Genomic DNA, 110850 nt, shown 5'->3' on the forward strand with positions numbered 1-110850 from the left:
CAACTCGGCCAGCGCATTCAGCGCGTAATGGGCGAACCACAGCGTCGAGAAGGCGAAGATCAGGGTGTAGAGCCAGACCGTCAACAGCACCAGGAAAGGCGCGAGCACCACGGCCATCATGCTGACCGCCCAGATCAGCGAGGGCGCGGCGCCCAGATAGCCGCTGATCACGCCCATGCTCAGCAGCGGCAGGCGGTGCTCGCGCATCAGCTGCTTGCGCTCCTCGGCCGAGGCATGCTCGGCCAGCACATCGAAGGCGAACACGCGGTAGGTCAGCCAGCCCCAGATCAACGGCGGCAGCACCAGCACCAGCGGCGGGATCAGCCAGAAGGGCATGCTCAGGAACAGCAGCAGCAGCGCGCCGGCCGAGCACAGCAGCGACCACAGCAGGCCCTGCCACCAGGCCGAGCCACGCTTGCGCTCCAGGGTCGGGAAGCGCCGCTCGGCCACCAGGGTCACGATGGACGGTGTCATCAACAGCGCCACCAGCAGCAGGCTGAAGATCAGCACCACCGGCACCGCCATCACGATCACCAGGAGCGGTGCGACCACGCTGCGAAAGCCCTCGCCGCCCATGCTGTCCAGCCAGCGCAGCAGGCTCTCGATCAGCAGCCAGGATTCCAGCGTGCCGCGCACGCCGGCGACCGCCGCCTCCCAGAAGAAATAGGCCAGGCCCACGGTGGTGCCCGCCGCGATCAGCAGCGGCAGCAGCGACAGCGCGATCACGCGCGGATGCAGGCAATAGGCGGCGGCGCGCCAGAAGGCATCACCAAGGCGGCCCATCGTGTTGACCATCGTCATCCCTCTTCTGTTGGCAATGGGCGCCAAGCATACCCGGGCGGTTTCAGCCGCGCCCCACGAGGCGCTTGAGCCCCAGCCATTGCTGGGCCCAGAAGCCGCGCCCGTAGTCGCGCCCGCCCTCCTCGACCAGCTGGTCGCGAATGCCGGTGGGGTCATAGCGCAGCTGGAAGTCGGCGGTGCCGAACAGCTGATCCCAGACCGGCAGCAGCACCGCGAAATTGCAGCCGCCCAGCGTGCCCCGGCCGGCCGACTCATGGCCGATGCCGATCGCATGATGGCGGCGGTGAAAGCGCGGGCTCACCAGCAGCCGCTCCAGCACCGGCCCGAACCACAGCCGCACATTGGCATGCTGCAGGCTCTCCAGCAGCTGCGACAGCGCCACCAGCGCGACGAACTGACCGGGCTCCACGCCGATGAAGCGGGCCAGCAGCACAAAGGCCGAGTCGATCAGCACATCGTCGAGCAGATGGTTGCGGTTGTCGCTCCACAAGCTCATCTGGCGCTGGCTGTGGTGCAGCGCATGCAGCTGCCACCACCAGCCGAACTGATGCTGGGCGCGGTGCAGCCAGTAGTTGACGAAGTCGAACACCAGCAGATAGAGGCAGAAGCTGACCCAGGGGATGTCGCTGACGCCGGGCCAGATCGCATCGAGCTGGAAGCTCGGCACACCGGCCATGCGCAACGTGCCGGCCAGCGCGTCCCACAGCGGGTCGATCGCGAAGAACATCGCGACCCTGAACAGGCCCAGGCGATGGATCAGGGTGTAGATCACATCGACCCGCCGCGCCGCGCGGTCGGTCTGCGCCTCGACCGGCCGCCAGCGCTCCAGCGCGCGCAGCAGGGTCAGCATCACGAGGATCTGCGCCAGCCCCACCAGCAGCCAGCCGGTCGCCGCATAGCCGTCTTCCAGCAGATCGCCGAAGCCCAGCCCGAACAGCAGCGGCTGGACCCATTGCTCGAACAGCCACTGCTGCGCGAGACCGAAGGCATCGACCAGCCAGTCCATCAGGGCCTCTTGGCAGTCTGTGCCGCCATCAGCGCGGCATAGCGGGGATGCTCGCGCAGCGGCGCGAAGCAGAAGCCGCGCTGCTTGAGCCCCAGCACCAGCGGCTCCAGCACCGCCGGCGCCCAGGCCTCCTGGCGCGACCAGATGCCCAGATGGGCCAGCAGGATGTCGCCGGGCCGGATCTCGCGCAGCGCCTTGGCCAGCAGCTGGGCATTCGGATAGCGGTCGCTGGGCAGCTCGTCGCCCAGGAAACCGGCCGCGCTCCAGCCCACATGCTCGAAACCGCAGGCCTTGGCCGCCGCCAGCAGGGCCGGCGAGGTCTTGCCGCCGGGGGCGCGGAACAGCGGCGCCATCGGCCGCCCCGTCATCTCGGCAAAGCGCCGCGCCGGCTGTTTCAGCGCCTCGCAGTACTGCGCAGCCGTCAGCTCGCGCACCCGGGGCGTCTGCTGCCCGGCCACGGTGCGGAAGCGAAAGCGTGCCTCGCCCTTCAGCGGCGCCAGGTCCTTCAGCCAGATGTCGTGGTCCCAGGTGTGGGAGCCGAAGTCATGTCCCTCGGCGGCGCGCGCGCGCCACCAGGGCGCCCATTGCGCGTCCAGGCTGGCACCGCCGTCCAGCGTCGGCTCGTTGGCGAGGAAGAAGCTCAGCCGCAGCTCGTGCTTCTTGATCAGCGAGGCCAGCAGCGGTGCGACACCCATATGGCCGGTATCGAAGGTCAGATAGACCGGCTTCTCGCCACTCTGGCAGGCCTGGGCCGGCAGCGCCGCCAGCAGCAGGAGTCCCAGCCATTGGATCTTCATTGCCGGGGCGCGTGATCCAGGGTCCAGACGCCATGCGGCGAGCGGCCCACCTTGACCTGGCGCAGCACCTGGCGACGCTCGATATCGACCAGGGTCAGCTTGCGCGCCCAGCGCGAGGTGAACAGCAGGGTCTTGCCGTCGGCCGACACATCCATATCGTCCGGCCCGCCCGGGCCGGGCAGCTCGCCGACCACGCTGAAATCGGCCAGCGCGATCTTGCTGATGGTATTGGCCGCGCGGTTGCTGACCAGCACATGGCGGCCATCGCCCAGCGCTCGGAAGGAATGCGCGCCCTTGCCGGTCACGATGCGGCGCACCAGCTGCGGCTGGGGGCCGCTGACGTTGTAGACCTCGACCAGCATATCGCCGGTCAGCGCCACCAGCAGGTGCTTGTCGTCCGGCGTCAGATAGACATCGGCCGGCATCTTGCCGACCTTGATCTTCCAGCGCGGCGTCTGCGTCGCCAGGTCGATGGCCAGCAGCTCGTCGCTGCCCTGCAGGCTCACATAGACCACGCGGCTGCGGCTGTCGATCGAGAGATGGCTGGGGATCTTAGGCGCCTCGATGCGCTTGACCAGCTGCAGCGGCGCCGCCGCATTGCTCGGCAGCCAGCGGTACAGCGCCACATGGTCGAGCCGGTTCGCGGTCGTGACCAGCCACTTCATGTCGGGCGAGAAACGCAGGTGGTAGGGGTCGGGAATGTCGCGCAGCACGCGCTGCACCTCGGCCGTGCGCGGGTCGACAAAGGTCAGCGAATCGCCCAGCGCATTGGCCACCACCAGGGACTTCTCGTCCGGGCTCAGGTAGAGATGGTGCGGCTCCTTGCCGGTGGGGATGCGCTTGATCTGGGTGAAGCTGACCGGGTCGATCACGCTGATGTCGGCGTCCAGCGAATTGAGCACAAAGATCGGCTTGCTGCCGGTGCTGGCCTGCACCCCGGCAGCCATGAGCACAAGCATCAAGGCGGCCGCAGCGCGCGGCCAGAAAGGGGTTCGCATCGAGAGTCCTTGGATAGCGTTCGCCCGCAGCCGAAAAAACAAAAGGCAGTGCGAGCACTGCCTTGAGTGTAGGGCCGGGAAACGAAGGCTTATTCGTCGTCACCGCCCAAAAGACCGCCCAATAGACCGGCTCCAGCCACGCCGGTCAGCAAGGACCCTTCCTCGCGGCGACCACCATTCTGCGGCGCGGCAGCGAAGATGCGCGAGGCCAGGCGCGAGAAGGGCAGGCTTTGCAGCCAGACCTCGCCGGGACCGCTGAGCTTGGCCAGGAACAGGCCCTCGCCACCGAACAGCGCCGTCTTGATCTTGCCGACGTACTGGATCTCGAAGTTGACGCTGGGTGTGTAGGCCACGACGCAGCCGGTATCGACCATCAAGGTCTGGCCCGGCGCCAGCGTACGGCGCAGGCAGGTGCCACCGGCATGGACGAAGGCCAGGCCGTCGCCCTCGAGCTTTTGCATGATGAAGCCCTCGCCGCCGAAAAAGCCGGTGCTGAGCTTTTGCTGGATCGCGATGCCCAGCGAGACGCCGCGCGCCGCGCACAGAAAGGCGTCCTTCTGGCAGATCAGCGTGCCGCCCATCTTGCTCAGATCCATCGGCAGGATCTTGCCCGGATAGGGAGCGGCAAAGGCGACGCGCTGCTTGGCGCCGGCGTTGTTGGTGTAGATGGTGGTGAACAGCGATTCGCCGGTCACCAGGCGCTTGCCGGCGCCCAGCAGCTTGCCGAAGAAACCGCCCTGCTGTGCGGAGCCGTCGCCGAACACCGTGTCCATCGCGATGCCGGCGTCCATGAACATCATGCTGCCGGCCTCGCCGATCGCGGCCTCGCCCGGGTCGAGCTCGACCTCGACGAACTGCATCTCGCTGCCCTTGATCTCGTAATCCACCACGTCCATTGCCATTGCCAACTCCTGAAAACAGAACAAAACGGGCGAGATCGTAACCAAACTTGCCATGCCTATACTGCGCCCCATGACGGAAGCCCCCACCGCCGCCGCCTTGCCGGAGCTCAAACCCGGCGACAGCTATGTGCAATCCTTCGCCCGCGGACTGTCCGTGATCCGCGCCTTCAGCGCCGAAGCCCCGCGCCAGACCCTCACCGAGGTGGCCAAGCGCTGCGGCCTGACCCGCGCCGGCGCGCGCCGCATCCTGCTGACCCTGGAGACCCTGGGCTATGTGCGCAGCGACGGCCGCCTGTTCTCGCTGACGCCCAAGATTCTCGACCTGGGCTTTGCCTATCTGTCCTCGCAGCCGCTGTGGCAGTTTGCCGAGCCGGTGATGCAGAACCTGGTGGCCGATCTGAAGGAAAGCTGCTCGGCCGCCGTGCTGGAGGGTCAGGACATCGTCTATGTGCTGCGGGTGCCGGCGCGCAAGATCATGAGCATCAATCTGGGCCTGGGCAGCCGGCTGCCGGCCTGGTGCACCTCGATGGGGCGGGTGCTGCTGGCCTCGATGAACGCCGAGGAACTCGAGGCGCATCTGAGCGGCGTGCAGCTGCAGGCCCATACCGGCCGCACCGTGATGCACCTGGACGAGTTGCGCGAGCGCATCGCCGCCGCGCGCGAACAGGGCTGGTGTCTGGTGAATCAGGAACTCGAAGAAGGCCTGGTGTCGCTGGCCGCCCCCATCGTCGACCGCAGCGGCCGCGCCATCGCGGCGCTCAACGTCAGCGGCCAGGTCAACCGCACACCGCCCGACACCATGCTGGCGAGCTGCCTGCCCCGGCTGCTGGAGGCGGCGCAGGGGATTTCGAGGTTGTTGCAGTTGCGGGCTGGGTGAAGCCACACGCCCACCCGGCCGCTGGCCTGCAGGCCAGCGGCGTGATTGGGGCGAGCAAGCAGCCGCAGGGCTGCTCGCTGCCCCCAATCACCCCATATGCAGTCCGCCGTTGCAGCTGAAGTCCGCGCCGGTGGTGAAACCGGAGTCTTCGCCAGCCAGCCAGGCGACGATGGCGGCGATCTCTTCCGGCGTGCCCAGGCGCTTGATCGGAATCGTCGCGACGATCTTCTCCAGCACCTCGGGCTTGATGGCCTTGACCATATCGGTGCCGATATAGCCCGGGCTGACGGTGTTGACCGTCACGCCCTTGCTCGCCACTTCCTGCGCCAGCGCCATCGTGAAGCCGTGCATGCCGGCCTTGGCCGCCGAGTAGTTGGTCTGGCCGAACTGGCCCTTCTCGCCGTTGACCGAGGAGATGTTGATGATGCGGCCCCAGCCCTTGTCCAGCATGCCCTCGATCACCTGCTTGGTGACATTGAACATGCTGTCCAGATTGGTGTTCATCACCGCGTCCCAATCGGCCTTGCTCATCTTGCGGAACATGCCGTCGCGGGTGATGCCGGCGTTGTTGACCAGCACATCGACCGTGCCGTGCTCGGCCTTGACCTTGTCGAAGGCGGCGACCGTGGAGTCCCAGTCACCGACATTGCCGACCGAGGCATAGAACTTGTAGCCCAGCGCGGCCTGCTCGGTCAGCCATTTGTCGTAATCCCGGCTCGGGCCGCAGCCGGCGATCACGGTAAAGCCTTCCTTGTGCAGGCGCTGGCACATCGCGGTGCCGATGCCACCCATGCCGCCGGTCACGTAGGCCACTTTTTTATCGCTCATATGAATCTCCTTCACGCCTTCCTTCGGCGCCGCGTCCTACGCGCCCGGAAAGGCCTTGTCTCTGCTTCGAAGAAGACGCGTCCCTAGGCTCCGCCAAGCCCCGTCCAGGGTCAAGCGGGTTCGCCCTTACTCATTCAGCGCTCGACAGTCAGCGCCACACCCATGCCGCCGCCGATGCACAGCGAGGCGATGCCTTTCTTCGCATCGCGCCGCTGCATCTCGTGCAGCAAGGTCACCAGGATGCGGGCGCCGGAGGCGCCGATCGGATGGCCCAGCGCGATCGCACCGCCGTTGACATTGACCTTGCCGGTGTCCCAGCCCATCTCCTGATGAACGGCGCAGGCCTGGGCCGCGAAGGCCTCATTGATCTCCAGCAGGTCCAGGTCCTGCGGCTTCCAGCCGGCGCGGGCCAGCGCCTTCTGCGCGGCCGGCACCGGGCCCATGCCCATCACGGCCGGGTCCAGACCGGCGCTGGCATAGGAGGCGATGCGGGCCAGCGGGGTCAGGCCCAGCGCGGCAGCCTTCTTGGCACTCATGATCACCAGGCCGGCGGCGCCGTCGTTCAGGCCCGAGGCATTGCCGGCGGTCACGCTGCCGGCCTTGTCGAAGGCGGGGCGCAGGCCGGCCAGCGCCTCGGCATTGCTCTTGCGGTTGATGAACTCGTCGGCGTCGAACACCAGTGCATCGCCCTTCTTCTGCGGAATCAGCACCGGCACGATCTCGTCCTTGAAGCGGCCGGCGTCCTGCGCGGCGGCAGCCTTCTGCTGCGAGCCCAGCGCCAGCGCGTCCTGCTGCTCGCGGCTGATGCCGTGGGCCTTGGCGACGTTCTCGGCCGTGATGCCCATGTGGTACTGGTTGTAGACGTCCCACAGGCCGTCGACGATCATGGTGTCGATCAGCTTCCAGTCGCCCATGCGCTGGCCCTCGCGCGAGCCGGGCAGCACATGCGGCGCCAGGCTCATGCTCTCCTGGCCGCCGGCGATGACGATCTCGCTGTCGCCATCACGGATCGCCTGCGCGGCCAGCATCACGGCCTTCAGGCCCGAGCCGCAGACCTTGTTGATCGTGAAGGCCGGCACGCCGTGCGGCAGACCGGCCTTGATGACGGTCTGGCGCGCCGGGTTCTGGCCCGAGCCGGCGGTCAGCACCTGGCCCAGGATCAGCTCGCTGATCTGGCCGGCCTCAAGCTTGGCGCGGCGCAGCAGGTCCTTGACCACCGCCGCACCCAGATCCGGCGCCGCGGTCTTGGCCAGGCTGCCGCCGAACTTGCCGATGGCGGTACGGGCCGCGGCGACGATCACGATGTCTTCAGTCATTGTCTTCTCCGGTGAAAGTGAGGATGAGGCCTGTGTTCGATCAGGCTTTTTGTTTGACGTAGCGGCCGGGCGCCGGCTCGATGGCCTTGTAGCCCTTGCCGCCGGGGGTCTTGGGCGCGGCCTTCTTGGCGCCGGCATGGCCGGCCAGCCAGGCCGCCCAGTCGGGCCACCAGCTGCCGGCATGCTCGACCGCCGTCTCCATCCACTGCTCGGCAGTGGCCGGCAGGGCCGCCGTCTTGCCTATCCAGTGGCTGCGCTTTTTCTTGGCCGGCGGGTTGATCACACCGGCGATATGGCCCGAAGCGCCCAGCACGAAGCGCTTCTTGCCCTTGAGCACCTGGGTGCTGCGGTAGGCGCTGTCCCAGGGCACGATATGGTCCTCGCGCGAGCCGTAGATATAGACCGGCGCCTCGATCAGGCCGAGGTCCAGCTTTTCGCCGCAGACGCTCAGCCGGCCCGGAATGCGCAGCTCGTTCTGCAGATAGGTATGGCGCAGATACCAGCAATACATCGGGCCGGGCAGATTGGTCGAGTCGCCGTTCCAGTACAGCAGATCAAAAGGCGGCGGCGCCTCGCCCTTCAGGTAGTTGCCCACCACATAGTTCCAGACCAGGTCGTTGGGGCGCAGAAAGCTGAAGGTGGTGGCCAGCTCCTGACCCTTCAGCAGGCCAGGCCCCTTGGGTGAGGCCGGGCCTATGGTCATCTCGCGCAGCTGCACCGAGCCCTCGTCGACAAACAGATCAAGGATGCCGTTGCTGGAAAAGTCGATCAAGGTGGTCAGCAGGGTCAGGCTGGCGGCCGGCTGCTCGCCGCGCGCGGCCAGCACCGCCAGCGCGGTGGACAAAATCGTGCCGCCGACACAGAAGCCCAGCGTATCGATGGTCTCGGCGCCGCTGATCTGCTGCACCACCGAGATCGCCTTGATCGCGGCTTGCTCGATATAGTCGTCCCAGGTCCAGCTCTTGCAGCTCTCGTCCGGGTTGCGCCAGCTGAGCACAAAGACCCGATGGCCCTGCTCCACCGCATAGCGGATCAGCGAGTTCTCGGGCTGCAGATCGAGGATGTAGTACTTGTTGATGCAGGGCGGCACCATCAGGAGCGGGCGCTCGAACACCTGGGCCGTCAGCGGCTTGTATTCCAGCAACTGGAAGAACTCGTTCTCGAACACCACGCTGCCCTCGCTGGTGGCCACATTGCGGCCCACCTCGAAGGCGCTCTCATCGGTCTGCGACAGGTGGCCGCGCTGCACATCCCCCCACAGCTGCTGCATGCCCTTGGCGATGCTCTCGCCCTTGCTGTCCAGCGCCAGGCGCAGCGCCTCGGGATTGAGCGCCAGGTAGTTGCTGGGCGAGGCAGCGTCCACCCATTGCTGGACGGCGAAGCGGATGCGCGCCTTGGTCTTCTCGTCGCCCTCGACCTTGTCGGCCATCTGCTGCAAGGTGCGGGCGTTCAGCAGATAGAGCTGGGCCACGAAGCTGCCGGCCGGGTTGGCGCTCCAGGCCTCGCCGGCGAAGCGCCGGTCCGCCGGCGCCGGCAGCTTGGCGCCGTGCAGCGAGGCGTTCCAGAGCTCGGTGGCCTGCTTCAGATAGTCGGCCTGCAGGCCGCTGAGGGCCTCGATCGGGATCTGCAGACCCGCCACCGTCTTCCACATCTCGCCAAGGCCGGCCGTCAGATCGGCAGCGGCGGCATTGACATCCGGGCCAGGGGCCTCGGCAGGGCTGGGCTTGCGCTTCATGTGTCTCCTCTGGGGCCGGGGTGGCCCGGTTCGTCTCGACTCAGGCAAGAAGCTTGCCACAGCCGGCCGTACCCATGTTGTACCCTTCTCAACTTACCTTCTGATGACTTGCCATGTATCTGGTTGCAATCGCCTGGCTTTATGTTGCGTTGATGATGGCCCTGGCCGAGGCCACCAGCAGCCAGGGCACGGTGCTGGGTGCCATCGTCACCTTTGTGCTCTACGGCGCGCTGCCGATCAGCATCGTGATGTATCTGCTGGGCACACCGGCACGGCGCGCGGCGCGCCGCCGGGCCGAGGCTGCCGAGCCCCCGTCAGCCGAGCAGCCGGATCACGGCGGCCATGCGACCGTCGAGCCGGCTGCGGCGGAAGGAGAAAAACCGTGAGGCATCGCCATGGGTGCACCAGTGCCCGCCGCTGATGTGCACCAGGCCGGCCGCCTGCAGACGCCGCCTCGCCAGCGCCACCAGATCGGCGCGCCAGCGCGGCTCGCCCTGCGCATTGGCCTGGAAGCGGAACAGCGCCGGATCGAGGTCTGAGGGCGTCGCGCCAAAGGCCTGCAATACGTCCTCGCCAACCTCGAAGGCCGCCGGGCCGATGCAAGCCCCCATCCAGGCATGGATGTCCTGCGGCGCGCAGCGGGCCTCCTCGCAGAGCGCGGCCACGGTGTTCTCCAGCACGCCGGCCGAAAGCCCGCGCCAGCCGGCATGGGCACCACCGACGCCACCGGGCGCCGCGAACAGCACCGGCAGGCAGTCGGCCGCCTGGATCGCCAGGCCCAGCCCCGGCAGCGTGCTGACGATGGCATCGGCCTGCACCCGTTCCGCGCCCGGCAGCCCATGCTCGGGCCGCAGGCGCAGCACCGCCGCGCCATGCACCTGCCAGACAAAGCGCGCCGGCGCGCCCAGCGCCTGTTCGATCAGGCCCTTGTTGTACGCCACCGCCGCCGGATCGTCACCGACCGACAGCCCCACATTCATGCTGGCGCAAGCCCCCTGGCTGACACCGCCGGCGCGCGTGGTCATGAAGGCCCGCACATGATCCAGGCCCCAGTCGGGCCTCAGCCAGTCCGCGTGAATCATCATGCCTGGGCATCCGGGCAGGCCGAGGGCTGGGTCCTGGCAAAGGCTTGATGCGCCATGCAGTTGGCATGGATGCGCATCAGCTCGGGCACATGGTCGAGCTTGCAGTCGAAGCGCTGGGCATTGAAGATCTGCGGCACCAGCACGCAGTCGGCCAGGCCCGGTGTGTCGCCATGGCAGAACTGTCCGGCGCCTTGCTGCACGCGCCGCTCCACCACGGCCAGCCCGCTCTCGATCCAGTGGCGTATCCAGCGGCTCTTCTGGTCCTCGTCCAGACCCATGTCCCTGACCAGGTAGCGCAGCACGCGCAGATTGTTCAGCGGGTGGATCTCGCAGGCGATGTCCTGGGCCAGCGCCCGCACCCGCGCACGGCCCAGGGCGTCTGGCGGCAGCAGCGGCGGCTCGGGGTGGGTCTCGTCGAGGTATTCGATGATGGCCAGCGACTGGCTCAGCAGCGCGTCGCCATCCTTGAGCAGCGGCACCAGGCCGGACACCGAGGCGCTGGCATAGGGTTCCTGCTGTTGCTCGTTCTTGACCAGATGGACCGCGCGGTAGTCATAGTCCAGGCCCTTGAGCGCCAGCGCGATGCGCACGCGCCAGGAGGCCGAGGAGCGGAAGTAGTTGAAGAGTTCCATGGGCCGATGATGCCATTGCGCCCGGCTACACTGAGCCGCATGTGGCTTCCCCGACGCTTCAAACATTGCCCCAGCTGCGGCCAGGCGGTCGAGTACCGCGTGCCGGCCGACGACAACCGCGAGCGCGCCACCTGCACCGCCTGCGCCACCGTGCATTACGAGAACCCGATCAATGTGGTGGGCACCCTGCCCGTCTGGGGCGAGGGGCCGGACGCGCAGGTGCTGCTGTGCAAGCGCGCGATCGAACCGCGCTACGGTCTGTGGACCCTGCCGGCCGGTTTTCTGGAGCTGGGGGAGACGGCCGCCGAAGGCGCCTTGCGCGAGACCGATGAGGAAGCCGGCGCGCAGATCGAACTGCTGCCGCTCTACAGCCTGATGAATGTGGTCTCGGTCGGCCAGATCCACCTCTACTACCGCGCCCGCCTGCTCTCGCCCGAGTTCAATCCCGGCCCCGAGACGCTGGAGGCCCGGCTGTTCCACGAGCATGAGGTGCCCTGGGACGCACTGGCATTCCGCACCGTGCGCGAGACGCTGCGGCGCTTCTTCGAAGACCGCCGGCTGGGCCGGCCCTTCAGCCTGCACAGCGCCGATATCGGCTGAGATCAGTAGTAGTCGTCTTCGCGCTGATGCCGCACGGCCAGCACATTGACCAGGTTCTGAGCGTCGATCTCGTACAGCAAGACATAGCCGGCGCTGTGCAGCGGGACGATCAACTCGCGCAGAAAAGGGCTCTGCCCGGCCTTGCGGTAGATGAAGGGCGCACGGCCGAGCTGGGTCTGCGCTGCGGCGGCAATCGCATCGATCACACGCTGGGCAGCGTCGAAGTCTTCAAGCGTCTGCGCACGATCCAGCAAAAAGGCATACAGGCGCTGCAGATCCGCTCGGGCCGACGCCGTGAAGCGGACCTCGAATCCCGCCATCAGCCCAATACCTTCTTGCGCCGCTCATCGAGCATGCCCTGCAGTTCGGCGATGACGGAGTCGGCCGAGTGGTACTCGCCGCTGCGCCTGGCCTCCTCGCTGGAGCGCAGGCCGCGCGCGATGAACTCGTCCTGCGCACGACGGCGGTGGATGGCCTCGCGCACCGAGGTCTCGATCAGGCCGGTGAGCGTCTCGCCCTCCCGCAACACGCTCTCGGCCGCGTCGCGCAGTTCGGGCTCGACGCGCAAGGAGGGAAATGTTGCGGTTTTCATGGTGGCGCGTTGCAGTTGCGACGCACCAGTGTAGCAAAGCTCAAACCTGCGCCGTCGCCCAGGGCCCGGTCACGCCGTCGAGCTCGCAGTCCCACAGCGCCTGCACATCCATGCCGTCGACCACCCCCTCAGCGTAGACCTTCAGCGCCAGGCTGCGCAGCATGATGACCATGCCGCGCACAAAGGCGGCGCGGGCGGCATCGCCGGACACGCCCGCGACCACCGCGGCGTCCAGCTTCACATAGTCCAGCCCGGCCTGATAGAGCCGGTCCACCTGGGCCAGCCCGGCGCCGGCATGCTCCAGCCCCAGCTTGACGCCCAGCGGGCGCAGCTGGCGGCCCATCTCCTGCAAGAGCTCGAAATGCTGGATGGCCGCGCCCTCGGCCAGCTCCAGGCCCAGCTTGCGGGCCGCCTGCGGCGACTGGAACACCTGCTCGCGCAGGCGCGCGACGAAGCCGCCGTCCAGCAGCGAGCTCGGCGCCACATTGACGCAGCGCGCCCGGCCATCCAGCACGATGGCCTCCAGCGCCAGCGCCACCGCCTGCAGATCGATCTCGGCCGTCAGCCGGCTGCGCACTGCCAGCGGCAGCCAGCGCGCCGCGCTCTCGAACGGGCCGTCGGCCACCAGGCGCAGCTGCAGCGGGCATTCCAGATGCAAGACCTGACCCTGCTTGTCCAGCACCGGGTACTCGGCCAGCCGGCCGCGGCGCTCGCGCAAGGCCTCCGAGATCTGCGCGCGCCAGGCGCGCTCGCCCTGGATCTGCGCCTCGGCCGACGGCGCCAGCACCTCGACGACAAAGCCTGGCCGGCCCTCGGCCCGCGCCAGCGCCGCGTCGGCGGCGCCGAACCAGTCGCTGGACGGGCGCTCGCGCGCCAGCTCGACGGCACCCAGCGCCACCTGCACCCCGGCGCCGAAAGCCGGCAGGCTGGCCTGCAAGGCATCGGCCAGCGCCTTGGCGGTATCGCCGACGACATCGGGGGCCGGCAGCCAGAGCGCGAAGTCGGCCCCGTTCAGCCGCCCGGCCAGGCAGCCCTTGACACGCTCCGGATAGACCTGCACCGCATGCGCCATCGCCACCAGCAACTGGTCCACCGCCGCCCGGCCCAGACGCTGGTTCAGGCCAGCCAGATCGCGCAGCCGCAGCAGCACCAGGCCGGCCCTGACCGGGCCTTCGTCGCGGGTCAGCGCCGAGTCCAGCTCGGCCAGGAAATGGGTGCGCGTGCTCATGCCGGTCAACGCGTCGCAATGGGCTTGCACACGCAAGACCTCGAGCTGGCTGGACTGGGCCTCGAACATCTGCCGGACCCGCTCCACCATGGTGTTCATCGCCCGGCTCAGGCGCCGCAGCTCGGGCTCGCGGGGCTCGTCGACCTGGGTGTACTGGCCGGCCACCAGGGCCTCGGCCTGGGTCACGGCGTTGTCCAGCGGCCGGCGGATGCGTCCCAGCACCCAGAACGCGGCCAGGCCGGCCAGCAGGCCGACACCGGCCATCAGCCCCATCATGCGCAGGCTGGCCCGCCACAACTCGTCATGGGCATAGGCCGACTGGCTGCGCACCTCGACCGAGCCCACCGCGTTCCAGCCATTCGAGACCTTGGCCACACCGGGCTGCGTGTCGATCGGCGTCAGCGCGACGAACCAGGCCGGCGCCTTGCTGCTGCGGCCGGGCGCGGTGCGCTCGAAGGCCACGCTGCCGTCCGCGGCCAGCCAGCGCAGGCTCTGGTAGTGACCGGTGTCGAACTGGGCCGAGACCAGCAGCGACATCAGCTGGGCATCCCCCCCCTGCTGCGACAAGGCCAGCGCCAGTGCGGCGGCGTTGTCGCTGTTCTTCAACTGCAGCTGGGTTTGCAGCAGGGCCCGCATGCCGATGGCGGACACCGCCATGCTGCCCAGCACCGACGCCAGCACCACACCCAGGACCAGGAACCAGACTTGACGAATCAGCGACATGGCCGCATCCATTTTGTTTGCATCATTAGAACCCCTCCGCCCTGATCTTCGCCAAGGCGTCCCTCCAGATCGACAAGCGTGCGACGGCGCTGCCCGAGCTGGCGCTGCCCACCCCCTGCCACAGGCCTTCGCTGTTGAAGCTGAACACCGGCGCCAGATCGGCGCGCTGCGAGGCCGGTCGCACCTCGGTCTGCAGATTGTCCAGAATCAGCGGCTCGGCCTCGGGCTGGGCATAGTAGGCCAGCACCATATGGGCCTGCGGTCGACCGTCCAGCATCGCCCGCACATAGACCAGGCGCAGCCGCGCCTCGGGCACGCCGGCGGCCAGCAGGCTGAAATACTTGGCGATCGCATAGTCCTCGCAGTCGCCCTGGCCGCGGTCCAGGGTCTCCAGCGGGCTGGCCCAGTAATCGGGCCTGGCCCAGATATCGCGGTCCTCGCGAAAGGCGATGCGCTGGTTGAAGAAGTCGTTGATGGGCTTGAGCCGCAGGCCCTCGTCCAGGCTGCCACTGCGCTCGACCAGCTGCTGCAGCTCGCGGGCGGCCGCCAGCGTGCGCGGACCGAAGCGTGCCGCGCCGGCCAGCACGCGCTCGGCCTCCCAGGCCTGCAGCCCGGGCGTCGGACTCAGCGCCAGGCAAGCGGCCAGCAGCGCCCCTGCAAAGACCGCCAAGCGGTATTCCTGCATGGGAGCGCGCCGACGGTGGAGGTTCTGGGTTGTGGCCTGGGCCATACTTCGTTGCACTTTACCGTGCGCCCTCGCCTGCGCCGCCACCTGCGGCCGTGCAGCCCGGATAATCAGCGGCAACAATCCTCGGCAGACGCGCTTCTTGCGCGTCTTGCGCTTATGAATTCCCAATCGATACGTCAAGAACTGGACAGCGCCCGACGCAATGGCCCGCTGCGCCAGATCCATATTCCGCCCTGTCCGGAGCTGCTGCAGCGGCTGCAGGCCGCGATGGCCCATGCCGAACCCGACCTCAACGAGGTGGCCCGGATCGCGGCCAGCGATGTCGCGATGTCGGCCACCCTGCTCAAGCGCGCCAACAGCCCGGTCTACAAGGAGCCTGGCGGTCTGCCCTGCACCACCGTGGGGCAGGCAATGAACCGCATCGGACTCGACGAGACCGCGGCGGTGATGACGGGCTTTCTGCTGCGCAACACCATCCCGGTCAACAGCCCGCATCTGCTCCGCTTCTGGGAGCGCTCCAGCAAGCGCGCGGTCGCGATGGCCTTCATCGCCCGCCAGCTGGCCGGGCTGTCGCCCGATATGGCCCACACCTACGGGCTGTTCTGCCATGTCGGCATGCCGGTGCTGCTGCAAAGCGTGCGCGGCTATGGCTCGACCATGGTGGAGGCGGCCGCCCGCATCGACCGCCCCTATATCGCCACCGAGAACGCCAATCACAAGACCGACCATGCGGTGGTCGGCGCGCTGGTGATACGGGCCTGGAATATGGCGCCGGAGCTGATGTCCGCGATCCGGCTGCACCATGACTTCGAGTCACTGGGCCATGCCGGCATCGACCCCGACGTCCATACCCTGGTGGCGGCCGGCCTGGTGGCCGAGCATCTGATGCGCCGCCACGAGGCCCTGCCCGAAGACCTGGACTGGGCCGTCAACCATGCCGCCGCGCTCGACTGGCTGCAGATCGGCCTGGACGAGGTCGAGCAATGGGACGAGCTGCTGCGGCCGCTGCTGGACGAGGCTTAAACCTAGACCCTGAACGCTCAGGCCGGCGAGGAGCGCAGGCCGTAGACCTTGTCGCCGAGGAACAGGTACTCGGCGCGCAGGATCGCCTCGCCCTTCTCGCCGCTGAAGGTGAAGCCCAGCACACCCACGGTCGCGCCGGGCTTGATCTCCTCGACCCCCCAGGCCGCGAGCCGGGTCAGCGGCGCCAGCTCGATCTGCCATTGGCGGTCGCGCCGGGTCGGCAGCTGGGCCTTGGCGAGCAGGGCCGGGCCGTCCACCGCCGCGCTCTGCCTGGGCAGCACACGCTGCTTCAGATCGGCCGGCAGCAGCGGCTTCTCGGGCAGCTCCAGCACCAGCTCGCCATGCGGATTGCGCCACATCACCTGGGTCGCGCGGCCTTCGAGATAGAGCGGGCGCTCCTGGTCGAAGCTGCTCCAGCCATGGTGGGCCCAGGCCGGCAGGGTCAGGCCCAGTCCGGCGGTCAGCACAAGTCGTCGGTCCATCGCGCATCTCCTTCAGGCATAAGCAATCCATCGGCCGCAGATGATGACAGCCATCCAAAACCCCAGTGACAGCAGGCATTGCAGCCTGGCCAGCCCGTCATCGGCCGACACGCCGCTGCGGGCATGGAAAAAGGCCGCATTGCCGCCGGCCAGGCAGATCAGCAGCAGCTTGAGGCGGAAGGCCGGATTGGCCAGCAGCTCCTGAGGCTGGGTCGCGAACATGGTCAGCCCGGTGGCGGCGCACAGACCGAAACCGAACAGGGCCGGCAGCAGGGTCAGCCGCGCCAGCGCCGCCGCCGGCAACTCGCGCGCCAGGCCCAGCGCCCGCAGCTCGAACACCAGCAGACCGCCGAACAGCATCGCGATGCCGACGATGTGCACGGCCTCCAGCGCCGGATAGGCCCAGGGGTGGGAGGCCAGGCCGTCCAGCACGGCGCGACTCAGCCGGGGTACTGGACCAGCTGCAGCTGGTTGCCGGCCGGATCCACCAGGGTGGCCAGCCAGCCGCCCCAGGGCTGCTGCTCGGGTGCGCCGCTGAAGGGCACCCCCGCCGCGCTCAGCGCGGCATGGCGGGCGCGGATGTCGGCAGCAGCAAAGGACAGACCGGTGAAGCGGCCCACCAGGGCTTGCTCTTCTTGCGGAGCTTCGCTCGCCACGCTCTCCAGCACCAGATCCGCCGACCCGGCATCGAAGACGCAATAGCCGGCGCTGGCATCACCGTGCTTCAGCTTGAAGCCCAGCGTCTGCTGATAGAAGAGCTGGGCCGAGACCAGATCGCGCACAAACACGCGCACGGCGGCGAGCCTCATGGGCTGATGCTCCGTTGACGCGGGGAATGCAGGGCCTGCAGCCAGCGCCGCCAGAAGCCGGCCTGCGGCGGTGCAAGCTCGGCCTGCGGGTCGATCAAGCGAAGCAGCTCGGCGCTGCCCCGGTGGCGGGCCGCCTGCAGCGGCGTCATGCCGTCGGTCTCGGACAGCAGCTGCCGGTCGGCGCCGTAGTCCAGCAGCAGCGCCGCCGCCTCCCGCTGGCCGGCCAGGATGCTGGCCACCAGCGGCGTGCTCATGAACTCCGGGTGCTGATAGTTCGGATCGACGCCCGCGCGCAGGTGGTAGCGCAGCAGCTCGATGTCGCCATCGACCGCCGCAGCAAACATCTCCTTCCAGTCTCCGCCTGACATGGCTGTCTCCCCTGCTGTGCCGTCCCGTGCTTGTACCACCGCCGGCAGCTCGCCGGAAAGCCCCGGTGCGCGGATCCGACCCGTGGACAATGCGCAAGCATGACCATCGCTCTTGGACGCATCGCCGGCGGCAGCCTGGCCCGCCGACGCGGGGGCTTGCTGCTGCTGATCGTGCTGCTGGCGCTGCCGCTGGGCTGGCGCCTGTTCGGGCCGCGCGGTGTCGATGTGGAGCTCACGCGCAAGACCTGGCGCTTCGAGATCAAGGTCGAAAAGCGGGTCGATGAAAGCGGCTCCGCCTGGTGCGAGGACATGCCGGCCGGCGCCCGCGAGATCGAGCGCCGCCGGCTGGACGCCCCTGGCGGCGCCGCCGACCATTGCCGCTTCATGCAGCCGCAATGGCGCAGCCAGTACACAGTGCGCTCAGAAGGCGACGCGAGGACACCGGCGCAATGGCCGCAGCCGGCGCTCAGCGAGCTGCCGCCGGACCGGCTCGGCGCCCAGCGCCTGGGCCAGCGCCAGGCCTTCTTCGAGGCACATCTGCGCGCCGGTGAGGGTCAGGTCTGGACCTGCAAGCTCAGCGAGGCGCACTGGTCGGCACTGGCGCTGGGCACCAAGCTGCGGCTGCAGATCGATCGCCGGGGCGTGGCGGACTGCGCGAGCCTGCTGCCACGCGCTCGTGCGCCGGCTCAGTCCGGTTGAGGTCGCTGCCCCTCCAGCAAGGGCAGCCAGGCCCGCGTGCCCTCGTACAGATGATCGAACAGCGCCTTGATGCGCGGCACGGGGCGCAGCTCGACGCGGGTCAACAACCAGAGTTCGCTGCGCCAGTCGCGCGGCGGCTCGAAGACGCGCCGCAGGTTCGGATCGGCGTCGCCGAGATAGCAGGGCAAGGCGCCGAGGCCGACGCCGGCGCGCAGCAACTGGCGCACATTGACCAGCGAGTTGGTCCGCATCGCCACCTGGCGAGCCAGGCCCTGGCGCTCGAGCCAGCGGGCCGAGCTCAGATGGGCCAGCTGATCATCGACGCCCACCCAGGGCAGGCTGTCGAGCCGGTCCGCCCGCACGCCGCCGAGCTTGCGTGAGCAATAGACCGTGGCCTCGACCCGCGCCAGCCGCCGCCCGATCAGGGACTCCGGCGGCTTGCCGCCCGAACGCAGCGCGACATCGACCGCCCCCTGCTGCACATCGTCCATCGCATTGCCGCTGCTCAGGCCCAGCTGGACCTGGGTGCGCGCCTGGTAGCTTGCCAGCAAGGGCGGCAGCAGCTCCTGCATCCAGGTATCGGCCACGCTGAGCCGTACCAGGCCGCCGGGCCAGGCCTGTCGGCCGCGCAAGCCCTCGGTGACCGTCTGCAGCTCGCTGCCCATGCGTTGCGCAAACTCGACCAGTTCGGCCCCGGCGCGGGTCGGCGCGTAGCCGGCACGCAGCCGCTCGAACAGCTGCACGCCCAGCCGCGCCTCCAGCGCCCGCAGGCGCCGGAACAGGGTCGCATGGCTCACCCGGCCGGCCTCGGCGGCGGCGGCGAGACGCCCATGGCGGGCAATCTGCAGCACCACGCGCAGATCATCCCAATCGAGGTCGGAGTTGGCAGCAGCAGAGACGGTCATATTTGCAATGCTAGCGTTCAAATCTGCCGATCTGCACCAGGTCTTGCGTTTCTAGACTGCGAGCATCGCAACCGCAGCACCGAATCCCCATGTCGATGTACGAAAGCCTGCCCTTCCAACCCGCCGCCGACAGCGAGATCGAGCGCCTGGTCGCCGCCCATCCGCTGGCCACCCTGGTCAGCAGCGACGCGGGCCGCATGCTCGCAACGCCCCTGCCGCTGATACTGCAGCGCGATGCGGACGGCAGCCGCGTCTTCATCGGCCATCTCGCCCGTCGCAACCCGCAGCACGAGATGCTCAAGCGCAATCCGAAAGCGCTGGCGACCTTCACCGGCGCACAGGGCTATATCGCCAGCAGCTGGCTGCGCAGCCGCCGCTACGCGCCGACCTGGAACTACGAGTTCGTGCAGTTCGAGCTCGATGTGGCCCTCATCGACACGCCCGAGGAGACGCTGTTTGCGCTCGACACGCTGATCGCGCATGTCGAGGCGCCCTACCCGAACCCCTGGCGCAGCGCCGAGATGGGCCCGCGGCGCGAGCAGCTTGCGCAATACATCGTGCCCTTTCGTGCGCGCGTGATCGAGGCCCGCGCGCAGTTCAAGCTCGGCCAGGGGGATCCGGCAGAAGCGCTCGAGGACACGCACGCGGCGCTGGCACGCTACGGGCAGTTCGAGCTGTCCGAGGCGATGCGCAGGCATGAGCGGCTTCTTGCCGCGCAAGGCTGACCAGAAAAAAGGCCGGCAATGCCGGCCTTTCTGACGAAGCGGATGAACTCAGCGCCGCGCCGGCGGCACGTCCGTGCAGGAGCCGTGTGCCACTTCCGCAGCCAGGCCTATGCTTTCGCCCAGCGTGGGATGCGGGTGGATGGTCTTGCCGATGTCCACCGCGTCGGCGCCCATCTCGATGGCCAGCGCGATCTCGCCGATCATGTCGCCGGCATGGGTGCCGACGATGCCGCCGCCGATGATGCGGTGCGACTCTTCATCAAACAGCAGCTTGGTGAAGCCCTCGTCGCGGCCGTTGGCGATGGCCCGACCGGAGGCCGACCAGGGCAGCAGGCCCTTCTTGATCTTGATGCCCTTGGCCTTGGCCTCCTCCTCGGTGATGCCCACCCAGGCCACCTCGGGGTCGGTATAGGCCACGCTGGGGATCACGCGGGCGTCGAACTGCGCCTTGGCCAGATTGGCGTCGCCCAGCAGTTCGCCGGCAATGACTTCGGCCGCCACATGACCCTCATGCACGGCCTTGTGCGCCAGCATGGGCTGGCCGACCAGGTCACCGATCGCGAAGACATTGGCGACATTGGTTCGCATCTGCACATCCACCGGGATGAAGCCGCGCTCGCTGACAATCACGCCGGCCTTGTCGGCGCCGATCTTCTTGCCATTCGGTGTGCGGCCCACGGCCTGCAGCACCAGGTCGTAGACCTGGGGCTCCTTGGGTGCGCCCTCGCCTTCGAAGGTGACCTTGATGCCCTCGGGTGTTGCTTCGGCCGCCACCGTCTTGGTGTTCAGCATGATGTTGTCGAAGCGATGGGCATTGAACTTCTGCCAGACCTTGACCAGGTCGCGATCGGCGCCGGTCATCAGCGTGGGCAGCATCTCCACCACATCCAGACGCGCGCCCAGCGTGCTGTAGACCGTGCCCATCTCCAGGCCGATGATGCCGCCGCCGACGATCAGCATGCGCTTCGGCTTGGTCGTCAGCTCCAGCGCGCCGGTCGAGTCGATGACGCGCGGATCCTGCGGCATGAAGGGCAGGCGCACCGCCTGCGAACCGGCAGCAAGGATGATCTTCTTGAACTTCAGCGTCTGGGTCTTGCCGGTGCGTTCCTGGCCCTCACCCGCCGTCTCCTCGACGTTCAGGTGGTTCGCATCCAGCAGCGTGCCGTAGCCGCGCACGACAGTAACCTTGCGCATCTTGGCCATCGCCGCCAGGCCGCCCTGCAGCTTGCCCAGCACCTTCTTCTTGTGGGCCAGCAGCTTGGGCAGCTCGACCGTGGGCTCGCTGAAGGTCACGCCCAGATCGGCGAAGTGCTTCACTTCGTCCATCACCGCCGCGACGTGCAGCAGGGCCTTGGACGGAATGCAGCCAACGTTCAGGCACACACCGCCGAGTGTGGTGTAGCGCTCGACCAGGGCGACTTTCAGACCCAGGTCGGCGGCGCGGAAGGCGGCCGAATAGCCACCAGGGCCGCCGCCCAGCACGACCAGGTCGTACTCGCCGTCGGCACTGCCCGCAAAGCTGGCAGCCGTCGGCGCAACGGCGGGTGGCGCTGCCGGTGCGGCAGCAGGTGCCGGCGCGGGCGCTGGTGCAGCGGCCGCATCCGATTCCAGCATCAGCACCAGGCTGCCCTGATTCACCACATCGCCGACCTTGAGCTTCAGCTCCTTGACGACGCCGGCGTGCGTCGACGGGATCTCCATCGAGGCCTTGTCGCTCTCCACCGTGATCAGGCTTTGCTCGACCTTGATGGTGTCGCCGGCCTTGACCAGCAGTTCGATCACCGCGACGTCCTTGAAGTCGCCGATGTCCGGGACTTTCACTTCAATCAATGCCATGTTCTTCGCTCCCCGATCAGAGTGCAATGCGGCGGAAATCCGCCAGCAAGGACGCGAAATAGACATTGAAGCGGGCCGCAGCCGCGCCGTCGATCACGCGGTGGTCCCAGCTCAGGCTCAGCGGCAGGATCAGGCGCGGCTGGAAGGCCTTGCCGTCCCAGACCGGTTCGATGCTGCTCTTGCAGACGCCCATGATGGCGACTTCGGGCGCGTTGATGATGGGCGTGAAGTACTTGCCACCGATGCCGCCCAGCGACGAGATCGAGAAGCAGCCACCGCTCATATCGGCCGGACCCAGCTTGCCGTCGCGCGCCTTCTTGGCCAGCTCGCCCATTTCCTGGCTGATCTGGAAGATGCCCTTCTTGTCGGCGTCCTTGATGACGGGCACGACCAGGCCGTTAGGCGTGTCGGCCGCGAAGCCGATGTGGAAGTAGTTCTTCAGCACCAGGGTGCCGTCGACGTCCAGCGAGCTGTTGAACTCGGGGAATTTCTTCAGCGCCGCGACGGCCGCCTTGATCATGAAGGCAAGCATCGTGACCTTGATGCCCGATTTCTCGTTTTCCTTATTGGTCGCGACGCGGAAGGCTTCCAGCTCGGTGATGTCCGCATCGTCGTGATTCGTCACATGCGGGATCACAACCCAGTTGCGGTGCAGATTGGCGCCGCTGATCTTCTTGATGCGCGAAAGCTCCTTGCGCTCAATGGGGCCGAACTTCTCGAAGTCGACCTTGGGCCAGGGCAGCAGGCCCGGCAGAGCGCCACCGGCGGCAGCGGCCGGGGCGGCAGACTTCTGCGCGGCGGTCTGCACGCTGCCGGCCATCACGGCCTTGACGAAGCCCTGCACATCGGACTCGGTGATGCGGCCTTTGGCGCCCGAGCCCTTGACCTCGGCCAGCGGCACACCCAGCTCGCGCGCCAGCTTGCGGATGCTGGGCGAGGCATGCGGCAGCTTGCCGCTGGGGGAGCTCGGCTCATGCGCGGGCAAGGCGGCAGCCGGCGCGGCAGCGGCAGCGGCCGGTGCCGCTGCGGGTGCGGCAACCAGTGCAGGTGCCGCAGCCGGTGTCGCAGCGGCCGGTGCCGGGGCAGCGCCCTTCACCTCCAGCAACGCCAGCAGCGTGCCCTTGGCCACCTTGTCACCGACCTTGACCTTCAAGTCCTTGATGACGCCGGCGTGCGAGGACGGGATCTCCATCGAGGCCTTGTCGCTCTCGACCGTGATCAGGCTTTGCTCGACCTTGACGGTATCGCCGGCCTTGACCATCACCTCGATCACCGCGACCTCGTCGAAGTCGCCGATGTCGGGCACGACCACCTCGACCGTGCCGCCAGCAGCAGGCGCGGCAGCAGCCGGCGCAGCAGCAGCCGGCGCCGCAGTGGCTGCCGGTGCCGGTGCCGGGGCAGGCGCAGCGGCCGCGCCCTCGGCTTCCAGCAGCAGCACAACGCTGCCCTCATTGACCGTGTCACCGATCTTGACCTTGATCTCCTTGACGACGCCGGCGCCCGAGCTGGGGATCTCCATCGAGGCCTTGTCGCTCTCGACGGTGATCAGGCTCTGCTCGGCCTTGACCGTGTCGCCCACCTTGACCAGCAGTTCGATGACTGCCACGTCCTTGACGTCCCCGATGTCCGGGACCTTGACTTCTACCAATGCCATGTGTTGTCTCCGCGAGGCCGCTGAATCAAGCGTACAGGGGGTTGATCTTGTCGGCCTTGATGCCGTACTTCGCAATCGCCTCGGCCACCTTGGCCAGCGGCAGCTTGCCTTCGTCGGCCAGCGACTTCAGCGCCGCCACGACGATGTAGTGGCGGTTGATCTCGAAATGCTCGCGCAGCTTGTAGCGGAAATCCGAGCGGCCGAAACCGTCGGTGCCCAGCACCTTGTAGCTGCGACCGGCCGGGATGAAGGCGCGGATCTGCTCGGCGTAGTTCTTCATATAGTCGGTCGACGCGATCACCGGGCCGCTGGTCTTGGCCAGCTGCTGGGCGACGAAGGACACGCGCGGTGCCTCGGTCGGGTGCAGCAGGTTCCAGCGCTCGGCGTCCTGGCCGTCGCGGGTCAGCTCGTTGAAGCTCGGGCAGCTCCAGACATGGGCGCTGACGCCCCAGTCGGCTTCCAGCAGCTTCTTGGCGGCCTGGCTCTCGCGCAGGATGGTGCCGGAACCCAGCAGGTTGACGACCGGCTTGCTCGTGTCGCCGGCCTGGTCCAGCAGATACATGCCCTTCAGGATCTGCTCCTCGGTGCCGGCCTGCAGGCCCGGCATCGGGTAGTTCTCGTTGAGCAGCGTGATGTAGAAGTAGACGTTCTCCTGCTTCTCGACCATGCGCTTGAGGCCGCTGTGCAGGATCACCGCCACTTCGTGGGCGAAGCTCGGGTCGTAGCTGATGCAGTTCGGGATCGTGCCGGCCAGGATATGGCTGTGGCCGTCCTCGTGCTGCAGGCCTTCGCCGTTCAGCGTGGTGCGGCCCGAGGTGCCGCCGAGCAGGAAGCCGCGCGCCTGCATATCGCCGGCGGCCCAGGCCAGGTCGCCGATGCGCTGGAAGCCGAACATCGAGTAGTAGACATAGAACGGGATCATCACGCGGTTGTTCGTCGAGTACGACGTTGCCGCAGCGATCCAGCTGGCCATGCCACCGGCCTCGTTGATGCCTTCCTGCAGGATCTGGCCGGCCTTGTCCTCGCGGTAATACATCACCTGGTCCTTGTCGACCGGGGTGTAGAGCTGACCCTTGGGGTTGTAGATGCCGATCTGGCGGAACAGGCCTTCCATGCCGAAGGTGCGCGCCTCGTCGACCAGGATGGGCACGGTGCGCGGGCCCAGCGCCGGGTCGCGCAGCAGCTGGGTCAGGAAACGCACATAGGCCTGCGTGGTCGAGATCTCGCGGCCCTCGGCCGTGGGCTCCAGCACTGCCTTGAAGGTATCCAGCGGCGGCACGGTGAAGCTCTCCTCGGCCTTGACGCGGCGCTGCGGCAGATAACCGCCCAGGGCCTGGCGGCGCTCGTGCAGATAGCGCATCTCCGGCGTGTCCTCGGCCGGCTTGTAATAAGGCAGCTTGGGCAGCTCGCTGTCGGGGATGGGGATGTTGAAGCGGTCGCGGATGTACTTGATGTCCTCGTCCGACAGCTTCTTGGTCTGGTGCACGGTGTTCTTGCCCTCACCGGCCTTGCCCATGCCATAGCCCTTGACGGTCTTGACCAGCAGCACGGTGGGTTGGCCCGTGGTGTTGTGGTGGGCGGCATGGAAGGCCGCATAGACCTTCTCGGGCTGGTGGCCGCCGCGGCGCAGCTCGAACACCTCTTCGTCGCTCATGTGCTCGACGAGCTTCGCCGTCTCCGGATACTTGCCGAAGAAGTTCTTGCGCACGAAAGCACCGTCATTGGCCTTCATGGCCTGGTAGTCGCCGTCCAGCGTCTCCATCATCAGCTGCTTGAGCTTGCCGCTCTTGTCGCGCGCCAGCAGGGCGTCCCAGCCATTGCCCCACAGCAGCTTGATCACGTTCCAGCCGCTGCCGCGGAATTCGCTCTCCAGCTCCTGGACGATCTTGCCGTTGCCGCGCACCGGGCCGTCCAGGCGCTGCAGATTGCAGTTGACGACAAAGACCAGGTTGTCGAGGTTCTCGCGGGCGGCCAGGCCGATCGCGCCCAGCGATTCGGGCTCGTCCATCTCGCCGTCGCCGCAGAACACCCAGACCTTGCGGTTGGCGGTGTCGGCAATGCCGCGGGCATGCAGATACTTCAGGAAACGCGCTTGGTAGATCGCCATCAGCGGGCCTAGGCCCATCGAGACGGTCGGGAACTGCCAGAACTCGGGCATCAGCTTGGGATGCGGATAGCTGGACAGGCCCTTGCCGTCCACCTCCTGGCGGAAGCTGTCGAGCTGGGCCTCGGTCAGGCGGCCCTCCAGATAGGCGCGGGCGTAGATGCCGGGCGCGCTATGGCCCTGGATATAGAGCAGGTCGCCGCCGTGGCCCTCGCTCTCGGCGTGCCAGAAATGGTTGAAACCGGCGCCGAACATGCTGGCCACCGAGGCGAAGGAGCCGATATGGCCGCCCAGATCGCCGCCGTCTTCCGGGTTCAGGCGATTGGCCCGCACCACCATGGCCATCGCGTTCCAGCGCATGAAGGCACGCAGGCGCTTCTCGATCGCGATATTGCCCTGGCAATGGGCCTGCTGCTCCACCGGGATGGTGTTGACATAGGCGGTGTTGGCCGAGAACGGCACATCGATGCCGGCCTGACGGGCATGGCCGATCAGGGTCTCAAGCAGGAAATGCGCGCGCTCACCGCCCTCTTCACCAATCACGGCGGACAGCGCGTCCAACCACTCCTTGGTTTCCTGGGCATCGGTGTCGTTGGCGGCGGCGCCAAGAAAAGATTGCGGCTGCGCAGACATGCTTGTCTCCTTTTATTGAGGGCTGACTCTAAAAGCGTTTCGCGCGGAGTGTCGCATAAGTTCGCAACACTCCCAAATTGCGCGAGTGAATTCCACATAATGAAACAACAGGGAATGCGCCGAGGCTGAGGCCCGGCTGGCGCCGGGATAATCGGACCATGCTTTCCCGCCTCGCTATCAAGGGCGCGCTGCGCCGCGCCACCCTCCCGCTGCAGCGCCTGGTCGCCACCTGGTGGCGGCGCCAGTCGCCGTCGCGCCAGGACCGCTTCGCCACGCTGGGCCCGCTGATCTCGGTGATGCTCTTCCTCGCGGCCATCATCCTGGCCTTCTGGTATCTGCGTAACGAGGAGATCGAGCGCGAGGCCGAAGCCGTCAAGCGCGACACCGAGATCGCCCAGCAGCAGATCCGCCTGCGCCTGATCGAGAACCAGGAACAGCTGGTACGCATCGCCCGGGAGATCGTCACCCGCGCGGTCGACGCCCACGAGTTCACCGCCCAGGCCTCGGCCTTTGCCCGCGACCGGCCCGAGATCACCCACGTCACCTGGCTAAACAACCAGCGCAAGCGCCGCGCCAGCGTCAGCGCCGCCGGCTTCCAGGCCGAGAGCCTGATGGGCGACGACGGCCGCGACCCGTCGATGCCGATGGCCGAGCAGTCCAGCGCACCCGAGCTGGCCTTCCAGGCCGCCAAGGACCGGCGCCAGCCGACCTATTCGCTGGCCTTCAACGACTTCAACAACCTGACCGTGTTCCAGGTCCAGGTACCCTTGATCGACCGCAGCGGCTTCTCGGGTGTGCTGATCGCCGAATACTCGGTCGAGGCGCTGCTGCGCTACTCGGTGCCGTCCGAGGTGGCGGCCCGCCATCCGGTGGCGGTGCTGGACGGCCGCGAGCAGATCGTCAGCAGCACCGTGACGCCGATGCCGGGCCAACGCCTGCAGCGCGCGTCCATCATGCATGACGTGCCGCTGGCGCCGGCGCTGAACGGCCTGATCCTGCGCGGCCAGGGCTACCGCACTTCGATCGGCCTGATCTCCAACACCTTGTTCTGGATGGTGGTGGCGCTGTCGGTGCTGACCGTGTGGATGCTCTTGGGCACCTGGAAGCATATGCGCCGGCGCCTGCAGATCCAGACCGCACTGTCCAGCGAGACCAATTTCCGCCGCGCGATGGAGAACTCGATGCTGACCGGCATGCGGGCCATGGACATGGAGTCGCGCATTTCTTATGTGAACCCGGCCTTCTGCGCGATGACCGGCTTCTCCGAGGCCGAGCTGATCGGCCGCAAACCGCCCTTCCCCTACTGGCCCACCGACCGCTACGAGGAGAACTCGCGCCTGCTGCAACAGGAAGTCCAGGGCCGCAGCCCCTCGGGCGGTGCCGAGGTCAAAGTGATGCGCAAGGACGGCACCATCTTTGACGCCCGCATGTATGTCTCGCCGCTGATCGACCCCAAGGGCAAGCAAAGCGGCTGGATGACCTCGATGACCAATATCACCGAGGCCAAGCGGGTGCGCGACCAGCTCAGCGCCTCGCACGAGCGCTTCACCACGGTGCTCGAAGGCCTGGACGCGGCGGTCTCGGTGCTGTCGGTGCAGCAGGGCGAGCTGCTGTTCGCCAACCGCAGCTACCGGCTCTGGTTCGGCGCCGACCCCAAGGGCCATGCGGTGCTGGCCGGCAGCCAGCTGGGCCGCAGCGAGGCCGAACCGGAAACCGACGAAGAGGTCGACGACTACGGCGGCCTGCCGGCCCAGCAGCTGACCGAGGTCGGCTCCGACCCGCGCGAGGTCTATATCGACACCTTGGAGATGTGGTTCGATGTGCGCGCCCGCTATCTGCAGTGGACCGACGGCCGCCTGGCCCAGATGCTGATCGCCACCGACATCACCGCGCGCCGCCACGCCGAGATGCTGTCGGCCCAGCAGGCCGAGAAGGCGCAGGTGACCAGCCGGCTGATGACCATGGGCGAGATGGCCTCCAGCGTCGCCCATGAGCTGAACCAGCCGCTGACCGCCATCACCAACTACTGCAACGGCATGGTTTCGCGGGTGCGCAACGACGCGATCCAGAAGGATGATCTGCTGGCCGCGCTGGAGAAGACCGCCAAGCAGGCCCAGCGCGCCGGCCAGATCATTCACCGCATCCGCAACTTCGTGAAGCGCAGCGAGCCGCAGCGCCAGGCCTCCAGCGCGCCCGAGATCATCGAAGACGCGGTCGAGCTGGCCGGCATCGAGCTGCGCCGCCGCAACGTCGCGATCCACACCTATGTGGCCCAGCGCCTGCCACCGCTGATGGTGGACCCGATCCTGATCGAGCAGGTGGTGCTGAATCTGCTGAAGAACGCCGCCGAGGCGATCGACAACGCCGGCCTGCCGGTGTCGCGCCGCCACATCGAACTGAGAGTGATCCCTAAACACACGCCCGAGCTCGGTGGCCATATCGAGTTCAGCGTCACCGATATGGGCCCGGGCCTGCCCGAGGAGGTGATCGAGCGCATGTACGAGGCCTTCTTCTCGACCAAGGCGGACGGCCTGGGCATAGGCCTAGGGTTATGCCGGTCCATCGTCGAGTCCCACCAGGGCCGGATCAGGGCCGAGAACTTATACAATGGCGCGGCTATTGTGGGGTGCCGGTTCGCCTTCACCATCCCGGTAGACATCCCGCGCCCCGAGCCCTCGGGCACTGCTACGAACACTGCTGCGACACCATGAGTCTGATTCCGAAGAAGGGTAACGTCTACGTTGTTGACGATGACGAGGCCGTGCGGGATTCCCTGCAATGGCTGCTGGAAGGCAAGGACTACCGCGTCAAGTGCTTTGACTCCGCCGAGAGTTTCCTGAGCCGCTACGACCCGCGCGAAGTGGCCTGTCTGATCGCCGACATCCGCATGGAAGGCATGAGCGGCCTGGAGCTGCAGGACCGCCTGCTGGAGCGCCGCAGCCCGCTGCCGGTGGTCTTCATCACCGGCCACGGCGATGTGCCGATGGCGGTGCAGACGATGAAGAAGGGCGCGATGGACTTCATCGAGAAGCCCTTCAAGGAAGACGAGCTGCTGGCCCTGGTCGAGCGCATGCTGGACCAGGCCCGCAACGCCTTCTCGACCCATCAGGAAGCCGCCAGCCGCGACGCCCTGCTGTCACGCCTGACGACGCGCGAAGCCCAGGTGCTGGAGCGCATCGTCGCCGGCCGCCTGAACAAGCAGATCGCCGACGACCTGGGCATCAGCATCAAGACGGTGGAGGCGCACCGCGCCAACATCATGGAGAAGCTCAACGCCAACACGGTGGCCGATCTGCTGAAGATTGCGCTCGGCGCGCCGGCGAAAGCCTGAGACTGAACTGGTTTGACGAGGCCGCTGTTACAGCGGCCTTTTGCGTTTTGGAGATTGAAAAATGACCGCACAACTGATCGACGGCAACGCCCTGTCCAAGCAAATCCGCGCCGAGGTGGCGCAACGCGCGGCCGCGCTGACGGCTCAAGGGCTGAAGCCCGGCCTGGCGGTGATACTGGTCGGCGAAGATCCGGCCAGCGCCGTCTATGTGCGCAACAAGGTCAAGGCCTGCGAGGAATACGGCCTGCACTCGGTGCTCGAAAAGTATGAAGCCACGCTGAGCGAAGCCGAGCTGCTGGCCCGCGTCGAAGCGCTCAACCAGGACCCCAGCATCCACGGCATCCTGGTGCAGATGCCGCTGCCCAAGCACATCGATCCGCACAAGGTCATCGAGGCGATCTCCTCCGCCAAGGACGTGGACGGCTACTCGGTGTTGTCGGCCGGCGAAACCCTCACCGGCCTGCCGGGCTTCCGTCCCTGCACGCCCTATGGCTGCATGAAGCTGATCGAGAGCACCGGCGTCTCGCTGAAGGGCAAGCATGCGGTCGTGATCGGCCGCAGCAACACCGTCGGCAAGCCGATGGCCCTGCTGCTGCTGCAGGCCAATGCCACCGTCACCGTCTGCCACAGCGGCACGCCGGACATCGGCGCCTTCACCCGCCAGGCCGATGTGGTCGTCGCTGCGGTCGGCAAGCGCAATGTGCTGACCGCCGACATGGTCAAGCCCGGCGCCATCGTGATCGATGTGGGCATGAACCGCAACGATGAAGGCAAGCTCTGCGGCGATGTCGATTTCGCCGCCGTCAAGGACGTGGCCGGCTGGATCACCCCGGTGCCCGGCGGGGTCGGGCCCATGACCATCACGATGCTGCTGGTCAACACGCTAGAGTCGGCCGAACGTGTCGCCGCTGCTACCCAAAAGGCCTGATGCCATGACGAATCCGCTGCTCTCCACCGCCCCGCTGCCGGCCTTCGCCAGCATCAAACCCGAACACATCCAGCCGGCCATTACCGAGCTGCTGGCCCAGGCCCAGGCCGCGCTGAACACGGCCACGGCCGAGGACACACCGGCCGACTACGACACGCTGGCCCGCATCCTCAGCGTCGCCACCGAACGCCTGGGCCATGCCTGGGGCGCCGTCGGCCACCTCAACGCCGTGGCCAACACGCCCGAGCTGCGCGAGGCCTATAACGCGATGCTGCCGGCCGTCACCGAGTTCTACACCGGCCTGGGTGCCGATGAAAAGCTCTATGCCAAGTACAAGGCCATCAATACCAACGCGGCCGGCCTGAACCCGGCCCGCCAGCAGGCGCTGAAGCACTGGATCCGCGACTTCGTGCTGTCCGGCGCCGAGCTGCAGGGCGCCGCCAAAGAGCGCTTCGCCGCGATCCAGGAGCGCAGTGCCGAGCTGGCCCAGAAGTTCTCCGAGCATGTGATGGACGCAACCGACGGCTTTGCCTACTACGCCAGCACCGAGGAGCTGGCCGGCGTGCCGCCGGATGTGGTCACGGCCGCCCGCGACGCGGCCGCCGCCGAGGGCAAGGATGGCCACAAGCTGACCCTGCACTTCCCGGTCTATATGCCGGTGATGCAGTACGGCACCGACCGCGCGCTGCGCGAGAAGCTCTACCGTGCCTACGTGACGCGCGCCAGCGAGTTCGGCCCGCCCGAGCTGGACAATAGCGCGCTGATGCAGGAGCTCTTGATGCTGCGCCAGGAAGAGGCGCAGCTGCTGGGCTTCCAGAACTTCGCCGAGGCCTCGCTGGTGGCCAAGATGGCCAGTTCACCGGCCCAGGTGCTGGACTTCCTGCGCGATCTGGCGGGCCGTGCCCGCCCCTTTGCCGAGAAGGATCTGGCCGAGCTGCGTGCCTTCGCCGCGCAAGACCTGGCCCTGGCCGAGATGCAGGCCTGGGACACGGCCTTCGTCTCCGAGCGCCTGAAGGAGGCCCGCTATGCCTTCAGCGACCAGGAGGTCAAGCAGTACTTCACCTTGCCGCGCGTGCTGCAGGGCCTGTTCGACATCATCGAGCGCCTGTTCAATGTGAAGATCGTCGAGCAGGCCACCGAGGTCTGGCACGACACCGTCAAGTTCTATCGCCTGGACCGCCAAGGTGAACTGGTCGGCCAGTTCTATCTGGATCTCTACGCCCGCCCTGGCAAGCGCCCCGGCGCCTGGATGGACGAGGTGCGCAGCCGCTGGGCGCGGCCCGAGGGCGTGCAGCAGACACCGGTGGCGCAGATGGTCTGCAACTTCGCCTCGCCGGTCGGTGACAAGCCGGCGCTGCTGACGCATGACGATGTCACGACCCTATTTCACGAGTTCGGTCACGGCCTGCACCATCTGCTGACGCAGGTGAATGAACTGGGCGTCTCCGGCATCTCCGGCGTCGAGTGGGATGCGGTGGAGCTGCCCAGCCAGTTCATGGAGAACTTCTGCTGGGAATGGGAGGTGCTGCAGCAGCTGACCCAGCATGTCGACACCGGCGCGCCGCTGCCGCGCGCGCTGTTCGACAAGATGACGGCCGCGAAGAACTTCCAGAGCGGGCTGCAGACCCTGCGCCAGATCGAGTTCTCGCTGTTCGATATGCGCATGCATGCCGAGGTGGGCAGCGAAGCCGGCATCCAGAGCCTGCTCGACGAGGTGCGTGCCGAGGTGGCCGTGCTGCCGCCGCCGCCCTTCAACCGCTTCCAGCACAGCTTCTCGCACATCTTCGCGGGCGGCTACTCGGCCGGCTACTACAGCTACAAATGGGCCGAGCTCTTGAGCGCCGACGCCTGGAGCGCCTTCGAGGAAGAAGGCGTGTTCAACCCGGCCACCGGCGAGCGCTTTCTGCAGAGCATCCTGGAAGCCGGCGGCGCCCGCGACGCGATGGACAGCTTCAAGGCCTTCCGCGGCCGCGAGCCCAAGATCGATGCGCTGCTGCGCCACCAGGGCATGAGCTGAGGCATGCCGGCCGGCCCGCCCTATGTCGAGGGTGGACGGGTGGGTCGCCCGGACAGAACTCAGGTCGTCAGGTCCAGCGCCATGCCGGGCTTGAGCCGCAGCAGCTTGACCATGCCGGCACGCAGGCGCAGCGCCGAGCTGGCCCGGCTGCAGCTGACGAAACGCCAGGGCGGCACCCGCTTGGCGACGCGGGCGATGGTGCCGTCGGCCTCCAGGAACACCACATCGACCGCATGCCACAGGCCCAGGGTGTGGACCACATTGCAAGGTGCCAGCCAGAGGCCGCAGGCGTCGCCGAGGCGGCGGTCACGCCAGGGGGCCAGCGAGCTGAGCCAGCGGTGCCGGACCTTGCGCACGCTGTAGGCGGTCAGCCGGCCGTTGAGCTTGAGCGGCAGCGCCAGCCGCCTGGGCCCGGTCTGTCGTGGCAGCTCCAGCTGCACGGCGGGTTCCGGCACGGTGTCGCGGGCATCGTCGGGCGCAGCCTCGCGGTCCACCAGGCGCCAGCCCTTGGACTGCGGCCCGGCATCGGCTTGGAAGGCAGGTTCGCTCATGGGGCAAGGGTTGCGTGCAAAAGGCCGCAACCATAGCGGAGGCCGTGCAAAAGAGCACCCGCTCTAATCGCAAGAGTTGTAGCAAATTGCTCGGCCGCCGGCTCACGCCGTCTTCACGGCCCGCTTTCTATGCTGATGCCAACAAGGCCGCATATGAAACGACACACAAGGATAGCCATGGGACTGCTCGGAGGCGTCGCGCTGATCGGCGCGTTGTGGTGGGGCCTCTTCGGGCTCAAGCCCTACCAGATCAGCGCGGCCGAGCTCCAGGCCCGCTATGCCTACAGCCCGCCGCAAGACCTGGCCCTGCAGCTGGCGCCGATCAAGGATCTGGCCCAGGATTTCAGCTTCACCAGCTTTGACGGCAGTATCGTCAACGGCCGCATCCGCTACCCCAGCGACCCGGCCACGGCCGGCGCCCCCTTCCCGCTGCTGATCGCGATGCATGGCATGGGGCGCAGCCATTGGCGCTGGTGGCAGGCCGAGTACAAGGGCGGCAAGACCCTGGAGCACACCCACAAGCTCACCGAGCTGGCCCTGCAACGCGGCCATGCGGTGATTGCCATCGACGCACGCCGCAGCGGCGCGCGCAAGGACCCCAAGGTCGATATCGAACAGCTGATGGACGATCTGCACCTCTGGGGCCAGCGCGAGCCCTATGAAGCCATGCTGGTGGACACGGTGCGCGATCACCGCCTGCTGCTGGACTGGGTCACCCGCCTGCCGCGATCGATGCGCGCCGCATCAAGGCCACCGGCTACAGCATGGGCGGTCAGAACGCCCTGCTGCTGGCGGGTGTGGATGAGCGGGTCGGCGATGTCGCCGCCATCGCTCCCATCCTGCTGGACGACAAGCTGGCCGCCGTGGCGGTCAAGAATCTGCTGCCGGGCCTGGCGGACAACAAGGTCTGGCTGCTCAGCGCCGACAAGGATGAGTACACCGACCGCAGCGCCTACCTGAGCTTCTTCGCGGCCCTGGGCGGCCCGGGCAACAAGCATCTGCGCTTTGCCGGCGGCCATATCCTGCCGCCGGACTATGTGGAGCAGCTGCGCGACTGGTTTTGAAAACCGGCGCGCAGCCGCTGTGCCCAGGCTCAGTACGAGACCTTGAACTGCACACCGTAGCTGCGCGGTTCGTTCAGGATGCCGGTCAGGTTGTTGAAGTCGATGGCCGCGACCACCTGCTGGCGGTCGGTCAGGTTGCGCACATAGGCGGACGCCTCGTACTTGCCATTGCCCCAGGCATAGCCGGCGCGCAGACCACCTTCCAGCATGGCCTTGGCCTTGTACTCCTTGGCCTCGTACAGGAACATGTTGTACTTGTCCTTGTAGGCCCAGTCGGTCAGCACATAGAGGTCGCCACCCGCCAGCTCGGTGCTGTACTTCAGGGTCCAGTTGGCCACCCAGCGCGGCGCGCGCGGCAGGTCGTTGCCACCGATCAGCACGGTGCCGGCCACCGGGCCGGCCGGGTCCAGCACGGTGCAGCCGGTGTTGGGCTGCAGGAACTGGAAGCTGGCATTGCCGCAGGGCGCGACGAACAGGCTGGCGTCCTTGATCTCGGTGTCGTTGAAGCTCAGGCCCAGCGTGGTGCGCCAGTTCTTGTTCAGGATGGCCTGCACATCGAGCTCGAAGCCGCGGCCGACCGCCTTGTCGGCATTGATCAGGCGGTTCTGATTGACGCTGCCGCTGCCGGCGGTCAGCTGCAGGTCCTTGACGCGATAGCTGAACACCGTGCCGCTGATGCGGGCCGCGTTGTTCAGGATGTCGGTCTTGAAGCCGGCCTCGAAGGACAGGGCCTTCTCGGAGTCGGCCACCGAGATCGAGTCGCCGAACAGCACGCGGCCCTGGATGCTGGGCGCGCGGTAGCCGGTGGCGACGCGGGTGAACAGCGAGGTGCTCTTGTCCAGGCTGTAGTTGGCGCTGAAGTCCCAGCTCCAGTTGCTGGACTTGGGATTGGCCGTCAGCAGCGCGGTATTGGCGCCGCCGCCGGGCGTCAGCGTGCGCTGGGCGTCGAAATCCTTCTTGTCATTGGTGTAGCGCAGGCCGCCGCGCAGCTTCAGGTCGGCGCTGACGGCGTAGTTCAGCGAACCGAAGGCGGCCCAGGACTTGGACTCCTGGTGCTGCACCGCATAGCCGTTCTGCGGGTTGCCGGCGGCAAAGGAGTTGTAGTTGAAGCTGTCGACCTGCTGCTTCTCGTTGAAGTAGTACAGGCCGCCGATCCACTGCAGCGGGTCGGCCGTGTTCGACTCGACGCGCAGCTCCTGCGTCATCTGGCGCAGATAGGGCAGACCGTCGGCGGTCTCGGCCTCGAAGGGAATCAGCGAAGGCTGGCCGGGATAGCTGGGGCCGTCCGGCACGCCGCCGAAGCGGCTGCCGATGCCGCCGTCCACATCGGCACGGCTGTAGAACTTGGCGCGGTCGTAAGCGGTGATCGAGTGCAGGCGGATGCTGCCCAGGTCCCAGCGCAGCCGGGCACTGAGGCCATGGGACTGCAGGGTCTGAACGTTCAGGCCGTCGCTGGGATAGTTCTTGAAATCGAAGCCGTCGACCAGGTCGTTGGTGCCACGCTTGATGATGTTGGCGCGGAAGGTGGTGGCATTGCCCTTGTAGTCGCGGCCCTGCAGCTTGAACAGGCCGTGGAAGCCGCCGTTGCTGTAGGCCGCCTGCACGCGCGCGGCCTTGTCGTTATAGCCCTCCAGATTCTTCTCGCCGGTGGGCTGCGGGTTGTGGATGCGGTCATCGGCGGTCTGCACGATGCCGGCGGCGCGCAGCGACCAGTCGCTGCCCATAGGCACATTGACCATGCCCTCGAAATTGACCGCGCCGAAACGGCCGAAGCCCAGGCTGGCATAGCCGTCCATGCGCTTGCCCGGCTTGGCCGAGTCAAACTTCAGCACGCCGGCCGGCGAGTTGCGGCCGAACAGCGTGCCCTGCGGGCCGCGCAAGACCTCGACCTGCTCCATATCGAAGACCGGGAAGCCCTTGAGCATCGGGCTCTCCTGCACCACCTCGTCATAGACCAGGCCGACCGGCTGCGAGGCGTTCAGGTCGAAGTCGGTATTGCCCAGGCCACGGACGTAAAAGCGCGGAAAGGAGCGGCCGAAGTCCGACTCGATGTTCAGGCTGGGCACCCGACCCGACAGCGCACGCACATCCTGCCCGCTGGCGTTGTAGGCCTCCAGCTCCTCGCCCTTCATCGCCGAGATCGACATCGGCACATCCTTCAGGTTCTCGACCCGGCGGCTGCCGGTGACGATCACCGCCTCCAGCTGGGTGGCGTCCTTCTTGGACTCGACCGCGGGTGCGCTGCTTTGCGCTTGTGCCACGGGGAATGCAGAGGCCAGCGCGAGCGCGATCAGGCTCGGGCTGAGGGTACGGTGGTGTGTCATCGCTGAATCCGGTTGAGGGCGGTCGCATCGATATGCCGACCTGCCCCATCCGCCGCCTTGGCTGGTCACGAGGCAGGCCGACACGGCCTAAAATGACCGCAAACGTTTGCTGTTGCGGTGCACACAATCTAGCCAGCGCGCCCGGTGCCGTACATCGGGATAGTCGCTATACGCACGAAAATCGCGCGGCAGCCACACCCAGGAAAACCAGCATAGGCACGGCCGCCCGCCGGGTATGCGGCTCAGGAATCGGCGCCGCGAGCCCGCCCTATGCGCACGGCCGCCGCCTGCGCGGCCAGCAGCAGGGCCGCCATCAGCCACAGCGGCGCGGCGGCGGTGGTCGCGGCCGCCAGCAGGCCGAAGCCGACCGGCATCGCGATCGTCGCGCCATTCGTGGCCAGCATGCGCAGACCCAGGGCCTGGCCATGGCGGTCAGCCGGCGTCACCTGGTGCAGCATCGCCAGCACCATCGGTTGGACCGAGCCCAGCGCCATGCCCAGCAGGGCCGAGCCCAGCATCAGCCCCGGCGTGCCCGGCAGCCAGGCATAGACCATCAGCATCACGGTGGCCAGGGCCATCGCGGCGCGCAGCGCCTTCAGCTCGTCCAGATGCTGGGCCCAGCGCACGATGGCCAGGCGCACGACCGTCGCGGCCACCGCAAAACTGCCCAGCACCAGGCCGATGCTGGAGGCCGACAGGCCGCGGGCATGCCCCACCACCGGCACGACAAAGCTGTGCGCATCCCAGGCGGCCGACAGCACGATATTGAGCAGCAGCAGATTGCGCAGCGCCGGCTGGCGCAGCAGGTCCCAGGCGGGCCGGGCGCCAGCGCTCGCCTGAGCCGGGGTCTGGCGCGGCGCATGGCGCGGCACCCGCAGCGCAAAACCCCAAGCCAGCAGCGGCAGCAGCACCGCCAGCGCAAAGGCGGCGCGGAAGCTGACATGGTCGATCAGCACGCCGGCCGCCACCGGCGCCAAGGCATTCGACAGCGCCGGTCCCAGCGCCACCCAGCTGAACACCCGCTTCAGCTCGGCCGGGTTGTCGGCCATCAGCCCGGCCTCGCGCTGCATCGCCACCGCAGCGACGCTGATCGCGCCGCCGCTGAGCAGGCAGCTGAACGTGATGGCCCACAGCGACTGCGAGCCCAGTGCCACCAACGCGCCGAACAGCGCCATCAGCACGCCGATGCCGACCGGCCGATGAAAGCCGTGTCGATCGGCCAGCCGGCCGGCCCACAGCGACAGGAACAGCGGCGCCAGCGCGAACAGGCTCAGCAGCACGCCGACGGTCCACTCGCCATAACCCTGGTCCAGCACCCACAGGCTGGCCGCCACCCGCGTGACGGCCATGCAGGCATGGACCGCGATCAGCGTCGCGATCAGCCAGGGAAAGGCCAGGCGCAGATCGGCCGGTTCGGTAGCGCTCGTCAAGAAGCGTCGCCCTCATCGCCCTCGTCGGCGCTATCGGGTAGGCCCAGCCTCAGCAATTTCTGCGTCGCCTCGTCGGGCAAGGCCTCGACGCTCTTGAGCTTGCGCGTCATCGCGCGGGTGCGGGTCTCGGCCGCGTCGATGGTGTTGCTGGCCTCTTCCAGCTTCTTCTTGGTCTTGGCCAAGACATCGCCAAACTTGCCGAATTCGGTCTTGACCGCGCCCAGCACCTCCCAGACCTCGGCCGAGCGCTTCTCCAGCGCCAGGGTCCGGAAGCCCATCTGCAAGCTGGTCAGCGTGGCCAGCAAGGTGGTCGGGCCGACCAGCATCACCTTGAACTCGGTCTGCAGGGCCTGCATCAGGCCGGGCCGGCGCAGCGCCTCGGCATAGAGGCCCTCGGTCGGCACAAACAGCATGCCGAAGTCGGTGGTGTGCGGCGGCGCGATGTATTTTTCGCGGATGGTCTTGGCCTCCAACCGCAGCCGACTCTCGATGGCCTTGCCGGCCGCCTCGACGCCGGCCGCATCGGCGCGCTCCTGCGCCTCCAGCAGGCGCTCATAGTCCTCGCGCGGGAACTTCGCATCGATGGGCAGCCACAGCGGCTTGCCGTCATCGCGCTGGCCCGGCAACGCAATCGCGAACTCGACCCGCTCGGCGCTGCCCGGAATCGTCGCCACGTTCGACGCGTACTGCTCGGCCGTGAACACCTGCTCCAGCAGCCCGGCCAGCTGCACCTCGCCGAAGATGCCGCGCGTCTTCACATTGGTCAGCACCCGGTTCAGCGAGCCGACATCGCGGGCCAGGTTCTGCATCTCGCCCAGGCCCTTGTGCACCTGCTCCAACCGCTCGGCCACCTGCTTGAAGCTCTCGCCCAGGCGCTGTTCCAGCGTGGCATGCAGCTTCTCGTCGACGGTGGCGCGCATCTGCTCGAGCTTCTTCTCGTTGTCCTGCTGGATCGCGGTCAGCCTTTGCTCGACGGTCTGGCGCACCTCGGCCAAGCGCAGCTCATTGGCCTGCGACAGCGCCTTCAGCTGCTCGCTCATCGTGTCCGACAGGCGCTGCATCGCCTGGGTCTGCGCCTGCGCGCCGCGCAGCGCGGCCGCGTCCTGGGCCTCGCGGGCCGCCAGCGCCTGGGCCGACAGCGATTGCTGCAGGCCGCCCAGCTGCACACGGAAGCTGTCGATCTGCTCGTTCTGCGTGCGCGCCACATCGCCGCCCTGGGTCAGCAGGGTCTGCTGGAACTGCGCCAGGGTGGCCAGCAGCTCCTGGCGGGTACCGCCGGCACTGCGGGTCAGCTCGTCGCGCAGCGAACGCTCCAGCCGCTCGGAGCTCTGCTGCACCACCGGCGCCAGCAAGGCCGCCAGCTCGGCGCCCTGCTCCTGCCGACGCCGCTGCTGCGCCCACACCAGCCACAGCAACAAGACAAGCACCAGGGCCAGCAGGCCCAGCAACAAGACATCGATCAAGCTCATCGCCGGATTGTCTCAGGCGCGCAGCACGGTGTCGGCAGCAGTGGGCGGCTTGCGAATGGAAGCGAGTCAGCAGACCGGGCACCGCCTCTGCAGACCGCGGCCCCTGCCAAGCTCGTCTGCGCCTAGACTGCTGTGCAGATCAGGCTCGAAAGTGTTGCGCCGGCTCGCCACCCAGCGTCATCCGGCCTGTACCCGCACAACGATCACCGCCATGCCAAGCACCACCCCAACGCTCCACTTCTTCTGCGGCAAAGCCGGGGCCGGCAAGACCACCGTCGCAGCAAAGCTCGCGCGGGAGCTTGATGCGATCCTGTTGTCCGAGGACATCTGGCTGATGCGCCTGTTTGGCGATCAGATGCAGACCTTCGATGACTACATCCGATTCTCGAAGCAGCTCAAGAGCGTGATCGGCCCGCTGACCGTGGACTTGCTGCGCGCCGGAAACTCCGTGGTGCTGGATTTCCAGGCCAATACCAAGCTCGGCCGCGGCTGGTTTCGTTCCCTGTTCGAACAGGCCGGGGCCGCCCATCTGCTGCATGAGCTGAGGACCTCGGACGAGACCTGCCTGGCCCGTATCGCCCAGCGCAATATCGAGCGGCCGGAAGGCTCCCATCAGCTCAGCGAGAAGGATTTCCGCCACGTCTCGTCCTTCTTCCAGGCACCGGAAGCGGCCGAGGGCTTCAACATCAGGATCCACCACGCCTCATGAGCGAGGCGCCGGGACGAGATCCTCATGCAGGCACAGGTAATTGCCTTCCGTGTCCTTGAACCAGGCCGCCTTCTCGGCGCCCAGCACGCAGACATGGTTGACGGTCTTGAAGTCCGGGAAGTCGTAGTCCTCGAACACGACGCCCGTGCGCTTCAAGGCCTCGATGCTCGTGGCAATGTCCGCGACCTGGAAGCTGATCGCGGTGTGCTCGGCCTTTGTCCCCTCCGGTTTCGGGAACAGCGCCAGCGTGCTGCCGCCGACCCGGTAGACGAACTTGCCGTCCGGCCTGAGCCCGCCCGGCACCAGCCCCAGACGCGTCTCGTAGAACTCACGGGCCCGGGCCATATCGATGACCGGGAGCATCGTCGTCACCGCAGCGTTTGCCAGCATATGCAGTCCTTTCGCCGAGCTCTCAGAGGCTGGCAGCGCGGCGGCCGAGCCACCCAGGCGCGCCGGACCAGCAGCCAAGCATAGGACGGAAAACGGCTGGTTCAAAGAGCGCCCTGCCGACCTACCGGATGACCCGAAGCTCGGTTAACGTCGGCCCGACCATCCACCCTGGCCGAGCCCCTCCATGCTTCTCGTCGCCACCGCCCTGCTGCTGCTCACCGGCCTCGCCCACTCCTATCTCGGCGAGCGCTATCTGCTGATGCGCCTGTTCAAGCGCCAGGAGCTGCTGCCCAAGCTGCTGGGCGGCACCGCGTTCACGGTCGGCACGCTGCGCTTCGCCTGGCATCTCACGACGGTGGCCTGGTGGGGCCTGGCCTGGCTGGTCTTCGCCGCCAACCAGGGCGAGATCGGCCGCGACCAGGTCCTGACCGTGGTCGGCATCACCGCCCTGCTGTCCGCCGCCTTCCCGCTGTACTTTACCCGCGGCCGGCACCTGTCCTGGCCGGTCTTCATCGCCGTGGGCGTGCTGACTCTTATGGCCAGAGGCGCCCCGTGAACCCTTAGTTCCGGCAGGCATCGGGCAAGATGCAGGGCCGTCCTGTACACAATGCAAGGACTACCAGACGGTTGTGCCATCTGGCGTTGCCTCAGCCGCGTCAAGTGCAAAAATTAGAATTTCAGATAGGGAGTTGGAATGAAACTTTTTTCTCCGATCGTGCGCGCCTGCCTGGGGTTGACTGTCGTTTTGGCGGGATGCGCTAGTGTTGATGAGCAGCGCGCGTCACTCGTTGGTGCGCGTCCATGCTGCGCTGATGCAGACGCGACCAGCATTGAGCCGATGCGCTCGGCGAAGCTGAAAGTCACCATCGCTGAACGTGATCCAGTGGGGATTTTCTCCAGCGGGAACAGCCGGTATCGGATCCTTGATCTATCGAGCCTGCCCTCCCGGCCGCTGTTGCTGAGCATCAGGTCCGTCGGTACCGCAACAAATGTGTACGCGGCAGGCAAATCATGGGCGCCAGTGCTCTATCCAGCAGTGACCTTCTTGGACCAGGAAAAGAGAACTCTCTCCACCGTCAGCGAAGATCGCCCGGCGAATCCTTCGCTGAGTTGCAAGGCTTTGCTGCATTGTGGTTTCGCCATCGTGACCGTTGATGTCCCTGGCAATGCACGCTTCGCCGTACTCCACACTCCCAACAGAAAAATTGGTGAGACGCGCCAAGAAGCCTTGCCAGGCCAGGCCCCTGATCAGACCTATAGCATCGGTGGCAGCTTAGTCATGATTCCGGGCGGAGGCTCGCCGGCGCTGCGAACCATCGGCATGTCAGTCGGTGAGCTTGAAGTTCACGCCCTAGCCGGAAAATGACGCCAGCCTCTTCATCAGATCGGTTCATGCTCACGCCCCTATGAAACCCCAACCGCTGATCACCGTTCACGATGTTCAGGCCAGCAGCCGCTGGTACCAGGCCGTGCTGGGCGCAGAGAGCGGGCATGGCGGGCCGGAGTACGAGCAGATCGTGCATGGCGGCGTGATGATTCTGCAGCTGCATCACTGGGACGCCCATGAGCATCCCCATCTGGGCGATCCGGACCTCAGACCCTATGGCAACGGCGCGGTGCTGTGGTTCCAGACCGAGACCTTCGACGCGGCGATCACGCGCATCGCCGCGCTGGGCGCGACGGTTCTCGAAGCGCCCAAGGTCAACCCGCTTGCCGGGCACCGGGAGGTCTGGCTGCGGGATCCCGATGGCTATACCGTTGTGATCGCCGGGCGCTACGGCGATCTGGGCCCCGGGGCGGCCCCATGAGCCCACGCAAGGAGCACCCGACCCGCGACGAGATCGCGCTGCTGCCGCCCTTCCCCGGCCTGACGCTGGAGCGCATCCATCTGCTGCGTGGCGAGGCCGATCTCGCGGCGGCCGAGGCGGAAATCCTGCGCGAGCGCCAGATCGGCTTCGACACCGAGAGCAAGCCGACCTTCACCCGCGAGGCCGTCTCCGACGGCCCGCATCTGATCCAGATCGCGCTGAGCGAGCGCGCCTTCATCATCCAGATTGACGCCCGGCCGCCGCTGGACTTTCTGAAGCGTGTCATCGAGTCCGAGGAGATCCTGAAGATAGGCTTCGGCCTAGACTCCGACCGCGGCCCGCTGCTGCGCAAGCTCGGCCTGCAGCTGCGCGGCAGCATCGAGCTGTCCCGGCTGCTGCGCCAGCAGCTGGGCTACCGGCAGGACCTGGGCGTCAAGGCGGCGGTGGCCGCCGTGCTGGGCCAGCGCCTGAGCAAGTCGCGCAAGGCCACCACCTCGAACTGGGCCGCCGCGACGCTGAGCCCCAGCCAGCTGATATACGCGGCCAATGATGCCTTCGCCGCGCTGCAGGTGTTCCGGGCGCTGGGCTCGGAGGCGCCCCATTCGCCATAACAACAGCGTTGAACTGAGGGAATCGATCATGGGAGTCTGCTTTCTCGCCTATGCCGTCGCCGATCACCACATCGAGCGTCTGCAGGCCGATCCACCGCTGGTCTGGCGCCTGCTCGAACCGGACGACGAAGCCGTCTATCTGCGCGAGATCGGCTTCGACGCCCGGCCCTCGCTCTGGGCCCGGCTGACCGGCAAGGCCGCGGCAGCGCCGCCGCCGGTGCCGTCGCTGAACTTTGCCGAGCAGGAGATGCGCATGCTCGATCTCGACAAGTCCTGGGACGGTATCAACACCTGCCTGAAGGCGCTGGCGCCGGGCGCGCCGAACTTCTTCGAGGACGGTGAGCCGATAGGCGCGATCGAGGTCGGCTATGGGCCGGCGCTGTGCCTGCGCAGCGCCGCGATGGCGCGCATCGCCGCCGCCTATGCCGGCATCGACGCGGCCGCGCTGATCGAGGTCAGCCAGCGGGTCGATATGGACGACGCCTACCTCAGCGCGCTGTGGCGGCGCCAGGACGCCGAGTCCCAGGCCTATCTGAGCGAGAACTTCGCCGAGCTGCAGGATTTTTTCCAGCACACCGCCCGGCATGGGCTGGGCGCGGTGATCCAGGTCAGCTGAGCTGACCCCGGGTTCAGGCCGGACTCAGCGCCGCCGGCACCGTGTCCGACAGGTCCTTCAGACTGCCCTGCCGTATCAGCGCCTCCCAATGCCCGGGCCGCTCCGGCCGGCCGTAGAGATAGCCCTGCAGGCCCTGCACGCCCAGCGCCTGCAGGAACAGCAGCTGCGGCACGGTCTCGACCCCCTCGGCCACCACCTGCAGCCGCAGGCTGTGGGCCAGCGACACCACCGAGCGCACGACCCGCTCGCGCCGCGCGTCGCCGGGCAGGCTGCGCAGAAAGCTGCGGTCGATCTTCAAGACATCGATAGGCAGGTCCACCAGCTTGGCCAGCGAGGAATAGCCGGTGCCGAAGTCATCGATGGCGATGCGAAAACCGGCCTCGTGCAGGCGCTGCAGCTGCTGCAGCGCCTGGGTCGGCTGGCGCGCCAGCGCCGACTCGGTGACCTCCAGCTCCAGCTGCGCCGGCGGCACGCCGTGGCGGGCCAGGCCGGCCTGCAGGATGGCGAACAACTCATCCCGCTCCAGATCGCGGGCCGAGAGATTGATCGCCAGGTGGCAGCGCTCCACCGGCAGGCCCTGGGTCCGCCACTGCGCCAGCTGGGCACAGGCCGCGTCGATCACCCAGTCGCTGATGCCGCCCACCAAGCCGCAGGCCTCGGCCACCGGAATGAAGTCCACCGGCGAGACCGCGCCCAACACCGGGCTGGTCCAGCGCACCAGGGCCTCAAAGCCCAGCAACTGGCCATCGGGGCGCAGCTTGGGCTGGTAGAGCAGGTGCAGCTGCTGGCCGGCCAGCGCCTGCGGCAGCTCGGCCTCGATGGCCATGCTGCGCGCCACCGCCCGCGCGGTGGCGGCGTTCAGCAGCACCAGGCCGTCATGGGTCTCGCGCCAGCGCGGGTCCTGCCCCATGTCCAGCGCCAGCTCGGCGCAGCGCAGCAGCTCGGCACCGTCGGCGCCGGGCTGGCGCGCCAGCAGATCGGCGCTGGTCACCAGGCCGAAGGCCAGCTCCAGCGCGACGCTCTGCTGCGCCGCCTGGCCATGCTGGGGCAGCCGTGCACGCAGACCGGCCACCAGCGCCAGCACTGCGGCCTCGTCGAGCGAATCGGCCGCCAGCGGCAGCAGCAGCGCGATCACCGAGCCGCGCACCCGCGCCGCCCCGGCCCCGGCCGGCAGCACGGCCCGCAGCTGGCGCACGAAATGCCGCAGCAGCTCGTCGCCCGCGGCGACGCCGTAGCGCGCATTGAGCTGGCGCAGATTGCACAGGCGCAGCGTCAGCAGCGCCAGCGGCGGCGCGGCGCCCGTACAGCAGGCCTGAAGCCTGCGGATGCAGTGGGCGCGGTTGGGCAGGCCGGTCAGCGGGTCGTGCCAGGTGGCCCAGGCCTCGCGTCGCACCGAGCCGCGCAGCTGGGCCTCGGTGCGACGCATGCCGTCCACCAGGCGGAACACCGCCAGCGGCAGGCACAGATTGAAGAACATGAACAGCGCCGCATGCACATAGAACAGCGAGCCCGGCAGCCGCACCTGCTGCTGCGGCAGCTGCGGCGCCTGGAAGCCGCTGACCGCCAACAGGAAGAACAGGCTGTTGAACAGCATCAGCGCCAGCCCGAGCCGCCAGCTCAGCAGCAGGCCCGCCACCATCGGCGTCATATAACTGACCACATAGCCCAGGCGCGAGAGCTCGGGCTGGCTGCCGGTGGAGACGGTGATGCCCAGCCCGGCCATATAGATGGCCGCCAGCAGCAGCAGCACCCCGCCCCGGCTGCGCTGGCGCGCGCGGCCGATCGATGCGCCCAGCAGGCCCAGCACCAGCAGCACGATCACCACCGCCCAGGGCTTGCCCAGGCGCAGCGCCAGCACCGCGCTGTGCATCCCGACCCCGGCGCCCAGCACCGCGCAGGCCAGCAGCATCACGCGCAGCGCGCTGAGCTGCACATCGGCCGGGCCGCCGTGGCCGGGCGCCGGCTCGGCCATCACCCAGGCGCGCAGGCGCCCTGCCAACAACAGGATCCAGGAGCTCGCAGCGGTCATAGGGTGCATCGGGGACACCACGACCAGGCCTTGTCAAGACCTGGCCCCTCGCGCGGCCCTCCCGATCAATTCGGTATGTGTTCTGTTGCTGACAACGGTGTCATTGACGCCAATATATCAAGACCCGACCCTCGACGGCACCCCGCGCTCGGGGGCTGTGGTCTCAGGGCAGCGCCGCGAGGAAAGCGCTGGGCCGGGTGGCCGGCACCATCAGGCTCAGGCGCTGGCGGGCCCGGGTCACCGCCACGTAGAAGAGATTGCGCTCGTCGGCCAGCTCGGCGCGGGCCTGCGGAAACACGCCCTGCTCCAGATAGGGCAGCAGCACATGCTCGAACTCCAGGCCCTTGACATGGGCGGCGCTGGCCAGCGTGATGGCCGGCAGCGCCAGCTTGTTGGAGCGCACCTTGCCCGCCGCATGGTCGGCCAGGCGTCGGGCATTGGCCTCGTCCAGCGCCTGCAGCCGGCGGAAGAACTCGAGCACCGAGTCCTGCTGCCGCGCCGCCGCCAGCAGGCCCTGCATATGGCGCTGCACCTCGTCGCGGCGCTGCTGCTCGACGAAGACCGCGCGGGCAAAGGCCGGCATGTCCAGCGCGGCCAGAAAGGCTTCGAAACCCGCCCCCTGGCGCACGCTGGCCAGCGCCAGCTCCAGGCGGCGGCGCACCTGCGCCGGCGAACGCGCCATCACATGGCCGCTGAACAGGCTCGCTATCACCTGCTCGCTCTCGGCCGCGTGACCGGCGGCCTCGCGCACAAAGGCATCGGCCGATTCGTGGTCGGGGTCGTCCTCGTCGACGATCTTGGCCTGTGTCATCTCGAACAGCGCCGCCGGAATCAGCGCTCGCGTCGCGGCGCCGCCCAGCGTGTCGAGCCGGCCGCTGGCGATCGCGTAGACGCTGCGCACGAACAGCACCTCGGGGCGCTGCAGATAGCTGCCGAAGCCCATGAAGCGGTGGGTGATGCCGTGGGCATGCAGCGCGTTCTCGATCAGCACCGATTGCGACTCGTGGCGCAGCAGCACCGCGCAGCTGGCGTACACCGCCTCGCGGCGCTGCTCGCGGCGCCAGCGCTGCAGCGCGGCCACCAGCACCTCCTCGCAACTGGGCTGGTCGGACTCGCCGGGGCCGCCATAGCTCAGGGTCTGCAGCTCGGTGCTGCGCTCGGCGGCCGCGCGCACCGGCTTGCCGGTGTGCCGGCTCATCCAGCCGGCCACGCTGGCGCCGTAACGGAAGCTCTGGCTCAGCGGCAGGCGCTGCACGCTGCGGCCGGTCTCCTGGTCCAGGGCCTGGCCCATGAAGCGGGCATCGGCACCGCTGTGCTGGTGGATGACCTGGTGGCGGTCGCCGACGGCGCAGAACAGCGGCGCCGGCTCGCGCCTGAGCAAGGCCTTCAGGATCGTGAACATGGCCTCGTTGCAGTCATGCATCTCGTCGACGAAGAGCTCGTCGAAATCGCCCAGCGGCAGCGCCGCCGTGTCGGGATCGAGCAGCAGCCGGGCCAGGTCGTAGCTGGCGTCCAGCGGGCCGCGGAACAAGGGATGGTCCTCGCCGGCCGGCCAGCGCAGCGCCTCGTAGCTGCGCAGCATGCGCAGCAGGCCATAGTCCAGGCCCAGCTCGTCGGCGGCGTAGTCGGGGCTGTCGCCGCTGTCGGCCGGGTGCAGCTCCAGCAAGAGCCGGCCCTTGATGCCCTCGATGCGGCGCAGGAACTGGCCGACATAGGCATCGCTGCCATAGGTGGGGGGGTTGAGCTCCTCGGGGTAGCGCTCGGCCGGGTTTTCGGCGGCGTCGGCGACGGCCTGCCAGACATGGGGCTTGAGCTGCTCGGGCCGGCTCAGCGACTGCACCGGCCGGCGCGCATCGCGGCCCTCCAGCCGCTTCAGCACGGCCGTGGCATAGGCATCGCAGCTCTCGATGCGCAGCGCGGCCAGCGGCTCGGGCGCCACACCGATCAGGCGCAGGGTCTGGCGCAGCGCCAGCACCGCCGTGGGCGTGAAGGTCAGCGCCAGCATGGCGCGCGGGTCGGTGCCCAGCGCCAGCGACTCGGCGATGCGCAGCGCCAGCGTGCTGGTCTTGGCCGCACCGGCGGCCGCCTCGATCAGCAGGGTCGGCTGGGCCGAGGTCTGGATGCGCAGCTGCTCCTCGGTCGGCGCGAAGGCCTGGGTGACAAAGCGGGCGGTTTTTGGGAGGCTCAAGCGGGCGACCTGTTCAGCACTTCGGGATTCAGCGCGGTCGGCGGCGTGCCGCCGCTGAGCGCCGCGATCAGATTGTCGACGGCCAGATGGCTCATCGCACGCCGGGTCGGGATCGAGGCGCTGGCGATATGCGGGGTCAGCACCACATTGCGCGCGGCCAGCAGGCCGGCGTGCACCTGGGGCTCGCCCTCGAACACATCCAGGCCGGCGGCCGCGATGGTGCCGGCCGCCAGCGCGCGCGCCAGCGCGGCATCGTCGACCACACCGCCGCGGGCGATATTGGTCAGCGTCGCGCTCGGCTTCATCAGCGCCAGCTCGCGCTCGCCGACCATATGGTGGGCCGCCGGGCTGTAGGGCACGACGATGAGCAGATGGTCGGCGCGCCGCAGCAGCTCGTCCTTCTCGACCCATTGCGCGCCCAGCGGCGCGGCGATCTCGGGGGCCAGCTGCGAGCGGTTGTGATAGATCACCGGCATGCCGAAGCCCAGATGGCCGCGCCGTGCGATCGCCTGGCCGATGCGGCCCATGCCCAGGATGGCCAACGTCGCGCCATGCACATCGCTGCCGGCGAACATGTCATAGCTCCATTTGCGCCACTCGCCGCGGCGCAGGAAATGCTCGCTCTCGGTGATGCGGCGGGCCGTGGCCATCATCAGCGCGAAGCCGAAGTCGGCCGTGGTCTCGGTCAGCACATCGGGCGCATTGCTGACCAGCACGCCGCGTGCGCTGCAGGCCGGCACATCGATATTGTTGTAGCCCACCGCCATCGTGCAGACCGCGCGCAGACCCGGGCAGGCGTCCAGCAGCCGCGCGTCGATCTTCTCGGAGCCGGTGATGTAGACGCCGCTCATGCCCTGCAGGCGCTCGATCAGTTGGTCCTGCGACCAGACCTCGTCGGCCTCGTTGCTCTCGACCTCGAAATGCGCGCGCAGCCGCTCGACGACGTCATCGAAGGTCTTGCGCGCCACCAGCACCTTGGGCTTGTCAGTCATCGTCTTGTCTCCTGTGGATAGGCCCGCGTCAACGGAACCAGATGAAGGTCATCAGCACGAACAGCGGGATCAGCACCGCGCCGGACCAGGCCATATAGCCGAAGAAGCTGGGCATCTTGATGCCGCGATCCTCGGCAATCGCCTTGACCATGAAGTTGGGGGCGTTGCCGATATAGCTGTTGGCACCCATGAAGACCGAGCCGGCCGAGATCGCGGCCAGGGTCGGTGCCAGCGTCGTCATCAGGACCTGCGGGTCGCCGCCGGCCAGGTTGAAGAACACCAGATAGGTGGGCGCATTGTCGAGGAAGGACGACAGCACCCCGCTGAACCAGAAATAGGCCCAGGGCAGCGGCTGGCCGTCGGGGCCGGTCACCGCCCGCGCCACGGCCGCGAACGCGCCCTGCTCGCCGGCCTTCAGCATCGCCAGCACCGGAATCATCGTCAGGAAGATGCCGATGAAGAGCTTGGCCACCTCCTGCATCGGGGCCCAGGAGAACTGGTTCTTCTCGCGCAAGGCCCGGGGCGTGATCGCCAGCGACCAGGCCGTCACGGCCAGCAGGCCCACATCGCGCAGCAGGGCCTGCAGCTCCAGCTCGGTGCCGAGGATGTCGAAGGCGATGCCGGGCTTCCACAAGCCGCTCATCAGCACCAGCGCGACGACGAGCGCCAGCGGCAGGAAGTTGATGCCACCCTCGATGCCGAAGCCGGGGGTGTCCGGGGTCGGGTCTTGCTTGGTCACGCCTTCACGGCGGTACCAGTAGCTGTCGATCAGATAGAAGATCAGCAGCAGCGCGGCGATCAGCGACAGGGTCTCGGGGAAGATGTGGCGGGCGGTCCAGAAGAAGTCCACCCCCTTCAGAAAGCCCAGGAACAGCGGCGGATCGCCCAGCGGCGTCAGCGAGCCGCCGGCATTGCTGACGATGAAGATGAAGAACACCAGCACATGGGCGACATGGCGGCGGTTGTCATTGGCCCGTATCAGCGGCCGCACCATCAGCATCGAGGCGCCGGTCGTGCCCATCACGCTGGCCAACGCCGCACCGATCAGCATCAGCCCAACATTCAGGCCCGGGCTGCCGTGCAGATTGCCGCGCACAAAGATGCCGCCGGCGGTGGTGAACAGCGCACACAGCAGAATGATGAAGGGCAGGTACTCGGCCACCAGGGTGTGCGCCAGCACGCCGGCCGTGGCGCCCAGGCCCTGGCTCAAGGCAAAGGGCACCAGAAAGGCCAGCGCCCAGGCGGCGGCGATCTTGCCGTAGTGGTGGTGCCAGATCTTGGGCAGGGCCAGCGGCATGATGGCGATCGACAGCAGCATGCCGGCGAAGGGGATGCCCCACAGCGCACCGAAGGCACGGCCATCAAGATCGGCCGCCTGGGCCAGCGGGGTCAGCAGGGCCAGGCCCAGTGCAGCAAGCAGTCTCATGCGTCTCAGTCTTCGATGAAGCGGGTGAAGCCGGCCACCGGCTCGCGCTCGGTGATCAGGCTGTTCTCGGTGGCGGCCGGGTCGGCATGGCCCAGCGACATGCCGCAGACCAGCATCTGGGTCGGCTTGAGCTGCAGCTCCTCGGCGATGACGCGGTGGAACTGCGTGAAAGCCGCCTGCGGGCAGGTGTGCAGGCCGCGCCCGCGCGCGGCGATCATGATGTTCTGCAGAAACATGCCGTAGTCCAGCCAGCTGCCCTGCTGCATCACCCGGTCTATCGTGAACATCAAGGCCACCGGCGCGTCGAAGAAGCTGTAGTTGCGGCCATGCTGCTCATGCATGCGGACCTTGTCGCCCTTGGCGATGTTCAAGAGGCCGTACAGATCCCAGCCGACCTTGCGGCGCCGGTCGATATAGGGCGAGGCCCATTCGCGCGGATAGTAGGCGTACTCCTCGCTGTGGGTGGCCAGCTCTTCCGGGTCGTCATAGACGGCCAGGATGCGCTCGGACAGGCGCTGCCGGGCCGCGCCGGTCAGCACATGGACCTGCCAGGGCTGGGTGTTGGTGCCCGACGGTGCCCGGGAGGCCACCCGCAGGATGTCCTCGATGACCTCGCGCGGCACCGGGGTCGGCAGGAAGGCGCGCATCGAATGGCGGCTCTCGATGGCCGCATCGACCGCAGCGGCGGCCTCGGGCGAGGGTTTGTCAAACAGACTCATGGGCTCAGTCCTTGCAGGGCTTGAAGGTAGGGGGCCGGCAGCTCGGCCACCGGGCGACGTGTCTCGCGGTCCACATAGACATGGACGAAATGGCCGCGCGCCGCGCAGAGCTCGGCGCCCTCGGCGAACAGGCCGATCTCGTAGCGCACGCTGGATCGGCCGCGCTGGCTCACGCGCAGGCCGGCGTCGACCGCCTGCGGAAAGGCCAGCGAGTCGAAGAAATTGCAGTGGGTCTCGACCACCAGGCCGATCACCGCACCGCCATGGATGTCCAGCGCGCCGGCGGCGATCAGGTACTGGTTGACGGCCGTGTCGAACAGGCTGTAGTAGACGACGTTGTTCAGATGGCCGTAGATGTCGTTGTCCATCCAGCGGGTGCCCAGACGGACGAACTGGGCATAGGCCTGGCGGCCCTCGGCCTTAAGTCGGTTCTCGCTCATGGCCCGCATTCTTTCATCTGCCGGCGCGCCACTGCGCCCAGCTGTGCGCCGCCTCGCTCAGGGTATTCACCTGCACGGCCACCGTGGTGTTCAGGTCATGGCCATAACCGCCGGCCATGCTCAGCGCCACCGGAATGCCGCGCTCGCGCAGCTGCTGCAGCACCCGACGGTCGCGCTCGCGCAGGCCGGCCTCGCTCAGCTTGAGCCGGCCCAGGCGGTCGCCCTCGTGCGGATCGGCGCCGGCCAGATAGAAGGCCAGCTGTGGCGCGCAGCGGCGCCAGACCTGGTCCAGGGCCTGGTCCAGCGCGGCCAGATAGGGCTCGTCGCTGCAGCCATCGGGCAGCTCGACATCCAGATCGCTGGCCTCCTTGCGGAACGGGAAATTCTTGGCCCCGTGCATCGAGAAGGTGAATACCGACTCGTCGTCGCGAAAGATCGCCGCCGTGCCATTGCCCTGGTGCACATCGAGATCGATCACCAGCACGCGCAGCAGCCGGCGATGGCTGCCATGCCACTCGGCCTGCATCAGCCGCGCGGCGATGGCCACATCATTGAACACGCAGTAGCCACTGCCCTTGTCGGCATAGGCATGGTGGGTGCCGCCGGCCAGATTGGCCGCCACGCCCTCGGCCAGTGCGGCACGCGCGGCCATGATGGTGGCGCCCACCGAGCGGCGCGAGCGCTCGGCCATCGTGGGCGACCAGGGAAAGCCGATCTCGCGCTGCTGGGCGGCCGAGAGCCGGCCCAGCAGTACCGCGTCCCGGTAGTCGGGCGTGTGGACCAGGGCCAGCTCGCCCTCGGTGGCAGCCTCGGCGGGGATCAGCCGCAGCGGGCCCGGATCGCGCTCCAGCCGCTCGCGCAGCATCCGGTACTTGGACTGCGGGAAGCGGTGGCCCGGCGGCAGGGCCAGGCTGTGGGCGTCGGAATGAAAGGCTTGCATCGGCAGCGACGATAGCGGTTTTGGCCTCACCGCGTCGCCCGGGCGTCACGCTGCGGTCATGCGCCGGCCCGATGCTGTGCCGGACAGCGGATTTAGGAATAGCCCTCTACTTTGCTGCACCGCAGCAAATAACGCTTGCAATCATCCGCCGCCGCCCTATACTTCGTTTCATGTTGCGGTGCAGCAAAAGTACACGGCAACACCGGATGCAAGTTCGTATCCACCTGACATCAACCCGTCTTTAGGAGCCAATCCATGCTGACCGCAGAACAAGTTTTCGCCGCCCACAAAGCCAATGTCGAGACCCTGTTCGGTCTCACCAACAAGGCCTTCGAAGGCGTTGAGAAGTTGGTGGAACTGAATTTGCAAGTCGCCAAGACCGCGCTGGGCGAAGCCGCCGAGACCACCACCGCCGCGCTGTCGGTCAAGGACGCTCAGGAGCTGCTGGCCCTGCAATCCACGCTGCTGCAGCCCAGCGCCGAGAAGGCCGCTTCCTACAGCCGTCATCTGTATGACATCGCTGCCGCCACCAATGCCGAAGTCGCCAAGGTGGCCGAAGCCCAGCTGGCCGATGTGCAGAAGAAGTTCGCCGCCGTCGTCGACAGCGCCGCCAAGAACGCCCCCGCCGGCACCGAGAGCGCCGTCGCTCTGGTGAAGTCGGCCGTGGCCGCCGCCAGCAATGCTTTCGAGTCGGTCCAGAAGGCCGCCAAGCAAGCCGCTGACGTCGCCGAAGCCAACTTCCAGACCGTCACCAACTCGGCGGTCAAGGCCACGCAAACGGCGGCCCGCAGCGCCAAGCGCGCCTCCTGATTTCTTCAGTTGTCTCCTCGGCACCCATCGCAAGCGCGGCTTGCCAAGTGCCCTTCAAACCCGGTGTCCGCACCGGGTTTTTTTACGTCCGGAGTGGCTTCCCCTCAGTCCGGCGTGATGCCCAGCCCCTCCAACTGGTCGGCCACCAGCTCCAGGCGCAGCAGCGGGTTCTCCAGCTGCATCAGGCGCTGCTTCTCGTCGGCCGGCAGCGGCAGCAGCTCACACCAGCGATTGGCCAGCCAGCCGCAGTCGTTCCATAGATAGGGCGGCTGGATCGGCAGCTCGGCCGCCGCCGCGCCCAGCTCCAGCCGGTGCAGCAGGCCCTGCAGCAGGCGCGCCGCCGGCCTCAGGTCGGCCGGCACCGGCACCGCGCCGTCCTCATCGATCAGCTCGGCCTCACCCATCCACAAGCCATGCGGCAGGCACTCGCTGCTGTGCAGCCTGAAGCGCTGGCCGCCGCGGCACAGGATCTGCATCAGCCCGGGCTGCGGACGCTCGAACAGGCCGATATGGGCCAGCGTGCCAATCTCCTGGAAGCGTTCGCGCACAAAACCGCCGTCGTCCGACCCGCTGGCGCGCTGGCGCACCTCGGCCCCGTCGATCAGCGCCACGACGCCGAAGGGCTCGCCTCGCTCATGGCAGCGCTTGACCATGTCCAGATAGCGCGGCTCGAAGATGCGCAGGCCCAGCCGTCCGTCCGGGAACAGCAGGGACTGCAGGGGAAACAGCGGAATTTGCATGGTGGCGCGAGCATAGCCGGCCGGGCAGACCCGCGTGCGGCGCCACCCATTCCTGGGACAAGAGAGCGGCCAAGGCCGGCGCGAGCTGACGCATCATCGAAGGCGTCGACAGGGGAGAACAAGAAACAACCGTTCCCAGGTCCACCATGTGCCCGTCTTTGCTCGCCGCTCGCCGGCTTGGCCCGCGTCTCTCGGCGCTGTTGTTGTCGCTGCTGTGCGGCGCCGCGCTGGGCGCCGACCCGCTGATCGCCGTCGAGGACGACTGGCCGCCCTATGCCTCCCAGGGGCCGGACGGCGAACCACAGGGCTTCGCGGTCCGGCTGGTGCAGGCCGCGTTCGCGACCCAGGGTATCGCGGTGCGCCTGCAGGCCGTGCCCTTCGCGCGTTGCATGCGTTACGCCAGCGACGGCCGGGCCGCCGGCTGCTTCAACGCCACCATCACCACCGAGAACCGCTCGCTCTACCACTGGCACGAGCCGGCGATGTTCGAGGAGGAGCTGGCCATCTTCGCCCGCGCCGATGCGCCGGACACCGAGCTGGGTCTGGCCGATCTGCGCGGCGCCAGCGTCGGCTACACCCATGGCTACACCTACCCGACCGAGTTCATGCGCGACCCCTTGATCAAGCGCCAGACCGCCACCTCGGACCAGCTGCTGCTGCGAATGCTGCTCAGCAAACGGGTCGACTACATCCTGCTCAACACCATGCCCGGCCTGCTGCGCATCCGCGCCAGCCCGGAGTTCGACGGCAAGGTCAAGCGGGTCGGCCGCCTCTCGCTGGACGGCTTCTGGATCGCCTTCTCGAAAACCCATCCGCAGGGCGAGCAGCTGGCGCGGCAGTTCGGCCAGGGCCTGCAGGCGCTGCGCCGCAACGGCAGCTACCAGCGCATGCAGGCCGAATTCAGGCGCGAACTGGGCTTGCGCTGAGTCGGGTGGCTCAGCGGGTCTTGGACTCGATGCGCTGGCGCAGCTGCGGCAGCAGGGCCTGCGCCGCCTCGCGCCCGACCTGGATGGCGCGCCGGCGCGCGGTGAAGTCGGCGCTGCCAATGCCCAAGAGCCGGGGCTGCAGCACCAGGTCGGCCTCGCGCAGCTCGTAGCTGTTGATGCTGCGGCTCATGATGGCAAAGGTCTGCAGCAGCATGCGCATCGCATCGCCCAGCGGCTTGTCCTCGGGCGGCGAGCTGATGTCCACCGCGATCACCAGGTCCGCCCCCATCTGGCGCGCGTAGCGCACCGGCACCGGCGCCACCAGCCCCCCGTCCACATACTCGCGCCCGGCGATCTTGACCGGCTGGAACAGCGCCGGCACCGCGCTGGAAGCGCGCACCGCCGTGCCGGTATCGCCGCTGCGAAACAGCACGCCCGAGCCGTCGGCCAGATCGGTGGCGACGATGCCCAAGGGCATCGCCATCTGCTCGATCGTCCGGTTGCCGGTCTTCTCGCGCATGAAGCGCGCCAGCGCCTCGCCACGTATCAGGCCACGGCCGGGAAAGGCCCAGTCGGTGATCGCGCCCTCGTCCATCGCCTCGGCCAGCGCGGCCATCTGCTTGCCATTCATGCCCGAGGCGTAGAGCGCGGCCACCAGCGAGCCGGCCGAGGTGCCGGCCACCAGATCCACCTTGATGCCGGCCTCCTCCAGCACCTGGATCACCCCGATATGGGCAAAGCCGCGCGCCGCACCGCCGCCCAGGGCCAGACCGATGCGAGGAGGCTTGGGGGGCGGCTTGGGGCCGGGCGGGGTCGAGTCGATCGGCGCGGGGGCTGGGGGCGGGGATGCCTGGAAGCTCGAGCAGCCGGCCAGGGCCAGGGCGGACAGCAGCAGGCTGCGGCGATGAAAGGAAGACATGGCGCGATTCTAGGGATCACAATGGCCACACCCTGTCCACCGGAGACGGTCATGGCCCTGACCCACGCCAAGCACGGTCAACTGATCGACCTCAAGCCGCTGGCCGATGAGCGCACCGACAGCCCCAGCACCAGCCTGATCAAGACCGCGCAGCTGCAGCTGATGCATGTGGTGCTGCACGCCGGCCAGCAGCTGCCCGAGCACAAGGTGGCCGGCGAGATCAGCATCCAGTGCCTGGCCGGGCGGGTGCAGCTGCGCACGCCGGGCATCACGACGCCGCTGACGGCCGGCCAGCTGATCGTGCTGAGTGCCGGCGAGCCCCACGCGCTGGTGGCCGAGCAGGACTGCTGCCTGCTGGTCACGCTGGTGCTCAAACACTGACTAGAAGCTGAAACCGTCCGGGTAGCGGTGCCAGCCGTCGAAGTCCGGTTTGCCCAGCGGCACGCCGGCCTGGCGCAGCAGCGCATAGGCCATGCCCAGATGGAAGAAGAAGTTCGGCAGCGCATAGAGCTGCAGGAACTCCGCCGACTCCAGCTCCAGCCAGGCCTCGCCGGCCTGGGTCCGCAGGCGCCGACCGGCCGCGGCGCGCAGCGCCGCCGCATCCAGACTCTCGACAAAAGCCAGCGCGCGCGCCAGACGCGCCTGCAGCTCGGCCAAGCTTGCCGCATCGCCCTGCCCCAGCGCCGGCATCTCGACCTCGGCCAGCGGCGCGCAGGCACGCTGGGCGAAACCGGCCGCCGTGTGGATCTGCTGGGCCAGCGTGAACATGCCGGGTGCCAGCCGGGTCTGCAGCAGCGCGGCCTCGCTGCCGCCAGCGGCATCGAGCTGCGCAGCCGCCTTGTCCAGCCAGGCCTGCGCGCGGCGCAGATAGCGGGCCAACACCGGCACCGAGGCGGCGTAGAGATCAGGAGACGAGCACATGGGACAGAGTGTAGGACGGCCAGGCCCAAGGCTCGGCCACAATGACGGCCATCGCAACCACGTCTTGCCGGCATGTCGCAACGCCCCGCCCTTCATCGTCTGGCCCTCACCGCCCTGGGCTGGACGCTGGCCCATGCCGCTTGGGGTCAGGCCTTGCCGGCCGACGCGCTGGCCAAGCGCTGCTGGCTGTCTCACACGGCCGAGCGCACCGCCGTCGATCTGCGCGAGCCGATGGCCGTGCGCTTTGGCAATCTGCGTGATGGCTATGTGCTGCGTTCGCCCTTCTGGGTCGATTTCGGCATCCGCGGCATGGGCGTGATCCCGGCCGGCAACAAGAACGAACGTGCCGGCCACCATCATCTGTTGATCAACACGCCGCTGCCGCGCGACCATCAGGCCGCCATCCCCTTCTCCGACACGCACAAGCACTTCGGCAAGGGCCAGACCGGCGCCGAAGTCAGCCTGCCGGCGGGCAAACACCGGCTGCGCCTGCTGTTCGCCGACCATGAGCACCGGCCCTACTTCGTCTACAGCCGCGAGATCACGGTGGAGGTCAGCGGCGCCCGCACGGCCGCGCCGCTGAGCATAGACCCGAACCGTTTCGAGGAGACCTGCGCCGCCTGGTATCAGGACCAGGTCAGCGCACCGCGCCCGAGCACGCCGGCGGTCTACATCAGGAACCTGCGCGACCAGGAGCCGGTCGCCAGCCCCTTCATGCTGAGCCTGGGCGTGATCGGGCACGGCGTTGCGCCGGCCGGACAGAAGATCGCCAACACCGGCCATTTCGCGCTGACCGTGCTGCGCGGCGGCAGCGCGGTGCAGCGCCTGGCGCTGGGCGACGGCCGCACCGAAACCACGCTGGACCTGCCCAAGGGCGACTACGAGATCGAGGCGCGCTTTCTGGACGCCGAGGGCCAGGTCTTGCTGAAGGCCGCGCCGCTGCGCGTCACGGTGAGTCGTCAGGAGCGCTGAGCCGGCGAACTCAGGCCAGCACGGCCTCCAGGTCCACCGCGTCGATCTGCTCCGGGTGCATGAAGCGCCGGGCATAGTCCAGATAGACGCCCGAACGCAGGAACAGCTCGAACAGCTCGGCATCGATATGCTGTTCGCGCCGCATCCTGGCCATGATGTCCAGCGCCTGCGACAGGCTCTTGCCCTTTTTGTAGGGTCGGTCGTCGGCGGTCAGCGCCTCGAACACATCGGCGATCGCCATCATGCGGGCCTCGGTGCTCATCTGCTCGCGCCGCAGCCCGCGCGGGTAGCCGCTGCCGTCCATCTTCTCGTGATGGCCGCCGGCGATCTCGGGTACGCGCCGCAGATGGCGCGGGAAGGGCAAGGCCTCCAGCATGCGGATGCTCTGCACGATGTGGTCGTTGATCTTGTAGCGCTCCTCCTCGGTCAGCGTGCCGCGCGAGATGCTGAGGTTGTGGAGCTCGCCGCGGTTGTACAGATGCTCGGGCTGCCTGAGCTTGAAGCCCCAGCGGTTCACCTCGGGCATTTGCTCGGCGGCCGGCCGGGGCAGCACATGCTCGGGCTTGTCGGCCAGCAGCCGCTCCTGCACCGGCAGCGCGGCGGCCGGCGTGGCGGACTGGCGCAGCCGCTCGCCGGTGGAGACGCCCAGCCGGTCGTCCAGCGTGCGCCACCAGCTGCGTGTACCGATCTCGCGCAGCCGGGCCTGCTTGTCGGGCGACAGGTACTCGCCGCCCTCGTTGCAGGCCGCGACAAAGGCGAACTCGGCATCGAGCAGGGTGTGTATCGGGGCCAGGTCTTGCCGCACACGGGCCAGTTGCTCGGGCGTCAGCGCGCGTTCGCACAGCGCGATCTGGGCATCGCGCTTGAGCACCTCGAAGCGGGTACGGATCTCGTGGATGCGGTCGTGCAGGGTCTCCAGCTTGGTGGCCTTGTCGACGACGAACTCCGGCGTCGTGACCTTGCCGCAGTCATGCAGCCAGGCGGCGATATGCAGGGCCTCCCACTGTTCCTCGTCAAGCCTGAAGTCGGCGAAAGGGCCGTCGCTGGCCTCGCAGGCGGCCCGCGCCAGCATCTTGGTCAGCTCGGGCACGCGCTGGCAATGCGCGCCGGTGTAGGGGCTCTTGGCATCGATGGCGCCCGCCACCAGCTGGATGAAGCTCTCCAGCAGCTCCTTGCGGGCACGCAGCAGCTGCTGGTTGTCCAGCGCCGCAGCGGCCGTACCCGACAGCGCCTCGATGAAGGCCACCCGCGACGGCGACAGCGTGTCGCGGTCCTCGCCCGGCACAAAGCTCAGCGACAGCGCACCGACGGTCTCGCCCTGCCGGTTCTTCAGCGGCAGGGCCATCAGCCGAAAGCGCGAGCTGTTCAGGCGCTGGAACAGGCCCGCATAGACCTGCGCATGGGCCGGGTTGTCCCAGCTGATGTCGACAAACACCGTGCGACCCTGCCGCACCGCCTGCACGGCGGCCGAGGGGCTGGCGGCGTCGTCGAGCGACCACGGCAGCAGCGCCGCGCTGTCACCGGGCGCATCGAACACCCGCGCGGCGGCCGGCTCCAGGCGCAGACCGTCGGCACTCAGCAGGTGCACCGCGCCGCCGGTGGCTTCGGCCACCGAAATGGTCTCGGTCAGGATGCGCTCGAGCAGGCGATCGAAATTGCGCTCGGCCGACAGCGCGCTGGAGATTTCCAGGAAGCGCCGCAGCGCCTGCTTCATGCCCGTCATCGCGATGGACAGCCGGTCGACCTCGCGGATGCGGCTGCGCGCCGGATCGGGGCCGCTGAAATCGAAGCGCCGGATCGCCTCGGCCTCGCCGGCCAACTGCTCCAGCGGCTTGGCCACCAGATTGGCGGACCAGTGCACCAGGGGCAGCATCAGCAGCACGATGCCGGCGGTGATCAGCACCGACAGGCGCCGGGCCTGGATCGCGTCGGCCTGCAGCTCATCGCGCGGCGCGGCGATCAACAGGGTCAGCGGCGCGCCGGCACCGTGGTCCAGCGCCTCGACGCGGGTCACCCATTCGCGCCCGTCCAACTCCAGCAGGCCGCCGGCCGGCGCGCCACCGGCATGCAGGCGCTGCCACAAGGCCGTCAGCACCGGCACACCCAGCTGCTCGACCTGCAGCAGCTTGGGCGAGCCGTCCTGGGGCCGCACGCTGAGCCGCTCCGGCCGCGGGTAGGCCAGCACCGCACCCTGGGCGTCGAGCACCATCAGCTCGGCCGACGGCGTGATCTGCTGACGCGCCAGCATCGCCGACAGCGAAGCCAGGCTGACATCGACACCGGCCACCGGCCGCATGCCGGCACCTGAGCCGCCGGCGCTGGCCAGCGTCAGGCCGACCTCGCGGGTCGTGAAGAACAGATAGGGCAGCGTCTGCAGCACGGCGCGGTCCGGGTTCTGCGCTTGCGCAAACCAGGGCCGGCGGCGCGGGTCGAAGTCATAGTCGGCCTGCTCGCGCCGCTCCAGCAGGGCCAGTCCGGCGTCGTAGAAGAGATAGGCGCCCTGGACGGCGGCGCCGTCGCGGTTGACCGACTGCAGCACGAAGGCGGCCTGCGCCGGCGCACGCAGCAGCGCGCGCAGCTCCGCGCTGGCGATGCGGCGCAGCAGCACGAAAGAGCCATTGGGGGTGCCGCCGTAGACGGCGGACAGCGAGGGGTTCTGCTGCAGCGCCGCCGCCAGCAGCGGCAGCTGGGCCAGGCGGCCCGCGTGGTCGGGCGCCGTCAGCAGGCCGCTGCGGGCCAGCAGGGCCGCCGTGGTGCGGGCGGGCCGCAGCTCGCCTTCGATGACGGCCAGCGTCTCGCGGCCGACCCGCGCCGAGGTGTCGGCCGCAAAGGCCAGCATGCGCTGTTCGCTGGCGCGCAGCTGATAGCTGGCCAGGGCCGCGTAGAGCAGCAGCACCATGCCGATCATGATGATCGACAGGGTCAGATAGATCGAGCGCGGCTGCGGGGACAAAAGCTTCATGAACTCCTCCTGCGCCCGATCAGGCCGAAGCCACCCGCAGCGGTCAAGCTGCTAACTCTTGCAGGCCGCGGCCTGCGCGCCACAAGCCTCGCGGCCTACTTCTTTTTCTTGCTGCGATCGGGCACCACGGTCGTGATGCTGGGCATCACCGCGCCGGCCGAGATCGGCTTGGGCGGCGAGCTGTCCTTCTTCGGCTTCTTGCTTTCCTTATTGCTCTTTTGCTGACCTTTGGCCATGGGGCGCTCCTTGTTCTGTGAGGGATGGGTTCAGTGTACGGACCTGCTTCAGTACGCGCCCATATAGTCCTTCTTGCCGACCTCGACCCCGTTGTGGCGCAGGATGTCGTAGGCCGTCGTGACATGGAAGAAGAACTGCGGCAGGCCGTAGTGCAGCAGATAGTGCTGGCCCGTGAAGCGGCGCTCCTTGGGCGTGCCCGGGCGCAGCACGATCTCGCGGCCGGCCGCCTCGGCGAACTGACCCGGCGACACGCCGCCGATGAAGTCCAGGGTCTTGGCAATGCGGGCCTGCAGCTCGGCAAAGCTCTGCTCGCTGGCCTCGTAGCTGGGCACCTCGACGCCGGCCAGGCGCGCGCAGACACCGGCCGCGAAGTCACAGGCGATCTGCACCTGCCGGGTCAGCGCGAACATATCGGGGAACAGCCGAGCCTGCAGCAGGGCCGCCGGCTCGATAGCGCGGGTCGCAGCATGGGCCTCGGCCTTGGCTAGCACATCGGCCAGTCCGCCCAGCATTTGTTTGAAGACGGGGGCGGAAGCTTCGTAGATCAGGGCGGACATGGCGTGGACTCACTCAATGACAAAGTCGCGATCATAGGAGGCTCTGCGAGGCAGCCCTCTAAACTGTGGCCATGTCATTGCCTCTGCAGCTCGCCCCCATCATCAAGGAAATCGGCCGCGGGGCGCGCGGCGCACGCGACCTCGACGAGGCCCAGGCCGAGGCGCTGTTCGGCGCCATCCTCGATGGCCAGGTGCCCGAGATGGAGCTCGGCGCCATCCTGATCGCGATGCGCATCAAGGGCGAAAGCCAGGCCGAGCTGGCCGGCTTTGTGCGGGCGATGCAGGCGCGCACCGCCCGCGTCGAGGTGCCGGCCGGGCCGCGCTGCGTGCTGCTGCCGACCTTCAACGGCGCGCGCAAGCAGGCCAATCTGATGCCCTTGGTGGCCCTGCTGCTGGCGCGCGAGGGCGTGCCGGTGCTGATCTTCGGCCGGCATGACTTCGACAGCCGCGAGAGCCCGTTCGCGCTGCTGGACGCGCTGGGCCTGCCACGGGCTGGCAGCCTCGCCGAGGCCAACACCCAACTGAGCGAGCGCCGCCTGGCCTGCCTGCCGCTGGCCGCGCTGAACCCCGGGCTCGATGCCTTGATGGCGCTGCGCCCGCGCCTGGGCCTGCGCAACAGCGGCCACAGCGTGGCCAAGCTGCTGGATGCCGCGCCGGGCCGCAGCGTGCGGGTCATCGCGGTGACCCACCCCGAGTATCTGGACAGCATGGGCCAGGCCCTGCTGCCGCTGAGCCTTGGGGATGGCCGGGCCCTGCTGATGCGGGCCAGCGAAGGCGAGGCCTATGCCCATCTGCGCCGGCGCGCCCAGCTCTACGGCTTTGCCGAGGGCCGACGCTTCGATCTGCATCCGGCCGACACCGCGGACATCGACTGGCCCTTGTCGCCCGACTGCGAGGCGGCCGCCAATGCCGCACGGGTCCAGGCCATGCTGGACGGCCGCGCGCCGCTGCCGCCGCGCATTGCCGAGCAGGTGCAGGCCCTGACCCGGCTTTCCACATCCGCTCATATGCTTATTCACGAATAAGCAATCTACGAATTTGTAGTTCCTATATATATAAAGCTTCCATACAGTCCGTGGCCTAGGGTTGCCACTGGGGCGCCCGCCTGCGGGCGGATGCCGGCTGGCCGCCCGGCCCCTCACGCCCGAGCCCATGTACCAATACACCGACTTCGACCGCCAGTTCGTCCGCGCCCGCGCCGCGCAGTTCCGCGACCAGCTGGAGCGCAACCTCGCCGGCAGCCTGTCCGACGACGAGTTCCGTCCGCTGCGCCTGCAAAACGGCTGGTATGTGCAGCGCCATGCGCCGATGCTGCGCGTGGCCGTGCCTTACGGCGTGCTGTCCGCCAAGCAGCTGCGCCAGCTGGCCCATATCGCGCGCACGCATGACCGCGGCTACGGCCATTTCACGACGCGCCAGAACCTGCAGTACAACTGGATCCCGCTGGTCCAGTCGGCCGATGTGATGGACCTGCTGGCCGATGTGGACATGCACGGCATCCAGACCAGCGGCAACTGCATCCGCAATATCACCAGCGACGGCATGGCCGGCGTCGCGGCCGACGAGATCGTCGACCCGCGCCCCTATGCCGAGGTGCTGCGCCAGTGGAGCACCCTGCATCCCGAGTTCGCCTTCCTGCCGCGCAAGTTCAAGATCGCGATCTCGGGCGCTCTGGAAGACCGCGCCGCGATCGCCTGGCACGACATCGGCCTGCAGCTGAAGAAGAACGAGGCCGGCGAGGTCGGCTTCCAGGTGCTGGTCGGCGGCGGCATGGGCCGCACGCCCATCATCGGCCAGGTCATCAACGAGTTCCTGCCCTGGCAGCAGATCCTGGTCTATATCGAGGCCATCGTGCGGGTCTACAACCGCTACGGGCGCCGCGACAATATGTACAAGGCCCGCATCAAGATCCTGGTCAAGGCCGAGGGTCAGGCCTTTTTCGATGCGGTCAACAAGGAGTTCCAGGAGATCCTGGCGCTGGACGAGGGCGGCCGCGAGCACATCATTCCGCAGTCCGAGCTGGACCGTGTCGCAGCCAGTTTCGTCGTGCCGGCCGGTGTCGCCGCCGCGCCCGCCCTCGACATCTTCCAGGGTGTGCCGGCCAAGAGCGCCTACCAGCGCTGGCTGGAGCGCAATGTCCACGCCCACAAGCTCGCCGGCTATCGCGGCGTGACCCTGTCGCTGAAGCGCCTGGGCATCCCGCCGGGTGACGCGACCGATGCGCAGATGGAGGCCGCGGCCGATCTGGCCGACCGGTTCAGCCACGGCGAGCTGCGCGTGACCCATGACCAGAACCTGTTGCTGCCCTGGGTGCTCGAAAGCGACCTGCCGGCGCTGTTCGAGGCCGCCAAGGCCAATGGCTTCGCGACGCCCAATATCGGCCTGCTGACCGACATGATCGCCTGCCCCGGCGGCGATTTCTGCGCGCTGGCCAATGCCCGCTCCATCCCGGTGGCCGAGGCCATCACCGAGCGCTTCCAGGATCTGGACGAGCTCTACGACATCGGCGACATCGACCTGCACATCAGCGGTTGCATCAACAGCTGCGGCCACCACCACAGCGGCCATATCGGCATCCTCGGCGTCGACAAGGACGGCAGCGAGTGGTATCAGATCACCCTGGCCGGCTCCGACGGTTCGACCATCTCCGGTGGCGCCCAGGTGGGCAAGGTGATCGGCCCTTCCTTCGCGGCCGACGAGGTGCCCGATGTGATCGAGTCCGTCGTGCAGACCTATCGCGCGCAGCGCCAGGCCGGCGAGCGCTTCATCGACACGGTGCGCCGTGTCGGCATCGAGCCCTTCAAGGCCCCTGCCAACGCCCAGCGCACGCTGACCGCCGCCGCTCACTGAGAACGATGACCATGAAGTTTGTTGACCACCACCCCCAGGAGCCCTGGCACCGCGTCGTCGGCGAGGACGGCCCCAAGCCCGATCCCGATCCGGCGCCCCACCTGCTGCTGACGCTGGAGCAATGGCATGCCGTGCGCGATCACTGGCCGGCCGGCCTGCCGACCGCCGTCGAAGTGCCCAATGACCATGCGATCGAGGACCTGGCCGGCGATCTGCCGCGCCTGGCGATGATCGTCTTGAAGTTCCCGAAGTGGGTGGACGGCCGTGCCTACAGCCAGGCTCATCTGCTGCGCTCGCGCTACCGCTACGCCGGCGAAGTGCGCGCCTGCGGCGAGGTGCTGGTCGATATGCTGCCGCTGCTGGCACGCACCGGTTTCGACGCCGTGCAGCTGCGTGCCGGTGAGAGCGTCGAGGCGGCCAAGCGCGCGCTGAGCTTCTTCCCGGCCCACTACCAAGGCGCCCTGCAAGAAGGCCAGGCCGTCACCAAGCCGGCCTTCGCCAGGACCTGATCATGAGCGGCGAAGTCTCTTCCCTGTTCCCGGCGGCCAGTGCCTCGGCCATTGCCCTCTATGCCCGCGAGACGGCAGGCTTCGAGGAACGCCTGGCCAGGACGGTCGCATTGCTGAAGCAGGCCCATGCCGACCACGGCGACGGCCTGATCCAGTCGACCAGCCTGGGCGCCGAGGACATGGTGATCACCGACCTGATCGCCCGCCATGCGCTGCCGATCTGCATCGCAACGCTGAACACCGGCAAGCTGCACGACGAGACCCTGGCGCTGATCCCGGCCATCGAGCATCGCTATGCACTGAAGGTCGAGGTCTTCAGCCCGGTGCAGGAGGCGGTGATCCACTTCGTCAAGAGCAATGGCGAGCGCGCGATGTACGAGAGCCTGGCGCTGCGCAAGGCCTGCTGCGGCATCCGCAAGCTGGAGCCGCTGGGCCGCATGCTGGCGGGCCGTAGCGCCTGGATCACCGGCCTGCGCCGCGAGCAGAGTAGCAACCGCGCCGAGGTGCCTTTCTCCGAGCCGGATGGCCAGGGCCGCACCAAGCTCAATGTGCTGGCCGAATGGAGCTGGGCCGACGTGTGGCACTACATCGCCAGCCACGATGTGCCCTTCAACGCGCTGCACGACCAGTTCATGCCCAGCATCGGCTGTGCGCCCTGCACCCGAGCGATCTCGGTCGGAGAGGACTTCCGCTCGGGGCGCTGGTGGTGGGAGGATGAGAACGCCAAAGAGTGCGGCTTGCACAAAGCCCATAGCAATGAAGAACTGAAGTCAGGAGCCCAGGCATGAATGCCCCGATCACTCTGCAACAGCTGGCCGCCACGGTGGACCAGCGCCACCTCGATCATCTGGAAGAAGAAGCCATCTTCATCCTGCGCGAGGTGGCGGCCGCCTTCGAGCGCCCCGCCCTGCTGTTCTCGGGCGGCAAGGACTCCTGCGTTGTGCTGCGCCTGGCCGAGAAGGCCTTCAAGCAACGCGTGGCAGGCAACGAGTTCAAGGGCAAGCTGCCCTTCCCGCTGGTCCATGTGGACACCGGCCACAACTTCCCCGAGGTGATAGCGTTCCGCGACCGCCGCGCTGCCGAGATGGGCGAGCGCCTGATCGTCGCGCACATGGACGAGTCGATCAAAAGGGGCACGGTGCGCCTGGCCCACCCGCTGGAATCGCGCAACGGCCACCAGACCGTGACCCTGCTGGAAGCGATCGAGGAGCACCGCTTCGATGTGCTGATCGGCGGCGCCCGCCGCGACGAGGAGAAGGCCCGCGCCAAGGAGCGCATCTTCAGCCACCGCGACAGCTTCGGCCAATGGCAGCCCAAGGAACAGCGCCCCGAGCTGTGGAGCCTGTTCAACACCCGCATCCGCCCCGGCGAGCACTTCCGCGCCTTCCCGATCAGCAACTGGACCGAGCTGGATGTGTGGCTCTACCTGGCGCGCGAGAACATCCCGCTGCCCAGCCTCTACTACGCGCACCCGCGCCAGGTGATACGCCGCAAGGGCCTCTTGGTACCGCTGACCGAGGTGACGCCGCCCGAGGCCGGCGAGCAGGTCGAGACGGCCACCGTGCGTTTTCGCACCGTCGGCGACATGACCTGCACCTGCCCGGTCGAGAGCGACGCGGCCAGCGCCACCGACATCGTGGCCGAGACCCTGACCGTCACGGTCAGCGAGCGCGGTGCGACCCGCATGGACGACCGCACATCCGAGGCCTCGATGGAGCGCCGCAAGAAGGAAGGGTATTTCTGATCATGAGCGCCGTTTTGAACCATCTGATCCACGATGCTGAAGTCGACACCCATCACCGCGCGCTGCGCTTCCTGACTGCCGGCAGCGTCGATGACGGCAAGAGCACGCTGATCGGTCGCCTGCTGTTCGACAGCCGCGCCATCCTGGCCGACCAGCTCGACACCTTGGAAAAACGCGCCGCCGGCCAACCGATCGATCTGAGCTTGCTGACCGACGGCCTGGAAGCCGAGCGCGAGCAAGGCATCACGATCGATGTGGCCTACCGCTACTTCGCGACCAAGACACGCAAGTTCATCATTGCCGACGCGCCCGGTCATGAGCAGTACACCCGCAATATGGTCACGGCCGCCGCTGGCTCGGACGCCGCCGTCGTGCTGGTCGACATCACCAAGCTCGATGTGAGCCAGGACCAGGTGCAGCTGCTGCCCCAGACCCGCCGCCACAGCCTGCTGGCCCATCTCTTGCGCGTGCCGAGCATCGTGTTCGCGATCAACAAGATCGACGCGGCCGAAGATCCGGGTGCCGCGTTCGCTGCGGTCAGCCAAGCCTTGCGGGCTTTTGCCGCCCAGGCCGGCATCGAAGTCACGGCCATCGTGCCGGTCTCGGCGCTGCGCGGAGACAACGTGACCCAGCCGCTGGACGCCGCCTGGTATGACGGCCCCTCGCTCTTGCAGGTGCTCGAAGGCCTGCCGGCAGCGCAAGAGAAGGTCGAGGGCCAGCTCCTGATCCCCGTCCAGTACGTAGCCAAGGAGGGCGAGGGCACCGGGCACCAGCCGCGCACCCTGTGGGGCCGCATCGCCCACGGCCAGGTCAAAGCTGGCGACACCGTGCAGATCCTGCCCAGCGGCGAGACGGCGGTCGTGGCGGAGGTGCGTCGCGCCGGCGAAACCGTGGCCCACAGCGTGGCCGGCGAGTCGGCCGGCGTCGTGCTGGACCGCCAGCTGGACGTCAGCCGCGGCGACTGGATCGTCACGCCGGGCTCGGCCAAGCCCGTGCAGAGTTTCGAGGCAACTCTTGCTTGGCTGGACACCGAGCCGGCGCAGATCGGCCGCAAGTACTGGGTGCGCCATGGCAACCGCTGGGTCCAGGCCCGCATCAGTGCGATCGAACACAAGCTCGATGTCAACAGCCTGGCCGAGACCGAAGCCCATGAGCTGGCGGTCAACGAGATCGGCCATGTGCGCATCGAGGTGCAGCAGGCCCTGCCGGTCGAGCCCTATGCCAGCAACCGCGTTGGCGGCGCGCTGATCGTGGTCGACCCGACGAGCAACCGCACCAGCGGCGCGCTGCTGGTGCGCTGATCATGAGCCAGGGCCGCGTCATCTTCGTCAGCGCCGGACCAGGGGCAGCCGACCTGATCACCTTGCGCGGCGCGCGCGCGCTGGCACAGGCCGATGTCGTGCTGTTCGACGCACTGACCGACCCGGCGCTGCGCGAACTGGCACCGCAGGCCCGGTGGCTGGACGTGGGCAAGCGCGGCTTCACCAACAGCACGGCGCAGACGGCGATCAACGCGCTGCTGGTCAAGCAGGCGCGCAGCCACGCGGTGGTCGTGCGTTTGAAGGGCGGCGACGCCAGCATCTTCGGTCGGCTGGAGGAAGAGCTGCAGGCCCTGGCCGAGGCGGGCATTGCGAGCGAAGTCGTGCCCGGCGTCACCGCAGCGCTCGCCGCCGCCGCCCACACCCAGCGCCCGCTGACCCGGCGCGGCCAGGGCCGCAGCGTCAGCCTGACGACCGCGATGACGCAGGAGGGCGATCTGCGCGCGCTCCGGTCGGCCGACACCGAGGTCTTCTATATGGCCGGGCGCCAGCTCGCCGCGCTGTCGCGCAAACTGGTCGAGGCCGGCTGGCCGGCCGACACGCCGACCAGCGTGGTCTCGCGCGCCGGCTGCGTCGACGCGCTGGCCAGCGAGCACCCGGTGTCAGGTCTTGCGGCCGCCGCCTTGCTGCACAAGGGCCGGCCGACCGTCGTCACCGTGGGCGCCGGCGCCCGGGCGGTGGTGAAAACCTTGCCCAAAGCCCCTGAGCTTGAGCGGCCACAAAGCCGGGCCAAGACCCTCAGTGATTAAAATCCGCCTCTTGCCACCGCCGGGCCGTCCAGGCCCGACCGGCACCAGGCCCTCAAAAACCCGAGTTTTCCCATGACACACGTCGTTACCGAAGCCTGCATCCGCTGCAAATACACCGATTGCGTGGATGTCTGCCCCGTCGATTGCTTCCGCGAAGGCCCGAACTTCCTGACCATCGACCCCGATGAGTGCATCGACTGCGCCGTGTGCATCCCGGAGTGCCCGGTCAATGCCATCCTGCCGGAAGAAGATGTGCCGGGCAATCAGCAGCACATGATCAAGATCAACGCCGATCTGGCCAAGAACTGGCCCAGCATCACCAAGCGCAAGCCGGCCCTGCCCGATGCCGATGACTGGAAAGATCGCACGGACAAGCTGTCCGAGCTGATTCGCTAAGCCCTTTGAGCCCGCACGCCGCCGTGACGACAGCGCTGCCCGTGATCGAGACCGATGCCGTCATCGTCGGTGCCGGCCCGGTGGGCCTGTTCCAGGTCTTCGAGCTGGGTCTGCTGGAGATCAAGGCCCACATCATTGACTCGCTGGCCTATCCCGGCGGCCAGTGCATCGAGCTCTATCCCGACAAGCCCATCTATGACATCCCGGCCGTGCCGGTGTGCACCGGCAAGGAGCTGACCGACAGCCTGCTCAAGCAGATCGAGCCCTTCGGTGCGAGCTTCCATCTGGGCCAGGAGGTCACGGTGGTGCAGAAGCAGGACGACGGCCGCTTCTTCGTCGCGACCGCCAAGGGCACGCAGTTCCTGAGCAAGACCCTCTTCATCGCCGGCGGCGTCGGCAGCTTCCAGCCGCGCACCTTGAAGGTCGAGGGCGCCGAGGCCTTCGAGGGCTCACAGCTGCATTACCGCGTGCGCGGCCCGGAGCAGTTTGCAGGCAAGAACCTGCTGGTGGTCGGCGGCGGTGATTCGGCGCTGGACTGGGCGCTGAACTTCTGCGCCGGCAATGCCGACGGCAACCCGCACAAGGCCGAGAGCGTGATCCTCTTGCACCGGCGGGACGGCTTCAAGGCCGCGCCGGCCAGCGTCGCCAAGATGCGCGCGCTGTGCGAGGCGCAGGAGATGCAGTTCCTGGTCGGCCAGGTGAGCGGCCTGGTCGAGGAAGGCGGCGCGCTGACCGGCGCCCGGGTCACCGGCGCCGACGGCGTCACCCGCATCGTGCCCTGCGACCAGGTGCTGGCCTTCTTCGGCCTGAGCCCCAAGCTCGGCCCGATCGCCGAATGGGGCCTGGCGCTGGAGCGCAAGCAGATCGTCGTCGACACCGAGAAGTTCGAGACCAGCGTGCCGGGCATCTTCGCGGTCGGCGATGTCAACACCTATCCGGGCAAGAAGAAGCTGATCCTGTCGGGCTTCCACGAGGCCGCGCTGGCCGCCTTCGGCGCCGCGCCCTATGTCTTCCCCGACAAGCGCATCCATCTGCAGTACACGACCACCAGCCCGAAGCTGCACAAGGTGCTGGGGGTCGAATCCCCCGTGTTCGACTGAGAACGCGGCGCCGCTACAATCCGGCCACGCTTCACGGCTTTGCTGTGGAGCTCTTCGCTAGGGGTGTTGGCTCACCAGATGAGCCGACTGAGAAAGTCCCTTTGAACCTGATTGAGGTAATCCTCGCGCAGGGAAGCAAGCAAGAGCCGCCGTCGACCACCATTCCTTTCTCCTGCCGACGTGCGCGTTCCTGTGACGCCGACCTGCCATCGCTTGCAGTCCCGATGGCACATCAACACCTGACCCTCCTGGCCGCCGCGCTGCTGTGCAGCACGCTGGCCCATGCCCAACAAGCCTCCAACGCCCTGCCCGCCGTCTCGGTCAGCGGCCGCTCGGCCGACACACCCGTCAGCGTCGGCGGCTTTGGCGACACGCCCATCGCCAAGCTGCCGATCCAGGCCACCTTGCTGGGCAGCGAGCGCATGCTGGACCTGGGCCTGAGTTCGCTGGCCGGCATCACAGCGCTGGACGCCAGCATCGGCGACGCCTACAACTCGCAGGGCTATGTCTCCTATCTGAAGATCCGCGGCTTCGACCTCGACAACCGCTTCAACTACCGCCGCGATGGGCTGCCCATCAATGCCGAGACCGCGCTGAGCCTGGCCAACAAGAGCAGCATCGAGGTGCTCAAGGGCAGCTCGGGCATCCAGGCCGGCACCAGCGCGCCCGGCGGGCTGGTGAACCTGGTCGTCAAGCGGCCCACCGCCGCGCCGCTGAGCAGCCTGCTGCTGAGCGTCAGCGAGCGCGGCACGGTCGAGGCCGGTGTCGACCTGAGCCGCCGCTTCGGCGAGGCCCAGGTCTTCGGCTTGCGCCTCAATGCCAGCGCCGCCGAGTTGCGTCCGCAACTGCGCGACGCCAAGGGCGAGCGCCAGGCTGTTGCGCTGGCCGGCGACTGGCGTCTGGCACCCGACACGCTGCTGGAGGCCGAGTTCGAATGGAATCGGCAGAGCCAGCCCAGCCAGGCGGGCTTCAGCCTGCTCGGCGAGCGCCTGCCCGATGCGAAGTCCATAGACCCACGCATCAATCTGAACAACCAGGCCTGGAGCCAGCCGGTGGTGTTCGACAACCACCATGCGTCGCTGCGGCTGCAGCAGCACCTGAACGCGGACTGGAAAGCGCAGGCGCATCTGGGGCTGCAGCGGCTGACAACCGATGACCGACTGGCCTATGCATCGGGCAAATACGACCCGCTGACTTACGCCTGCGCGCCCTGCGACCGCTATGCCGAGGACGGCAGCTTCTCGGTATGGGACTTCCGCAGCGAGAACGAGCGCCGCGACAGCGACGCGCTGGATCTGTCGCTGGCAGGCCGGTTCATTGCCGCCGGCCTGCGCCATGAGCTGAGCACCGGGCTGCTGTTGAGCCGCTTCGAGAGCCGCTTCCAACGCCAGGCCTACAACCTCGTCGGCGTCGGCACGATAGACGGCAAGACCGAGGTCGGCGCCGATCCCAGCCTGACCGACGAAAACACCAACCGCGACGAGCGCAGCCGCGAGTTCTATCTGCGCGACTCGATCCAGCTCGGCGCCCAGTGGCAGGCCTGGCTGGGTCTGCGCCACACCCGGCTGACGCGTGACAGCGTGCGCACCGATGGCTCGCGCCCCACCCACTACAGCCAGAGCTTCACCACGCCCTGGCTGGGTCTGAGCTATGCGCTTTCCAGCCAGCACGTGGTCTATGCCAGCTGGGGTGAAGGCGTCGAATCGGAGGTCACGCCCAACCGCAGCCGCTACACCAATGCCGGCCAGGCCCTGCCGGCGCTGAAGAGCGAACAGTTCGAGATCGGTTTCAAGGCCGGCAGCAACACGGTGGATTGGGGCATCAATGTCTTCGACACCCAGCGCCCGGCCTGGCGCGATGTCGGTACCTGCGACGACAACGACAACAGCTGCACGCGCGTCGCCGATGGAGAAGCCCGCCATCGCGGCGTCGAGGCGCAAGCCGACCTGAAATGGCGCGGCGGCGGCCTGCTGGCCAGCGCGATGAAGCTGCGCGCACGCCGCCAGGGCAGCGCCGACCCCAGCCTCAACGGCCTGAAGCCGGCCAATGTGGCCGAGCGCTCGCTGAAGCTGCAGGCGCGGCAGAACATCGGCCTGCCCGGTCTGCAGTTGCAAGCCGGCCTGGTGTATGAAGGGGCGCGCGCCGTGTTGCCCGACAACAGCCTCAGCATCCCCAGCTGGACCCGTCTGGATCTGGGGGCGCGCTACGAGCACAGCCTGGGCAATCAGCTGCTGATCTGGCGAGTCGGCGTCGACAACGCCAGCAATCGCCGGGCCTGGAAGGAGTCCCCCTTCCAGTACGGCCATGTGTACTTGTACCCACTCGCGCCCCGCACTTGGCGCGCAAGTTTGGAACTCAGCTTGTAAAGCCAAAAAAATCCGGTCTATAATGCAAGGCTCTGTTCCTCGATAGCTCAGTCGGTAGAGCGCCGGACTGTTAATCCGTAGGTCCCTGGTTCGAGCCCAGGTCGAGGAGCCAGAATTTCAGTGGCAGTGGTACGGATCCGCTGCCGCAAACAAGAAGTAAAAAACATACCGAACAATTCCTCGATAGCTCAGTCGGTAGAGCGCCGGACTGTTAATCCGTAGGTCCCTGGTTCGAGCCCAGGTCGAGGAGCCAAATATTGAAGCCCTGCATGTGAAAGCGTGTGGGGCTTTTTTCTTGCCCAGTCACTCGCCGCCATGAAGCCCCTCATCCAACTCTTCTTCAGAACCCTGCGCACCCTGCTTGGCCCGGTCATGCTGCTCAAGGAACGCCTGTCCCGCCCGGCGGCCTTGCAGCGCCCCGCCGAGCAACAGGCCGAGGTCGATCGGCAGTGCGACAACCTGGCGCTCTATCAGTTCACGACCTGCCCCTTCTGCATCAAGGTCCGCCAGGAAATGCATCGCCTGGCCCTGCCTATCCAGCGCATGGACGCCCAGCATGAAGCCCAGCATCGCACCGCCCTGCAGCAAGGCTCGGGGGCAAGCAAAGTGCCCTGCCTGAAGATCACCGACGACGCCAGCGGCACCGTGCAATGGCTGAGCGAATCGGGCGCCATCATTGCCTATCTGCGCGGGCGCTTTGCGGCATGAGCGGTAGCAGATGAGCATGAGCACTCTCGAGCATCTGCGCTCCGGCGCCCTTGCCGGCGCGCGCCGGCTGACGCTGCGCGAGGGCCTCAGCGAATTTCCCCGCGAGATCTTTGAGCTGGCCGAGACGCTGGAGGTGCTCGATCTGTCAGGCAATGAGTTGGCCAGCCTGCCGGACGATCTGCCCCGACTGCAGCGCCTGCGCATCATCTTCTGCTCGAACAACCGCTTCACCACGCTGCCCGCCGTACTGGGCCGCTGCGCCCAGCTGGAGATGGTGGGCTTCAAGGCGAACCGGATCCGCCAGGTGCCGGCCGAGGCCCTGCCCGTGCGGCTGCGCTGGCTGATCCTGACCGACAACGAGATCGAGGCCCTGCCCGTCGCGATCGGCCGCTGCGGACGGCTGCAGAAACTGGCGCTGGCGGGCAATCGGCTGCGCGCGCTGCCGGCCGACATGGCCGCCTGCACCGGGCTCGAACTGCTGCGCATCTCGGCCAACCGGCTGGCGGCCTTGCCCGACTGGCTGCTGACACTGCCCAGGCTCAGCTGGCTGGCCTATGCGGGCAATCCGTTTTGCGAGGTCCTGGAAGAGGCCACCTTGGCGCAGGCACCGCTGGCCACGATACCCTGGCGCGAGCTGCGCCTGCACGAGCAGCTCGGCGAGGGCGCCTCGGGCGTGATCCATCGTGCCGAGCGAGTGGGCTGCGGCACGCCGCTTGCCGTCAAGATCTTCAAGGGCGAGGTCACCAGCGACGGTCTGCCGCGCAGCGAGATGGCGGCGGCGATGCTGGCCGGCGAGCATCCGAATCTGATTCCGCTGCTGGGTCGTGTCAGCGGCCATCCGACCCAGGCCCAGGGCCTGGTGATGCAGCTGATCCCGCCCGAATTCCGCAGCCTGGCCCAGCCGCCCAGCCTGGACTCCTGCACCCGCGACATCTACCCGGACGGCAGCCGTTTCGAGCTCGGCAGCGCGCTGGCGCTGGCCCGGGGCATCGCCTCGGCGGCGCGCCAGTTGCACCAGCGCGGCGTCAGCCACGGCGATCTGTACGGCCACAACATCCTGCACGACGGCCGGGGTCAGGCCTTGCTGGGCGACTTCGGCGCGGCCTCGCTGTTCGACCCCGACGACACGCCGATGGCCCTCGCCTTGCAAAGACTGGAAGTGCGCGCCTTCGGCTGCCTGCTCGAAGAGTTGCTGGCGCACATCGAGCCGGCGAGCCGAGACCGACTCGACAAGCTGGAGGCCCTGCGACAGGCCTGCCTGAGCGAGGTGGCGACAGACCGACCACTGTTCGTCGACATCGAGCAGGCACTGCGCTGAGGCTGCATCACGTGGCCGGCAAGCCCTTCACACATGCCTGGCCAGTATCTTCGCCAGTTCGGGGCGGCGCTTCTCGGCAGCGGCCTGCCACAGCCGGAGTTCGGCATCGGGGTAGTTCCGGGAGGCGGCCAGCCAGAGCGTGACATCGGCGAGCACCGCGCCCTCGCGGATCTGGCTGCGCGCGATGCCGGCCTCCTTCAGCGCGGCATACACCGAACAATCGGCCGTCAGCACGGCCGGCAGACGCTCGTGCATCAGCATGCGGATCGCGACCTCATTGCTCGCCAGGTGCTTGATGCGCTGGAAGCCCGCCGAGCGATAGGTTTCCTCCAGGCCCGGGGCGTTGAGAATGCCGATCTCCAGCGCTCTGGCGCTCTCGATCGAGGCGATGTCGTGCCCGCTGCTGCTGCGCGCGAACAGCATCAGCCGCACCGGAATCAGTGGCACCACCCAGCGCAGCAGATGCTCTCGCGAGGGCAGGCGGGCCGGAGGAATGATCAGGGCCGGACCCTGGGACGCCAGCTCCCGAAACGCCCGCACCAGCGGAGCAACAACGGGATCGAGCGTGAAGGGCAGATCCCTGGCGATCTCGCTGACCATCTCATAGGCCACGCCGGCCGGCGCACCGTCGGCGCCCCGATGGGAATAAGGCGCGGTATTGCCGACGAAGATCGCCCGGCTATCGGCCGCCTTGCCGGGGGCAGCGGCCTTGGCCGGGCCCGCAAGCAACAGGGCCGAGGACAGGAATTGGCGGCGCTCCACGGCAAGCTCCTGATGCTCATGACTCGGTGGGTCAGGCCCCGATTCTGTCTCATCCCCCTTCCAGATGTGGCGCCATCAAGGCGGAAAACCACTCGACGAAAGCGAGCAGGCGGCGCGAGCGCTGGCGCCGGTGCGGGTAGAGCAAGGAGACCGGCATGGCCGGCGCCCGATGCGCCGGCATCAGCTCGACCAGCTCGCCCCGGTCGAGCAATTGCTGCACATCAAAACGCGGGATCTGTATCAGCCCCATGCCGGCCCGGCAGGCGGCGATATAGCTCTCGGCATTGTTGACGATGACACGGCTGGGCGGCGCCAGCAGCTGCAGGCCCTGTGCAGCGTCCAGAACCTCCCAGGGCAGCTCCCGGCCGCTGGTCGGCGAGGCATAGCCCACCGCCCAGTGCCCGCCCGTCATCAGGTCTTCAGGCGTCTGCGGCTGGCCGTGTTCGCGCAGATAGGCCGCGCTGGCACAGTTGACCAAGGCAACACGGCCCAGCGGCCGCGCCACCAGACTGCTGTCATGCAGCGCCCCGACACGCACAGCGCAGTCCACGCCCTCCTGGACCAGGTCGATGGCGCGGTCGGTCGAGCCCAGCATCAGCTGCAGCCGGGGATAGCGCCGCAGCAGGCTCGGCAGCGCGGGGGCGATCAGGCGCCGGGCGATGCGGCTGGGCACATCGATCCGCAGCAGGCCGCCGACCTGGCGCTGGCTGCTCTGGAAAAGCTGCTCGACCTCCTCGGCCTCGGCCAGCAAGGGACGCAGGCGTTCGAGCAGCTGCGTGCCGTCGGTCGTCAGGTGGACCTGCCGCGTCGTGCGGTTCAGCAGGCGGGCACCGACCTTCTCTTCCAACTGCTGGACGGCGGCCGACACGGTGGCGCGGGGCAGATCGAGCGCATGGGCCGCCTTGATGAAGCTGCCCATCTCGGCCACCTGCACAAAGACGCGGTACTGATCGAGCTTGTCCATGCCCGCATTTGACCCTGAGAAGCCGGCCGGGGCCCCTCCCTTTGCTACTTGGTCGTGTAGCCGCCGTTGATCAGCAGGGTCTGGCCGGTGATCCACCAGCCCTCGGACACCAGGAAGCGGATGAAGGGCACGACATCCTCGATATCGGTCAGGCCGGTCTTGGAGAACTTGGAGAGGGCCGCGGCGGTCTTGTGATAGGCGACCGCATCCGCGCCTTCGGCCGGGTAGAAGAAGGGCGTGTCCATCGGGCCGGGGCCGACGGCCGTCACCGAAATGCCGCGCTCGCCGAACTCCTTGGAGGCCGCGCGGGTGAAATGCTCGACCGGCGCCTTCAGGCCTTCATAAGCCGAGTAGAACGGGGTGTAGGCGCCCAGCAGCGAGGTGACGATGGTGCAGACCTTGCCGTTGTCATTCAGTTGCCGGCCGGCTTCCTTCAGGAAGAAAAAGGCCGTCTTGGCGTTGACGGCGCTCATCTCGTCGTACTCGGCCTCGGACACCTCGGCCATGGCCTTCTTCAGCACCTTGCCGACCGTGTTGATCGCGATGTCGGGGCGACCCAGCGCCGCGCTCGCATCGGCGAAGAGCTGCTCCACCGCCTGGGCGCGGGTCAGGTCGGCCTGGAAAGCCACCGCCTTGGCGCCCAGCGCCTCGACGGCCGCCACGGTCTGCTCGGCCTCGGCCCGGCTGGCGGCGCTGTTGTAATGGATCGCGACCGCCTTCGCGCCGTGGCCGGCGAGGTCGCGCGCAATCAGGCCGCCAAGATTCTTGGCGCCGCCGGCGATGAGAACGGTCTTGCCCTTGATGGAATGGTCTGCCATGAGGATCTCCTGGGTGGTGGCGTCGAAGGACAGCGCAGTCTAGGCAGCGCTGCCGCGAAGATCAGCCCAGCTGCTCTGGATGGACTATCCAGAAAACGCGACCAATGCGGCCGCACGGTGCAGGCGCGGGCCGATCGGTAGCCGCAGCAGCGACAATCCCGCCCATGACGTCCCCCGCCGCCACCGATCCCGACCCCATGCCCCAGCCGCCGGTGCCGCCCGACCTCGATGCCTGCTGCGGCAATGGCTGCGAGCCCTGCATCTTCGACCTGCATGACCTGGCGATGGACCAGTACCGGCAGGCCATGCGGGCCTGGCGGGCGCGGCAGGAAGAGCCGGGCAAAGCCTGAAACCGGGAGCCCGGGCATGCCGATCTCCGATTCCGTACTGAGCAGGCTGCAGGCGCAGGGCGCGCCGCGGTCGCACATCGAGCGCCTGAACGGCCTGACCGCCCTGGCCGAGGGCGACTCCCGTTGGCTGGCCATCGTCCTGGTCGGCTCCTATGCCAAAGGCTGTGGCGACCGGGTGTCGGACCTGGACCTGGTGGCCATAGCCGCCCCGGGGCAAGGCGCCGCGGTGCTCCAGGCCGCCCATCAGTGGCTCGGCCGCTCGGAAGTCCTGAACCAGTTCGGCGGCAGGCATGCCAGCGGCGGCGCGTTTCACAAGCTGGTTTATCTGGACTTCTCCAGCGTCGAGTGCCATGTCTTCGAGCCCGGCACGACATTCCGGCTGAAGCGCCCCTATCTGTCGGTCTGGGACCCGCAGAACCTGCTGGCGGCCTACTTTGCCGACGGCGAGCCGATTCGCCCCGAAGACTTCGCCGCCTACGAGTACGGCGACGAGGGGCTGATCTGGGAACTGGTCGATTGCATCAAATGGCTGTCCCGAGGACGCAGCGCGCTGGCGAAGACCCATATCGAGAAGCTGGCCGCCGAACTCGGCAAGGAGCGCCGCGCAACAACTGAAACCACAGCGTCGCCACAGGCGAAGCCGCGCTGATACCGCATCAGCTCAGAGTTCGGTTCACCGCCAAACTCCGAGACCTCCGATGCCCTCCTTCAGTTCACGATGCACCCTCGCGCTGGCCGCCACGCTCGCCGGACTGGCAAGTGCAGCCGCCGCCGAGATCAAGGCCGATGACGCCCAGCTGGCCCGGCTGGCCGTGTGCGCCGACTCCTGGTACGAATGGAATCAACAGGAGCCGCAGCGCATGCGCGGCTTCGCCCAGGCCTTCCAGGCGCGCTTCACCCAGGTGCCCAAGGAGCCAGCCTTCGACCCGAAGGCGCCGCTGACGGTGCTGGGGCTGCCGGTGCTGCAGGCCTTCCCGGGCAGCGTCGGCATGGGCCTGGGCTTCTCGCTGAGCGTACGCGCCGGCTTTGCCGAGGCGCGCCAGGCGATGGAGAAGCAGCTGGGCCGGGCCATGCAGTGCGAGCGCAGCGACGGCGCGATGGCCTGCGAGCTCAAGCTCGGCGAGAAGAAGACCGCGATGCTGATCGCACCGCTGCAAGCCAACGACCGCCAGCCGACACTGCTGGGCTGCTACTACTTCTACCAGCCCTGAACAGGCCGCCCGCTCAGGGCGGCGCGTTGATCGTGCTGATCGCGAGTTTCGGGGGCTTGCCCGCCGCGGTGAACCAGACCCGGCCGTCGCCCAGCATCACGCCCTGCCAGTTCGAGAACAGGCCGTCGACGCGAGCCTCGGCAATGGTCTTCTTCAGCTCAGGCCCGAACACCGCCTCGTAATGCGGCAGCAGCTCCTCGGCCTTCTTCAATCGCAAGACCTTCTTGCCGTCCCAGACCCGGCAGGGGCAGGCGAACAGCGCCGCGACGGCGGGACGCTCGTCGCGCTGCACCGCGCCCTGCAACGCCGACAGCAGCTGCCGCACCTCGGGCTCGCTGGTGCCAGCGACGGCGAAAGCCTCATTGCTCTGGGCCCAGCCCCATGAGGGCAGCAAGGCCAGCAGCATCAGTGCTATTTTCTTGTGCATCATCGCTGCGGCCTGCTCATCAAGGCGCCAGACGCACCGTGATCGTCGCGCCGGGCTGGCGATCCAGCGTCGTGACAAAGCGCTGACCGTCCAGCTCATAGGTGACCTGGTAGCGCTGCACCTCGACCTGCTCGTAATGGACCACCGGGTCGCAGCGCTCCTTGACCACCACATGGTCGCGCGCCTGGGCGGCGTTCTGTGCCACCCCCATGCCCACCGCCGCCCCGATACCGGTGGCAGCGGCCCGGCCGTGGCCATGACCGAAGCCGCTGCCGATCAGGCCGCCGATGATGGCGCCGGCCACTGAGGGGCCCAGCGTGTCGCGATGGTGGGTCACGACCTCGACATCGCGACACTGTTCCACATTGCGCGGCCGCATCTCCTGCGACAGTATCGGCACCACCTGCACCACCTTGGCATCGATGGTGGGGCGCGGCTGAGCCACGACCAGGGCCGGCAACAGGGCCAGCAGAGACAGCTTGTTCATGATCTTCTCCATGGCATGGGCTGAAAATGCCGGTCGAGTATAGGCAAGCAAGACCACGGCCGGCCAGCAACACCCGTACCTCCTCCCAATAGGGGACAGCGCCACCGACTCGACTGCCCTTGCTTCTAAGAGCCTCAGGGCCGCGCCAGCGCCTCGACGGGGTCAAGTCTTGCCGCGCTGCGTGCCGGCAGGAAGCCGAAGACCACGCCGATCAGGGTCGAGACCGCGAAGGCGCCGATGATGGCGCTGCTGGAGAACACCATGCGGAAATCCTTGACGAAGTGATCGAACAGCGCGCCGGTGCCCAGCGCCAGCGCCACGCCCATCGCGCCGCCGAGCACGCAGACCAGCACCGCCTCGATCAGGAACTGGCGCAGGATGTCGCCCTGGCGTGCGCCCACCGCCATGCGCACGCCGATCTCCTGGGTGCGCTCGGTCACCGAGACCAGCATGATGTTCATCACGCCGATGCCGCCCACCAGCAGCGAGATCAAGGCAATCGACGAGATCAGCAGCGTGATGGTCTGCGTGGTCTGCTCGATGGTCTGGCGGATGCTGTCGGTATTCATCAGGAAGAAGTCTTCCTTGCCGTGACGCTGAGCGAGCAGCCGGGTGATGCCCTGCTCGGCCACGGTGCTGGCCACCGCGTCGCTGACCCGCACCGTGATGCTGCGCAGATAGTCCTGGCCGGTCATGCGGCTCATCGCGGTGGTGTAGGGCAGCCAGACATTGAGCGCGTCGGCGTTGCCGAAGGCGCTGCTCTTCTTCTCGGTGACGCCGACGATGCGCAGCGGCACGCTGCCCAGCAGGATCACCTCGCCCAGCGCCGGCTCGCCATTGGGGAACAAGGTCTTGCGCGTGTTGTCGTCGATCACCGCCTCCTGGGCCTGCAGGCGCACCGCGTCCGCATCGAAGGCCTGGCCGGCCGCGAAGCTGTAGCCGCGCACGCGGAAGAACTGCTCGCCGACCCCGCTGATGCTGGCCGAGACATCGACATTGCGGTAGCGCAGGCCGGCGCTGACGCTGACGGTCGGCGTCACGCTGTCCACATAGCCGAGCTGGGCCAGCGCCTGCGCGTCGCCCGAGCGCAGCGTGCGGATCGCGCCGGCGCGCCGGTCGCCGAAGCCGCTGCCGGGCATGATGTCTATGGTGTTGGTGCCCATCGCGCTGATGTCGGACAGGATGCGCTGGCGCGAGCCCTCGCCCAGCGCCACCACCGACACCACCGAGGCGATGCCGATGATGATGCCCAGCATCGTCAACAGCGTGCGCAGCCGGTGGTTGACCATCGCACGCAAGGCCATGCGCGTGGCCTCGCCGATGCGGCCGACCAGGGCGCCCAGGGCGCTGCCTGGCTTGGCCAGCGCCTCGCGCTGCAAGCGCGCCGGCGCTGGCGCGTCTGATTTGCGCCGGTCGGCGACGATCTCGCCGTCGCTGATCTCGATGACGCGCTGCGCATGGGCGGCCACCTGGGCATCGTGGGTCACCAGGATGATGGTGTGGCCGTCGGCATGCAGCTCCTCCAGGATCTTCATGACCTCCTGGCCGCTGGCCCGGTCCAGCGCACCGGTGGGCTCGTCGGCCAGGATCACGTCGCCGCCATTCATCAGCGCCCGAGCGATCGACACCCGCTGCTGCTGGCCGCCCGAGAGCTGGCCGGGCCGGTGCTGGGTGCGCTCGGCCAGGCCCAGCCGGGCCAGCAGGCGCTGGGCGCGCTCGTGGCGCTGCGCCGCGGCGGTGCCGGCATAGATGGACGGGATCTCGACATTGCCGACCGCGCTGAGATCGCCCAGCAGCTGGTAGCGCTGGAAGATGAAGCCGAAATGCTCGCGGCGCAACCGCGCCAGCGCATCGGGCGCCATTTCGCCGGTCTCCTGGCCGGCCACCTTGTAGCTGCCGCGGGTCGGCCGGTCCAGGCAGCCGAGGATATTCATCAAGGTGGACTTGCCCGAGCCCGAGGGCCCCATGATGGCCACCATCTCGCCGGCCTGGATCTCTAGATCGACATTGCGCAGCACCGCGACGACGCCCTCCCCAGCCGGGAATTCACGCGTCAGGCCGCGCACCTCCAGAAGCGCTGTGCTCATGCTCAGAACATCCGCACGCCGCGCGAGCGCGGCATCGCCGAGGCGCCGGCCGCACCGGCCTCGCTGGTGATGACCTGTTCGCCGGCCTTCAGCCCGTCCAGCACCTGGGCCTGCACACGGTTGTTCAGGCCGATGCGCACGGTCTTCTCGACAATCTTGCCCTCGCCCTCCAGCACCTTCACGCGGTAGCTGCCGTCGCGCTCACGCTTTCCCAGCGCTGCGCTGGGCAGGGTCAGGACTTGCTGGGCCCGGGCCAGCACGATGGTGGTCTGGGCCGTCATATTGATGCGCAGCCTGCCCTCGGGGTTGGGCACGTCGAAGATGCCGTTGTAGTAGATCGCGCTCGTGGTGCTGGTAGAGGCCGAACTGGTGGCGCTGGTCTCGCTGGCCAGGGTCGTCGGCCCCGGCTCGACCGCGCGCAGCTTGACCTCGATGCGCCGGTCCGGCTCGCCCAGCAGGCTGAAGTAGACCGGCATGCCGGGCTTGACCTTGGGCACATCGGCCTCGGAGATCTGGGCCTTGACCGTCATGGTGTCCAGCCTCGCCAGCTTGATGATGGTGGGGGCCGACTGATTGGCATTGACCGTCTGACCCTGCTCGGTGACCACGGCCACAACCACGCCGTCCATCGGCGCGGTCACCCGGGTGTAGCCCAGATTGACCTTGGCCGTGTCCTCGGCGACGCGGGCCTGGGCGATCTGGGCCTGCTGGGCAGCGATCTCGGCCGTCGTGGTGCTCAGCGTGGCCTCGGCCGCCTCGAGGTCGGCGCGGGTGCCGGCATCGATGGCCACCAGCTCGCGCAGCCGCGCGGCCGCCAGCGTGGCCTGCTTCAGCGCGGCCTGGCGTGCGGCCAGCTGGGCCTGGGCGCTTTGCAGCGCGGCCTGGGCATTGCGCAGATTGTTCTGCTGGGTCAGCGCGTCGATCTCGGCGATCAGCTGGCCCTGCTTGACGGTATCGCCCAGAGCCACATGCAGGCGCTTGACCTCGCCGGTCACCTGCGCGCCGACGCTGACCAGCTTGTAGGCGCCGATGGTGCCGGTGGCCAGCACGCTGTCCTCGATATCGGCCAGGGCCACGGCGGCGGTGGCCACCTGGGGCGCGGGCGGCGGCGTGAACCAGAAATGTTTGACCGCGAAGCCGGCGGCCAGCAGCACGGCGAGCAGGACCAGCCAGCCCCAGGACTTCATCAGGTTCTTCAGCGGCATATCAACGTCTCTCATCATCATTCCAGCCACCGCCCAGCACCTTGTAGAGCGTGATGCGGTTGCTTTGTTCGGTCAGGCGCAGCGCGATCAGCGCCTGCTGCGAGGCGTAGAGCGAGCGCTGTGCGTCGAGCACCTCCAGCCGGGTCGTGCTGCCGGCGCGGAACTGCGCTTCGGCCAGGCGCAGCTGGCGCTCGGTGGCCTCGTTGAGCGAGCTCTGGGCGGCCAGGCGCTCGGCCAGGGTGGCGCGCTGGGCCAGCGCATCGGCCACCTCGCGGAAGGCGGTCTGCACCGCCTTGTCATAGCCGGCCAGCGCGATCTCGCGGTTCAGCTCGGCCACCTGCACCTGGGCGCGGCTGGCACCGCCATCGAAGATAGGCAGGGACAGTGACGGGCCGAAACTCCAGCTGCCGCTGCCCGACTTGAACAGGCCCGACAGCTCTCGGCTGGCGCTGCCGGCCGAGGCCGTCAGCGAGATGCGCGGAAAACGCTCGGCACGGGCCACGCCGATATCGGCCAGGCTGGCGCGCAATGCGTGCTCGGCCGCCAGCACATCGGGGCGGCGCTGCAGCAGGCTGGACGGCACACCGGCCGGCAGCTCGACCAGGGCGCTGACGGCGCCCAGGGCCTCGTCCGCGCGCGGCAGCAGCTCGGCCGGCACGGCCGCGCCGAGCAGCAGTTCCAGCGCGTTGCGGTCCTGCGCGATCAGCGTCGCGTAGTTGGCGATCTCGACCCGGGCCGCATCGACCGAGCTCTGCGCCTGGGCCAGCGCCAGCCCGGTGATCGCACCGAGCTCGTGCATGCGCTGGGTCAGCGCATAGCTGCGCTGGCGTGTGTCCAGGGTCTGCTGAGCCAGGCGCTGGCGCTCCAGATCGGCCGCCAGGCTCAGCCAGGCATTGGCCGTCTCGGCCACCAGGCTGATCTGCACGCTGCGGCGTGATTCGTCCGTGGCCAGATAGCTCTGCAGCGCCGCCTCGCCGAGGTTCTTGACACGGCCGAACAGGTCCAGCTCGAAGCCGGCCAGGCCGACACTGGCCGACAGGCTTGTTGCCTTGTCGGAGCGGCTGGCGCCGGCGCCGAGATTGACGCTCGGCAAGCGGGCCGCATCGCTGATACGGTACTGGGCGCGGGCCCGCTCGACATTCAGCGCCGCGACGCGCAGATCGCGGTTATGGGTCAGGGCCAAGCCCACCACCGCGCGCAGGCGCGGATCGCTGAAGAAGGCGCGCCAGCCCAGCTCGGCAGCCTCACTCGCCGCCGGTTGAGCGGCCTGGTCTGCATAAGGCACGGCGGGGTCGGGTCTTGCATAGGGCGGGGCCAGATTGGCACAGCCGGCCAGCGAAACCAGGGCCGGCAGCAGCCATCGGGGGGAGAACAAGCGCATGGGCATCGCCTTTGTGAAGACAGGGCCATGATGGCAGAGCCATGTACCGGTCCCTTGAAGCCTGTGTAAAGAACTGCGGACCAAGACTGGATCGCCATTCCCTTGCTTCTCGTCAAATCACCGTCACAAAGCGCGTGCACAATGCAAAGCACTGAGACAAACAAAACCGGCTGCAGATTGGGCAGAGTTCTGGAACCCGTCACCAACGTCTGATCAGTAACACCGTCTTGCCACATCGGTGGCATGTCCGGAAGCCACGAGGGCCACACCGCAAGGTGGTGGCCCTTTGCTTATGGGGCTGTGGCGACAGACCCACGCCGATGCTTGACGCTGCCCGTCCGAGCGCCGCACACTGCGCTCCTTCATCCACCCACACAGGAGTCCGCTATGGCTGCACATGATCTTGCCCTGCCACTGTCGGCCGACATCCTGCTGGGTCTGGGCTGCGCGAACGCCTGAGTTTGCGAGCGCCCCGCCGCTGGTGAGCGGCCGACAACACGACGACCTTCCCGCCCGATGCTGCATGCATCGGCCCGGGTTTCCTTCGTTCGCCTGTTTGTCATTCCATCACCATGCTCACCACCACCGTTATCGAGGCCCTGCGTCCGCTGGGCCTGAACCTGTCCCTGCTTCCTCAAGTCGCCCAGCTTGACTGGCGCCAGGACGCCACGCTGTGGCGCATCACCGAAGTCCAGCGCGACCAGCTGGGCCTGCAATCCGATCAGGGCGCCTGCCGCGCCCGCGCACTGCCGGCGCTGCAACAGGCTCTGTTCGCCGACTCGCGCCAGCTGGCCGTCGGCGACTGGGTGCTGGCACGCCGCAACGCGCTGGGCGAGACCTGGGTGCACGAGTTGCTGCCGCCGCTCAACAGCCTGAGCCGCCGCGACCCGAACGGCCAGCGCCAGGCCCTGGTCAGCAATGTCGACACCGCGCTGCTGGTCATGGGGCTGGACCATGACTTCAACCTGGCCCGGCTGGACCGCTATCTGGTGCTGGTGCGCGGCTCGGGCGTGCCGGCCCTCGTCGTGCTCAGCAAGGCCGATCTGTGCCGCGATGTGGCGGCCCGGGTGGCCGAGCTGCGCGAGCATCTGGCGCTGAGCCGCAATGCGGTGATGGAGGTGCTGGCCGTGGATGGCACGCAGGCCGACACGCGCGCGCAACTGGCACCCTGGCTGGGCCTGGGCCAGACCCTGGTGCTGCTGGGCTCCAGCGGTGCCGGCAAGTCGACCCTGACCAACACGCTGTGCGAGGCGGCGCTGCAGGACACCGGTGGCGTGCGCCAGGACGACAGCCGCGGCCGCCACACGACCACGGTGCGTAGCCTGCACCGCACGGCCGATGGCGCCTGCATCATCGACACGCCAGGCCTGCGCGGCCTGCAGCTCGATGCCAGCGCGGCCGAGCTGGATCAGGCCTTCGACGATGTGCTCGGCCTGGCCCGCCACTGTCGCTTTCGCAACTGCACGCATGGCGACGAGCCCGGCTGCGCGGTGCGTGCCGCGCTGCCGCCGGCGCGGCTGAAGAGCTATCAGAAGCTGCAGCGCGAGGCCGGCCGCGACAGCATGGGGCCGCTGGAACGGCGCGCCCGGCTCAGTGAGTGGAAGGCGCGCGGGCGGGCGGCGCATGCGCACATACGCTCGAAGCGAGGTGAGGGATGAGCGGTGCGGCGCTCGCACGGCGCTGCCCGAACCGCATGCGACACTGGCTCGACACAGGAGATGCCCGCGATGAAGACCGATCTGCACAGCAAAGTCGATGCCCTGTTTGCCGACCTGGCCGGTCGTGCGGTGCCAGGTCTTGCCGTTGGCGTGCTGCGCGAGGGCGAGGTGCTGCTGAACCAGGGCTACGGCCTGGCCAGCCTGAGCCAGCTCACGCCGATCCGCGCCGACACGCGCTTTCGCATCGCCTCGGTGTCCAAGCAGTTCACCGTGGCTGCGGCCCTGCTGCTGGAGCGGCGCGGCCTGCTGAGCCAGGACGACGATGTGCGCAGCCATGTCCCCGAGCTGGCGGCCCTGCCCGAGCGCGTGACGATAGGCCATCTGATGCGCAACACCAGCGGCCTGCCGGATGTGCTGGAGCTGCTGCGCCTGGGCGGCGTCAATCTGGACCAGCGGGTCGACCGGGCCGGCCTGCTGGCCGCGATGGCGCGCAACAGCCATCTGAATTTCGCGCCCGGCAGCCGCTTTCTCTATTGCAATAGCGGCTTCGCGCTGCTGGGCCTGATTGTCGAGCGGGTCTCGGGCCAGAGTCTGGATGCCTTGCTGCAGGCCGAGTTCTTCGGCCCGCTGGGCATGGGCTCGACCGCGATGCTGGTCGAGAGCGATGTGCCGCTGCCGGGCCTGGCCTCGCCCTATCTGCCGGATGGTCAAGGCGGCTGGCGGCGCGCCCAGCACGGCTTCGAGCATGGCGGCGAAGGCGGCCTGGTCTCCAGCGTGCCGGACCTGCTGCTGTGGGCCGCCCATCTGCTGCAGCCGACGCCGGGCGTGGCCGATCTGGCCGAGGCGCTGGGCGCGCGGGTGCCGCTGAACCAGGGCGCGGACTCGCCCTATGCCCATGGCCTGGAACACAGCCGCCTGGACGAATTCGCGGCGCTGGGCCATGGCGGCCTGTGGCCCGGCTACCGCACCGAGTTCCTGCTGCTGCCCGAGGCCAACTTGGCCGTGGTCGTGATCAGCAATGACGGCGCGCTCAACCCCTACAAGATCGCCCGCGACATCGCCCGGCTGGTGCTGGGCCGGCCGGCGCCGGTGCCCCGCCCGGATGCCGCAGCGGCCCTGCTCGGCACATGGCTGAACGCCGAGCAGGGCCAGCTCTTCGAGCTGAGCCTGCAGGGCGGGCGGCTGATGGCCCAGCAATGGGGGGCCAGCTTCGAGCTGCAGCCCGAGGCCGAGGGCCGCTGGCTGCCGCTGCGCGGCGCCTATGAGTTCGAGCTGCTGGGGCTGCAGCAGGACGGTGGCCTGCGGCTGGGCATGGGCGCCGGCCGCAGCGTCGACTGCCGGCGCGTCACGAGCCGGGTGGCGCTGCCGGCCGGGCTGGCCGGCGACTACTGGTGCGAGGACATCGCGACGCGGTGGCGCATCGAGGCCCATGAACAGGGTCTGCGCGTCTGGGTCGAGGGGCCGCTGCTGAAGGCGCAGCAGGCCTGGACCCTGCACGGCCTGGATGATCGGCTGTTCGAGCTGCGCGGCGCCGGCTACTGGGCGCCCACCCATCTGCTCTTGCGGGCCGAGTACGGCCATGATCACGCCGTCAGCGACTTGATCGTGGACAGCGCCCGCATCAAGGGTTTGCGCTTCAAAAGACACACAGCTCTGTAAAGAAACTTAAACCCGGCAGCGGCACGGCGAGAGCCCGCTACGGACATGAGATGCTTCGCCCGCCATCCTCCAGCTTCGAGGCCCGCGCTCGTCTCCATGCCGTCCAGCCCATTCCGTCGTCCGCCATTCCGCCCCCTGGTCCTGAGCCTTGCGCTGAGCCTGCTGCCCTGGGCCGCCCAGGCCCAGAGCACGCCCGACAGCGCCCCGGCTGCCAAGCCGCCGTCGCCCGCCCCGCAGCGGCGACCTGCCCCACAACGCCCGCCGACCGCCAGCCCCGAGCAGCTCGACCGGGTGCAGATCCAGGGCGGCCCCAGCGACACGGTGCAGCGCCGCGCCTCCACCGCCTCCAAGATCATCATCGGCCGCGAGGAGCTGGACCGCTTCGGTGATCCCAGCGTCGCCGACACACTCAAGCGCCTGCCCGGCGTCACCCTCGGCGGCCGTCCCGGGCGCGGCGGCGGCGTGCGCATGCGCGGCATGGGCGGCGGCTACACGCAGATCCTGGTCAACGGCGAGCGCATGCCACCGAGCTTCTCGCTGGAGGAGCTGCCGCCGGACCAGATCGAGCGCATCGAGGTGATGCGCGCGCCGACCGCCGAGTACGGCGCCCGCGCGGTGGCCGGCACGATCAATATCGTGCTGCGCGAGGCCTTGCAGAAAAAGCTCAACGATGTGGCGCTGGCGCTGGCCGGCGAGCGCGGCGTCGTCAGCCCGCAATTCTCCTGGACCCGCAACGACAAGCTCGACGATGAGGGCAGCGCCTACAGCCTCTCGGTCAATGCCGGCGAGAGCAAGCGGCGCGACGATGCCGACAGCCTGGCCACGACCCGCCGCCTCTCGGACGGCCTGATCCTCAACGAGCAGCGCAACACCGGCCAGAGCGAGGATGATCGCCGCCGCGTCAATCTGAACGCCCGCATCCAGTGGCGGCTCGCCGGTGGCGACACACTGACCCTGATGCCGATGCTGGCGGCCGCCAAGGGCACCAGCAGCAGCCTGCGCCGGCAGGACGCCAGCAACGGGATGCTGCACTACGACACCGCGCAGACCCGCAATGACAGCGACTTCAGCCTGCTGCGCCTGAATAGCACGCTGAATCGGCGGCTCGGCGAGGACACGCGGCTGGAGCTGCGCGGCGCCATCGGCCGCGCCGATATGGACAGCGAGAGCCTGCGCCGCGAATGGCTCAAGAACGAGCAGCTGCCCGACCAGCTGGAGGCCAGTCGCAACCGCGACCGCTCCTGGAACCTGGGCGCCAAGCTCTCGCACCTGATGGCCGAGGAGCACAGCCTGGTGGCCGGCCTGGAGGCCGAGGGCAACCGCCGCAGCCAGACCCGGCGCAGCCTGATGGACGGCATGCGGGTGATGGCGCTGGAGGAGTTCGGCGACGAGTTCGAGGCCTCCAGCCTGCGCCTGGCCGCCTATGCGCAGGACGAGTGGAAGCACAACGCCAACTGGTCGGCCTATGCCGGCCTGCGCTGGGAGGGCATACGCACCGAAAGCGATGCGCGCAACTACAACGTCAAGAACGACTCTTCGGTCTGGACCCCGCTGCTGCATGCGGTCTGGAAGCCCGACGAGAAGAGCCGCGACCAGGTCCGCATGAGCCTGACGCGCAGCTACCGCAGCCCCAACACCCAGGACCTGATCGCCCGCCCGGTGATCAATGCCCAGTTCCCCGGCGGCGCCAACGAACCCAACTATGCGGACCGGGTCGGCAACCCCGATCTGAAGCCCGAGATGGCCACCGGCATCGACCTGGCGCTGGAGCGCTATCTGAGCAAGGGCGGGGTGCTCAGCGTCAGCGTCTTCGCGCGCCGCATCAAGGATCTGATACGCACGACCACCACGCTGGAGAGCGTGTCCTGGTCCACCGAGCCGCGCTGGGTGGCGCGGCCCAGCAATATCGGCAAGGCCGTCACGCGCGGCATCGAGCTGGAGGCCAAGTTCCGGCTCGACGAGTTCATCGAAGACGCCCTGCCCGTCTCGCTGCGCAGCAATATCAGCTTCTTCCGCTCCAAGGTCGACGGCATCCCCGGCCCCAACAACACGCTGGACCAGCAGCCCCGCTACACCGCCAATCTGGGCGCCGACTACCGGCTGCGCAGCCTGCCGCTGACTCTGGGTGCCAGCGTCAACTGGGTGCCGGCCACGACCATCCAGCAGACCCTGATCCAGTCCAGCAGCGTGCCGCGCCGCCAGGTCATCGACGCCTTCGCGCTGTGGAACATCAACCGCAGCACCGCGTTGCGCCTGTCCGGCGGCAATCTGGCGCCGCTGGACTATGACACCGGCAGCGTGATCACGACGGCCGACAAGTCCATCACGAGCGAGAACTACGGCCGCACGTTTATGAACTGGCAGCTGCGGCTGGAGATCAAGCTCTAGCCCCGGGCAGACTCAGAGCTTGACCACCGGAATGCAGATCTCGCAACTGAAGCGGCCGGTCGCCGGGTCGTAGCTGTTCTCGTCGGCATAGTGCTCGAAGCAGGGCCGGCCGTCGCAGCGCAGGCCGGAGCTGGGCAGCCACTCGCGGAACAGCGCGGACCAGGCCGCGCCGATCTCGGCGCCGCTGCCCTCGAAGCGCGCCACCGCATAGCGCCCGCCGGGCAGCTCGGTGATGCTGGCCTCGCCGCTGGCCTGGTAGTCGGGCGGCACGGCCACGGCCGCGTCGTAGCGGCAGCGATCGGCCGGCGTGACGCTGGGGTCGTCATGGCTGATGCCATAGCTGGGCCGGCCGAACAGGCCCTCGGCCTGCATCCAGGGCGCGACTTTCTCGCCCCAGAACTGGGTGACGGCCGGGCCGTAGGCGCCGATATAGCGCAGATAGGCGATGCGCTGCGGCGCCAGGGTCTTGATCTCGACTTGCATGCTGTGTGACTCGATGAAGTTGCAGGAGTCGCCATCTTCGGAGCCGACGCTCCGCCCGTCCTGATCGAGCTTGCGGAGTTGCGCCAGCTGCTCGCGCTGGGCCTGCAGATAGCGGCCCCAGCGCTCGGTCGACCCGGCGCGCCAGGCCGTGGGCGTGCAGCCGAAATGCAGCTTGAAGGCGCGCGCGAAAGCCTCGCCCGAGCCGAAACCGACACGCAGCGCCACCTGCAGCACCGAGGCTTCCGGCATCAGGGTCAGGCCTTGCGCGGCCGCCTCCAGGCGCCGCCGCTGCAGATAGGCGCCCAGGGTCTCGCCCATCCAGGCCGCGAACAGGCGGTGGAAATGGAAGGGCGAGAAATGCGCCAGCGCGGCCAGCGCCTCCAGGTCCAGCGGGCTGTCCAGGTGCGCATCGATATGGTCCAGCACCCGGTTCATGCGCCGCGCGTACTGGCGCCGGCTGGTGTCGGGCGCGGTCATCAGCCCTTCAGGTGCTTGTCGAGAAACTCGACGATGCGCCGGAAGGCCTCGGCCTCGTTCTTCTTCTTCGCAAAGCCATGGCCCTCGTCGTCGAACACCAGGTAGTCGACCGGCACGCCGTTCTTCTTGACCGCCTCGACGATCTCGTCGCTCTCCGGCTTGATGACGCGCGGATCGTTGGCGCCCTGCACCACCAGCAGCGGCACGCGGATGTTCTTGGCGTGGAACAGCGGCGAGGTGGCGATCAGGAAGTCCTTGTCCTTGACCGGATCACCGACCTCCTGATAGAGCGCCTGGCGGAAGCTCTCCCAGTAAGGCGGGATCGATTCCAGGGTGCGCAGCCAGTTGGAGACGCCGAAGATGTCCACGCCCACCTTGAAGGCCTCGGGCCGGAAGGCCAGCGCCGCCAGGGTCATATAGCCGCCGTAGGAGCCGCCCATGATGGCGATGCGCTCGGGGTCGATCAAGCCGGTGCTGGCGAGCCAGGTCTTGGCCTCGATGCAGTCCCACAGCGGCTCGCGGCCATGCTTGCCGTCATCGGCGGTGAAGAAGCTCTTGCCATAACCCGAGCTGCCGCGGTTGTTGATGCCCAGCACGGCATAGCCCTGGTTGGCCAGGTATTGCGACAGCACCGAGTAGCCGCGCGTGGTCTGGCCGCCGGGGCCGCCGTGCACCAGCACCACGGCCGGCACCTTGTGCTTGGCCGAGGCGCCCTTGGGCTCGTAATAGACCGAGGGGATCACCAGGCCGTCGAAGGACTTGAAGCGCACGATGCGGGCCTCGACCAGATCGTTCGGGTCGATCGCCTTGGACAGGCTTTGCGTCAGCTGGCGGACCTGCTTGCTGCCGAGGTCATAGACGAAGAGATTGCTGGGCGCGCGGTCGCCGTTGACATAGAAAGCCAGTTGCTTGCCGCTGCGCGAGAAGCGCGGGCCGCGGATCTGGCCCTCGGGCAGCTTGGGCAGGGCCAGCGGTTTGCCGTCCGGCCCACTAAGCCGCACCTGCACGCTGGCATCGGCATTGATGCCGGTGACGCGGTAGCGCCCGTCGCGCGAGTACTCGCTGAACAGGATGTCCCAGTCCGCCTTCTCGAACTCGCTCCTGGCGCCGCTGGCCAACTCATACGCCACCAGGCGGCTGAACTCGCTGCCCTCGTTGGACAGCAGCAGCAGACGCTTGGAGTCCGGCGTGAAGCTGGCCGCCTCGAAGGAGGCGACGCCCTGGTGCGGCGTGATGTGCGTCGTCTGCTGGGTCTGGGTGTCGTAGAGATAGACGTCCGAATCGGCCGTCGTGTTGGTCTTGACCAGCGCGATCCAGCGGCCGTCACGACTGATCTCGCTGACGCTCAGGCCCTGCTCGTTCTTGTAGACCAGGCTGCGGGCATAGGTCTTGGTGTCGAAGCGGTAGAGGTCGTGAAAGCGCGCATCGCGCTCATTGGTCGCGACATAGAAGGCGCTGTCGTCATGGGCCCAGCCGGCGAAGATGGCCTTGAGCTTGTCGCCGGGGGTCAGGTCTTTCTCGCTGCCGTCGAGCTCGCGCACATAGAGATGGTTCTGCTCATTGCCGCCCTGGTCGCGGGTGAACAGCACGCGGTCGTCGGCCGGGAAGTAGCTGACCGCGTAATTGCTGTCGGTGGTCGAGCGGGTCAGCGCCTGCGGCTCGCCGCCGGCCACCGCCATGCTGTAGACATTGACGATGCCCGAGGCATTGCTGGAGAACAGGATGCGTTTTTCATCGGCCGAGAACGAGGCGCCGCTGATGCGGGTCGTCGCCATGAACTGCTCGATGCTGTAGCGCTTGACGGCCTTGCCGTGCTCGGCCGCAGGCTTCGGAGTCGCCGGGGCCGCCAGCGCCGAGGCGCCGGCCAGCATCAGGCAGCCGGCCAGCAGTGCGGCCTTGTGGATACGGATGTTCAATCGTCTCTCCTTGTCACTGATCCCCGCTGCATGCAGCCGGTAAGACGCGGACTATAGAGAGACCGGCCCCGCGGCCGCACAGGGTTTCTGACGGACTGCGGATTCGCGGGGCCGACCTGCCCCCCGCACAAAGCGCGGGGGGCAGTGTTGGCTTACTTGCCGCTGGGCACCTTGCCCTCGACGCCCTTGATATAGAAGTTCACGCCCGACAGAAATTTGTCGTCGGCGACCTCGCCGTCCTTCAGCACCGGCTTGCCGTCCTGGCCGGTGATCGGGCCCTTCCAGATCGAGAAGGAGCCGTCCTTCAGGCCGGCACGTATCGTGTCGATCTGGGCCTTGACCTCGGCCGGCACGACCTCATTGATCGAGACCATGTCGATCGCGCCTTCCTTGACGCCCCACCAGGCATGCTTGCCGGCGCCGGCCGTCCACTTGCCGTCCAGCGCCTCGCGCACCGAGGCGATGTAGTAAGGCGCCCAGTTGATGATGGCCGAGCCCAGGTGGGCCTTGGGGCCATAGGCCGTCATGTCCGAATCCCAGCCGAAGGCGTACTTGCCGTTCTTCTCGGCGGTCTGCAGCACGGCCGACGAGTCGGTGTTCTGCATCAGCACATCGGCGCCGCCGTTGATCAGGCTTTGCGCGGCCTCGGTTTCCTTGGGCGGGTTGAACCACTCGTTGACCCAGACCACCTTGACCTTGATCTTCGGATTGGTGCTCTGCGCGCCCAGCGTGAAGCTGTTGATATTGCGGATCACCTCGGGGATGGGGATGGAGCCGACCACACCCAGCGTGTTGCTCTTGGTCATCTTGCCGGCGATCACGCCGGCCATATAGGCGCCCTCATAGGTGCGCGAGTCGTAGCTGCGCAGGTTCTCGGCCTGCTTGTAGCCGGTGGCATGCTCGAACTTGACGTCCTTGGCATCGGGCGCGACCTTCATCATCGGCTCCATATAGCCGAAGGTGGTGCCGAAGATCAGCTTGTTGCCCTGGCCCACCATATCGCGGAAGACCCGCTCGGCATCGGCCGACTCGGGCACCTTCTCGACATAGCTGGTGACGATCTTGTCGCCGAATTCCTTCTCGACCGCCTTGCGGCCGTTGTCATGCGCAAAGGTCCAGCCGCCATCGCCGACCGGGCCGACATAGGCGAAGGCGATCTTCAGCGGCTCCGGCTTGGGCGCAGCGGCGGCCGAGGCCGGCTCGGATGCGGCAGCCGGCGCGGCCGCCTCCTCCTTCTTGCCGCAGCCCACCAGGGCGGCGGTGGCAGCCAGCGAGGACCAGCCGGCCAGTTTCAACAGCTCGCGCTTGCTCTTCTTGATGCTCATTGCACTCTCCACAGTTGCATTGTTTCGGTCAGGAACCCGGGAAAAACGGCTTGCCCAGCGAGGCCGGCATATTGGCACGGATGAAGCTCGCGTTGCTGGAGATCAGCACCAGCACCGCGATGGTGGACAGATAGGGCAGCATCGACAGGAACTGGCTGGCGATCTGCACGCCCTGGCCCTGCAGATGGAACTGCAGCATCGTGACAAAGCCGAACAGATAAGCCCCTAGCAAGACGCGCGCCGGGCGCCAGGTCGCGAAGGTCGTCAGCGCCAGCGCGATCCAGCCCTTGCCGGCCATCATGCCTTCGACCCACAGCGGGGTGTAGATCACCGAGACATAGGCGCCGGCCAGCCCGCACAGCGCGCCGCCGCTCATCACCGCAGCCAGCCGGATGCGCCGCACCGGATAACCCAGCGCATGGGCCGACTCGGGCGACTCGCCGACCGCGCGCAGCACCAGGCCCGCGCGCGAGCGGTAGAGAAACCAGGCCAGCAATACCGTCAACGCGATCGCCAGATAGACGACGGGATGCTGGCGGAACAGCGCCGGGCCCAGCAGCGGGATATCGCCGAGCCAGGGCAGCGCAAAGCGCGGCCGCTCCAGCAGTTTCTCCTGCACATAGCCGATGCCGACAAAGGCCGAGAAACCGCTGCCGAACAGGCTCAGCGCCAGGCCGGCCGCGTACTGGTTGGTGTTGAGCCAGATCACCAGCACGCCGAAGGCCCCGGCCATCAGCGCCCCCGCCCCCATGCCGGCGGCGAAGGCCAGCACATCGCTGCCGGTATGGACCGCGGTGGCGAAGCCGGCGATGGCCGCCACCAGCATCATGCCCTCGGCACCGAGGTTGACGATGCCGGCCCGCTCATTGATCAAGAGGCCCAGCGCGGCGATGGCCAGCAAGGTGCCGGCATTCATCGCCGCAGCGACCAGCAGTGCGTAGCTTTCCATCGTCAGGCCTTCAGACGCCAGCGCAGGCGGTAGTGGATCAAGGTGTCGCAGGCCAGCAAGGTGAACAGCAGCAGACCCTGGAACACGCCGGTGATCGATTTGGGCAGGCCCATGCGCGACTGCGCGAGCTCGCCACCGATATAGAACATGCTCATCAGAATGCCCGAGAACACGATGCCCACCGGATGCAGGCGGCCGACAAAGGCCACGATGATGGCGGCGAAGCCGTAGCCGGCCGGCACATAGGGCGTCAGCTGGCCCAGCGGCCCGGCCGCCTCCAGCGCCCCGGCCAGCCCGGCCATGCCGCCCGACAGCAGCAGGGCCGTCCACAGCGCGCGGCGCGAGGAGAAGCCGGCATAGCGCGCGGCCGCCGGCGCCAGCCCGCCGACCTGCAGCGCAAAACCGGCATAGCTGCGGAACAGGAACAGCCAGAAGGCCAGCACCGCGCCCAGCGCGATCAGCACGCCGATATGGATGCGCAGCCCGTCGATGAGGCGCGGGATCTTGGTCGACGCCAGAAAGCTGATGGTCTGCGGGAAGTTATAGCCCTGCGGGTCCTTCCAGGGGCCGTAGACCAGATAACCCAGCAGCAGATCGGCCACATAGACCAGCATCAGGCTGACCAGGATCTCGCTGGCATTGAAACGGTCGCGCAAGAGCGCGGTGATGCCGGCCCAGGCCATGCCGCCGGCCATGCCGGCCAAGAGGATCAGCAGGACGATGCCGCGGCCGGTGTCGGGTGTTGCCTGCATCGCGACCCAACCGCCGGCCAGCGCGCCGACGATGAACTGACCCTCGGCGCCGATATTCCAGACGTTCGACCGGAAGCACACCGCCAGGCCCAGCGCGATCAGGATCAGCGGCGTGGCCTTGATGCCCAGCTCGCTCCAGGCATAGGCGCTCTTGACCGGCTCCCAGAAGAACATCTGCAAGCCGCGCAGCGGGTCCTTGCCCAGCAGCACGAACAGCCCGAGGCCCAGCACCACGGTGATGGCCAGCGCCAGCAGCGGCGAGGCCACCGACATCCACTTCGACGGCTGCGGCCGGCTCTCAAGCTTGAGCATGGCCACCCTCCGTCGTCCACAAGCCGCTCATCCACTCTCCAATCTTCTCCACCGTGGCCTCGGCCACCGGCACGGCCGGCGACAAACGCCCCTTGGCCATCACGAGCAGCCGGTCGCTGATCTCGAACAGCTCGTCCAGTTCCTCGCTGACCACCAGCAGCGCACAGCCGGCATCGCGCAGCTTCAGGAGCTCGCCACGGATCTGCGCCGCCGCCCCGACGTCCACGCCCCAGGTCGGCTGCGCAACGATCAGCACGCGGGGCCTGGCCGCGATCTCGCGCCCGACCAGGAACTTCTGCAGATTGCCGCCCGACAGGCTTTTGGCCGCCGCGTCCGGGCCGCCGGCGCGGACGTTAAAGCGCGCGATCAGCTCGGCCGCCATCTGCCGCACCTGGCCCTGCGCGATCCAGCCGCCGACCTTGACCGCCTCGGTGCGTGTCAGCAAGGTGTTTTGCGCCAGCGACAGGGTCGGCACCGCGCCGCGGCCCAGCCGCTCCTCGGGCACGAAGTGCAGACCCAGCTTGCGGCGCTGGCGCGCGCTGGCGCGGGCGATATCCTGGCCAAACAGCCGCAGCGAGCCCGGCGCGGCGCGCGGATCCTCGCCCGACAGCGCCGCCATCAGCTCCTGCTGGCCATTGCCCGAGACGCCGGCAATGCCGACGATCTCGCCGGCGTGCAGTTGCAGCGCCAGGTCTTCCAGGCTGGTGCCGAAGGGCGAGGCCTTGGCCAGGCTCAGGCCCTTGAGCTCCAGCGCCAGCTCGCCGACCGGCCGTGCCTGATGGTTGAGCCTGGGCGGCTCGGCGCCAATCATCAGGCGCGAGAGCTGGTCATTGCTCTGCGTGCGCGGGTCCACCTCGCCGGTGACCTTGCCCGCCCGCAGCACCGTGCAGTGATGGCATAGCGCGCGGATCTCGTCGAGCTTGTGGCTGATGTAGAGGATGGAGCAGCCCTTGTCGGCCAGCTGGCGCAGCGTGACGAACAAGGTGGCCACCGCCTGCGGCGTCAGCACCGAGGTCGGCTCGTCGAGGATCAGCAATTGGGGATTCGTCAGCAAGGCCCGCACGATCTCGACGCGCTGGCGCTCACCCACCGACAGGCTGTGCACCGGCCGCGCCGGATCGACCGCCAGCCCGTAGGTGGCGGCGACCTGCTCGATGCGGGCCGTCACCTCGGCCAGCGACTGGGCCTTGTCCAGGCCCAGCCAGACGTTCTCGGCCGCAGTCAGCGTGTCGAACAGCGAGAAGTGCTGGTAGACCATGCTGATGCCCAGGGCCCGCGCCTGGGCCGGGCTCCTGATCGTCAGCGCCTGGCCGTTCCAGCGGATCTGACCCTCGTCGGGCTGGACCGCGCCGTAGATGATCTTCATCAGCGTGGACTTGCCGGCCCCGTTCTCTCCCAGCACCGCATGAATCTGGCCGGGTGCGACGGCCAGGCCGACGCCGTCATTGGCCTTGACGGCCGGGTATTGCTTGCTGATGCCCGTGAGTTCGAGGCGCAGGGTCATGGCGCGATGTCGTCGCTGCGTTGGTAACGGGGTCGGCCGGCCACATAGCTGGCCACCAAATTGCGTTCGTCCGACAAGCTCATCCAGGCGAACACCCGCTCGTGCAAGCCCTGGACCCGCTCGTCGCGCGCCCGGGCCACCGGTCCGCAGGCCCAGTCCCAGACACAAAGGTCGGCCAGTGTACCGAGACCGAAGTGGCCGATCTCCTGCTGCAAACCCAGGCCCTCGGCGGCACCCAGGGTGGCCGCATGCAAGGCCGCCCACGCCGTCAGGCGCTGGCCGGCCATGGCCTGGACCTTGTAGCCGTCGAGCAGATTGCGCTGCATGCTCAGCGAGGTGCCACCGCCGACATCACTGGCCGTGCTGACCGCAAAACCAGCTTCGCGCGCCGCCACCCAGTCGAACAGCCCGCTGCCCAGGAACAGATTCGACGAGGGGCAAAAGGCCACCTGGGCGCCGCTCTCGGCCAGTACCCGGCGGTCGGCCGCGTCCAGCCAGATGCCATGGGCCAGTACCGCCTTCGGGTGCAGCAGGCCCTCGCGGGCATAGACATCCAGATAGCTGCGCGCATCGGGGAAGAGCTGAGCCACCCATTCGACCTCGCTGCGGTTCTCGGCCACATGGGTCTGCATATAGAGCGAGGCATCGGCGCGGCACAGCGCGCCGGCCATGGCCAGCTGCTCGGGCGTGCTGGTCGGCGCGAAGCGCACCGTCACTGCATAAGCGAGACGCTCGCGGCCATGAAAGCGATGGATCAGATCGATGCAGTCGCTCTCGGCGCCCGCTACATCGTCGCGCAGCGCCTCGGGCGCATGGCGGTCCATCAGCACCTTGCCGGTGATCAGGCGCATGCCGCGCTGCGCGGCCTCCTCGAACAGCGCCTCGGCCGAAACCTTGTGCACGGTCGGGAACACGACGGCCGAGGTCGTGCCATGGGCCAGCAGCGCATCGAGAAACCGCGCCGCACCACGCCGCGCCACGGCCGGGTCGGCATAGCGGCATTCGGCCGGGAAGGTGTAGGTGTTCAGCCAGTCCAGCAGCTCGGTGCCATAGGAGGCGATCACATCCAGCTGCGGGCAGTGCACATGGGTATCGATAAAGCCGGGCAGGATCAGCTTGCCTGCATGGTCCTGCCGGGTCCAGCTGGCGTCAGGCGCTTCGGGCTGGCAGCCGGCGATGCGGCCGTTCTCGATCAAGAGCCAGTGATCGGGTCGGTAGCGCACGGCCGGGCTGTCCAGCTCGGCCCAGCCGGGCAGCGCGGTGAAGTCCAGCAGATCGCCGCGCAGGGCCAGTTTTTCGGGTGTCGGATTCATGGATTCGTCATTGTCTCAGGCACGGACTTTCGCGGAGGCGGGCGCTTCGCTGACCAGGCCGCGCGCGACCTCGCGCACCTGCTCGCGCAGCCAGCGCAGCGCCGCGCTGCCGTGGCTGAGCTCGTGCCAGAGCTGGTAATAGGCCATCGCCGGGAAAACCACCGGGCATCGCACGATGCGCACCGGCAGCCGGTCCAGGTAACGGGAACAGAACAGCCGGCCGGTGGTCAGCACCAAGAGGCTGCGCGCCACCATCTCGGGCAGCTGACCGAAGTGCGCGCTGCGCACCGCGATCTGGCGGCTCAGGCCCTGGCTGGCCAGATGCTGGTCGATCACGCCCGGCTGGCCCGGGCTCAAGGGCATGGGCGCCAGATGCTGGCAGGCCAGGTAGCGCTCGATGGTCCAGCTGCGCGCCTTGGCCAGCGGGTGATCGGCCGCCATCAGGCAGACCACCTCGTCGCTGAGCAGGCGGCCCAGGTGCAGCTCCTCGGGCGGCTGCAGCCAGTTGCCTATCACCAGATCGACCTCGCCCCGGGCCAGGCTGGCGCGGTAGTCGTACTCGGCGGACAAGGGCTGCAGGTCCAGCTGCACACCCGGCGCGGCGCGCTGCAGCTGGGCCACCAGGGCCGGCAGAAAGAAGGGGTCCAGATAGTCGCTGGCAGCGATACGGTAGCGCAGCGTGGCAGTGGAGGGATCGAAGCCGCTGCCGCGGCCGGCCCGCTCACGGGCTCCGAACAGGGTATCCGCCTCGCGCAGCAGACGCTCGGCCGGCGCCAGCAGCTCCAGCGCAGCGGCGGTGGGCGTCATGCCGGCGCCGCTGCGCACCAGCAGCGCGTCGCCGGTGAGCTCGCGCAGCCGCCGCAGCTGGGCGCTGACGGCGGGTTGACTGCTGTTCAGGCGCATCGCGGCCCGGGAAACACTGCGCTCGGCAATCACGGTGTGCAGAACCCGCACGAGTTGAAGCTCGATCTTGTCGAAATCTCCGCGCCGCTTCATACGATATCCCTTATGCCAACCATGCCCTTGATCGTATATGCAAGCCGTGCAGAAGGATTAAGGTGCGAAATTGTCCACAAGAGCGCGCCATGAACAGCAGCAGCACCCATCGTCCGATCCGCTTCTTCCACCAGGGCGAGATCAAGAACGTCGCCGGCCTGGCCCCGACCACCACGGTGCTGCAGTACCTGCGCGAGCATGCCGCCGGCTGCAGCGGTACCAAGGAAGGCTGCGCCGAGGGCGATTGCGGCGCCTGCACGGTGCTGGTCGGCGAGCTGCAAAAGGACGGCAAGCTCGCGCTGCGCAATGTCAATGCATGCACCCAGTTCCTGCCCACGCTGGACGGACAGGCCCTGATCACGGTCGAGGACCTGGGCAGCGCGGCCGCGCCGAACCCGGTGCAGCAGGCCATGATCGACTGTCATGGCTCGCAATGCGGCTTCTGCACACCCGGCTTCGTGATCAGCCTGCAGGGCATCTACGAGCGCTTCCTTGAAAAAGGTGGCGAAGCCGGCACCCGGCCCAGCCGCCAGCAGCTGGCCGATGATCTGGCCGGCAATCTGTGCCGCTGCACCGGCTACCGGCCCATCCTGGACGCCGGCCAGCGCATGTTCGAGGCGCCGCCGCAGCGCCTGGACCTGGCGCCGGCGGCCCGGGCCCTGGCCGAGCTGCAGACCGACGCGCCGCTGCACTACGCCGCCCCCAACCCGGCCTTCGCCGGCCGCGAGGACCAGTTTCACGCGCCGCGCAGCCTGGCCGATTTCGCCGCGCTGCGCCAAGCCAAGCCCGAGGCCCGCGTGCTGGCCGGGGCCACCGATATCGGCCTGTGGGTCAACAAGCAGTTCCGCGATGTCGGTGAGCTGATCTATATCGGCGCCGTCGGCGAGCTGCGCGAGATCCGCCGCGAAGAATTTGGCGGAGCGCCCGGCCTCTGGATCGGCGCCGCCGCCTCGCTGGAACAAGCCTGGGCCGCGCTGACCGAGGCCGCCCCGCCGCTGCGCGAGCTGTGGCTGCGCTTCGCCTCACCGCCGGTGCGCCATGCCGGCACGCTGGGCGGCAATATCGCCAATGGCTCGCCGATCGGCGACGGCGCGCCGGCGCTGATCGCGCTGGGGGCCGACATCGTGCTGCGCAAGGGCACGGCACAGCGCCGCATGCCGCTGCAGGATTTCTATCTGGACTATATGAAGAACGCGCTGCTCAGCGGCGAGTTCGTCGAGGCCCTGCACCTGCCGCTGCCGGACCTGCAGCAAACCCGGCTGCGCGCCTACAAGATCTCCAAACGCTATGACAGCGATATCTCGGCCGTCTGTGCGGTGCTGAGCCTGAGGCTGGATGCGGCAGGCCTGGTCAGCGAGGCACGCTTCGTCTTCGGCGGCATGGCCGCCATCGTCAGGCGCGCCGCCGGCGCCGAGGCCGCCGTGTTGGGCCAGCCCTGGAGCGAGGCCACGATGGCCGCTGCAGCGCTCGCGCTGAGCCAGGACTTCAAGCCGATGAGCGATCTGCGCGCCAGCGCCGCCTACCGCATGAAGGTGGCGCAGAATCTGCTGAAACGCTTCTGGCTGGAAACGCGCGAGCAGGCCCCGCTGGCCGCCTCGGCAAGCAGCATCTGGCGCGCCATCAGCCTGGAAGGGAGTGCCGCATGAACAAGCCTCTCGATCTGCCCATCGCCACGGTCTTGCCCCAGGTAGGGGTCAGCCGCAGCCATGAATCGGCCCATCTGCATGTCAGCGGCGAGGCCACTTATGTCGACGACATCGCCGAGGCCCAGGGCACGCTGCATGCCGCGCTGGGCCTGTCGCCGCTGGCGCACGGCCGGCTGCTGGCCATCGACATCGCGCTGATCAAGCGCCAGCCCGGCGTCGTCGCGGTGCTGACCGCCGCCGACTTCCCCGGCGAGAACAACTGCGGCCCGCTGCTGCACGACGACCCCATCCTGGCCGCTGACACGCTCGCCTATCTGGGCCAGCCGGTGTTCGCGGTGATCGCCACCGATCGCGAGCTGGCACGCCGCGCCGCCGCGCTGGCCAAGACCGCGATCAAGGCCGAGCCGCTGCCGGCCCTGCTGACTGCCCGCGAAGCCCATGCCGCCGGCCAGTACGTGATCCCGCCGATGCACCTGACGCGCGGCGAGCCGGCCCAGGCGCTGGCGGCCGCGCCGCACCGGCTGGATGGCGAATGGGCCGTCGGCGGCCAGGAGCAGTTCTATCTGGAGGGCCAGATCTCCTATGCGCTGCCGCAGGAGGACCGGGGCCTGCTGGTGCACTGCTCGACCCAGCACCCGTCCGAGATGCAGCAACTGCTGGCCCACGCACTGGGCTGGAGCGCCCACCAGGTGCAGGTGCAATGCCGGCGCATGGGCGGCGGCTTCGGCGGCAAGGAATCGCAGTCGGCCCTGTTCGCCTGTGTCGCCGCTTTGGCCGCGACCCAGCTGAAGCGCCCGGTCAAGCTGCGGGTGGACCGGGACGACGACTTCATGATCACCGGCCGACGCCACGGTTTCGACTACCGCTGGCAGGTCGGTTATGACGATGACGGCCACATCCTCGCCGCCGAGATCGAGCTGATCTCGAACTGCGGCCACTCGGCCGATCTGTCGGCGCCGGTGATGGCCCGCGCGCTCTGCCATTTCGACAATGCCTATTGGCTGCCCCATGTCGCGATGCACGGTTATTGCGCGAAGACCAACACCCAAAGCAATACCGCCTTCCGCGGCTTTGGCGGCCCGCAGGGGGCACTGGCCATCGAGATGATTCTGGACTCGGTGGCGCGTCGCCTCGGGCTGGACCCGCTCTTGGTGCGCCAGCGCAATTTCTACCGTGATGGGCAAGACCTGACCCCTTACGGCCAGCGAGTCGAGGACAACATCATCCAGCCGCTGACCGACAGGCTGATCGCCACCAGCGACTACCACGCCCGCCGCGCCGAGATCACCGCCTTCAATGCGCAGAGCCCGGTGCTGAAGAAGGGCCTGGCGCTGACCCCGGTCAAGTTCGGCATCTCTTTCAACGTCGTGCATCTGAACCAGGCCGGCGCCCTGGTCCATGTCTATACCGACGGCTCGGTGCTGGTCAACCATGGCGGTACCGAGATGGGCCAAGGGCTCAACACCAAGGTGGCCCAGGTGGTGGCCCATGAGCTGGGCCTGAGCCTGGCGCGGGTACGCGCCAGCGCCACCGACACGCAGAAGATCGCCAACACCTCGGCCACCGCCGCCTCCACCGGCAGCGATCTGAACGGCAAGGCCGCCCAGGACGCCGCGCGCAAGATCAAGACCCGGCTGGCCGCGCTGGCCGCCAAGCTGCTGGACTGCGACGAGGCCGAGCTGCGCTTCGGCGGCGACCAGGTGCGTGCCGGCCATGGCCGCTGCATCGCCTTCACCGAGCTGGTGTCCAAGGCCTATCTGGAGCGGGTGCAGCTGTGGAGCGACGGCTTCTACACGACGCCCGGCCTGCACTGGGACCGGGCCAGGCTGCAGGGCAAGCCCTTCTACTACTACGCTTACGGCGCCGCGGTGTCCGAGGTGCTGGTGGACACCTTGACCGGCGAGAGCCGGGTCTTGCGCGCCGATGTGCTGCACGATGTCGGCCAGTCGCTGAACCCGGCGCTGGACATCGGCCAGGTCGAGGGCGCCTTCGTGCAGGGCATGGGCTGGCTGACCACCGAGGAACTCGTGTGGCATCCGCAGAGCGGCGCCCTGCTGACCCACGCGCCCAGCACCTACAAGATCCCGACCGCCAATGACATGCCGGCGGATTTCCGCGTCGCGCTGTTCGACGCACCGAACCGCGAGGACAGCATCCACCGCAGCAAGGCGGTCGGCGAGCCGCCGCTGCTGCTGCCCTTCTCGGTGCTGCTGGCGATCAAGGACGCGGTTGCGGCCTGCGGACCGGCACGCTGCGACCCGCTGCTGCGGGCGCCGGCCACGGCCGAGGCGGTGCTGGATGCGCTCGCCGGGACGGGGCTTTAGCCGCGCCTTTGCATCACAGCCAGCAGCTGCGAGACCTGCTCCCGCCGCCCCTTGTCCACATGCACGCCGATGACGAGGACCCGGAATCGCCCCGGCAGCGCCATCGCATCGTAGATCTGCTGGGCCAGCGCCTCGGCGGCGCTCTGGCCCAGCCCGGGCCGGCATTGCAGCCACAGAGTGTGGTGGGGCCGGGCCGGCTGGACCGGGATGTCCTGGCTGCCCAGCCAGGCGGCCTGCACATCGCGCTCGCGCAATAACTGACCCCGCAGCTCGCGCAGCACCGCCTCGTCCAGCTGCACCGGCAGCGGCCGCTCCCAGCAGGGCGTGTTGGCGAACTGTTCCCAGGACTGCCGCTCCTGCGCCTCGGCCAGGGCCAGCCGGTCGCGCCAGCGCTGGCGCAGGTCGAAGGGCTGGGGCCATCCCGCACCGGCACAGGCGTCCAGCCACTGGCGGGCCAGCGTGGCGGCACGCCAGGCCTGTTGCGGATGCTGCTGGTAGAGCTGATCCAGCCAGACGCCGACACGCTCGTCATTGCTGCCCAGCGACGCATGGTGTCGGCACAGTCGCAGCAGCACCTGCTCATGCTGCGGCGCCAGCAGCAGCGCGCGCTCCAGCACCGGGCTGGGGTCGCGCTCGCTCAGCGCCTCCATCGCCTCGGCCCAGCGCAGCAGCTCTTCGACGCTCAGCGCATCGCCGACCGTGCTGCGCGCCTGGAAGACCTTGATATCGGCATGCAGCGCGCGCAGGCGTTCGCCGTGGCGGCCCCAGTCCTGCCGCGCGGTCTGCCACCACTGCGCGTCGAGCGCCGCGCCGATGCGCTCGCGGGCCGAGCCCAGCAGGCTCAGCGCGCTGCGCGGCGAGAGCTCGCCGAGGCCGACCGACTGCCCCAACGCCGCCAGCCGGTCCTTCAGCACCGGATGGGTGTCGTCCGGATCGGCCACCTGGCGCAGCTCCTGGCGCAGCGCCTGTTGCGCGCGCTCGGGCTGGACCACATGCAGCAGGGCGTTGGCCATCTGTGCATGCGGTGCCGGCTGCTGGCTGCCGCTCAGACGCGCCAGCCGCCACCAGATGCGCCAGAAGTCCTCGGCATAGATACGGCTCTTGGCCGCCACCTCCTGCAGGGTCTGGCCGGCCAGCTCGGCGCCGAACAGGCGGGCCGACACGCGGTCGGCCTCGTACTCGTCCTGCCGCGCCAGCGCAAAGCTCAGCGCATTGAAGCGCGGGAAATACCAGCGCACGAAACTGGCCAGCGCCAGGCTGACGATAGAGTCCTGCTCGCTGTAGCGCTCGCTGAGCCCGGCCCAGGCGCGCCGGCTGCGGTAGATCCAGGCCGAGAGCTTGCCGTGCTCGCCGCGCAGATGGCCATACTCGTGCGCGACCACCGCATACAGGCGCTTGGGCTCCAGCGCCGCCAGCATCGGCCAGCCGAGGATCAGGTAGTTGCGGTGCGCCAGGCCCAGCCAGAGCGGCTGCTGGACGATGGCGGCATTGAAATCAGCGCTGACGATGACCGCATGCAGGGCCGGCCCCTTGACCTTGCTGCGGATCCGGTCGAGGCCGGCAAACAGCTCGGGCGCATCCTCGCGCTCGACGCGCTCGCCCTCGGGCTCGCTGAAAGGCACGCGCATGCCGGTCAGCGTGGCCCACAGCAGGCCCAGGCAGGCCAGCGCCGGCCAGATCATCCAGCCGCGCGCCTGGCCCTGCAGCGCCCGCAGCGCGATCCAGGCCAGGCCGGCCACGGCCAGCAAGGCCAGCACCAACACCGCCGCATAGCCCAGCACGGCAAACCAGAGCACGCGGCGCCGATAGGCCTCGGGCGCGTCCTGGCTGGCCTGCTCGTGGGTGCGCATCAGATGCACATAGTCCGAGTAATCCATGGCCTCGTCGTTCTCCCTCACTGATCGCGGCATTGTGCCGGCTGCACAATCAAAGCCATGATGCCCAATCCCAAGCTCCGTCCATTTTTGGCACTTTGCTGCTGCGCCGCACTGGCGGCCTGCGCCGGCACACCGACCAAGCAAGACCTTGCCCTGCCGACCATCATTACGGTCGACGCCTGGGGGGGCAGCGCCGCCGCCGAACCGACCCGCCCGCCGCAGCGCATCACCCACATCACTCTGCACCACCAGGGCGAGAGCTGGGCCGAGGGCAAGGACGTGGCCGCCTATTTGCGCCGGCTACAGCAATGGTCACGCCTGAGCAAGCGCTGGGCCGACATCCCCTACCACTATGTGATCGCGCCCGATGGCCGCATCTACGCGGCCCGCGATCCCGGCACGGCCGGCGACACCAACACCGAATACGACCCGCGCGGGCACGCGCTGGTGATGCTGCTGGGCAACTTCGAGGAGGTCGAGCCCAGCGCGGCACAGCTGCGCGCCACCGCCGAGCTGATGGCTGCGCTGGCGCAGCGCCACGGCCTGACGGCCGAGCAGATCGCCTCGCACAAGGACTACAGCGCGCAAACCCTCTGCCCGGGCCGCCACCTCTACCGCCATCTGCAGAACGGCTGGCTGCAGGGCGCCGTGACGGCCCGGCTGGCCGGCCAGCCCCTGCCCGAACCCGTCCCCTGAATCGGGCGTATGCCCCGGCTGGCGGCGGCGCCTGAAGCGCAATATAGTGAGACGTCGCCAGGATGACGGCTTACCGCACGGATTCCGCCTGCATGCTCATGTCACCCGCCACCGCACTCGCCAGGCCACTGAACCAGTGTCCCTATTGCGATCATGTGAGCCCGGCGAATTCCAAGTTTTGCAATGAGTGCGGTGCGGCCCTGCATCTGAAGCCCTGCCAGCACTGCGGCGCGGTCAACGATGTGACACTGACCAGTGTCTGCGCCCGCTGCAATGGCGCGCTCAACGAGGGCACCGCCGTCGCGCTGGTGGAAGCCGCTCAGCCCCAGATGTCGACCGAGAGGCCGACCGAGATGCCGATGACAGCAGTCGACTCGCTGCCCTGGCAGGAGGCACGCCCCGCCCTCGCGGCCCGCCCATCGCCGCCGCTGCGCCTGCTGCTGATCGCCGCGCTGGCCCTGGGCGGTCTGGGTCTGTATGCCTTCCAGCACAAGCCGGCGCCGCCCAGCCCCTCGGCCGCCATCCCTGCGCCGGCTGCCGTCGAGGCCAAGGCCGAGCTCCCAGCGCCGGCCAGCGCAGCAGCGCCGGCCGCCTTGCCGGCCCGCATCGACGAGCCCGCGGAACCGGTGGCCAGCGCGGCCGCTGTCACGGCAGCGGTCGCGGCCGAGCCACCTGCGGGAGGCCGGCCCGCCCCCGCACCGAGGCCAGCAGCAAGACCCCCGCAAGCCAGCCCGGCCCAGCGATCGAACGTCGAGCCACCGCCGCCCAATATCGGTCCCTGTACCGATGCCGTCGCCGCACTCGGCCTGTGTACCCCCGCTCCACGGAGACCCTGATATGCGATCCACCGTCTGGCGCTGCCTCGCGCTCACCCTTCTGGGCCTCAGCAGTGCCATGACGGCGGCGGCGCAGGCCCGCTACAAGATCGTCACCGCCTCCGACAAAGGCACTTACTACGCGATCGGCAAGGATCTGGCCAAGTTCGTCGCGCCCGATGCGGATATCGATCTGGAGGTGCTGGCCACCTCGGGCTCGGCCGCCAACGTCAAGCTGATGCGCTACGAACCCGGGGTCAAGCTGGCCATCGTGCAGGCCGATGTCTACCAGGCCTTCATCGACCGTGCCGACACCGGCAATAGCGAGGCCGCCGCCATCATCCGGCCGCTGCGCGTGATCCTGCCGCTGTACAACACCGAGATCCACTACATCGTGCGCGCCGACTCGCCGCTGAACTATCTGCACGAGATCAAGGACGCCAGGATCAACGGCGGCCTGGTCGGCTCCGGCGCGGCGCTGATCACGCACACGCTGTACCGCATGATGTTCGGCGGCCCGATGCCGGAGGCGCAGGCCGGCTATCTGTCCAACGAGGAGGCCCTGGTCAAGCTGATCGGCGACAAGTCCGTCGATGTGGTCGTGGTGGCCGCCGGCCAGCCGGCGCCGCTGGTTGCGAACATGAAGCCCGAGGCGCAGAAGTTCATCAAGCTCCTGAAGTTCGACCCCAGCCACCCAAGCAGCAAGTCGCCGTTGATGGTCTATGCGCCGGCCACGGTGCGCGCCAGCAGCTACCCCAACCTGCTGAGCGAAGACTTCACGACGATCTCGGTGGGTGCCTTCCTCGTCACCTACGACTACAACACCCGCGGCACGCGCGACTACTTCAGCAAGCTGGGCCGCTCGATCTGCCAGAACTTCGAGCGCCTGCAGTCCGAGGGGCACCCGAAATGGCGCGAGGTCAGCCTGAGCCTGCCCGAGCTGGGCAATGGCTGGAGCTATTACACGCCCATCACCCGCGAGCTGCGCAATTGCACGGCCAAGCCGGCCAAGCCCAAATGCTCGGCCGAGGAGCGCATCCTGGGACTCTGTCGCTGAGCTCGCTCAGTCCGCCGCCAGCTGCCGCAGCGCGGCCGGCGCCAGCAGGCTGACCGCATAGCCCTGCACCTCGATCAGGCCCTTGAGCTTGAGCTGGCGCATCATGCGCGACAAGGTCTCCGGCGTGATCGCCAGCTGGGCTGCGATATCGCGCTTGCGCTCGCCCAGCTGCAGCAGGGTCTCGCCATCGGCGCGCTGCAGCAGCCAGGCCGCCAGGCGTTTCTCGGCGTCCTTGTGCATCAGGTCATGAGCGGTGCCGGTCAAGTTGTGCACCGTGCGGGCCAGCCCCACCAGCAAACGGTCCAGCATTGCCGCCTCGCGGCTCAGCAGGGCCCGCATCGCGGCCAGTGGCAGCGCCAGCACCTGGGCCTCGCCCTGGGCGCGCGCGTCCTGGGCAAAGCCCTGAGCCAGCCAGGCGCTGCTCAGGTCCAGCCAGGCCGGGCCCCGCACCGTGCGCTCCAGATGGAAGGGCTGGTCATGTCGCGCCTGCCCCAGCCCGACGGCCCCGCGCAGCACGGCCAGCAGATGCAGCGCCGGCTGCTCGCGCTGCATCACCGGCGCACCGGCACTCAGGCTGCGCAGCTCCACCATCTGGTTGAGCGCGTGCAGCTCCGCCCCGTTCAGCGGCGGGCCGCCCAGCAGGGTCTGCCAGTCGCTGCCGGCAACGGGTGCACAGGCCCGACCCGGCGCGATGGCCAAGGAGTCGATGCCGGATCTCGAGGCTTGGGGGCTGTCCACGGTGTGTGAGGCTCGGTCGGAGATGATGGCTGCAATGTGGCCCAGACCGGTGCCGGCGTCCTTGCGCTTTGTCAAAGCCAGGCCAGGCGACAATCCTCCCCATGCGCATCGCAGCCCAGCCCGGCAGCAGCTACCAGCAACCCTTCGAGCTGCTGGCGGCCTGCCATGAGCGGATCGAGCGCAGCCTGCGCCTGCTGGCGCGCCTGTGCGAGCACCTGGCCACGGCCGGGCCGGATGCGGTGGCCCGGGACGCGGCCCGCGATGTGCTGCGCTATTTCGATATCGCCGCGCCGCTGCACCATCAGGACGAGGAGCTGCATGTCTTCCCGGCGCTGGCCGGCGACCCCGCGCTGGCGCCGGTCTGCGCCCGCTTGCAGGCCCAGCACCGCGAGATCGAGGCCCGGTGGCGGCCGCTGCGCGCGCTGCTGCAGGCCCTTGATCCGGCCGAGCTGGCCGCGCTGAGGCAGGCGGCCGAGGCCTTTGCGCGGCTGCACGAGGAGCATCTGCGCAGCGAGAACGAGCTGATCTTTCCGGCCGCCCGGACCCTGCTGGGCGAGGCGCAAGGCCAGGCGATGGGCATCGAGATGGCCGCGCGGCGCGGCCTCACGCTCACAGAATGAGCAGGGCGCGGAAGTCGTTCACATTGGTGAAGGTCGGCCCCGGCGAGACCAGATCGCCCAGCGGCGCGAAGAAGCCGTAGGCGTTGTTGGCATCGAGCTCGCGCTGCGCGCTCAGGCCCAGCGCGGCGGCGCGGTCCAGCGTGGTCGGCGTGACGAGGGCACCGGCGTTGTCCTCGATGCCGTCGATGCCGTCGGTATCGGCGGCCAGCAGATGCACACCCGGCTCGCCCTGCAGCGCGATCGCGGCGCCGAGCAGGAATTCGCTGGCCCGCCCTCCCCGACCGCCCTTGGCCTTCACCGTCACCGTGGTCTCGCCGCCGGACAGGATCACGCAAGGCTTCCTGAACGGCGCATCGCGCCGCGCCACCGCACGGGCCAGCGCCGCATGCATCTTGCCGATCTCGCGCGACTCGCCCTCGATCTCGTCGCTGAGGATGTGGGCGTCCAGGCCCAGCGCGCGGGCCGCCTCGGCGGCGGCCTCCAGGCTTTGCTGCGGGGTGGCCAGCATCTCCAGCCGGTGGCCGTCGAAGCGGGCATCGCCGGGCTTGGGCGTCTCGAAGGCACCCGACTCCAGCCCGGCCCGCGCGGCCGGCGGCAGGGTGATGCCGTAACGCTTGCAGATCGCCAGCGCATCGGCGCAGCTCGTCGCATCGGGCACCGTCGGCCCGGAGGCGATCACGGCCGGGTCGTCGCCGGGCACATCGCTGATGCTCAGGGTCAGGACTTGCGCCGGCGCGCAGGCGGCGCCCAAGCGCCCCCCCTTGATGGCCGACAGATGCTTGCGCACGCAGTTCATCTCGCCGATGGCCGCGCCGCTTTTCAGCAGCGCGCGGTTGATGGCCTGCTTGTCCTCCAGGCTCAGCCCCGGCGCCGGCAGGCTCAGCAGCGCCGAGCCGCCGCCGGAGATCAGGCAGATCACCAGATCGTCCGGGCCCAGGCCTTGGGTCAGCGCCAGCATGCGCGCAGCCGCCTCGCGGCCGGCCGCATCGGGCACCGGATGCGCGGCCTCGACCAGCTCCAGCCGCTCGGGACGGTACCCGGGCGGGGTGTGGCCGTAGCGGGTGATCACCAGACCCGACAGCGGGGCCTGGCGCGGCCATGCTGCTTCAAGCGCCTGTGCCATCGCGCCGCCGGCCTTGCCGGCGCCCAGCACCAGGGTGCGGCCTTTACTGGGATCAGGCGGCGGCGGCAGCTGCGCCGCCAGCACCTGGCCGGGCAGTGCACGCGACACCGCGACATCGTAGAGATGGCGCAGCAGCGCCCGCGGGTCCTTCAGCAGCAGATCAGCAGAGCTCATGCGCCGATTATGCGGACCCGCCCAGCTCATGCTTGGCCAGCAACTCCAGCGCCCGCACCAGGGCGGAGTGGTCCAGCTGCTCATCCCCCTGGGCCGCACAGGCCTGCATCAGCTGGGCCGCGTTGGCGGTGCCGGGCAGCGCCATCTTCAGCGCCTTGGCACTCTGTAGCGCCAGGTTCAGGTCTTTCTGGTGCAGCGCGATCCGGAAGCCCGGGTTGAAGGTGC

General features: G+C 68.2%; 106 protein-coding genes, 2 tRNA genes and 1 riboswitch (2 of these 109 cut by a window edge). Of the genes, 48 read left to right on the forward strand and 60 right to left on the reverse strand.

Going from position 1 to position 110850, the window contains the following annotated elements:
- The 5 genes from O5M90_RS08860 to O5M90_RS08880 all read right to left on the reverse strand — a co-directional run.
- Nucleotides 1–795: the 5' portion of an EI24 domain-containing protein gene (locus O5M90_RS08860; protein ID WP_269838839.1), read on the reverse strand. It extends 87 nt beyond the left edge of the window; 795 of the gene's 882 nt are visible here — the first part of the coding sequence; the start codon lies at nt 793–795; its stop codon lies off the left edge, out of view.
- A 49-nt stretch (nt 796–844) separates the two neighbouring features.
- A complete protein-coding gene (locus tag O5M90_RS08865; protein WP_269838838.1) occupies nt 845–1807 on the reverse strand; it encodes a sterol desaturase family protein in 963 nt (320 codons plus the stop codon).
- The gene (locus O5M90_RS08870; protein WP_269838837.1) at nt 1807–2604 is read right to left on the reverse strand and encodes a polysaccharide deacetylase family protein; all 798 of its coding nucleotides are present in this window, start codon (nt 2602–2604) and stop codon (nt 1807–1809) included. The genes O5M90_RS08865 and O5M90_RS08870 overlap by 1 nt, the downstream gene beginning before the upstream one ends.
- Nucleotides 2601–3563, reverse strand: a complete 963-nt coding sequence (locus O5M90_RS08875) for a YVTN family beta-propeller repeat protein (protein ID WP_269838899.1) — start codon at nt 3561–3563, stop codon at nt 2601–2603. Before O5M90_RS08875 ends, O5M90_RS08870 begins: the two co-directional genes overlap by 4 nt.
- Nucleotides 3564–3691: 128 nt before the next feature.
- A complete protein-coding gene (locus tag O5M90_RS08880; protein WP_137944561.1) occupies nt 3692–4504 on the reverse strand; it encodes a TIGR00266 family protein in 813 nt (270 codons plus the stop codon).
- Between the two features lie 70 nt (nt 4505–4574).
- Between O5M90_RS08880 and O5M90_RS08885 the strand changes: the two genes are divergently transcribed.
- Nucleotides 4575–5381: an IclR family transcriptional regulator domain-containing protein gene (locus O5M90_RS08885; RefSeq protein WP_269838836.1), complete on the forward strand. Its 807-nt coding sequence runs from the start codon at nt 4575–4577 to the stop codon at nt 5379–5381.
- An 87-nt stretch (nt 5382–5468) separates the two neighbouring features.
- Here the strand turns inward: O5M90_RS08885 and phbB are convergent, their stop codons facing one another.
- The 3 genes from phbB to phaC form a co-directional block, all read right to left on the reverse strand.
- Nucleotides 5469–6209, reverse strand: coding sequence for an acetoacetyl-CoA reductase (phbB, locus tag O5M90_RS08890; protein ID WP_262969803.1), 741 nt, complete (start codon nt 6207–6209; stop codon nt 5469–5471).
- A 134-nt stretch (nt 6210–6343) separates the two neighbouring features.
- On the reverse strand, nt 6344–7525 hold the full coding sequence (locus tag O5M90_RS08895) for an acetyl-CoA C-acetyltransferase (protein ID WP_262969804.1): 1182 nt from the start codon (nt 7523–7525) through the stop codon (nt 6344–6346).
- A gap of 40 nt (nt 7526–7565) precedes the next feature.
- Nucleotides 7566–9260, reverse strand: a complete 1695-nt coding sequence (gene phaC / locus O5M90_RS08900) for a class I poly(R)-hydroxyalkanoic acid synthase (RefSeq protein ID WP_440401973.1) — start codon at nt 9258–9260, stop codon at nt 7566–7568.
- Between the two features lie 113 nt (nt 9261–9373).
- Between phaC and O5M90_RS08905 the strand changes: the two genes are divergently transcribed.
- Nucleotides 9374–9646 (forward strand): hypothetical protein, encoded by a 273-nt coding sequence (locus tag O5M90_RS08905; RefSeq protein ID WP_262969805.1) that lies wholly within the window; start codon nt 9374–9376, stop codon nt 9644–9646.
- Here the strand turns inward: O5M90_RS08905 and pgeF are convergent.
- Nucleotides 9575–10345 carry a peptidoglycan editing factor PgeF gene (pgeF, locus tag O5M90_RS08910; RefSeq protein ID WP_440401974.1) on the reverse strand — a complete coding sequence of 257 codons (771 nt, stop codon included), beginning with the start codon at nt 10343–10345 and terminating at the stop codon, nt 9575–9577. The two genes, O5M90_RS08905 and pgeF, sit on opposite strands and share 72 nt — an antisense overlap.
- Nucleotides 10342–10977, reverse strand: a complete 636-nt coding sequence (gene maiA / locus O5M90_RS08915; RefSeq protein ID WP_137944554.1) for a maleylacetoacetate isomerase — start codon at nt 10975–10977, stop codon at nt 10342–10344. The genes pgeF and maiA overlap by 4 nt, the downstream gene beginning before the upstream one ends.
- 39 nt (nt 10978–11016) lie before the next feature.
- On the opposite strand from maiA, the gene O5M90_RS08920 reads away from it, so the two are divergent.
- Nucleotides 11017–11577, forward strand: a complete 561-nt coding sequence (locus O5M90_RS08920; protein WP_262969808.1) for an NUDIX hydrolase — start codon at nt 11017–11019, stop codon at nt 11575–11577.
- Between the two features lie 2 nt (nt 11578–11579).
- Here O5M90_RS08920 and O5M90_RS08925 read toward each other — a convergent pair whose 3' ends face one another.
- Genes O5M90_RS08925 through O5M90_RS08940 form a run of 4 tightly spaced genes read right to left on the reverse strand, consistent with a single transcriptional unit; the run spans nt 11580 to nt 14805 of the window.
- Nucleotides 11580–11897 (reverse strand): type II toxin-antitoxin system RelE/ParE family toxin, encoded by a 318-nt coding sequence (locus O5M90_RS08925; protein WP_269838834.1) that lies wholly within the window; start codon nt 11895–11897, stop codon nt 11580–11582.
- On the reverse strand, nt 11897–12169 hold the full coding sequence (locus tag O5M90_RS08930) for a YlcI/YnfO family protein (protein ID WP_262969810.1): 273 nt from the start codon (nt 12167–12169) through the stop codon (nt 11897–11899). Before O5M90_RS08930 ends, O5M90_RS08925 begins: the two co-directional genes overlap by 1 nt.
- 40 nt (nt 12170–12209) lie before the next feature.
- Nucleotides 12210–14120: a bifunctional diguanylate cyclase/phosphodiesterase gene (locus O5M90_RS08935; RefSeq protein ID WP_440401975.1), complete on the reverse strand. Its 1911-nt coding sequence runs from the start codon at nt 14118–14120 to the stop codon at nt 12210–12212.
- 25 nt (nt 14121–14145) lie between these two features.
- Nucleotides 14146–14805 (reverse strand): transglutaminase-like cysteine peptidase, encoded by a 660-nt coding sequence (locus O5M90_RS08940; RefSeq protein WP_137944551.1) that lies wholly within the window; start codon nt 14803–14805, stop codon nt 14146–14148.
- A gap of 159 nt (nt 14806–14964) precedes the next feature.
- Between O5M90_RS08940 and O5M90_RS08945 the strand changes: the two genes are divergently transcribed.
- Nucleotides 14965–15831 carry an HDOD domain-containing protein gene (locus O5M90_RS08945; RefSeq protein WP_137944550.1) on the forward strand — a complete coding sequence of 289 codons (867 nt, stop codon included), beginning with the start codon at nt 14965–14967 and terminating at the stop codon, nt 15829–15831.
- A 17-nt stretch (nt 15832–15848) separates the two neighbouring features.
- On the opposite strand, the gene O5M90_RS08950 is transcribed toward O5M90_RS08945, so the two are convergent.
- The 4 genes from O5M90_RS08950 to O5M90_RS08965 are packed head-to-tail and all read right to left on the reverse strand — an operon-like array spanning nt 15849 to nt 17490.
- Nucleotides 15849–16313, reverse strand: coding sequence for a DUF6152 family protein (locus O5M90_RS08950; RefSeq protein ID WP_137944549.1), 465 nt, complete (start codon nt 16311–16313; stop codon nt 15849–15851).
- 12 nt (nt 16314–16325) lie between these two features.
- Nucleotides 16326–16745, reverse strand: a complete 420-nt coding sequence (locus O5M90_RS08955) for a hypothetical protein (RefSeq protein ID WP_137944548.1) — start codon at nt 16743–16745, stop codon at nt 16326–16328.
- 8 nt (nt 16746–16753) lie between these two features.
- Nucleotides 16754–17122 (reverse strand): VOC family protein, encoded by a 369-nt coding sequence (locus O5M90_RS08960; protein ID WP_269838831.1) that lies wholly within the window; start codon nt 17120–17122, stop codon nt 16754–16756.
- Nucleotides 17119–17490: an ankyrin repeat domain-containing protein gene (locus tag O5M90_RS08965; protein WP_269838830.1), complete on the reverse strand. Its 372-nt coding sequence runs from the start codon at nt 17488–17490 to the stop codon at nt 17119–17121. Before O5M90_RS08965 ends, O5M90_RS08960 begins: the two co-directional genes overlap by 4 nt.
- Before the next feature lie 99 nt (nt 17491–17589).
- Between O5M90_RS08965 and O5M90_RS08970 the strand changes: the two genes are divergently transcribed.
- Nucleotides 17590–18189, forward strand: a complete 600-nt coding sequence (locus O5M90_RS08970; protein ID WP_269838829.1) for a hypothetical protein — start codon at nt 17590–17592, stop codon at nt 18187–18189.
- Here the strand turns inward: O5M90_RS08970 and O5M90_RS08975 are convergent.
- Entirely contained in the window at nt 18177–19094 is a 918-nt protein-coding gene (locus O5M90_RS08975; protein ID WP_269838828.1) for a LysR family transcriptional regulator, read from the reverse strand. The genes O5M90_RS08970 and O5M90_RS08975 overlap by 13 nt on opposite strands.
- 89 nt (nt 19095–19183) lie before the next feature.
- Here O5M90_RS08975 and O5M90_RS08980 point away from each other — a divergent pair, with 89 nt between their 5' ends.
- Nucleotides 19184–19819, forward strand: a complete 636-nt coding sequence (locus tag O5M90_RS08980) for an FMN-binding negative transcriptional regulator (RefSeq protein ID WP_269838827.1) — start codon at nt 19184–19186, stop codon at nt 19817–19819.
- Between the two features lie 48 nt (nt 19820–19867).
- Here O5M90_RS08980 and lpdA read toward each other — a convergent pair whose 3' ends face one another.
- Genes lpdA through aceE form a run of 3 tightly spaced genes read right to left on the reverse strand, consistent with a single transcriptional unit; the run spans nt 19868 to nt 26046 of the window.
- Nucleotides 19868–21655 (reverse strand): dihydrolipoyl dehydrogenase, encoded by a 1788-nt coding sequence (gene lpdA, locus O5M90_RS08985; RefSeq protein WP_269838826.1) that lies wholly within the window; start codon nt 21653–21655, stop codon nt 19868–19870.
- A 16-nt stretch (nt 21656–21671) separates the two neighbouring features.
- Entirely contained in the window at nt 21672–23309 is a 1638-nt protein-coding gene (gene aceF / locus O5M90_RS08990) for a dihydrolipoyllysine-residue acetyltransferase (RefSeq protein WP_269838825.1), read from the reverse strand.
- 25 nt (nt 23310–23334) lie between these two features.
- Nucleotides 23335–26046, reverse strand: a complete 2712-nt coding sequence (aceE, locus tag O5M90_RS08995) for a pyruvate dehydrogenase (acetyl-transferring), homodimeric type (protein ID WP_137944540.1) — start codon at nt 26044–26046, stop codon at nt 23335–23337.
- Between the two features lie 158 nt (nt 26047–26204).
- Here aceE and O5M90_RS09000 point away from each other — a divergent pair, with 158 nt between their 5' ends.
- From O5M90_RS09000 to O5M90_RS09015, 4 genes are all read left to right on the forward strand, one after another.
- Nucleotides 26205–28757 carry a PAS domain-containing sensor histidine kinase gene (locus O5M90_RS09000; RefSeq protein WP_137944539.1) on the forward strand — a complete coding sequence of 851 codons (2553 nt, stop codon included), beginning with the start codon at nt 26205–26207 and terminating at the stop codon, nt 28755–28757.
- Complete coding sequence (locus O5M90_RS09005; RefSeq protein ID WP_137944538.1) at nt 28754–29377, forward strand: response regulator transcription factor; 624 nt, start codon at nt 28754–28756, stop codon at nt 29375–29377. The genes O5M90_RS09000 and O5M90_RS09005 overlap by 4 nt, the downstream gene beginning before the upstream one ends.
- A gap of 61 nt (nt 29378–29438) precedes the next feature.
- On the forward strand, nt 29439–30305 hold the full coding sequence (folD, locus tag O5M90_RS09010; protein ID WP_137944537.1) for a bifunctional methylenetetrahydrofolate dehydrogenase/methenyltetrahydrofolate cyclohydrolase FolD: 867 nt from the start codon (nt 29439–29441) through the stop codon (nt 30303–30305).
- A 4-nt stretch (nt 30306–30309) separates the two neighbouring features.
- On the forward strand, nt 30310–32322 hold the full coding sequence (locus tag O5M90_RS09015) for a M3 family metallopeptidase (protein WP_269838824.1): 2013 nt from the start codon (nt 30310–30312) through the stop codon (nt 32320–32322).
- Between the two features lie 59 nt (nt 32323–32381).
- Here O5M90_RS09015 and O5M90_RS09020 read toward each other — a convergent pair whose 3' ends face one another.
- On the reverse strand, nt 32382–32873 hold the full coding sequence (locus O5M90_RS09020; protein ID WP_137944535.1) for a DUF192 domain-containing protein: 492 nt from the start codon (nt 32871–32873) through the stop codon (nt 32382–32384).
- Nucleotides 32874–33050: 177 nt separating this feature from the next.
- Between O5M90_RS09020 and O5M90_RS09025 the strand changes: the two genes are divergently transcribed.
- Both O5M90_RS09025 and O5M90_RS09030 read left to right on the forward strand, forming a co-directional pair.
- Nucleotides 33051–33833 carry a hypothetical protein gene (locus O5M90_RS09025; RefSeq protein WP_269838823.1) on the forward strand — a complete coding sequence of 261 codons (783 nt, stop codon included), beginning with the start codon at nt 33051–33053 and terminating at the stop codon, nt 33831–33833.
- Nucleotides 33737–33937, forward strand: a complete 201-nt coding sequence (locus tag O5M90_RS09030; protein WP_269838822.1) for a hypothetical protein — start codon at nt 33737–33739, stop codon at nt 33935–33937. Before O5M90_RS09025 ends, O5M90_RS09030 begins: the two co-directional genes overlap by 97 nt.
- A 29-nt stretch (nt 33938–33966) precedes the next feature.
- Here O5M90_RS09030 and O5M90_RS09035 read toward each other — a convergent pair whose 3' ends face one another.
- From O5M90_RS09035 to O5M90_RS09045, 3 genes are all read right to left on the reverse strand, one after another.
- A complete protein-coding gene (locus O5M90_RS09035; protein ID WP_269838821.1) occupies nt 33967–36261 on the reverse strand; it encodes a TonB-dependent receptor in 2295 nt (764 codons plus the stop codon).
- Between the two features lie 242 nt (nt 36262–36503).
- The gene (locus tag O5M90_RS09040) at nt 36504–37691 is read right to left on the reverse strand and encodes an MFS transporter (protein ID WP_269838820.1); all 1188 of its coding nucleotides are present in this window, start codon (nt 37689–37691) and stop codon (nt 36504–36506) included.
- On the reverse strand, nt 37688–39160 hold the full coding sequence (locus O5M90_RS09045) for a DNA recombination protein RmuC (protein ID WP_269838819.1): 1473 nt from the start codon (nt 39158–39160) through the stop codon (nt 37688–37690). The genes O5M90_RS09040 and O5M90_RS09045 overlap by 4 nt, the downstream gene beginning before the upstream one ends.
- 154 nt (nt 39161–39314) lie before the next feature.
- Here O5M90_RS09045 and O5M90_RS09050 point away from each other — a divergent pair, with 154 nt between their 5' ends.
- On the forward strand, nt 39315–39869 hold the full coding sequence (locus tag O5M90_RS09050) for an AAA family ATPase (RefSeq protein ID WP_269838818.1): 555 nt from the start codon (nt 39315–39317) through the stop codon (nt 39867–39869).
- Here O5M90_RS09050 and O5M90_RS09055 read toward each other — a convergent pair.
- Nucleotides 39864–40259 carry a VOC family protein gene (locus O5M90_RS09055; RefSeq protein ID WP_269838817.1) on the reverse strand — a complete coding sequence of 132 codons (396 nt, stop codon included), beginning with the start codon at nt 40257–40259 and terminating at the stop codon, nt 39864–39866. The genes O5M90_RS09050 and O5M90_RS09055 overlap by 6 nt on opposite strands.
- A gap of 184 nt (nt 40260–40443) precedes the next feature.
- Between O5M90_RS09055 and O5M90_RS09060 the strand changes: the two genes are divergently transcribed.
- The 5 genes from O5M90_RS09060 to O5M90_RS09080 all read left to right on the forward strand — a co-directional run bounded on the left by O5M90_RS09060 (nt 40444) and on the right by O5M90_RS09080 (nt 43294).
- Nucleotides 40444–40815 carry a hypothetical protein gene (locus O5M90_RS09060; RefSeq protein ID WP_269838816.1) on the forward strand — a complete coding sequence of 124 codons (372 nt, stop codon included), beginning with the start codon at nt 40444–40446 and terminating at the stop codon, nt 40813–40815.
- 138 nt (nt 40816–40953) lie between these two features.
- Nucleotides 40954–41625 carry a hypothetical protein gene (locus O5M90_RS09065; protein WP_269838815.1) on the forward strand — a complete coding sequence of 224 codons (672 nt, stop codon included), beginning with the start codon at nt 40954–40956 and terminating at the stop codon, nt 41623–41625.
- Between the two features lie 40 nt (nt 41626–41665).
- Entirely contained in the window at nt 41666–42067 is a 402-nt protein-coding gene (locus tag O5M90_RS09070; RefSeq protein ID WP_269838814.1) for a VOC family protein, read from the forward strand.
- Nucleotides 42064–42678: a 3'-5' exonuclease gene (locus tag O5M90_RS09075; RefSeq protein ID WP_269838813.1), complete on the forward strand. Its 615-nt coding sequence runs from the start codon at nt 42064–42066 to the stop codon at nt 42676–42678. The genes O5M90_RS09070 and O5M90_RS09075 overlap by 4 nt, the downstream gene beginning before the upstream one ends.
- Before the next feature lie 28 nt (nt 42679–42706).
- Nucleotides 42707–43294: a DUF1877 family protein gene (locus O5M90_RS09080; RefSeq protein WP_171018387.1), complete on the forward strand. Its 588-nt coding sequence runs from the start codon at nt 42707–42709 to the stop codon at nt 43292–43294.
- Nucleotides 43295–43307: 13 nt separating this feature from the next.
- Here O5M90_RS09080 and O5M90_RS09085 read toward each other — a convergent pair whose 3' ends face one another.
- The 7 genes from O5M90_RS09085 to O5M90_RS09115 form a co-directional block, all read right to left on the reverse strand.
- The gene (locus tag O5M90_RS09085) at nt 43308–45323 is read right to left on the reverse strand and encodes a putative bifunctional diguanylate cyclase/phosphodiesterase (protein WP_269838812.1); all 2016 of its coding nucleotides are present in this window, start codon (nt 45321–45323) and stop codon (nt 43308–43310) included.
- A 163-nt stretch (nt 45324–45486) separates the two neighbouring features.
- The gene (locus tag O5M90_RS09090) at nt 45487–47511 is read right to left on the reverse strand and encodes a 3'-5' exonuclease (RefSeq protein ID WP_440401980.1); all 2025 of its coding nucleotides are present in this window, start codon (nt 47509–47511) and stop codon (nt 45487–45489) included.
- On the reverse strand, nt 47508–48503 hold the full coding sequence (locus O5M90_RS09095; RefSeq protein WP_269838810.1) for a 2-hydroxyacid dehydrogenase: 996 nt from the start codon (nt 48501–48503) through the stop codon (nt 47508–47510). Before O5M90_RS09095 ends, O5M90_RS09090 begins: the two co-directional genes overlap by 4 nt.
- A 28-nt stretch (nt 48504–48531) precedes the next feature.
- Nucleotides 48532–49929: a sodium:proton antiporter gene (locus O5M90_RS09100; RefSeq protein WP_269838809.1), complete on the reverse strand. Its 1398-nt coding sequence runs from the start codon at nt 49927–49929 to the stop codon at nt 48532–48534.
- 5 nt (nt 49930–49934) lie between these two features.
- Nucleotides 49935–50648 (reverse strand): nitroreductase, encoded by a 714-nt coding sequence (locus O5M90_RS09105; protein ID WP_137944518.1) that lies wholly within the window; start codon nt 50646–50648, stop codon nt 49935–49937.
- The gene (locus tag O5M90_RS09110) at nt 50645–51097 is read right to left on the reverse strand and encodes an acyl-CoA thioesterase (RefSeq protein WP_137944517.1); all 453 of its coding nucleotides are present in this window, start codon (nt 51095–51097) and stop codon (nt 50645–50647) included. Before O5M90_RS09110 ends, O5M90_RS09105 begins: the two co-directional genes overlap by 4 nt.
- 4 nt (nt 51098–51101) lie before the next feature.
- On the reverse strand, nt 51102–52028 hold the full coding sequence (locus tag O5M90_RS09115; protein WP_269838808.1) for a histone deacetylase family protein: 927 nt from the start codon (nt 52026–52028) through the stop codon (nt 51102–51104).
- 255 nt (nt 52029–52283) lie between these two features.
- Between O5M90_RS09115 and O5M90_RS09120 the strand changes: the two genes are divergently transcribed.
- A complete protein-coding gene (locus O5M90_RS09120) occupies nt 52284–52838 on the forward strand; it encodes a phasin family protein (protein ID WP_137944515.1) in 555 nt (184 codons plus the stop codon).
- Nucleotides 52839–52942: 104 nt separating this feature from the next.
- Here the strand turns inward: O5M90_RS09120 and O5M90_RS09125 are convergent, their stop codons facing one another.
- Complete coding sequence (locus O5M90_RS09125) at nt 52943–53578, reverse strand: LON peptidase substrate-binding domain-containing protein (protein WP_137944514.1); 636 nt, start codon at nt 53576–53578, stop codon at nt 52943–52945.
- A gap of 146 nt (nt 53579–53724) precedes the next feature.
- On the opposite strand from O5M90_RS09125, the gene O5M90_RS09130 reads away from it, so the two are divergent.
- Nucleotides 53725–54504 carry a substrate-binding periplasmic protein gene (locus O5M90_RS09130; RefSeq protein ID WP_440401981.1) on the forward strand — a complete coding sequence of 260 codons (780 nt, stop codon included), beginning with the start codon at nt 53725–53727 and terminating at the stop codon, nt 54502–54504.
- A 10-nt stretch (nt 54505–54514) separates the two neighbouring features.
- Here the strand turns inward: O5M90_RS09130 and O5M90_RS09135 are convergent, their stop codons facing one another.
- Complete coding sequence (locus O5M90_RS09135; RefSeq protein WP_269838806.1) at nt 54515–55423, reverse strand: patatin-like phospholipase family protein; 909 nt, start codon at nt 55421–55423, stop codon at nt 54515–54517.
- 51 nt (nt 55424–55474) lie between these two features.
- On the opposite strand from O5M90_RS09135, the gene O5M90_RS09140 reads away from it, so the two are divergent.
- Complete coding sequence (locus tag O5M90_RS09140; protein WP_137940925.1) at nt 55475–55804, forward strand: cupin domain-containing protein; 330 nt, start codon at nt 55475–55477, stop codon at nt 55802–55804.
- Here O5M90_RS09140 and O5M90_RS09145 read toward each other — a convergent pair whose 3' ends face one another.
- A complete protein-coding gene (locus tag O5M90_RS09145) occupies nt 55805–56344 on the reverse strand; it encodes a DUF1993 family protein (protein WP_171018093.1) in 540 nt (179 codons plus the stop codon).
- A 72-nt stretch (nt 56345–56416) separates the two neighbouring features.
- Here O5M90_RS09145 and O5M90_RS09150 point away from each other — a divergent pair, with 72 nt between their 5' ends.
- Nucleotides 56417–57316, forward strand: a complete 900-nt coding sequence (locus tag O5M90_RS09150) for a DUF4399 domain-containing protein (RefSeq protein ID WP_269838805.1) — start codon at nt 56417–56419, stop codon at nt 57314–57316.
- Nucleotides 57317–57326: 10 nt separating this feature from the next.
- On the opposite strand, the gene O5M90_RS09155 is transcribed toward O5M90_RS09150, so the two are convergent.
- The 3 genes from O5M90_RS09155 to O5M90_RS09165 all read right to left on the reverse strand — a co-directional run bounded on the left by O5M90_RS09155 (nt 57327) and on the right by O5M90_RS09165 (nt 61072).
- The gene (locus tag O5M90_RS09155) at nt 57327–60278 is read right to left on the reverse strand and encodes an HD domain-containing phosphohydrolase (RefSeq protein ID WP_269838804.1); all 2952 of its coding nucleotides are present in this window, start codon (nt 60276–60278) and stop codon (nt 57327–57329) included.
- 95 nt (nt 60279–60373) lie between these two features.
- Nucleotides 60374–60514: a hypothetical protein gene (locus tag O5M90_RS09160; RefSeq protein WP_171018094.1), complete on the reverse strand. Its 141-nt coding sequence runs from the start codon at nt 60512–60514 to the stop codon at nt 60374–60376.
- Between the two features lie 48 nt (nt 60515–60562).
- A complete protein-coding gene (locus tag O5M90_RS09165; RefSeq protein WP_269838803.1) occupies nt 60563–61072 on the reverse strand; it encodes a DUF1993 domain-containing protein in 510 nt (169 codons plus the stop codon).
- A gap of 71 nt (nt 61073–61143) precedes the next feature.
- Here O5M90_RS09165 and ybiB point away from each other — a divergent pair, with 71 nt between their 5' ends.
- From ybiB to O5M90_RS09235, 14 genes are all read left to right on the forward strand, one after another.
- A complete protein-coding gene (gene ybiB / locus O5M90_RS09170; RefSeq protein WP_269838802.1) occupies nt 61144–62097 on the forward strand; it encodes a DNA-binding protein YbiB in 954 nt (317 codons plus the stop codon).
- Between the two features lie 127 nt (nt 62098–62224).
- Nucleotides 62225–63922 (forward strand): nitrite/sulfite reductase, encoded by a 1698-nt coding sequence (locus O5M90_RS09175; RefSeq protein ID WP_269838801.1) that lies wholly within the window; start codon nt 62225–62227, stop codon nt 63920–63922.
- An 11-nt stretch (nt 63923–63933) separates the two neighbouring features.
- Nucleotides 63934–64431 carry a DUF934 domain-containing protein gene (locus O5M90_RS09180; protein ID WP_137940933.1) on the forward strand — a complete coding sequence of 166 codons (498 nt, stop codon included), beginning with the start codon at nt 63934–63936 and terminating at the stop codon, nt 64429–64431.
- 2 nt (nt 64432–64433) lie between these two features.
- Nucleotides 64434–65219 (forward strand): phosphoadenylyl-sulfate reductase, encoded by a 786-nt coding sequence (locus O5M90_RS09185; RefSeq protein ID WP_269838800.1) that lies wholly within the window; start codon nt 64434–64436, stop codon nt 65217–65219.
- Complete coding sequence (gene cysD / locus O5M90_RS09190; protein ID WP_440401983.1) at nt 65216–66175, forward strand: sulfate adenylyltransferase subunit CysD; 960 nt, start codon at nt 65216–65218, stop codon at nt 66173–66175. The genes O5M90_RS09185 and cysD overlap by 4 nt, the downstream gene beginning before the upstream one ends.
- A 2-nt stretch (nt 66176–66177) precedes the next feature.
- Nucleotides 66178–67476 carry a sulfate adenylyltransferase subunit 1 gene (locus O5M90_RS09195; RefSeq protein ID WP_269838799.1) on the forward strand — a complete coding sequence of 433 codons (1299 nt, stop codon included), beginning with the start codon at nt 66178–66180 and terminating at the stop codon, nt 67474–67476.
- Nucleotides 67477–67478: 2 nt separating this feature from the next.
- Complete coding sequence (cobA, locus tag O5M90_RS09200) at nt 67479–68243, forward strand: uroporphyrinogen-III C-methyltransferase (RefSeq protein WP_269838798.1); 765 nt, start codon at nt 67479–67481, stop codon at nt 68241–68243.
- A 72-nt stretch (nt 68244–68315) separates the two neighbouring features.
- Nucleotides 68316–68639 carry a ferredoxin FdxA gene (gene fdxA, locus O5M90_RS09205; protein ID WP_137940938.1) on the forward strand — a complete coding sequence of 108 codons (324 nt, stop codon included), beginning with the start codon at nt 68316–68318 and terminating at the stop codon, nt 68637–68639.
- Nucleotides 68640–68644: 5 nt separating this feature from the next.
- The gene (locus tag O5M90_RS09210) at nt 68645–69739 is read left to right on the forward strand and encodes an NAD(P)/FAD-dependent oxidoreductase (RefSeq protein ID WP_269838797.1); all 1095 of its coding nucleotides are present in this window, start codon (nt 68645–68647) and stop codon (nt 69737–69739) included.
- Nucleotides 69740–69788: 49 nt separating this feature from the next.
- Nucleotides 69789–69890: riboswitch (TPP riboswitch) on the forward strand.
- A 73-nt stretch (nt 69891–69963) separates the two neighbouring features.
- Nucleotides 69964–72105, forward strand: a complete 2142-nt coding sequence (locus O5M90_RS09215) for a TonB-dependent siderophore receptor (RefSeq protein WP_269838796.1) — start codon at nt 69964–69966, stop codon at nt 72103–72105.
- 36 nt (nt 72106–72141) lie between these two features.
- Nucleotides 72142–72217, forward strand: a tRNA-Asn gene (locus O5M90_RS09220).
- 65 nt (nt 72218–72282) lie between these two features.
- Nucleotides 72283–72358: transfer RNA gene (locus O5M90_RS09225), tRNA-Asn, on the forward strand.
- Between the two features lie 62 nt (nt 72359–72420).
- Nucleotides 72421–72813: a glutaredoxin family protein gene (locus O5M90_RS09230; protein WP_269838795.1), complete on the forward strand. Its 393-nt coding sequence runs from the start codon at nt 72421–72423 to the stop codon at nt 72811–72813.
- A gap of 16 nt (nt 72814–72829) precedes the next feature.
- Entirely contained in the window at nt 72830–74131 is a 1302-nt protein-coding gene (locus tag O5M90_RS09235) for a leucine-rich repeat-containing protein kinase family protein (protein WP_269838794.1), read from the forward strand.
- Between the two features lie 27 nt (nt 74132–74158).
- Here the strand turns inward: O5M90_RS09235 and O5M90_RS09240 are convergent, their stop codons facing one another.
- Genes O5M90_RS09240 through O5M90_RS09250 form a run of 3 tightly spaced genes read right to left on the reverse strand, consistent with a single transcriptional unit; the run spans nt 74159 to nt 76675 of the window.
- A complete protein-coding gene (locus O5M90_RS09240; protein ID WP_269838793.1) occupies nt 74159–74893 on the reverse strand; it encodes a substrate-binding periplasmic protein in 735 nt (244 codons plus the stop codon).
- A gap of 49 nt (nt 74894–74942) precedes the next feature.
- Complete coding sequence (locus O5M90_RS09245) at nt 74943–75857, reverse strand: LysR family transcriptional regulator (protein ID WP_269838792.1); 915 nt, start codon at nt 75855–75857, stop codon at nt 74943–74945.
- A 44-nt stretch (nt 75858–75901) separates the two neighbouring features.
- Nucleotides 75902–76675, reverse strand: a complete 774-nt coding sequence (locus O5M90_RS09250) for an SDR family oxidoreductase (protein ID WP_262969861.1) — start codon at nt 76673–76675, stop codon at nt 75902–75904.
- 164 nt (nt 76676–76839) lie between these two features.
- On the opposite strand from O5M90_RS09250, the gene O5M90_RS09255 reads away from it, so the two are divergent.
- From O5M90_RS09255 to O5M90_RS09265, 3 genes are read left to right on the forward strand one after another with little or no spacing between them, the layout of a single operon-like run.
- Complete coding sequence (locus O5M90_RS09255; RefSeq protein WP_262969862.1) at nt 76840–77025, forward strand: oxidoreductase-like domain-containing protein; 186 nt, start codon at nt 76840–76842, stop codon at nt 77023–77025.
- Between the two features lie 16 nt (nt 77026–77041).
- Complete coding sequence (locus O5M90_RS09260) at nt 77042–77674, forward strand: hypothetical protein (protein WP_269838791.1); 633 nt, start codon at nt 77042–77044, stop codon at nt 77672–77674.
- A gap of 49 nt (nt 77675–77723) precedes the next feature.
- Entirely contained in the window at nt 77724–78236 is a 513-nt protein-coding gene (locus tag O5M90_RS09265; RefSeq protein WP_269838790.1) for a hypothetical protein, read from the forward strand.
- Nucleotides 78237–78249: 13 nt separating this feature from the next.
- Here the strand turns inward: O5M90_RS09265 and O5M90_RS09270 are convergent, their stop codons facing one another.
- The 5 genes from O5M90_RS09270 to O5M90_RS09290 all read right to left on the reverse strand — a co-directional run bounded on the left by O5M90_RS09270 (nt 78250) and on the right by O5M90_RS09290 (nt 83823).
- Nucleotides 78250–78666: a hypothetical protein gene (locus O5M90_RS09270; RefSeq protein WP_269838789.1), complete on the reverse strand. Its 417-nt coding sequence runs from the start codon at nt 78664–78666 to the stop codon at nt 78250–78252.
- 16 nt (nt 78667–78682) lie between these two features.
- Nucleotides 78683–79150, reverse strand: coding sequence for a glycine zipper 2TM domain-containing protein (locus O5M90_RS09275; RefSeq protein ID WP_269838788.1), 468 nt, complete (start codon nt 79148–79150; stop codon nt 78683–78685).
- 134 nt (nt 79151–79284) lie between these two features.
- The gene (locus tag O5M90_RS09280) at nt 79285–81237 is read right to left on the reverse strand and encodes a MacB family efflux pump subunit (RefSeq protein ID WP_269838787.1); all 1953 of its coding nucleotides are present in this window, start codon (nt 81235–81237) and stop codon (nt 79285–79287) included.
- A gap of 2 nt (nt 81238–81239) precedes the next feature.
- Nucleotides 81240–82457 (reverse strand): efflux RND transporter periplasmic adaptor subunit, encoded by a 1218-nt coding sequence (locus tag O5M90_RS09285; protein WP_269838786.1) that lies wholly within the window; start codon nt 82455–82457, stop codon nt 81240–81242.
- Complete coding sequence (locus O5M90_RS09290; RefSeq protein ID WP_440401984.1) at nt 82444–83823, reverse strand: efflux transporter outer membrane subunit; 1380 nt, start codon at nt 83821–83823, stop codon at nt 82444–82446. The genes O5M90_RS09285 and O5M90_RS09290 overlap by 14 nt, the downstream gene beginning before the upstream one ends.
- A gap of 572 nt (nt 83824–84395) precedes the next feature.
- Here O5M90_RS09290 and rsgA point away from each other — a divergent pair.
- The 3 genes from rsgA (at nt 84396) to O5M90_RS09305 (ending at nt 89528) form a co-directional block, all read left to right on the forward strand.
- Nucleotides 84396–85481 (forward strand): ribosome small subunit-dependent GTPase A, encoded by a 1086-nt coding sequence (gene rsgA / locus O5M90_RS09295; RefSeq protein WP_269838784.1) that lies wholly within the window; start codon nt 84396–84398, stop codon nt 85479–85481.
- Nucleotides 85482–85550: 69 nt separating this feature from the next.
- Nucleotides 85551–87140 (forward strand): serine hydrolase domain-containing protein, encoded by a 1590-nt coding sequence (locus O5M90_RS09300; RefSeq protein WP_269838783.1) that lies wholly within the window; start codon nt 85551–85553, stop codon nt 87138–87140.
- 96 nt (nt 87141–87236) lie between these two features.
- On the forward strand, nt 87237–89528 hold the full coding sequence (locus O5M90_RS09305) for a TonB-dependent receptor plug domain-containing protein (protein WP_269838782.1): 2292 nt from the start codon (nt 87237–87239) through the stop codon (nt 89526–89528).
- Between the two features lie 12 nt (nt 89529–89540).
- On the opposite strand, the gene O5M90_RS09310 is transcribed toward O5M90_RS09305, so the two are convergent.
- From O5M90_RS09310 to O5M90_RS09345, 8 genes are all read right to left on the reverse strand, one after another.
- Nucleotides 89541–90488, reverse strand: a complete 948-nt coding sequence (locus O5M90_RS09310; protein WP_269838781.1) for an AraC family transcriptional regulator — start codon at nt 90486–90488, stop codon at nt 89541–89543.
- The gene (locus O5M90_RS09315; protein WP_269838780.1) at nt 90488–92404 is read right to left on the reverse strand and encodes a S9 family peptidase; all 1917 of its coding nucleotides are present in this window, start codon (nt 92402–92404) and stop codon (nt 90488–90490) included. Before O5M90_RS09315 ends, O5M90_RS09310 begins: the two co-directional genes overlap by 1 nt.
- Before the next feature lie 152 nt (nt 92405–92556).
- Nucleotides 92557–93729 carry a BMP family ABC transporter substrate-binding protein gene (locus O5M90_RS09320; RefSeq protein WP_269838779.1) on the reverse strand — a complete coding sequence of 391 codons (1173 nt, stop codon included), beginning with the start codon at nt 93727–93729 and terminating at the stop codon, nt 92557–92559.
- A 28-nt stretch (nt 93730–93757) separates the two neighbouring features.
- Entirely contained in the window at nt 93758–94678 is a 921-nt protein-coding gene (locus tag O5M90_RS09325; protein WP_262969874.1) for an ABC transporter permease, read from the reverse strand.
- A gap of 2 nt (nt 94679–94680) precedes the next feature.
- Nucleotides 94681–95742: an ABC transporter permease gene (locus O5M90_RS09330; RefSeq protein WP_137940956.1), complete on the reverse strand. Its 1062-nt coding sequence runs from the start codon at nt 95740–95742 to the stop codon at nt 94681–94683.
- Nucleotides 95729–97246, reverse strand: coding sequence for an ABC transporter ATP-binding protein (locus O5M90_RS09335; protein WP_269838778.1), 1518 nt, complete (start codon nt 97244–97246; stop codon nt 95729–95731). Before O5M90_RS09335 ends, O5M90_RS09330 begins: the two co-directional genes overlap by 14 nt.
- A complete protein-coding gene (gene guaD / locus O5M90_RS09340) occupies nt 97243–98559 on the reverse strand; it encodes a guanine deaminase (protein WP_269838777.1) in 1317 nt (438 codons plus the stop codon). The genes O5M90_RS09335 and guaD overlap by 4 nt, the downstream gene beginning before the upstream one ends.
- Nucleotides 98560–98574: 15 nt before the next feature.
- Nucleotides 98575–99555 carry a LysR family transcriptional regulator gene (locus O5M90_RS09345; RefSeq protein WP_269838776.1) on the reverse strand — a complete coding sequence of 327 codons (981 nt, stop codon included), beginning with the start codon at nt 99553–99555 and terminating at the stop codon, nt 98575–98577.
- A gap of 89 nt (nt 99556–99644) precedes the next feature.
- Here O5M90_RS09345 and xdhA point away from each other — a divergent pair, with 89 nt between their 5' ends.
- Together xdhA and xdhB are read left to right on the forward strand one after the other, a co-directional pair.
- Nucleotides 99645–101201 (forward strand): xanthine dehydrogenase small subunit, encoded by a 1557-nt coding sequence (gene xdhA, locus O5M90_RS09350; RefSeq protein WP_269838775.1) that lies wholly within the window; start codon nt 99645–99647, stop codon nt 101199–101201.
- Nucleotides 101198–103525 (forward strand): xanthine dehydrogenase molybdopterin binding subunit, encoded by a 2328-nt coding sequence (xdhB, locus tag O5M90_RS09355; protein ID WP_269838774.1) that lies wholly within the window; start codon nt 101198–101200, stop codon nt 103523–103525. Before xdhA ends, xdhB begins: the two co-directional genes overlap by 4 nt.
- On the opposite strand, the gene O5M90_RS09360 is transcribed toward xdhB, so the two are convergent.
- A complete protein-coding gene (locus tag O5M90_RS09360) occupies nt 103522–105402 on the reverse strand; it encodes a M48 family metallopeptidase (protein ID WP_269838773.1) in 1881 nt (626 codons plus the stop codon). The genes xdhB and O5M90_RS09360 overlap by 4 nt on opposite strands.
- Before the next feature lie 57 nt (nt 105403–105459).
- On the opposite strand from O5M90_RS09360, the gene O5M90_RS09365 reads away from it, so the two are divergent.
- The 3 genes from O5M90_RS09365 (at nt 105460) to O5M90_RS09375 (ending at nt 107970) form a co-directional block, all read left to right on the forward strand.
- A complete protein-coding gene (locus tag O5M90_RS09365; protein WP_440401986.1) occupies nt 105460–106098 on the forward strand; it encodes a peptidoglycan recognition protein family protein in 639 nt (212 codons plus the stop codon).
- Between the two features lie 92 nt (nt 106099–106190).
- Nucleotides 106191–106934: a zinc ribbon domain-containing protein gene (locus O5M90_RS09370; protein WP_269838771.1), complete on the forward strand. Its 744-nt coding sequence runs from the start codon at nt 106191–106193 to the stop codon at nt 106932–106934.
- A gap of 1 nt (nt 106935) precedes the next feature.
- Nucleotides 106936–107970 carry a TAXI family TRAP transporter solute-binding subunit gene (locus tag O5M90_RS09375; RefSeq protein WP_269838770.1) on the forward strand — a complete coding sequence of 345 codons (1035 nt, stop codon included), beginning with the start codon at nt 106936–106938 and terminating at the stop codon, nt 107968–107970.
- A gap of 6 nt (nt 107971–107976) precedes the next feature.
- Here the strand turns inward: O5M90_RS09375 and O5M90_RS09380 are convergent, their stop codons facing one another.
- Nucleotides 107977–108708 (reverse strand): Crp/Fnr family transcriptional regulator, encoded by a 732-nt coding sequence (locus O5M90_RS09380; RefSeq protein WP_269838769.1) that lies wholly within the window; start codon nt 108706–108708, stop codon nt 107977–107979.
- 101 nt (nt 108709–108809) lie between these two features.
- Here O5M90_RS09380 and O5M90_RS09385 point away from each other — a divergent pair, with 101 nt between their 5' ends.
- Nucleotides 108810–109328, forward strand: coding sequence for a hemerythrin domain-containing protein (locus O5M90_RS09385; protein WP_269838768.1), 519 nt, complete (start codon nt 108810–108812; stop codon nt 109326–109328).
- Here O5M90_RS09385 and O5M90_RS09390 read toward each other — a convergent pair.
- Both O5M90_RS09390 and glxR read right to left on the reverse strand, forming a co-directional pair.
- Complete coding sequence (locus O5M90_RS09390; protein ID WP_440401988.1) at nt 109318–110625, reverse strand: glycerate kinase type-2 family protein; 1308 nt, start codon at nt 110623–110625, stop codon at nt 109318–109320. The two genes, O5M90_RS09385 and O5M90_RS09390, sit on opposite strands and share 11 nt — an antisense overlap.
- A gap of 7 nt (nt 110626–110632) precedes the next feature.
- Nucleotides 110633–110850: the end of a 2-hydroxy-3-oxopropionate reductase gene (gene glxR / locus O5M90_RS09395; RefSeq protein ID WP_269838767.1), read on the reverse strand. It continues 679 nt past the right edge of the window; 218 of the gene's 897 nt are visible here — the last part of the coding sequence; its start codon lies beyond the right edge, outside the window — the gene reads right to left on this strand; the stop codon is at nt 110633–110635.

This window comes from Paucibacter sp. M5-1, assembly GCF_027498415.2.
In the GTDB taxonomy this organism is placed as follows: Bacteria; Pseudomonadota; Gammaproteobacteria; order Burkholderiales; family Burkholderiaceae_C; genus Roseateles_E.

Bases quoted from the DNA above. Each gene is read 5' to 3' on its own strand.
- O5M90_RS09330 (WP_137940956.1), bottom strand. From the start codon at position 95,742: ATGCTCAAGCTTGAGAGCCGGCCGCAGCCGTCGAAGTGGATGTCGGTG.
- O5M90_RS08865 (WP_269838838.1), bottom strand. From the start codon at position 1,807: ATGGACTGGCTGGTCGATGCCTTCGGTCTCGCGCAGCAGTGGCTGTTC.
- cobA (WP_269838798.1), top strand. From the start codon at position 67,479: ATGAGCCAGGGCCGCGTCATCTTCGTCAGCGCCGGACCAGGGGCAGCC.
- phaC (WP_440401973.1), bottom strand. From the start codon at position 9,260: ATGAAGCGCAAGCCCAGCCCTGCCGAGGCCCCTGGCCCGGATGTCAAT.
- O5M90_RS09230 (WP_269838795.1), top strand. From the start codon at position 72,421: ATGAAGCCCCTCATCCAACTCTTCTTCAGAACCCTGCGCACCCTGCTT.
- aceE (WP_137944540.1), bottom strand. From the start codon at position 26,046: ATGTCTGCGCAGCCGCAATCTTTTCTTGGCGCCGCCGCCAACGACACC.
- O5M90_RS09185 (WP_269838800.1), top strand. From the start codon at position 64,434: ATGAGCGGCGAAGTCTCTTCCCTGTTCCCGGCGGCCAGTGCCTCGGCC.
- O5M90_RS09000 (WP_137944539.1), top strand. From the start codon at position 26,205: ATGCTTTCCCGCCTCGCTATCAAGGGCGCGCTGCGCCGCGCCACCCTC.
- O5M90_RS09250 (WP_262969861.1), bottom strand. From the start codon at position 76,675: ATGGCAGACCATTCCATCAAGGGCAAGACCGTTCTCATCGCCGGCGGC.
- rsgA (WP_269838784.1), top strand. From the start codon at position 84,396: ATGCTCACCACCACCGTTATCGAGGCCCTGCGTCCGCTGGGCCTGAAC.
- O5M90_RS08930 (WP_262969810.1), bottom strand. From the start codon at position 12,169: ATGAAAACCGCAACATTTCCCTCCTTGCGCGTCGAGCCCGAACTGCGC.
- O5M90_RS08895 (WP_262969804.1), bottom strand. From the start codon at position 7,525: ATGACTGAAGACATCGTGATCGTCGCCGCGGCCCGTACCGCCATCGGC.
- O5M90_RS09260 (WP_269838791.1), top strand. From the start codon at position 77,042: ATGCCGATCTCCGATTCCGTACTGAGCAGGCTGCAGGCGCAGGGCGCG.
- O5M90_RS09045 (WP_269838819.1), bottom strand. From the start codon at position 39,160: ATGAGCTTGATCGATGTCTTGTTGCTGGGCCTGCTGGCCCTGGTGCTT.
- O5M90_RS08870 (WP_269838837.1), bottom strand. From the start codon at position 2,604: ATGAAGATCCAATGGCTGGGACTCCTGCTGCTGGCGGCGCTGCCGGCC.
- O5M90_RS09300 (WP_269838783.1), top strand. From the start codon at position 85,551: ATGAAGACCGATCTGCACAGCAAAGTCGATGCCCTGTTTGCCGACCTG.
- O5M90_RS09325 (WP_262969874.1), bottom strand. From the start codon at position 94,678: ATGGAAAGCTACGCACTGCTGGTCGCTGCGGCGATGAATGCCGGCACC.
- O5M90_RS09085 (WP_269838812.1), bottom strand. From the start codon at position 45,323: ATGACCGCTGCGAGCTCCTGGATCCTGTTGTTGGCAGGGCGCCTGCGC.
- O5M90_RS09055 (WP_269838817.1), bottom strand. From the start codon at position 40,259: ATGCTGGCAAACGCTGCGGTGACGACGATGCTCCCGGTCATCGATATG.
- O5M90_RS08950 (WP_137944549.1), bottom strand. From the start codon at position 16,313: ATGGACCGACGACTTGTGCTGACCGCCGGACTGGGCCTGACCCTGCCG.
- O5M90_RS09310 (WP_269838781.1), bottom strand. From the start codon at position 90,488: ATGACCGCGCCCGACACCAGCCGGCGCCAGTACGCGCGGCGCATGAAC.
- O5M90_RS08905 (WP_262969805.1), top strand. From the start codon at position 9,374: ATGTATCTGGTTGCAATCGCCTGGCTTTATGTTGCGTTGATGATGGCC.
- O5M90_RS09265 (WP_269838790.1), top strand. From the start codon at position 77,724: ATGCCCTCCTTCAGTTCACGATGCACCCTCGCGCTGGCCGCCACGCTC.
- O5M90_RS09375 (WP_269838770.1), top strand. From the start codon at position 106,936: ATGCGATCCACCGTCTGGCGCTGCCTCGCGCTCACCCTTCTGGGCCTC.
- O5M90_RS09105 (WP_137944518.1), bottom strand. From the start codon at position 50,648: ATGAGTCTGTTTGACAAACCCTCGCCCGAGGCCGCCGCTGCGGTCGAT.
- O5M90_RS09165 (WP_269838803.1), bottom strand. From the start codon at position 61,072: ATGTCCGCCCTGATCTACGAAGCTTCCGCCCCCGTCTTCAAACAAATG.
- fdxA (WP_137940938.1), top strand. From the start codon at position 68,316: ATGACACACGTCGTTACCGAAGCCTGCATCCGCTGCAAATACACCGAT.
- O5M90_RS09070 (WP_269838814.1), top strand. From the start codon at position 41,666: ATGAAACCCCAACCGCTGATCACCGTTCACGATGTTCAGGCCAGCAGC.
- aceF (WP_269838825.1), bottom strand. From the start codon at position 23,309: ATGGCATTGGTAGAAGTCAAGGTCCCGGACATCGGGGACGTCAAGGAC.
- O5M90_RS08970 (WP_269838829.1), top strand. From the start codon at position 17,590: ATGACCATCGCTCTTGGACGCATCGCCGGCGGCAGCCTGGCCCGCCGA.
- O5M90_RS09195 (WP_269838799.1), top strand. From the start codon at position 66,178: ATGAGCGCCGTTTTGAACCATCTGATCCACGATGCTGAAGTCGACACC.
- O5M90_RS09360 (WP_269838773.1), bottom strand. From the start codon at position 105,402: ATGGATTACTCGGACTATGTGCATCTGATGCGCACCCACGAGCAGGCC.
- O5M90_RS08880 (WP_137944561.1), bottom strand. From the start codon at position 4,504: ATGGCAATGGACGTGGTGGATTACGAGATCAAGGGCAGCGAGATGCAG.
- O5M90_RS09385 (WP_269838768.1), top strand. From the start codon at position 108,810: ATGCGCATCGCAGCCCAGCCCGGCAGCAGCTACCAGCAACCCTTCGAG.
- O5M90_RS09280 (WP_269838787.1), bottom strand. From the start codon at position 81,237: ATGAGCACAGCGCTTCTGGAGGTGCGCGGCCTGACGCGTGAATTCCCG.
- O5M90_RS09335 (WP_269838778.1), bottom strand. From the start codon at position 97,246: ATGACCCTGCGCCTCGAACTCACGGGCATCAGCAAGCAATACCCGGCC.
- O5M90_RS09025 (WP_269838823.1), top strand. From the start codon at position 33,051: ATGGGACTGCTCGGAGGCGTCGCGCTGATCGGCGCGTTGTGGTGGGGC.
- O5M90_RS08875 (WP_269838899.1), bottom strand. From the start codon at position 3,563: ATGCTTGTGCTCATGGCTGCCGGGGTGCAGGCCAGCACCGGCAGCAAG.
- O5M90_RS09080 (WP_171018387.1), top strand. From the start codon at position 42,707: ATGGGAGTCTGCTTTCTCGCCTATGCCGTCGCCGATCACCACATCGAG.
- O5M90_RS09235 (WP_269838794.1), top strand. From the start codon at position 72,830: ATGAGCACTCTCGAGCATCTGCGCTCCGGCGCCCTTGCCGGCGCGCGC.
- O5M90_RS09290 (WP_440401984.1), bottom strand. From the start codon at position 83,823: ATGCGCTTGTTCTCCCCCCGATGGCTGCTGCCGGCCCTGGTTTCGCTG.
- O5M90_RS09275 (WP_269838788.1), bottom strand. From the start codon at position 79,150: ATGAACAAGCTGTCTCTGCTGGCCCTGTTGCCGGCCCTGGTCGTGGCT.
- O5M90_RS09120 (WP_137944515.1), top strand. From the start codon at position 52,284: ATGCTGACCGCAGAACAAGTTTTCGCCGCCCACAAAGCCAATGTCGAG.
- O5M90_RS09015 (WP_269838824.1), top strand. From the start codon at position 30,310: ATGACGAATCCGCTGCTCTCCACCGCCCCGCTGCCGGCCTTCGCCAGC.
- O5M90_RS09180 (WP_137940933.1), top strand. From the start codon at position 63,934: ATGAAGTTTGTTGACCACCACCCCCAGGAGCCCTGGCACCGCGTCGTC.
- phbB (WP_262969803.1), bottom strand. From the start codon at position 6,209: ATGAGCGATAAAAAAGTGGCCTACGTGACCGGCGGCATGGGTGGCATC.
- pgeF (WP_440401974.1), bottom strand. From the start codon at position 10,345: ATGATGATTCACGCGGACTGGCTGAGGCCCGACTGGGGCCTGGATCAT.
- O5M90_RS09135 (WP_269838806.1), bottom strand. From the start codon at position 55,423: ATGTCTTCCTTTCATCGCCGCAGCCTGCTGCTGTCCGCCCTGGCCCTG.
- lpdA (WP_269838826.1), bottom strand. From the start codon at position 21,655: ATGGCATTGATTGAAGTGAAAGTCCCGGACATCGGCGACTTCAAGGAC.
- O5M90_RS09115 (WP_269838808.1), bottom strand. From the start codon at position 52,028: ATGCAAGCCTTTCATTCCGACGCCCACAGCCTGGCCCTGCCGCCGGGC.
- O5M90_RS09060 (WP_269838816.1), top strand. From the start codon at position 40,444: ATGCTTCTCGTCGCCACCGCCCTGCTGCTGCTCACCGGCCTCGCCCAC.
- maiA (WP_137944554.1), bottom strand. From the start codon at position 10,977: ATGGAACTCTTCAACTACTTCCGCTCCTCGGCCTCCTGGCGCGTGCGC.
- O5M90_RS09345 (WP_269838776.1), bottom strand. From the start codon at position 99,555: ATGAAGCGGCGCGGAGATTTCGACAAGATCGAGCTTCAACTCGTGCGG.
- ybiB (WP_269838802.1), top strand. From the start codon at position 61,144: ATGTCATTGCCTCTGCAGCTCGCCCCCATCATCAAGGAAATCGGCCGC.
- O5M90_RS08940 (WP_137944551.1), bottom strand. From the start codon at position 14,805: ATGCAGGAATACCGCTTGGCGGTCTTTGCAGGGGCGCTGCTGGCCGCT.
- O5M90_RS09005 (WP_137944538.1), top strand. From the start codon at position 28,754: ATGAGTCTGATTCCGAAGAAGGGTAACGTCTACGTTGTTGACGATGAC.
- O5M90_RS09160 (WP_171018094.1), bottom strand. From the start codon at position 60,514: ATGGCCAAAGGTCAGCAAAAGAGCAATAAGGAAAGCAAGAAGCCGAAG.
- O5M90_RS09035 (WP_269838821.1), bottom strand. From the start codon at position 36,261: ATGACACACCACCGTACCCTCAGCCCGAGCCTGATCGCGCTCGCGCTG.
- O5M90_RS09215 (WP_269838796.1), top strand. From the start codon at position 69,964: ATGGCACATCAACACCTGACCCTCCTGGCCGCCGCGCTGCTGTGCAGC.
- O5M90_RS09390 (WP_440401988.1), bottom strand. From the start codon at position 110,625: ATGAGCTCTGCTGATCTGCTGCTGAAGGACCCGCGGGCGCTGCTGCGC.
- O5M90_RS08945 (WP_137944550.1), top strand. From the start codon at position 14,965: ATGAATTCCCAATCGATACGTCAAGAACTGGACAGCGCCCGACGCAAT.
- O5M90_RS08920 (WP_262969808.1), top strand. From the start codon at position 11,017: ATGTGGCTTCCCCGACGCTTCAAACATTGCCCCAGCTGCGGCCAGGCG.
- O5M90_RS08885 (WP_269838836.1), top strand. From the start codon at position 4,575: ATGACGGAAGCCCCCACCGCCGCCGCCTTGCCGGAGCTCAAACCCGGC.
- O5M90_RS09125 (WP_137944514.1), bottom strand. From the start codon at position 53,578: ATGCAAATTCCGCTGTTTCCCCTGCAGTCCCTGCTGTTCCCGGACGGA.
- O5M90_RS09110 (WP_137944517.1), bottom strand. From the start codon at position 51,097: ATGCGGGCCATGAGCGAGAACCGACTTAAGGCCGAGGGCCGCCAGGCC.
- O5M90_RS09320 (WP_269838779.1), bottom strand. From the start codon at position 93,729: ATGAGCATCAAGAAGAGCAAGCGCGAGCTGTTGAAACTGGCCGGCTGG.
- O5M90_RS09095 (WP_269838810.1), bottom strand. From the start codon at position 48,503: ATGACTGACAAGCCCAAGGTGCTGGTGGCGCGCAAGACCTTCGATGAC.
- guaD (WP_269838777.1), bottom strand. From the start codon at position 98,559: ATGAATCCGACACCCGAAAAACTGGCCCTGCGCGGCGATCTGCTGGAC.
- xdhB (WP_269838774.1), top strand. From the start codon at position 101,198: ATGAACAAGCCTCTCGATCTGCCCATCGCCACGGTCTTGCCCCAGGTA.
- folD (WP_137944537.1), top strand. From the start codon at position 29,439: ATGACCGCACAACTGATCGACGGCAACGCCCTGTCCAAGCAAATCCGC.
- O5M90_RS09175 (WP_269838801.1), top strand. From the start codon at position 62,225: ATGTACCAATACACCGACTTCGACCGCCAGTTCGTCCGCGCCCGCGCC.
- O5M90_RS08960 (WP_269838831.1), bottom strand. From the start codon at position 17,122: ATGAGGCTCGCCGCCGTGCGCGTGTTTGTGCGCGATCTGGTCTCGGCC.
- O5M90_RS09365 (WP_440401986.1), top strand. From the start codon at position 105,460: ATGATGCCCAATCCCAAGCTCCGTCCATTTTTGGCACTTTGCTGCTGC.
- O5M90_RS09285 (WP_269838786.1), bottom strand. From the start codon at position 82,457: ATGAGAGACGTTGATATGCCGCTGAAGAACCTGATGAAGTCCTGGGGC.
- O5M90_RS08965 (WP_269838830.1), bottom strand. From the start codon at position 17,490: ATGTCAGGCGGAGACTGGAAGGAGATGTTTGCTGCGGCGGTCGATGGC.
- O5M90_RS09370 (WP_269838771.1), top strand. From the start codon at position 106,191: ATGCTCATGTCACCCGCCACCGCACTCGCCAGGCCACTGAACCAGTGT.
- cysD (WP_440401983.1), top strand. From the start codon at position 65,216: ATGAATGCCCCGATCACTCTGCAACAGCTGGCCGCCACGGTGGACCAG.
- O5M90_RS09245 (WP_269838792.1), bottom strand. From the start codon at position 75,857: ATGGACAAGCTCGATCAGTACCGCGTCTTTGTGCAGGTGGCCGAGATG.
- O5M90_RS09020 (WP_137944535.1), bottom strand. From the start codon at position 32,873: ATGAGCGAACCTGCCTTCCAAGCCGATGCCGGGCCGCAGTCCAAGGGC.
- O5M90_RS08975 (WP_269838828.1), bottom strand. From the start codon at position 19,094: ATGACCGTCTCTGCTGCTGCCAACTCCGACCTCGATTGGGATGATCTG.
- O5M90_RS09270 (WP_269838789.1), bottom strand. From the start codon at position 78,666: ATGATGCACAAGAAAATAGCACTGATGCTGCTGGCCTTGCTGCCCTCA.
- O5M90_RS09150 (WP_269838805.1), top strand. From the start codon at position 56,417: ATGTCGCAACGCCCCGCCCTTCATCGTCTGGCCCTCACCGCCCTGGGC.
- O5M90_RS09075 (WP_269838813.1), top strand. From the start codon at position 42,064: ATGAGCCCACGCAAGGAGCACCCGACCCGCGACGAGATCGCGCTGCTG.
- O5M90_RS09130 (WP_440401981.1), top strand. From the start codon at position 53,725: ATGTGCCCGTCTTTGCTCGCCGCTCGCCGGCTTGGCCCGCGTCTCTCG.
- O5M90_RS09305 (WP_269838782.1), top strand. From the start codon at position 87,237: ATGCCGTCCAGCCCATTCCGTCGTCCGCCATTCCGCCCCCTGGTCCTG.
- O5M90_RS09255 (WP_262969862.1), top strand. From the start codon at position 76,840: ATGACGTCCCCCGCCGCCACCGATCCCGACCCCATGCCCCAGCCGCCG.
- O5M90_RS09100 (WP_269838809.1), bottom strand. From the start codon at position 49,929: ATGAGACTGCTTGCTGCACTGGGCCTGGCCCTGCTGACCCCGCTGGCC.
- O5M90_RS09145 (WP_171018093.1), bottom strand. From the start codon at position 56,344: ATGTGCTCGTCTCCTGATCTCTACGCCGCCTCGGTGCCGGTGTTGGCC.
- O5M90_RS09065 (WP_269838815.1), top strand. From the start codon at position 40,954: ATGAAACTTTTTTCTCCGATCGTGCGCGCCTGCCTGGGGTTGACTGTC.
- xdhA (WP_269838775.1), top strand. From the start codon at position 99,645: ATGAACAGCAGCAGCACCCATCGTCCGATCCGCTTCTTCCACCAGGGC.
- O5M90_RS09155 (WP_269838804.1), bottom strand. From the start codon at position 60,278: ATGAAGCTTTTGTCCCCGCAGCCGCGCTCGATCTATCTGACCCTGTCG.
- O5M90_RS08935 (WP_440401975.1), bottom strand. From the start codon at position 14,120: ATGTCGCTGATTCGTCAAGTCTGGTTCCTGGTCCTGGGTGTGGTGCTG.
- O5M90_RS09140 (WP_137940925.1), top strand. From the start codon at position 55,475: ATGGCCCTGACCCACGCCAAGCACGGTCAACTGATCGACCTCAAGCCG.
- O5M90_RS08925 (WP_269838834.1), bottom strand. From the start codon at position 11,897: ATGGCGGGATTCGAGGTCCGCTTCACGGCGTCGGCCCGAGCGGATCTG.
- O5M90_RS08980 (WP_269838827.1), top strand. From the start codon at position 19,184: ATGTCGATGTACGAAAGCCTGCCCTTCCAACCCGCCGCCGACAGCGAG.